The sequence below is a fragment of the Bacteroides sp. 224 genome (genome assembly GCF_010500995.1).
Taxonomy (GTDB): Bacteria; Bacteroidota; Bacteroidia; order Bacteroidales; family Bacteroidaceae; genus Bacteroides.
Genome location: NZ_QVMK01000001.1, coordinates 1 through 115,343 on the forward strand (window position 1 = coordinate 1; position 115,343 = coordinate 115,343).

The 115,343-nt window shown below is 41.4% G+C and carries 70 protein-coding genes and 4 pseudogenes (1 of these 74 running past the window's edge); 41 read left to right on the forward strand and 33 right to left on the reverse strand.

Annotated elements, in window-relative coordinates:
* Positions 1-340: 340 nt before the first annotated feature.
* Positions 341-1,270: pseudogene (locus D0T60_RS00005) on the forward strand (glycoside hydrolase family 43 protein); the annotation flags it as partial.
* Between the two features lie 165 nt (positions 1,271-1,435).
* On the opposite strand, the gene D0T60_RS00010 reads toward D0T60_RS00005, so the two are convergent.
* The 3 genes from D0T60_RS00010 to D0T60_RS00020 all read right to left on the reverse strand — a co-directional run bounded on the left by D0T60_RS00010 (position 1,436) and on the right by D0T60_RS00020 (position 8,256).
* Positions 1,436-4,267 carry a glycoside hydrolase family 2 TIM barrel-domain containing protein gene (locus D0T60_RS00010; RefSeq protein ID WP_163215929.1) on the reverse strand — a complete coding sequence of 944 codons (2,832 nt, stop codon included), beginning with the start codon at positions 4,265-4,267 and terminating at the stop codon, positions 1,436-1,438.
* Between the two features lie 94 nt (positions 4,268-4,361).
* Positions 4,362-5,492, reverse strand: a complete 1,131-nt coding sequence (locus tag D0T60_RS00015) for a glycoside hydrolase family 88 protein (protein ID WP_163215932.1) — start codon at positions 5,490-5,492, stop codon at positions 4,362-4,364.
* A gap of 106 nt (positions 5,493-5,598) precedes the next feature.
* Positions 5,599-8,256, reverse strand: a complete 2,658-nt coding sequence (locus D0T60_RS00020) for a TonB-dependent receptor plug domain-containing protein (RefSeq protein ID WP_163215935.1) — start codon at positions 8,254-8,256, stop codon at positions 5,599-5,601.
* Positions 8,257-8,602: 346 nt separating this feature from the next.
* On the opposite strand from D0T60_RS00020, the gene D0T60_RS00025 reads away from it, so the two are divergent.
* The 13 genes from D0T60_RS00025 (at position 8,603) to D0T60_RS00085 (ending at position 32,031) form a co-directional block, all read left to right on the forward strand.
* Complete coding sequence (locus tag D0T60_RS00025; RefSeq protein ID WP_239059464.1) at positions 8,603-10,918, forward strand: fasciclin domain-containing protein; 2,316 nt, start codon at positions 8,603-8,605, stop codon at positions 10,916-10,918.
* A 16-nt stretch (positions 10,919-10,934) separates the two neighbouring features.
* Positions 10,935-14,219 (forward strand): SusC/RagA family TonB-linked outer membrane protein, encoded by a 3,285-nt coding sequence (locus D0T60_RS00030; protein ID WP_163215938.1) that lies wholly within the window; start codon positions 10,935-10,937, stop codon positions 14,217-14,219.
* A gap of 12 nt (positions 14,220-14,231) precedes the next feature.
* Positions 14,232-15,779, forward strand: a complete 1,548-nt coding sequence (locus tag D0T60_RS00035; protein WP_163215941.1) for a RagB/SusD family nutrient uptake outer membrane protein — start codon at positions 14,232-14,234, stop codon at positions 15,777-15,779.
* A gap of 8 nt (positions 15,780-15,787) precedes the next feature.
* Positions 15,788-17,533: a DUF5108 domain-containing protein gene (locus D0T60_RS00040; RefSeq protein WP_163215943.1), complete on the forward strand. Its 1,746-nt coding sequence runs from the start codon at positions 15,788-15,790 to the stop codon at positions 17,531-17,533.
* Positions 17,534-17,536: 3 nt separating this feature from the next.
* Positions 17,537-19,258 (forward strand): hypothetical protein, encoded by a 1,722-nt coding sequence (locus D0T60_RS00045; RefSeq protein ID WP_163215946.1) that lies wholly within the window; start codon positions 17,537-17,539, stop codon positions 19,256-19,258.
* A gap of 16 nt (positions 19,259-19,274) precedes the next feature.
* Entirely contained in the window at positions 19,275-22,448 is a 3,174-nt protein-coding gene (locus D0T60_RS00050; RefSeq protein WP_163215949.1) for a SusC/RagA family TonB-linked outer membrane protein, read from the forward strand.
* Positions 22,449-22,453: 5 nt separating this feature from the next.
* Positions 22,454-24,196 carry a hypothetical protein gene (locus D0T60_RS00055; RefSeq protein ID WP_163215952.1) on the forward strand — a complete coding sequence of 581 codons (1,743 nt, stop codon included), beginning with the start codon at positions 22,454-22,456 and terminating at the stop codon, positions 24,194-24,196.
* Positions 24,197-24,226: 30 nt separating this feature from the next.
* Positions 24,227-25,837, forward strand: a complete 1,611-nt coding sequence (locus D0T60_RS00060; RefSeq protein WP_163215955.1) for a right-handed parallel beta-helix repeat-containing protein — start codon at positions 24,227-24,229, stop codon at positions 25,835-25,837.
* A 23-nt stretch (positions 25,838-25,860) separates the two neighbouring features.
* Positions 25,861-26,511, forward strand: coding sequence for a hypothetical protein (locus tag D0T60_RS00065; protein ID WP_163215958.1), 651 nt, complete (start codon positions 25,861-25,863; stop codon positions 26,509-26,511).
* Positions 26,512-26,575: 64 nt separating this feature from the next.
* A complete protein-coding gene (locus D0T60_RS00070) occupies positions 26,576-27,964 on the forward strand; it encodes a sulfatase-like hydrolase/transferase (protein WP_163215961.1) in 1,389 nt (462 codons plus the stop codon).
* A gap of 80 nt (positions 27,965-28,044) precedes the next feature.
* Complete coding sequence (locus D0T60_RS00075) at positions 28,045-28,953, forward strand: alkaline phosphatase (protein WP_163215964.1); 909 nt, start codon at positions 28,045-28,047, stop codon at positions 28,951-28,953.
* Between the two features lie 437 nt (positions 28,954-29,390).
* Positions 29,391-31,475, forward strand: a complete 2,085-nt coding sequence (locus D0T60_RS00080; protein ID WP_163215967.1) for a BT4734/BF3469 family protein — start codon at positions 29,391-29,393, stop codon at positions 31,473-31,475.
* A 319-nt stretch (positions 31,476-31,794) separates the two neighbouring features.
* Positions 31,795-32,031, forward strand: a complete 237-nt coding sequence (locus D0T60_RS00085) for a DUF3791 domain-containing protein (protein WP_163215968.1) — start codon at positions 31,795-31,797, stop codon at positions 32,029-32,031.
* 265 nt (positions 32,032-32,296) lie between these two features.
* Here D0T60_RS00085 and D0T60_RS00090 read toward each other — a convergent pair whose 3' ends face one another.
* Positions 32,297-36,319 carry a two-component regulator propeller domain-containing protein gene (locus tag D0T60_RS00090; RefSeq protein ID WP_163215971.1) on the reverse strand — a complete coding sequence of 1,341 codons (4,023 nt, stop codon included), beginning with the start codon at positions 36,317-36,319 and terminating at the stop codon, positions 32,297-32,299.
* Positions 36,320-36,542: 223 nt separating this feature from the next.
* On the opposite strand from D0T60_RS00090, the gene D0T60_RS00095 reads away from it, so the two are divergent.
* The 11 genes from D0T60_RS00095 to D0T60_RS00145 all read left to right on the forward strand — a co-directional run bounded on the left by D0T60_RS00095 (position 36,543) and on the right by D0T60_RS00145 (position 55,916).
* A complete protein-coding gene (locus D0T60_RS00095; RefSeq protein ID WP_163215974.1) occupies positions 36,543-38,822 on the forward strand; it encodes a GH92 family glycosyl hydrolase in 2,280 nt (759 codons plus the stop codon).
* 32 nt (positions 38,823-38,854) lie between these two features.
* Entirely contained in the window at positions 38,855-39,787 is a 933-nt protein-coding gene (locus tag D0T60_RS00100) for an endonuclease/exonuclease/phosphatase family protein (protein WP_163215977.1), read from the forward strand.
* Between the two features lie 261 nt (positions 39,788-40,048).
* Positions 40,049-41,506, forward strand: a complete 1,458-nt coding sequence (locus D0T60_RS00105; RefSeq protein ID WP_163215980.1) for a glycoside hydrolase family 125 protein — start codon at positions 40,049-40,051, stop codon at positions 41,504-41,506.
* A 5-nt stretch (positions 41,507-41,511) separates the two neighbouring features.
* Positions 41,512-43,764: a GH92 family glycosyl hydrolase gene (locus tag D0T60_RS00110; protein ID WP_163215982.1), complete on the forward strand. Its 2,253-nt coding sequence runs from the start codon at positions 41,512-41,514 to the stop codon at positions 43,762-43,764.
* Between the two features lie 18 nt (positions 43,765-43,782).
* Positions 43,783-44,934, forward strand: coding sequence for a glycoside hydrolase family 130 protein (locus D0T60_RS00115; RefSeq protein ID WP_163215984.1), 1,152 nt, complete (start codon positions 43,783-43,785; stop codon positions 44,932-44,934).
* Positions 44,935-45,222: 288 nt separating this feature from the next.
* A complete protein-coding gene (locus D0T60_RS00120) occupies positions 45,223-46,578 on the forward strand; it encodes an IPT/TIG domain-containing protein (RefSeq protein WP_163215987.1) in 1,356 nt (451 codons plus the stop codon).
* A 24-nt stretch (positions 46,579-46,602) separates the two neighbouring features.
* On the forward strand, positions 46,603-49,707 hold the full coding sequence (locus D0T60_RS00125; protein ID WP_163215990.1) for a TonB-dependent receptor: 3,105 nt from the start codon (positions 46,603-46,605) through the stop codon (positions 49,705-49,707).
* Between the two features lie 17 nt (positions 49,708-49,724).
* Positions 49,725-51,689 (forward strand): RagB/SusD family nutrient uptake outer membrane protein, encoded by a 1,965-nt coding sequence (locus D0T60_RS00130; RefSeq protein ID WP_163215992.1) that lies wholly within the window; start codon positions 49,725-49,727, stop codon positions 51,687-51,689.
* A 19-nt stretch (positions 51,690-51,708) separates the two neighbouring features.
* Positions 51,709-52,662, forward strand: a complete 954-nt coding sequence (locus tag D0T60_RS00135; protein WP_163215995.1) for a BT_3987 domain-containing protein — start codon at positions 51,709-51,711, stop codon at positions 52,660-52,662.
* A 16-nt stretch (positions 52,663-52,678) separates the two neighbouring features.
* The gene (locus tag D0T60_RS00140) at positions 52,679-54,322 is read left to right on the forward strand and encodes a LamG-like jellyroll fold domain-containing protein (protein WP_203558256.1); all 1,644 of its coding nucleotides are present in this window, start codon (positions 52,679-52,681) and stop codon (positions 54,320-54,322) included.
* Positions 54,323-54,344: 22 nt separating this feature from the next.
* Positions 54,345-55,916, forward strand: coding sequence for a glycoside hydrolase family 76 protein (locus D0T60_RS00145; RefSeq protein WP_163215998.1), 1,572 nt, complete (start codon positions 54,345-54,347; stop codon positions 55,914-55,916).
* A 199-nt stretch (positions 55,917-56,115) separates the two neighbouring features.
* Here the strand turns inward: D0T60_RS00145 and D0T60_RS00150 are convergent, their stop codons facing one another.
* The 6 genes from D0T60_RS00150 to D0T60_RS00175 all read right to left on the reverse strand — a co-directional run bounded on the left by D0T60_RS00150 (position 56,116) and on the right by D0T60_RS00175 (position 61,668).
* A complete protein-coding gene (locus D0T60_RS00150) occupies positions 56,116-56,526 on the reverse strand; it encodes a hypothetical protein (RefSeq protein ID WP_163216001.1) in 411 nt (136 codons plus the stop codon).
* Positions 56,527-56,547: 21 nt separating this feature from the next.
* Positions 56,548-56,940 carry a DUF3244 domain-containing protein gene (locus D0T60_RS00155; RefSeq protein WP_163216003.1) on the reverse strand — a complete coding sequence of 131 codons (393 nt, stop codon included), beginning with the start codon at positions 56,938-56,940 and terminating at the stop codon, positions 56,548-56,550.
* Between the two features lie 152 nt (positions 56,941-57,092).
* Entirely contained in the window at positions 57,093-58,880 is a 1,788-nt protein-coding gene (locus tag D0T60_RS00160) for a tetratricopeptide repeat protein (protein WP_163216006.1), read from the reverse strand.
* A gap of 27 nt (positions 58,881-58,907) precedes the next feature.
* Positions 58,908-60,026 (reverse strand): DNA-processing protein DprA, encoded by a 1,119-nt coding sequence (dprA, locus tag D0T60_RS00165; RefSeq protein WP_163216009.1) that lies wholly within the window; start codon positions 60,024-60,026, stop codon positions 58,908-58,910.
* Positions 60,023-60,433 (reverse strand): thioesterase family protein, encoded by a 411-nt coding sequence (locus D0T60_RS00170; protein ID WP_163216013.1) that lies wholly within the window; start codon positions 60,431-60,433, stop codon positions 60,023-60,025. Before D0T60_RS00170 ends, dprA begins: the two co-directional genes overlap by 4 nt.
* A complete protein-coding gene (locus D0T60_RS00175) occupies positions 60,430-61,668 on the reverse strand; it encodes a peptidase U32 family protein (RefSeq protein WP_163216016.1) in 1,239 nt (412 codons plus the stop codon). Before D0T60_RS00175 ends, D0T60_RS00170 begins: the two co-directional genes overlap by 4 nt.
* Before the next feature lie 100 nt (positions 61,669-61,768).
* Between D0T60_RS00175 and D0T60_RS00180 the strand changes: the two are divergent.
* Positions 61,769-62,917: pseudogene (locus D0T60_RS00180) on the forward strand (AAA family ATPase); the annotation flags it as partial.
* A 115-nt stretch (positions 62,918-63,032) separates the two neighbouring features.
* Here D0T60_RS00180 and D0T60_RS00185 read toward each other — a convergent pair.
* Together D0T60_RS00185 and D0T60_RS00190 are read right to left on the reverse strand one after the other, a co-directional pair.
* The gene (locus D0T60_RS00185; protein WP_163216017.1) at positions 63,033-65,732 is read right to left on the reverse strand and encodes a fimbrillin family protein; all 2,700 of its coding nucleotides are present in this window, start codon (positions 65,730-65,732) and stop codon (positions 63,033-63,035) included.
* Positions 65,733-65,777: 45 nt separating this feature from the next.
* Positions 65,778-67,724 carry a fimbrillin family protein gene (locus D0T60_RS00190; protein ID WP_163216019.1) on the reverse strand — a complete coding sequence of 649 codons (1,947 nt, stop codon included), beginning with the start codon at positions 67,722-67,724 and terminating at the stop codon, positions 65,778-65,780.
* Positions 67,725-67,928: 204 nt separating this feature from the next.
* Here D0T60_RS00190 and dusB point away from each other — a divergent pair, with 204 nt between their 5' ends.
* Positions 67,929-68,903 (forward strand): tRNA dihydrouridine synthase DusB, encoded by a 975-nt coding sequence (gene dusB / locus D0T60_RS00195; protein WP_163216021.1) that lies wholly within the window; start codon positions 67,929-67,931, stop codon positions 68,901-68,903.
* 146 nt (positions 68,904-69,049) lie between these two features.
* Here the strand turns inward: dusB and D0T60_RS00200 are convergent, their stop codons facing one another.
* The 4 genes from D0T60_RS00200 to D0T60_RS00215 form a co-directional block, all read right to left on the reverse strand.
* The gene (locus D0T60_RS00200; RefSeq protein ID WP_163216023.1) at positions 69,050-69,502 is read right to left on the reverse strand and encodes a transposase; all 453 of its coding nucleotides are present in this window, start codon (positions 69,500-69,502) and stop codon (positions 69,050-69,052) included.
* A gap of 171 nt (positions 69,503-69,673) precedes the next feature.
* Entirely contained in the window at positions 69,674-72,169 is a 2,496-nt protein-coding gene (locus tag D0T60_RS00205) for a YfhO family protein (protein ID WP_163216025.1), read from the reverse strand.
* A 148-nt stretch (positions 72,170-72,317) separates the two neighbouring features.
* Positions 72,318-73,736, reverse strand: a complete 1,419-nt coding sequence (gene ahcY, locus D0T60_RS00210; RefSeq protein ID WP_163216026.1) for an adenosylhomocysteinase — start codon at positions 73,734-73,736, stop codon at positions 72,318-72,320.
* Positions 73,737-73,841: 105 nt separating this feature from the next.
* On the reverse strand, positions 73,842-74,612 hold the full coding sequence (locus tag D0T60_RS00215; RefSeq protein ID WP_163216028.1) for a S24 family peptidase: 771 nt from the start codon (positions 74,610-74,612) through the stop codon (positions 73,842-73,844).
* Positions 74,613-74,755: 143 nt separating this feature from the next.
* On the opposite strand from D0T60_RS00215, the gene D0T60_RS00220 reads away from it, so the two are divergent.
* The 4 genes from D0T60_RS00220 (at position 74,756) to D0T60_RS00235 (ending at position 78,416) form a co-directional block, all read left to right on the forward strand.
* Positions 74,756-75,646 (forward strand): Lin1244/Lin1753 domain-containing protein, encoded by an 891-nt coding sequence (locus D0T60_RS00220; RefSeq protein ID WP_163216030.1) that lies wholly within the window; start codon positions 74,756-74,758, stop codon positions 75,644-75,646.
* Between the two features lie 108 nt (positions 75,647-75,754).
* On the forward strand, positions 75,755-77,458 hold the full coding sequence (locus D0T60_RS00225) for a bifunctional DNA primase/helicase (protein WP_163216033.1): 1,704 nt from the start codon (positions 75,755-75,757) through the stop codon (positions 77,456-77,458).
* 23 nt (positions 77,459-77,481) lie between these two features.
* Entirely contained in the window at positions 77,482-77,736 is a 255-nt protein-coding gene (locus tag D0T60_RS00230) for a DUF4248 domain-containing protein (RefSeq protein ID WP_163216036.1), read from the forward strand.
* Positions 77,737-77,909: 173 nt separating this feature from the next.
* Entirely contained in the window at positions 77,910-78,416 is a 507-nt protein-coding gene (locus D0T60_RS00235) for an HU family DNA-binding protein (protein ID WP_163216040.1), read from the forward strand.
* A gap of 164 nt (positions 78,417-78,580) precedes the next feature.
* On the opposite strand, the gene D0T60_RS00240 is transcribed toward D0T60_RS00235, so the two are convergent.
* The 8 genes from D0T60_RS00240 to rpsO all read right to left on the reverse strand — a co-directional run bounded on the left by D0T60_RS00240 (position 78,581) and on the right by rpsO (position 91,316).
* Positions 78,581-80,230, reverse strand: coding sequence for an AMP-binding protein (locus D0T60_RS00240; RefSeq protein WP_163216043.1), 1,650 nt, complete (start codon positions 80,228-80,230; stop codon positions 78,581-78,583).
* Between the two features lie 121 nt (positions 80,231-80,351).
* Positions 80,352-80,927, reverse strand: coding sequence for a helix-turn-helix domain-containing protein (locus D0T60_RS00245; RefSeq protein ID WP_163216045.1), 576 nt, complete (start codon positions 80,925-80,927; stop codon positions 80,352-80,354).
* A gap of 128 nt (positions 80,928-81,055) precedes the next feature.
* Positions 81,056-82,165, reverse strand: coding sequence for a SusE domain-containing protein (locus D0T60_RS00250; RefSeq protein ID WP_163216048.1), 1,110 nt, complete (start codon positions 82,163-82,165; stop codon positions 81,056-81,058).
* Between the two features lie 13 nt (positions 82,166-82,178).
* Entirely contained in the window at positions 82,179-83,786 is a 1,608-nt protein-coding gene (locus tag D0T60_RS00255) for a RagB/SusD family nutrient uptake outer membrane protein (protein WP_163216051.1), read from the reverse strand.
* A 12-nt stretch (positions 83,787-83,798) separates the two neighbouring features.
* Positions 83,799-86,846, reverse strand: coding sequence for a TonB-dependent receptor (locus tag D0T60_RS00260; RefSeq protein ID WP_163216054.1), 3,048 nt, complete (start codon positions 86,844-86,846; stop codon positions 83,799-83,801).
* Positions 86,847-86,928: 82 nt separating this feature from the next.
* A complete protein-coding gene (locus tag D0T60_RS00265; protein ID WP_163216057.1) occupies positions 86,929-89,106 on the reverse strand; it encodes a glycoside hydrolase family 97 protein in 2,178 nt (725 codons plus the stop codon).
* A 206-nt stretch (positions 89,107-89,312) separates the two neighbouring features.
* Positions 89,313-90,968: a DUF6377 domain-containing protein gene (locus D0T60_RS00270; RefSeq protein WP_163216060.1), complete on the reverse strand. Its 1,656-nt coding sequence runs from the start codon at positions 90,966-90,968 to the stop codon at positions 89,313-89,315.
* 78 nt (positions 90,969-91,046) lie between these two features.
* Positions 91,047-91,316 (reverse strand): 30S ribosomal protein S15, encoded by a 270-nt coding sequence (rpsO, locus tag D0T60_RS00275; protein ID WP_163216062.1) that lies wholly within the window; start codon positions 91,314-91,316, stop codon positions 91,047-91,049.
* 212 nt (positions 91,317-91,528) lie between these two features.
* On the opposite strand from rpsO, the gene typA reads away from it, so the two are divergent.
* Positions 91,529-93,328 (forward strand): translational GTPase TypA, encoded by a 1,800-nt coding sequence (typA, locus tag D0T60_RS00280; protein WP_163216064.1) that lies wholly within the window; start codon positions 91,529-91,531, stop codon positions 93,326-93,328.
* 20 nt (positions 93,329-93,348) lie between these two features.
* Complete coding sequence (locus tag D0T60_RS00285) at positions 93,349-94,080, forward strand: hypothetical protein (protein ID WP_163216066.1); 732 nt, start codon at positions 93,349-93,351, stop codon at positions 94,078-94,080.
* On the opposite strand, the gene D0T60_RS00290 is transcribed toward D0T60_RS00285, so the two are convergent.
* A complete protein-coding gene (locus D0T60_RS00290; protein WP_163216068.1) occupies positions 94,007-95,812 on the reverse strand; it encodes a hypothetical protein in 1,806 nt (601 codons plus the stop codon). The two genes, D0T60_RS00285 and D0T60_RS00290, sit on opposite strands and share 74 nt — an antisense overlap.
* Before the next feature lie 401 nt (positions 95,813-96,213).
* On the opposite strand from D0T60_RS00290, the gene D0T60_RS00295 reads away from it, so the two are divergent.
* Positions 96,214-96,768, forward strand: a complete 555-nt coding sequence (locus D0T60_RS00295) for a hypothetical protein (RefSeq protein ID WP_163216070.1) — start codon at positions 96,214-96,216, stop codon at positions 96,766-96,768.
* Positions 96,769-96,834: 66 nt separating this feature from the next.
* A complete protein-coding gene (locus D0T60_RS00300) occupies positions 96,835-98,616 on the forward strand; it encodes a hypothetical protein (RefSeq protein ID WP_163216072.1) in 1,782 nt (593 codons plus the stop codon).
* Positions 98,617-98,760: 144 nt separating this feature from the next.
* Here the strand turns inward: D0T60_RS00300 and D0T60_RS00305 are convergent, their stop codons facing one another.
* Both D0T60_RS00305 and D0T60_RS00310 read right to left on the reverse strand, forming a co-directional pair.
* Positions 98,761-100,932, reverse strand: a complete 2,172-nt coding sequence (locus D0T60_RS00305; RefSeq protein WP_163216074.1) for a glycoside hydrolase family 3 C-terminal domain-containing protein — start codon at positions 100,930-100,932, stop codon at positions 98,761-98,763.
* Positions 100,933-101,075: 143 nt separating this feature from the next.
* Positions 101,076-103,451: pseudogene (locus tag D0T60_RS00310) on the reverse strand (glycoside hydrolase family 3 C-terminal domain-containing protein); the annotation flags it as partial.
* 37 nt (positions 103,452-103,488) lie between these two features.
* Between D0T60_RS00310 and D0T60_RS00315 the strand changes: the two are divergent.
* The 3 genes and pseudogenes from D0T60_RS00315 to D0T60_RS00325 form a co-directional block, all read left to right on the forward strand.
* Positions 103,489-104,112: pseudogene (locus D0T60_RS00315) on the forward strand (family 43 glycosylhydrolase); the annotation flags it as partial.
* Positions 104,113-104,332: 220 nt separating this feature from the next.
* On the forward strand, positions 104,333-105,022 hold the full coding sequence (locus D0T60_RS00320) for a M15 family metallopeptidase (RefSeq protein WP_163216081.1): 690 nt from the start codon (positions 104,333-104,335) through the stop codon (positions 105,020-105,022).
* Entirely contained in the window at positions 105,022-106,239 is a 1,218-nt protein-coding gene (locus D0T60_RS00325) for a class I SAM-dependent methyltransferase (protein WP_163216084.1), read from the forward strand. The genes D0T60_RS00320 and D0T60_RS00325 overlap by 1 nt, the downstream gene beginning before the upstream one ends.
* On the opposite strand, the gene D0T60_RS00330 is transcribed toward D0T60_RS00325, so the two are convergent.
* The 6 genes from D0T60_RS00330 to prfB form a co-directional block, all read right to left on the reverse strand.
* The gene (locus tag D0T60_RS00330; protein WP_163216087.1) at positions 106,197-107,597 is read right to left on the reverse strand and encodes a C1 family peptidase; all 1,401 of its coding nucleotides are present in this window, start codon (positions 107,595-107,597) and stop codon (positions 106,197-106,199) included. The two genes, D0T60_RS00325 and D0T60_RS00330, sit on opposite strands and share 43 nt — an antisense overlap.
* A 45-nt stretch (positions 107,598-107,642) precedes the next feature.
* Entirely contained in the window at positions 107,643-109,016 is a 1,374-nt protein-coding gene (locus D0T60_RS00335) for an ATP-binding protein (protein ID WP_163216090.1), read from the reverse strand.
* Between the two features lie 125 nt (positions 109,017-109,141).
* Positions 109,142-110,443 (reverse strand): DUF4010 domain-containing protein, encoded by a 1,302-nt coding sequence (locus D0T60_RS00340; RefSeq protein WP_163216093.1) that lies wholly within the window; start codon positions 110,441-110,443, stop codon positions 109,142-109,144.
* A 7-nt stretch (positions 110,444-110,450) separates the two neighbouring features.
* Entirely contained in the window at positions 110,451-110,912 is a 462-nt protein-coding gene (locus tag D0T60_RS00345) for a CYTH domain-containing protein (protein ID WP_163216095.1), read from the reverse strand.
* Entirely contained in the window at positions 110,913-111,053 is a 141-nt protein-coding gene (locus D0T60_RS18620) for a hypothetical protein (protein WP_203558257.1), read from the reverse strand.
* 210 nt (positions 111,054-111,263) lie between these two features.
* Positions 111,264-112,383 (reverse strand): peptide chain release factor 2 gene (gene prfB, locus D0T60_RS00350; protein ID WP_163216098.1). Its coding sequence is split into 2 segments (ribosomal slippage): positions 111,264-112,319 and positions 112,321-112,383, totalling 1,119 coding nucleotides; the frame shifts between segments, so codons are not numbered across the junction.
* A gap of 635 nt (positions 112,384-113,018) precedes the next feature.
* Here prfB and D0T60_RS00355 point away from each other — a divergent pair.
* The 3 genes from D0T60_RS00355 to D0T60_RS00365 form a co-directional block, all read left to right on the forward strand.
* The gene (locus tag D0T60_RS00355) at positions 113,019-113,588 is read left to right on the forward strand and encodes an RNA polymerase sigma factor (RefSeq protein WP_163216101.1); all 570 of its coding nucleotides are present in this window, start codon (positions 113,019-113,021) and stop codon (positions 113,586-113,588) included.
* Positions 113,589-113,730: 142 nt separating this feature from the next.
* A complete protein-coding gene (locus D0T60_RS00360) occupies positions 113,731-114,933 on the forward strand; it encodes a FecR family protein (protein WP_163216104.1) in 1,203 nt (400 codons plus the stop codon).
* A 152-nt stretch (positions 114,934-115,085) separates the two neighbouring features.
* Positions 115,086-115,343 carry the 5' end (the start) of a TonB-dependent receptor gene (locus D0T60_RS00365; RefSeq protein WP_163216107.1) on the forward strand. 3,180 nt of this gene lie beyond the right edge of the window, so the window shows 258 of its 3,438 coding nt (coding positions 1-258); the start codon lies at positions 115,086-115,088; its stop codon lies off the right edge, out of view.

The following is a 115,343-nucleotide window of genomic DNA, read 5'->3' on the forward strand; positions in this document are numbered from 1 at the left end:
GTATCCATAGCTATTATTGTTGGTGAACCTAACAAAGGTAGCTATAACCCACAATTTACATTACCTTTGGCGACGAGTTTTTGTCATGGGTGTTTCATACGTTAATGTTCGGCTAAATTAGAGTTTTTGCCTATTCTGCTAAATAGACAGATGTACATAAAGATAGATTTTTGTGTAAATATGCTCTTTCCATCGCTGTTTTGTACAATAATACATTTGTTTGATACAGAATTACTAAGAATATCTGCAACTGCCTCTTTCATCTTTTTAAGTATCGGTTTATCTTTGTTACGTAATGCAACTGCTGTTGATTTTATCTAAATATTCAATAAAATAGATCATGAGAAAATACATCTTGCTCTTCTTTTTTGTGGTTGGCTGTGCTGCTAATGTAGCTGCCCAATCCACCGCTTATCTTTTTTCTTACTTTACAGGCAATAGTACCGATGGCTTGCATCTGGCATATAGTTATGACGGACTCACCTGGAAAGCATTGAATGACAATAAATCTTTCCTGACTCCCACAGTTGGAAAGGATAAGCTGATGCGCGACCCAAGTATCTGTCAGGCTCCCGATGGTACTTTCCACATGGTATGGACATCAAGTTGGACAGACCGTATCATAGGTTATGCTTCATCCAAAGATCTGATTCACTGGTCGGAACAGAAAGCCATTCCTGTTATGATGCACGAACCGACTGCTCATAACTGTTGGGCACCGGAGTTATTCTATGATAAACCTTCTAAAACTTATTATATCTTCTGGGCAACGACCATTCCCGGCAGACATAAAGAAGTGCCTACCAGCGAGAGCGAAAAGGGGCTGAACCATCGTATGTATTATGTAACTACCAAAGACTTTAATACATTCTCCAAAACCAAAATGTTCTTTAATCCGGACTTTAGTGTGATTGATGCCGCTATTGTTAAAGATAAAAACGGAGAGCTGATAATGGTGGTGAAGAACGAAAACTCCAATCCTCCCGAAAAGAATCTGAGGGTGACCAAAACCAAGAAAATCAAGAAAGGATTTCCCATCGAAGTATCGGCACCAATCACCGGTAGTTATTGGGCAGAAGGCCCCGCTCCTTTGTTGGTAGGCGATTACATCTATGTGTATTTTGATAAATACCGCGAGAAAAAGTATGGTGCAGTACGTACGAAGGATAGAATAAATTGGGAGGATGTGTCCGATCAGGTGTCCTTTCCACGGGGCACAAGGCATGGAACGGCTTTCCCGGTAGATAGGAGAGTGGTGGATGAGTTGTTGAAATAGAAAGAAGAGGTGTTAAAAGTCCCAATTAATGATAAAATACGATTTGAACACAGAGACACAAAGGCACAGAGTCTCTCATTTTTAGTGAGTTAAATTCTCTGTGCCTTTGTGTCTCTGTGTTCAAATCATAAATAATATCATTTTGACACTTTCTTCTTTTTACCTAAAATCAAACCATATATCCATGTGTACTCCTTCATCGCCTTTCTTAATACGAATGTTAGAAGGCTGGCTTTTAGGCCCCTGCTGAGAGATAGGCTTGAAGCAACGTATCCCCGGAATCTCGTATAAGAAGGAGATATCACCTTCCGGAAACTTGGGATTTGCCGACCAATCCGTATAATTATCTTTGGGCTCTTCGGGAGTAAATACTCTTAAGTATACACCATCGCTTGCACTGTAAAAAGATAAAGGAGATTCAGTTGTATGAAGCGTACTCCAATACATATTACCATGATAACCTTTGAATTCCGGGTAAACCAGATTCTCGAAGTCCGCTCCGGTGATGGTGTTATTGTACTCTTTATCCCACACACCGAAGTTAGCACCGCGGAGACGATTCTTCCAAACTCTATAAGGACCACGACCTAACCAACTCATGCTTTTCACCTTTTCTTCGGGGTAGGAGAAGGTAAATCCGAAGTTGGTGATGTTATCTTCGAATACAGCCTCGTCGAATCCTGTTCCGCGACCAGATTTATTGAGCGTAACGGCATACATTTGCAGCAAGCCCGCGGGAGTCATCGTCCAACGAATGGAATCAACACCACCGTGGTAGTAAGCTGTGAAAACGGCATTGTCTCCTTCTTGCCGGAACTGTACATTTTTGATGCGTGCTTTCATTCCTACGGGGATAGGCCCATTGGCAATAGATACAATGCCACTTTGATTATTTACCTGCGTAATCAGTCCATCAGTAGTATTAAAAGTAACAGTAATTTCACCGGAGGAAAGCATTACATGGTTTCCTTCTTGTTTTACTGATGCTTTACCGGACTGAGGGATGCCTGCCAATTGTTGTTGAGTGTACTCTTTGGCATAATGAATAGGCCATGTCCAAGTGCAGATTTCCTTGTTGTGCCGATCTCTTGCTTTAATTTCTAATATATCTCCTTCAAAGAAATTGGCAGGAACTTGCATACGTGCTTTGCCCGATTCCCGCGGATCGATGGCAGGAAGAGTGACTGCACCGGATGCAATGACTTTCTGTTGTTCCTTCTTCAATGGAGATGGTGCCGTAAGTACCCGATACTCCATTTGACAGGTATTCAGATTAGAAAACAGATAATCGTTGCGCACAATGAATTCTCCTTTAAAAGAAGGCGTGATAAATAGATTCTCGAACTGAATAGGTGCCCAGACATTGCGAACAGTATAATAGCTACCTTCTTTCTGGCGATGAGGCCCCAGAATGCCATCTGTTCCGTTGGAACCGTCCGAATCGAGAATACCGCCTTTATCAGTGCGCTTTACGGCATTATCGGAGAAATCCCACATAAATCCGCCGGCAAACAGAGGATGCGAAGTATAGTTTGCCCAGAAATCTTCCAAACCTGCTCCATGTCCCTGATCGTACATTCCGTGTTGGAATTCGGTGGGCATAAATACTTTATAGCCGTTTACAAATCTTCCTACACCTGTCAGGAAAGTAGGGTAGTGGTGTGTATCCAGATTGTTGAAGTCTGCCCATGCATGAATGACGTGACGCTTCTGAGGATCGTATTTGGCATAAAACGGATCTAATTCGTAGTTGAATCCACCTTCGTTACCGCTGCTCCACAGAATGAGCGAAGGGTGGTTGACATCTCTCGTCACCAATTCTTTCAGCAATTTAGAGCCTACTTGGGTATTGTATGCGTTTTGCCATCCTGCCAGTTCGGATACTACAAAGATTCCCAGCGAGTCGCATACCTCCATAAAATGCTTATCGGGAGCATAATGAAAGCGGACTGCATTCATATTCATTTCTTTAATCAACTGACCATCCATGATACTGATTTCCTTGTTGGTGGTACGTCCTCCGTCCGGATGGAAAGAGTGACGATTAATACCTTTCAGCACTACTTTCGTGCCATTAACATAAATACCATCTTTCGGACGGAATTCGAGGGTGCGGAAGCCGATTCTTTCCTGATGAATGTGTACAACTTGGTTGTTCTTGTTGGTTAACTCTAATTTCAGTGTATACAGGTGAGGTGTTTCTGTATTCCATGCTTCAATCTCATTCCATTGAAAACGAACCGAATGGTTGGTACCTGCTTTCAGAGAAGCAGATTGCTGCTTATCATCTGCCGACTGTTTTGTCATAGAACTAACCGGAGATAGTGTAGCATTTATCTTATACCCTTCTTCAAGAATGGTTGTGAAAATATCGGCATACAAAGAACCGTCTGCTTTGGCATCTACAGCAATGCGTTCAATGTTCATTGCTGGTTTCGCTTCCAGATATACCGGGCGATAGATTCCTCCGAATATCCACCAGTCTGCTTTCCGTTCGGCAGCATTGACCGACTTATCCGAGGATTCTTTGCTTACTTTTACTTCCAGTTCGTTCTTTCCCGGTTTAATTTTATCGGTGATGTTGTAGGCGAAACGGTTAAAACCTCCCTGATGAATGGCTCCGGCAGATACTCCGTTGATCAGTACTTCGGTATCGGTCATTACCCCTTCGAAGATAATGTCAATTTGTTTACCTGCCCATGAAGCAGGAACTTTGAACGTGGTTTTGTAAATGCCCGTTTCTGTGGGTGGCTTTTTAATTGTTTTGTTTGTATACCATCTGCCGTAGCAATATTCGCCAAAGCCTTGTAATTCCCATTGGGAGGGTACTTCGATTTTAGTCCATTTCCCACTGTTCATGCCTTCGTTGCAATAGAACTTCCAGGTTTTGGTATCGCCTAAACCTTTTCCGGAGAGGTAAAGGGTTTCGGTAACCTGACCAATCAGGGCTATGGGGCATAGTATGCAAAAGATTAAAAATAGCTTTCTCATAAGTGTGTTATCATTATTATAGTAGAAAAAAGAACCTTCGTTTCATAGGAAAGAAAGGTTCTTTATAAATACCTACTGATTTAAGAATGAAAAGTTAATTCAATTTATACATCTCGGTTCCGGCCAGTAAGAAACAACCTATTCCGTAATCCTCGAAGTCGGGAATACTTTTGTAAGTCACAGGTTGCCCGTCTTTAGGCTCTTTGCCGGTACCTTGTACATAACCTAAAAAACCATTTTTGTGTACTGCTTCTGTTGCCATTGCATTCCAAGCCTTTATAATAACCGGGAGATATTCTTTTCGGTCGAGGATGCCTTGGCGTATGCCCCAAGCCATACCATATACAAATAAGGAAGTTCCCGAAGTTTCTTTACCTCCAAAATGAGTTGAATCGTGAAGACTTACATTCCAGAAACCATCTTCGCGTTGGCATTTCTTGAGTGCTTTGCTCATGGTAATGAAGTCGTTGATATAATCGGTACGATGCTTCTCGTCGGAAGGAATCTCATCTAATACACGTACATAAGCAGCATATACCCAACCGTTTCCTCTTGACCAGTAACAATCTTCGCCGTTAGGCTCAGTGTAAGGAGGGCAGAAGTCGGCATCTCTCCACCACAAGCCATCTTTGGCATTCCATAAGCCTTTGCCGCCGTGTGTATTGCGCGAGTAGGCGTACATATCCCACATTTTATCGTAATACTTCTGTTCTCCCGTCATCTTTCCGAGTTTGGCAAAGATAGGCATAGCCATCTGTATGGCATCAATCCATGTCCAATCGTTTACCTGAGGAGTATTTACCACCATATCGATAGATGCTTTGATGTTGCGAATCATTTCGGGCGAGGTAGGACAGATGCGATATAAGTCGATGTAGGTTTGTCCGCAGCAATGATCATCGGCATTGCGTGTAGTATTGCCATTGCGCATACCCCATTTGTGGAAAGTGGCCCAATCGTAGGCATATTTGTAATACTCTTCTTTGGGATAGATGGCATATAAGGCCATTAATCCTTCGTAATAAACGCCGCGGGTCCAGATGTTGCTGGGGCGGAACTTGTTTACATACGTGGGCTGAGCATAATCGGCATACTTCTTCATGAAGTAGTTATTTACCAATGTAGTTGTTTTTAATATCTCTTCTCGGGCGGGCAACTCTTGAGTTGTTGCTTTCCCACAGAGGAATGAAGAAAGAATAAATAACGAAAAAATAAAAGTTCTCATGATATTAGAGCTTATAACTTAATAATGCTTCAAAGGTATAATTCTTAGTTTGTTTGCTACTTGTAATATAATACAGAATCCTTTAATATTATTCATCTGAATAGATTTAATTGATTTTTCCGGTATATCTGTACGGATTTCCATCAGCATCAACCCCTTCAATCGAAATTTGTTGTTTGGTCGAATTATCGGAGGTGTAATACTCAATTTGCGCCTTTCCATCGGCGTCGAAAGATAAAGATGGATTCCAATAAAGGGTGGTGCGAATATCAGAGCGGGAGCTTTTCTTCTTTTCCGGAGTATCGTATACCGGATGATAGAATTCTTTGTAGATACTGTAGCCGAGTGGGGTGTAGTATATCATTCCTTTATTACGATTATTATCGAGCTGGCTGGCACCTTTTTTAAGTTCGATGACAATGGCTCCATCAGGACCACCGGTTCCCAGTGCCATGGCACTCAGCCCTTTAATAACATCCAAACGCTCAATGTCGTTTACATGGAAAGTGTTTAATACTTCCAAATCATCATAAGGTACATCATTTAGTATTATTTTAGGATTACCTTGTCCGCTACGGATACGAATGCTTTCTCCTTCTATTGCTGTTACTCCGGATACCCGATTAAGTATTTCGTAAACAGAGTGTAGGCTTTGTTCTTCAATGTCTTTGGCAGTGAATGTCTTGTCTGTCAGTGTGTTGATGACTGCATGTTCCTTATCGCTTTGTTTGAGATCTCCTTTTACTTCTATTTCCTTTAAATTTACTACACGTATGCCACCTTCTGCAAAATAGCGGTTTCGGGAGTTGATAAGATAATCATTCGATAGCTGCAAAGGCTCTGTGGGATAAACAAACTTATTGAAGGGCAACGCATATTCAGTAGAATCTATCAGGATATCGACAGATGCCCGCCCTTTGGCTGTACGTGCCTGAATTAAGAAACGGGTATTTTCGGGGCAGTTCAGGTCATGAAGCACAAACTCTCCTTTATCATTTGTTTCGGCTGTTTGGTACACAAAACCTCTGAGGGTGAAAGCAGTCATTGTTCCCTTGCGCACATTTCCGTTGAAAAATCCTTTGACTCTTCCGCTTATGCTCTGCCCTTTTTCGAGGTAGTGTTGTGTGTTAATCAGAGGTTCTCCCGATAGTTTTTTTGTTTCGAACCGGCTCCATCCGTGGGTGAGCATAACCATGTCCAAGAGTCTGGATTTCATTCTTTTATTGCCACAGAAGTAATAACCCGGGTTTTCGATATGCCCTTTGAGATCCGATGTAAGTAATAAATTGGCTAATATATGATCTCCCAATGAATCAATAGGGACACTTTGTGCATCGGTGATGCTTACCGAAAAATCGCCAGCCAATGGCTGGCTGTTCTTATCGATGGCTGTAACCCAAACGGTTACCTTTTTGCGTTTGTTGTATTGTGGCTTATCGGTTTGTATGTTCCACAGTGCTTTTTCGTTATGCTGAACAAAGCAAAGGCGTTCGCTGATTGGAAGATTCTTTTCATTAACGAGTAGTAGATGAAGAATCCCTTCGTCCGGGAGGTTATTGGCGATAATACCGTTGGTCGATTCCGGAGTAATCTCTCTGAATATACGTAATCTTCCTCGGGTATGCCCTATTAAATACAATTTCTCGGGTAGGGGAGTGCTGCTTGTTTTGTTTATGGTATAGGCTATACCTCTTCTGGATTGGTTGATGGAAATCGTAAAACCCTCTTTCTTAACCTCCGGTAGTGGAAATATCTTTTGCACTCCATCAGTGGAAGTTACCTTTGCGTAATACTTTTGATTGGCAGATAGGAAAAGCCCCATCGTTCCCATGCCGTCATATTCGGTCTGAAAGTGAGCAATTGTATCTCCCTGCTCCGTATAGACAGCTCCCTGAACTTCTTTGGAATATCCATTGGCTCCCTGAGCTTTAAATGCAACTGTTTGCAGAAGACTGTCGAGCAGTTCTCCTCCTTCCGGGAAGAAAGATACATGGTAATCTGTGGAAAGGTTGGGGATGTAAAAGTTCCGTTCGTATTTATAAGTAGGATCGTTAAATAGAACATTTACCCTTAGCTTATGATAATCTGCTTGAAGATTGGGAAGTGGAAACTGTATGATACCTTCCTCATTGGTCGTTGCTTTTCCTTTAGAAAGGATATTATTACCATCTAACACCTTATAAAGAATCTTTATATTAACAAAATTCTGAGTGTTTCCTTCCATAAACTTCACTCTTGCTATGTATTTGCCATTATCTTCCTGCTGATAATCAATAGAGGAAGTAATGCTTACGTCGATAGGGTTGCCAATCCGGATATTGCGGGAATATAGAAAGTCTTTGTCTGCATTCAGCATCCAGTTGGAGTATCCCCTTAAATAATAGTTGCCTTCCTGAAGCTCTGCCGGGAGCGAGAAGTTACCTACAAACCCGATAGAATCGCGACGAATCTTCTTCCGGTAGATGATTGAATCTTTCTGGTCGAGCAATTCGGTGATGATAAAGTTGCTTTGTGCATTGCTCTTATGAGTGATGGCATTTTGTAGATATCCTTTAAAGTGAATGTTATCTCCTGCTGTATAAAAGGGCTTATCTAAGTGCAGATATAGTTTCTCTTGTGGGGTACTTTGTAAGATACGGAAGTAGTTTATAATGGAATCTTGTGTGGCATTGGTTATTTGAGCCATCGAAGTTAAGCTGCCTCCGCAACAGAGTACAAGCAGGCAAATTCTGATTGCAAAGTGAAGACTTGTTTGTATGTGCATAGTTGTTTTATAGAATGATTAGCATATCACAAATATAATAAACGTATTTCCTTAGAAGCCTGTAAATACATACGGAACTTCTGTAAATATATACATGGTAGTGTTTTATTTAGCGATGGATTATCATACAAAAGCATATAAAATCATTCATTGCACCCGATTCCATCTACCTGTACAATATTCTATTGTTAGAAGTGTTTCCATTCCTTAATTTTGTGATAGATTAATTAAATGCTAATATTATAGATGCTATGATGAAACATGTATTTTACTTCAAAGAGAACTATTTTACGATTCGAGAAAAGCTATTGAGAACGAATAGTATGATACTTTAAAATTAATAAATATGAAAAATGTAATGAATGCACAACGATTGCTTTGGGTGTTGCTTTTTCCATTTTTACTATTATCCTGCGGTGATGATGAAATGGACAAGCATTATGAAAAGCCCGAATGGTTGAAGGGTACAGCCTGGGAGATTCTTTCTGAAGAATATGGAGGGAAATACTCTCTCTTTTTGGAAGCTGCAGAACTGTCTGGTTATCGCCCGATATTGGATGGTAAAAGCTTAGTAACTGTAATGGCACCGGATAATGATGCTTTTAGTGCTTATATGCAGGAAAATGGCTACTCTGCTGTAAAAGATATGCAGACAGATGAACTGAAGAAACTGATTGGCTATCATTTGGTTTACTATTCGTATAGTAAAACAGACCTTGAGAATTTCCGTCCGCAAGATAATGCTTTAGGCACAGATGATGAAGATGACCTAACATCTTTGCAGCCTGGGATGTATTACAAGTTTCGGACACACAGTACGAGTCCTGTTACAAAAGAAGTAGATCCGGCAACAAATAAAGCTGTGACAGTGTATCACCTTGAGCGTTTTCTTCCTGTATTCTCTCATAATATTTTTAAATCTAAGGGCATTGATGCAAAGAAGAATTATGAATATTTTTATCCGGGTGCAACTTGGGGTGGTGATGCCGGCTTTAATGTGTCCAATGCAAGTGTGAAAGAATATCAGATCATTGCAAACAATGGATATATATATAATATAGATAAGGTGTTGGAGCCATTGGAAACTATCTATGATATAATGAAAAAGAAGAATGAATACTCAGACTTCCTTGATTTCTATACTCAATATAGTTCCTATACTTACGACAAGGATTTATCGGTAGATTATGGAGCATCTGTAGGAACAGATAGTCTTTTCCTTCATAGGCATGATGTGAACGGACTTCCGAATATTGCGTTGGAATGGCCAGTTACGAATCCTCGTTTATATGCAACATTGGCATCTACTGCCTATAGTGTGTTTGCACCATCAAACCAAGCGCTGAATACATTCTTTAATAAATATTGGAAAACTAAGGGGTATTCATCCTTATCAAATTTGGACCCTTTAATTGTAAGAGTGTTACTTATTCAGTCGGTATATGGAGGTTCTATTGTTTTTCCGGATGAAGTAAACACTATAACCAATGAATTGGGAGGTGGTTATGATTTTGATCCATATACTGTAAAAGATAAGAATATCTGTGTAAATGGTAGTTTTTATGGACTAAGTGAGTTGAAAATGCCTTCTATGTTTCAAACAGTAATGGGACCTTCTTTCCTGGATAAAGATTATCTCTTATCATTATATGCACTTTATAATGCAGGTTTGGTAACTACTTATGGCTCTAATGCGGCTCAATATACTATGTTGATAACTGATAATAACAGTTATGAAACCAGTGATATGCGTTTGATACCGGATGACAATAAGAATAATATGTTGGCTACTACCGGAGACGATGGAGATGTAGCAGTTACTACTGCGGTAGCTCGAAGAATGGTTAACGGACATACTGTAAGTCAGCTGGTTGATATTGAATCTAAAGATTGGGCAATCTATCCAACTCAAGAGTCATCTACTTATTGGTTTGTAAGAAACGGTAAACTGACTACGAACTATGCTTTCAATAATATATTAGGGCAAGATCCTTCTACTCTTTCGGATTATTTCCTTGAGGTAAAGGAAATTAAGAATGATGCTGGTAATAATTGGAGCAACGGTAAAGTATATGCGTATGAATCTTCAAGTTTCGGGGTCTTCAATTTTGAATTAGGGTCTGACTTTAAGACTTTGTTAACAACAACCGGAGAAACAAGATATCCTTTCTTTGTTTTTGCTCAATTGTTGAGAAAAGCAAAAGTGTTTGTTCCATATAATGATGGATATGCATGGAATGTTAACTTATCGGGTCCTCGTATAGTAGCTTTTATTCCTTCAAATGAAGTTTTAAAAGAGGCTTTGGAAAGTGGAAAGATTCCTGGTATAGAAGGTGGCTCTGTTGATTTAACTCAAGATTCACCCACAGTAGAAGGTACTGTTACCAATATGAGAGAATTAGGAGAATACTTGATGAATTATATATTTAGTTCAGCATATACTCCCGCAGTAGCAAGTGTTCCTTATCCGGGTTCTCCAGATTGGGTAACAGGCGAATATCGTAACAGTAACAACATACTTATGGAATATAAGAGCACTGGTTCTTCTTTATCTATCGGTTTGAAGGGAGGAAATCAGTGTAATGTAGTATCTACTTATGAAAATTTCCCATTTACTTTTAGTGATGGTGCATTCCATATTATCGACGCTGTTTTTAATTAACTGAATATCTGAAATTATGAATTTGACAAATAAAGTCTTTTATGTATTGGTGGTTATCTTCCTGTCTTGTTCAGTAGATATGGTAGGTCAATCACGGAAGGTTATATCCGGTACGGTTACCGAGATGTTCGGGAAAACCGCGGAGCCATTGATTGGAGTGAATGTGAATATTGTTAATAATCAAAATCGTTCATTGGGTGGAGGAATAACCAATGTGAATGGTCAGTATAATGTAGTGGTCCCGGATGACGGAAAGGAATTGACGCTTGTTTATTCTTATATTGGTATGAAAACCAAACGTATTAAATATACCGGGCAAGCAACTTTAGATGTTACTTTGGAATCGGAAGCGCATAGCATTGAAACTGTAGAAGTTACCGGTCGTCGAATTGTTCGTAATGATCTGGGTATTACAGAGAAGGAAATGGTATCTGCTACTCAGAAGGTAAATATGGAAGAACTGATTGCAGCAGCACCGGTGGTATCCATAGAAGAAGCACTTCAAGGACAATTAGGAGGGGTGGATATCGTTTTGAGTGGTGACCCGGGTAGCCGTAGTGCTATCAGAATTCGTGGTACCAGTACCTTGAATGCATCTGCTGAACCTTTGATTGTTATTGACGGAGTACCTTATCCGCAGGAAATCAGCAGCGATTTTGACTTTGCAACAGCTACCGAAGAAGACCTGGGAGCTCTTTTAAATATCTCACCAAATGATATTGCTACTATCGAAGTATTAAAAGATGCTTCGGCTACTGCTATTTGGGGAACACAAGGTGCTAATGGGGTTTTGATGATTAAAACAAAGCAAGGAACTGTAGGTAAAACCCGCTTCTCTTTTTCTTCTAAATGGACACTAAAGGAGGAACCTAACACAATTCCGATGTTGAATGGTAAAGAATATACTTCTCTGATGCAAGAAGCTATCTGGAACTCTGCCAGATATATTGGATTGGATAATACTGCAAATAAGTATTTGGATAAATTATCTACTGCTTCTGCAATTGGTGATAATCCGGATTGGAGATATTATGATGAGTATAACCAAAATACTAATTGGTTGGATTATGTACGTCAGGATGTGTTAGTGTCCGATAATAGTTTCTCTATGAATGGCGGTGGCGAGAAAGCAACTTACCGTTTTTCTTTGGGATATCTGAGTGATGATGGTACTACTATAGGTACTTCATTGAAGCGTTTTAATACTTCTATGACAGTTAACTACCAATTTTCCAACAAATTGAAATTCGGTGCAGATTTCTCTTACTCACAAGCAGATAAAGAAGCGAATTGGGCAGATAATACCCGTTCTGAAGCATTAAGTAAAATGCCCAATAAATCACCTTTCGTAGTTGATAATCTGACAGGAGCGTTGACAAGTGATTACTTTGTTTATCATGATCCAAGTTATGAAGGAAGCTTCTCGGTGAAAGATAATTATAAAGAAGCCAAAAACTATAATCCGGTAGCTATGGTGCATGAGTCTATGAATAAATCCATGCAACGTGAAGGTAAAATTACTTTCCGTGGCGAATATGAAATCTTACCCGGATTCTTTTATAAAGGATGGGCATCTATTAATATGCGTGCTATTAAAACCCGTCGTTTTTTGCCCCAAGTAGTAACAGGTTTGGAACAGAGCAATATTTATTCAAACAGAAGCGACGACAGTTATTCAGATCAACTTGCCCTTCAGACTGAAAATAAATTGATGTATCTCAAAAATTGGAATGAAAAACATAATATCATCGCTACGGCATTATTCCGTACCGGACAATATATGAATTCCAGCTATAATAGTGTTACTTATGGAAATGCTTCTTCCGATCTTTCAGACCCGGTGAAAGGAACCTCTATTGGTAATATAGGTTCCGGTGAATCTGAAACACGTAATATTTCCTTTGTAGGATTATTAAACTATACTTTATTGGACCGATATATAGCACATGCCTCATTAGGTATAGAGGGTAACTCTGCAATGGGTCGGAATGAACGTACAGGTTATTTCCCCGCTGCCGGTATCGCATGGCATCTTCAGAATGAGCCTTTCTTAGCAAAAGCAAAAGAAACTTGGTTGGAAGAAGCTAAAATCCGTGCCAGTGTTGGACAGAGTGGACGTGCGCCCACAGGTGCTTCCATCTACTTAGGTGCCTATGTAAAAGGAGATGATTATATGAATATGTCTGCTACAAAGCAAGATCGTATGCAATTGGATAATTTGAAATGGGAAACATCAACAGAGTTCAATGTAGGTGCAGATGTTTCTTTATTTAAAGGACGCTTGAGGTTCACTTTCGATTACTATCAGAAGTTCATTAATGATTTGCTCCAACAAAATTATAAATTGCCATCTACCAGTAGTTTTGGTATAATGAAATGGTTTAACTCCGGTAAAATGGAAAATAAAGGTTGGGAATTCCGCACAGATGTGATTGCGTTTGAAAACAAAGATTGGCGTGTGAGTGGTTATGTGAACTTTAGCCGTAATGAAAACAAGATTACAGAATTACCGGGTAATATGTCGCAAGAACCTTACTCACCGGGAAATGGGAATTATGCTGCTCGTATCATAGAAGGACAACCAATTGGAGCATTCTATGGATATCGTTATTTAGGTGTATATCAAAACGTAGAAGACACTTACGCACGTGATGCTGAAGGAAATGTGATGAATGACGCACAAGGAAAGCCAATTGTAACAAAGAACCTGACAGCCACTGCCCAACCGGGAGACGCTAAATATGCAGATATAAATAACGATGGTGTTATTAATCAGTATGATATTGTGTATTTAGGTAATTCTAATCCAACTTTAACAGGAGGTGCCGGACTAAATATCAAATACAAACAATTCTCTGTAAATGCATTCTTTCATGGACGTTTTGGTCAATCTGTAGTTAATAAGGCTCGTATGAATAATGAGGCAATGTATAGTACAAGCAATCAGAGTACAGCTGTATTAAGAAGATGGAAAAATGAAGGTGATAAAACTGATATACCACGCGCATTATTTGGTGAAGGTTATAACTACTTAGGATCTGACCGTTTTGTGGAAGATGTTTCATTTATTCGTCTGAAACAATTAACGTTGAACTATGCATTCTCAAGTAAGATATGTAATAAACTGGGAGTCAACTCGTTGAGCTGCTTTGTTACTGGCTACAATTTATTTACTTGGTCTGACTATACAGGTCAGGACCCGGAAGTAAATATACCATCCAATCCAACAAAATTGGCGGAAGATACGGCTACTACACCTATTTCCAGACGATACACTTTTGGTATAAACTTAAGTTTCTAATACAATAATAATATGAAAAAGATATTTATATATTTGGCTATTGCCGGAGCAAGTTTGTTGGCATCCGGCTGTCAAGACTGGCTTGATGTATTGCCTAAAAATGAACAGACAGCTGCCGAGTATTGGAAAACAAAAGAACAAGTAACAGAGTCGCTTGCACAAGGGTATTCCAATATGCGTGCTACTGTACCTTTATTGATTAAGTGGGGAGAACTCCGTGGAGGTTCAATATATGCCTATGCTGGTAATTCCATGCAGCAATTGCAGAATTTTCAGTTAACACCTTCATCCGGTGAGGCAAAATGGGGAGCATTTTACTCTGTGTTGAATGTAGCCAATTCGGTTATAAAGTTTGCTCCGGAAGTAAGAAACCATGATGAAACTTATCATGAGGCAGTGATGAATTCTCACATGGCCGAAGCTTACTTCATGCGTGCGTGGGCTTATTTTACATTGGTTCGTAATTTCAAAGAAGTACCTTTGATTCTGGAACCCTATATGACAGATGAACATTCTATTGATGTGCCTAAGTCTTCAGAAGAAGTAATTATAGCTCAAATAAAATCGGATATTAAAGCAGCACTGGACTCTGGAGCCGCAAAAGAATTCTATGATGATGATGAGTGGGAGGGCATGAGCAAAGGACGTGTTACAGTATGGGCACTATATGCTTTAATGGCAGATGTTTGTTTGTGGAATGAGGATTATGCTGACTGTGTGAAATACGTTGATCTGATTACCGAATCGGATGCTACTTTCCGCCCGGCATTTGTGGAAGATCCGGAGCAATGGTTCTCTATTTTTAATCCGGGTAACTCCAATGGTTCAGTTTTCGAACTTAATTTTCAGACTACTACTTTGCTTCAAGATGCAAATAGTCCTTCTTCTTTTTATCCTTGGGGTAAATCAAGTGTAAATTCTGTGCAATACTCAAAGGCTATGTGTCAACGACTGTTTGACGAAGCTATTTATGAATCAAATATTCGTGGCTTATTGGGAACTTTCAATACGTTGTCCGGAAAACTAACAACCAATGTTAACTATTACTTTATCTGGAAATTCCAAGGTATGAGTATGCAACTAGATGCTCAACGTGATAATAAAGATGCCAACTGGATTCTTTATAGAATGGCAGATGTATTGCTAATGAAGGCAGAAGCTTTAATTTGGCAGGAAGGAACAGCTAATTATACAGAAGCATTGAAGCTGATTGATAGAATACGTACCCGTGCCGGAGTGCCTACGATTAGCAAAAATGTAGCACCTGCATCAGTGAGTCAGGAAGAGATGCTGCAATATGTATTGCATGAACGTGATATGGAGTTGGCTGCCGAAGGAAAACGTTGGTACGATTTAATGCGTTTTGGAAAGTCGAAGAATTATAAATATAAAGATGCGTTTATTGAAGAGATTGTAGAAAACAATGCTTCAGTAACTGCTAAATGGATACGTTCTGTTTTGAAGAATACATACGCTTGGTACTTACCCATTCATCAGGATGAGATTGAACGTAATCCGTTGCTGGTACAAAACCCTTATTATGATGTAACTGTAAATTGATTATTGCTATGAAGAATATTGTAAGATTTTGCTTATTGATTTTATTCGTTGCTTTCTACTCCTGTGATGATCCGTATAAAGATACGGTATTCAAGGTGTATGATTTGCAACCTGCGGCAACTTATCTTCAAGGTCGTTCGGATGATTTTTCCGAATGGGTGAAGGTACTTAAATACGGCGATTTATTTAATGCTATTAACCGGGCAGACGACTCTTTCACGGTACTGGCTCCTACTAATGAAGCCGTTTACAGCTTTCTAAAGAAAAAAGGAGTTTCTTCTATCGAAGAGCTGGATCGTGAATATGCGCGTACTCTGGTACAATACCATATTATTAATGACTCTATTGATAAAGAAGACTTTGTAAGAGGAGGCGAATTGCCGGCCAGAACACTTTCGGGTGATGCATTATTGGTAACATTTGATGAAAACACAAGTGGAGAAGTATATGTAAACAAAGAAGCCCATGTAAGCGAGTTTGCCATTCGTGCGATTAATGGTCGTATATACGTTTTAGATGATGTGTTAAGTCCGGCAGTACAAACAATTTATGAACGTTTGTCCGAATCGGGTGATTATAAAATCTTCTGTGAAGCACTTGATAAAACCGGATGGAAAGATTCATTGAATGTAACAACTTCTGTGTTCTATGGACCGTATGGGATGCAGGTTGAACTAAGGAAACATTTTACCGTATTTGCTGTTTCTGACGAGATTTTTGCTAAGGATGGTATCACTTCTTTTAATGGATTAGCTCAAAAAGTGGGTGCTTCATCTGATGAATATGAAGCTTTGAGTAATGAGTTGAATCATTATGTAGCTTATCATATTTTGGATGGAGCTCATAAGTTAGCAGCTTTCCAAGCATTTGATGGACTTTCAACCAATCAGAAATTGTGGTATACTCGTTCGGGAGTAGATATGATATTAGCTTCTGAAGATGGATTGAACGATGGAGTGAAATTTGATGAAGAAAATAGTGACATATTGGTTAAGAATGGAATTATTCAACCCATCGATGGCTATTTACCTGTTAAGCAACAAGAGCCAGTGCCTTTTGTATTTGATTTTTGCAATTACTCTGAGCTTGGATCTTATATAAATACGAAAGGTAAAGGACAGCTTTTCCAACAATTATCGCGAGTAGATAAAGGACAAAGTACAGCTTTGACTAAGTTTATAGGTAGAAAAGAAATTGTACCACAAGTATCATGCTACCAATTAGAGGTAGGACCTAATGGTACAAGAGCAACTACTTGGAATTATTTGGAGTATGCTACTGTAGGAAGCGAAGGAGGAGTTTGGGGTGAACAGATGAATAATGACCATTTAGTGGTTAATATTGGGTACAATGGAGCCTTGACTGTAAATACCCCTCCTATTATCGCAGGTAAATATAAAGTTACCTTGTTTTATGCTTATGACCCACAACAGAAATTTATGGGCGAAAGAGCAGAAGATAGTGCAGCCGGATTAACACAATTTTCTTTCGATGGTAGCAGTGGTGCTAAATCGACAGCGAAGCGTGTATATGACGCAAAGTCGGATGGAAGAGGTAAAGGAGATGCAAAAGATTATTTAAGTATAGAGTTGTTTGTTGAACCAGCCAATGATGCAGACGGGAATAAATTGTTGGAATTCACAGAAACAGAAACTCACACGCTTAAAATGGTAGTTCAAGACCCTGCGGCCAGTTCGCATACTCAATTCCGTATGTATTTTGATTATTTATTATTTGAACCTGTAATAGAATAAACCATGAAGACATTTAAATATATTACTTTGGCTGTTTTATGTTCGATAGGGCTGTTTGCCTGTTCGGATGAAAACTGGGATTCACACTATTCCAAACAGGAAGAAGTTATTGATAATGTAGAGATTGTCTCAGTTGATAAATTTGCTTCCGAATTTCTACAATCTGCTTCTGAATATAGCACAATGTACCAGTTGTTTAAAGAAACCGGAGCACTTGAAACATGGCAGAATAAGAATTTATTATATACCATCATGGTAGTTAATAATGATAAGATTACTCGTGCCGATTCTGATAGCGATTTGGAGAAAGCAGAAAAAGAGTTTCGAGCTAAAGCACATATTACTGATGCACTGCTTTCGCCCAGTAACTTGAAAAATGAACAACGCTTGTTAATGTGGAATGGCAAATATGTAACAGTTGCTAAACTTGAAGAAGCAACCGAAATTCTACAGCCGGGAACTTATTTTAATGGTTCGAAAGTAAAGAAAGTGATTAAAGCAAAAGATGCTTATATCTATGAATTGGAAGAATACGTTAAAACTCCAAAAGCCTTGATGGAATATCTGGAAGAGCTGCCGGAAGAGTACTCCATGTTTAAAAAGATGGTGCTTGACAGAACACAGAAAACGTTCAATAAAGCAGCCAGTACACCAATAGGAATTGATAAGACCGGTAATACTGTATATGATTCAGTATTTACTGTACAAAGCAAATATTTTGCAGATAAAAAACTGGATATCTATTCAGAGAACATTACTGCTACATTGTTAGTTCCTTCTAATGAATTGGTGATTAATGCATTAAAAGATGCCAAAGAAAGATTGGCTTCCTGGAATGTAGAACGCGAAGACTCTGTTTTGAATAATTGGATTTTCCAAACAGCTTTCTTTAATAAGAAGTATGTAAAAGAAGATTTTATTTATAATGAGAATGATCCTAACTCTACACAAGATCTTTATTCTATTTTTGATCAACAGTGGAGAACAACAGTTAATAAGGTAGATCTTGATAATCCGGTAGAATTGAGTAATGGAATTGCTTATAAGGTTACTTCTCTAAAGATTCCAGCCAATAAAGTTCTGATTTGGAGATTTAAGGAATGGTTCTACACCTTTGACAACCTTACAGAGGCTCAAAGAGCAGAGTATTTTGAAGGATATAAGTACATAAGCACTTATTTGAAAGATATTGGTACCAATGCACAAATGAATCGTGTAAAGCAATATGTAAACTCTAATCAACCGCAGGCCTGGTTACCTGCTGTTCATTACAGAGCTATGATGTTATGGGTTGTTGATGCGGATCAACCGGGAATATTTAAATTTAAGTGCTACAAAATGGTGCCCGATGCAACTTCTACCACTGGTTATACACCTGTGCTTTATAAAATACCTCCCGGAGAATATAACTTCTATTTAGGAGTTTATGGTGCTCGTTCAAATGTAAACTGCACTTTCTATATAAATGGTAAGAAGATACCTAAATGCGAGAGCGGTCCTATAACAGGAGCTACTATGAAAGGAGCAAACTTCGATCGTAATTCAGGAGGATATAGCGAACTTTACAAAGATAGCAGATATGATCGTGACGGTGGTGTTGACCTTGGACTGGTAACCATTGAAGAAACTACTGAGTTGGAAGTGACTGTTGAGTTTAAGAAAGCCTCACAAACTACCTTTGAGCCATCTCACTGGTGTTTGCGACCAACAGCAAATACATATTAACCTTGATATATAGGATATGAATAAGATACAAAAAACACTTAGCATTTTTGCCTTACTTATATGTGGGGCAGCTAATCTATGGGGACAGGGAAGCCATAAACTGACAGGGAAAATCTTGTCTACAGATAATCAACCGGTAGAAGGGGCTATTGTCACTATTTTAGGTACAATGAATGTTACTACTCCTAAAGAAGGCACATTCAAGTTTGAAGTAAAAGACCTTTCGGAAGTGAAAGAAATTTCTGTATGGGCACCTGGTTATTTCTCGGTGAAACAGTTACTTAAAGAAAGAACAGAAATTGTTATAACACTGACCCCGGAGACCGAATATAAGTATAATGAAACGATGGTTCTCCCTTTTCGTCGCGAAGGGGAGATGCAACTCGACGATTATACAGCTGCTACCAATATAGCCAAGAAAGATTTTATGTTGGGAACCTCTAAAATAGACCGTGCCTTAGCCGGACAAGTAGCAGGTTTGCAAATGAAACGCAGTAGTGGTATGCCAGGCGAAGGAAGTTATTATAATTTACGTGGTATTCGTACGCTGACAGGAGACAATGCTCCTTTAATAGTAATAAATGGCATTCCTCACATGCCTGATAAAGCTACTTCTTCCTTATTGGGAGGCTTATCTCGCGATATTTTCCAATTCTACCACCTACAGGATATTGCAAATATTACTGTATTGAAAGGTGCGGAAGCAGCGATGTATGGTTCAATGGGATCCAATGGAGTGATTCTCATTGAAACAGATGGAACTGCTGCCAACGATTTGGAAACAAGAGTAAGTTATCATGGAACGTTTGGAGTAAACTGGAACAATAAACGGATGCCCTTGTTGGGATTGGATGATTATAAGCATTATTTGGCAGATATAGGAATGACTATATCCTCAGATCCAAACAAGTTCTATAACAGTTTTCCATTTATGAAAGACCCCAATGATGTACGCTATAATTATCTGTACAACAACAATACAGATTGGCAAGATAAAATTTATAAGAACAGCATATCAACCGATCATTTGTTTAGGGTTGAAGGGGGAGATAATATTGCCAAATACGATCTTTCGTTAGGATATTACCGTGAAAATGGTTTGATGGATTACACCAGTATGGAACGTTTCCATACTTTGCTGAATGCCAATGCATTAGTTAATAAGAATGTGAATATTTTTGCAACCGTAGGGCTTGCTTATTTAACAGGGCACTATCAGCCACAAGGAATGGATGCAACTACCAATCCTATTTTGGCTGCTTATGCCAGATCTCCATTTTTGAGTCCTTATGAGAAAGACAGCGAAGGAAATACTTTATCTTCTTATGCATCACACTATTATGGTAGTAATAAAAATTTGGATGGAACAAGCAAAAGTGCCGATTACAGTGTAAGTAATCCACTGGCAATAATTAATAAGCTGGATGCACGCAATCGTCAGTATGATTTAAACATGAAAGCCGGTATTATTTATAACCCGCTTCGTGAGTTAACTTTAACCGGAACAGTAGGGTTATACTATAATTATAACAATGAGCATATTTTTGTTCCGGGTGAAACCGATCCAATCATAAAACCTATAACAGATGTGTATGGTGAACGGAAGAATTCAGTAAGCGACGGAGTAGCAGAAACTGTGAACTTCTTTGCAAACCTGAATGCAAATTATAAGAAAACATATAATTATGTTCACCGTTTGAATGCTATTGCCGGTTGGCAAGTGTTAACCACTAAGAATGAATACGATGCCGGAGAAGGACGTAATACAGGTAATGACTTCTATCAGACTTTGGGAGATACAAAAATAGGACAGCGTTTTCTGGGTTATGTAAATAACTGGAATTGGATGAATTTCTATGGTCATGCCGATTATACTTATAATGAAATGGTGCAAGCTTCGGTAAATGTAGCTGTGGATGCAGCTTCTTCAACCGGTACAGATGCAAACCGTTTTTATATGTATCCATCGGTAGGGTTAACTTTACTTGGAAAAGGATGGAAACCACTTATGAATGCAGAATGGATTGATAAGCTGAATGTACGTGCAGAGTATTCATTAACAGGTAATTCTCGCTTCTCTTCACAAATGGGAGGATATTATTATTCAACGCTTCCTTATATGTATTTATCAACCATTGTACGTTCTAATATCCCAAATGTTTCATTGAAGCCTGAAAAAAATGCTTCTTTGAACATCGGATTGGATTTCTCGGTTTTGCGCCGCCGTTTGAATGTATCTGTTGACTATTACAATAATCAGGTGAGTGATATGATTTCTTCTATGCCACTTTCGTCTGTTTATGGATCGATTCCTTACTATGCAAATGTGGGTAAGATGGAAAATAAAGGTATTGAACTCTCTGCACAAGCTGCTTTAATTCGTACTCGCGACTTTGAATGGATTGTAGGAGGAAACATTTCCAAATCTAAAGATAAGATTAAATCATTGGGTGGCGAAGAACAGATTGTTTTAGATTATGGTGGCGGTGTACAGATGGTGCACCGAGTAGGAGAGTCTCCATATCAGTTCTATGGTTATCAGGCTGATGGAGTGTTCTCAACACAAGCTGAGGCAGATGCTGCCAATCTTACCAGTCATACCGGCGAACGCTATAATGCCGGTGATGTTCGTTTTGTTGATCAAAATTCAGATAATCGTATAAACGATAAAGACCGTGTTTTGTTAGGAAGTGCTTCGCCATCTTACTTTGGAGGGTTTTATACTCAACTGAAATATAAAGGATTCGCTGTATCGGCAGAATTCTCATATTCCAAAGGAAATAAAGCATACAATGCTGTGAGACAACAACTGGAATCGGTATCTACTACCAACAATCAAAGTGTAGCAGTAATGAATCGCTGGTCGGTAGAAGGACAGAAAACCGATATGCCAAAAGCTGCATGGAAAGATCCGGTAGGTAATAGCTATTATTCTTCTCGTTGGATGGAAGATGCTTCTTATCTGAAAATGAAGAACCTGACAGTTAGTTACACATTCTCCAAAACACTGTGGAACTTCTTCCGTTCCGGAACAGTATATGTAACAGGCGAGAATTTGTTGACATTTACAGATTATTTAGGTATGGATCCTGAGTTCTCTTATTCGTATGCTGAAAATATGCAAGGGCTTGATTATGCGAAGATGATGCAACCCCGGACTGTGAAAATGGGTGTTAACTTAAAATTCTAATGACAATGAAAAAGTTTAAGATACAAATAATATTGATAGGGTTGCTGGCAATAACTTTTTCTTCGTGCAGTGACTTCTTTGAACCAAACAATGATACAATCCTCAAAGGTGAAGATTATATTAAAGAAGGAGGAGAACTTTACTCGGGGTTTCTGGGAATTGTAACGAAGGTGCAAGCTATTGGAGATAAGTCGATTTATCTGACTGACACACGTGCGGAGGTATTAGAACCCACCGAAGGTGCACCGGCAGAATTAGTTAGCCTTTATAATTATGAAGATGATTTAACAGGTAATACATACGCCGATCCTGCCAAATATTATGATGTGATTATTGCTTGCAACGATTATCTGCTAAAAGCAAAAGATTATAAAGATAATCATTTAAATACGATTGATGAAGATGATTATAAAAAACTAATCAGTGCTACATTAAGAGTAAAAGCATGGATTTACCTTACTTTAGGACGGATTTACGGACAGGCAATATGGTTTGATGATCCTATACAAAGCATGAATGATCTTGCAGATCAGACTCCAGAGAATTTAGATGGAATTATAAACGCTTGTGATAAATTATTAAATACAGGATTCGATGGCGTAAATGGTACATTTAGCAGCTTATCATGGGGCGAGTGGTTGAATCCGGCATCGGGGGCCACCTCTACTTCCGATGAGTATAAAAGATGGGATATGATGGTGCCCGGTTATGCTCCTCTACAGGCAGAAATCTTGCTTTGGAAAGGAGACTATGAAAAGGCGGCTAAGTTACTTCTTGGTGAAATGTCTAAAGCTTATGATCTGGATGAGTATAAAGGAAATGTAGCCATTGTTAAACTGATGCGTTCAGGAAGTTATGGAACTAATTTTGGAGAACAATATGATTCTCAGAATCCTGTAATCTCTAAAACAGAATCGGTAATTAGGTATGACTATCAATACAATCAGCAAAATTCGTTGTTGAAGCATTTTGATCAGAATGGAAGTTATATGTTGCGTGCTTCTGTGCCGGGAGTACAACGTTTCTCGGATGTTACCTTCAATCCTCCTTCAGATGGAACAGCTACTAAAACAACAGATCGCCGTGCCAACGCTTTTAGAGAGGTGGTGAAAGATGAAGAATATTCGGTTAGGAAATACCGTGGATTCAGTAAATCCGGACATACCGTGGCTCATGATGATGTATATATTATGATCTATCATACTGCCGACTTTTATTTTATGGCAATAGAAGCGTTGAATAATATGGGGCGTTATGAACCTGCATCGGTACTGATGAACCAGGGAGTGGATATTTTCTACTTGATGGGAGTAGAGTTAGGCGAACAATGGCAAGGTTTGAATAGCAACTGGAATTTGTGGACTACTAATCATGCCGGATTCCGCCGTACCTATGCCGATAATGGCGTTCGTGGAGTTTTAGGTTTGGGCAAACGTGATATATGGCAAAGTTCGGATGATATCAACGCAGATGAAGAAGGCTTGGAAGGATTGACAGACGAACAGAAAATTAGGAAGCATAATGATATTGAATTAGTGAAGGAAGCTTTTCTGGAATTTCCTTGCGAAGGAAAAACGTATCCTCTTATGATTCGTGTGGCTAAACGCTGGAACGATTATTCGATTATTGCTCGCTTCGTTAGTGAAAAATATCCGGATGTGGCTAAACAAGAGGAAGTAAAAGCTAAAATCATGGCTGGTGCTTATTTCGTTCCTTGGGATCTGAAGAGCAAAGCTTCTTCTCATTAACAATCTGTTTTTTATATTAAAAAGAAACTTATGAAAAAGATTACTAAAATAACATGTTTGCTTCTGGGACTGATTTTATCAGTCCCCTTGGCAGCGCAGAAAGTTTACTATATAGATCCCGAAGGGAATGATAATAATTCGGGAACAGAAGATGCGCCTTTTGCCACATTGGTTAAGGTACAAGAAGTGGTGGCTCCCGGAGATATTGTTTATATCAATGAAGGAACCTACTCAATATCGCCCGATCAGGCTCCGATGACTACTACCAATAGCAACCTTTATCATTGTGTGTTTCACCTGAATAAAAGTGGAGAAACCGGAAAACCGATTTCGTATATAGCTAACCCCAAAAATTCTACTCGTCCGGTATTTGACCTCTCTTTGGTAAAACCAAAAGATCAACGTGTTACAGTATTCTATGTAACCGGCTCTAATCTATACCTCAAAGGTTTTGATGTAATTGGAACACAGGTTACTATTGTAGGTCATACACAGTCCGAGGCTTTTCGCATAGTGAAAGGGGCTAACAATAATAAATATGAGGACTTGAAAGTACACGATGGTATGGCTATTGGCTTCTACCTACTTGGAGGAAGCAATAATCATATCCTGAATTGTGATGCTTATAATAACTATGACAACGTTTCTGATGGAAGTAAAGGTGGTAATGTGGATGGCTTTGGTGCACACATCAGCTCGTCTTCAGTAGGAGAAGGAGTGGGCACAGGTAATGTGTTCGAAGGATGCCGCGCATGGTATAATAGCGATGATGGCTTTGATTTGATTAACTGTTTCGAGGCTGTGAAAATCATTAACTGCTGGGCTTTCCTTAATGGATACGGTGGAAGTAAAGGTGTGGCTGCCGGAGACGGTACCGGATTTAAAGCCGGAGGATATGGCATGTCCGAAGATGCACTACCCAAAGTTCCTGCTGTTATACCTGTGCACGAGGTAACTAACAGTTTAGCTTATTATAACCGGTTAAGAGGTTTTTACGCTAATCATCATTTAGGCGGACTTGTTTTTGCCAATAATACAGCCATTGCCAGTGGAGTGAACTTTGAAATGAGGAACAGAGAATTACCTCTTGTATTACCTCCGGTAGATGTAAATGGTTATGAACATGCCATCAAAAACAATCTGTCCTTTTCTGGTGCCAGAGGAAGTACCTTTGCCATACAGTGGGTAAATAAAGGAAAAAGCAAACTTACAAATAACTCTTTTGATGCCGGATTAGATATGAAAGAAACCGACTTTGTTAGTTTAGACGAAACAGAGTTGATGGCGCAACGTAAATCGAATGGAGATTTACCGGATATCAGCTTTGGGAAACTAACTTCGGATGCAGAACTTCGCTACTGGGGTATGGGTTGCTTTGCATCAGGCGAAGCCTCTAAACTAGACTTTAGCTGGTTGAAGAAACCAACCATCGTGTTGGCAGGAACTATCGCAAGTGTAGTAGGGCCTAATGCCGAAGAATTTACAAAGATATATGTAAATCTGGATGGAACAGATCAAACCGATTCTTTTGATAAAACAGCCGATCTGTCAGCCTATACTGGTGTCCTAAATCTGAAAGCTACTGTTGAAGATAAAGACGGTAACATCAAGAGAAGCATTATATTGAAAATAAAAAGATAATAACCGGATAAATTTAGAATGATATGAAACAATTTACTTATATACTCTCTTTTATCCTGATGTTGCTACAGTTCAACCTTTTTATAGCCTGTAGCGATGATGATAATACAGTTTCTGAACTAAAACTTGATCGCACAGCTATTCAGGTAAAGCAAGGAAGTGAAGGCATATTAAAGATTGAAAGCGGAAGCGGTGGATACCAGTTTTCTTTTTCTGCCGAAGGTTATGCCGAAGCTAAGTATCGTGATAATCTGATCTATATACAAGGAAAGAACTATGGAAAAGTAGTTTTAACCATCACTGATTTGGCAGGAAATACTGCAAAATTAGATGTAGTAATCATATCAAGTGTACTCAATACTGACACCCAGCGATTTGTTTGGGGTAACATGATAGAACTCAATAAAGCCAATAATTGGGGACTTACCGTCGAAGAAAACAGCATTGCCCTTACCAATGTGCTGGAAGGGAAACAATATGTTTTATCTTGTGATGGCGATCTATCCGTTGGTATTAAACAAAATGCTACCCTTGAAATTTTGAGTAGTAAAGAGGGTGAAGCTCCTCAGGAAATAATCCTTGCCGGCATGGAAGTTCTTCAGGTTAAAGACGGACTTTGTTCCATCATCTTTAGCTCGGCCGATACCGTTGGCGAATTAGTATTCCAACAATAATTCTTTTTACATAAAACAGAGAGGGCGTTTAAATGAAGCGTCCTCTCTTTACATTTATAACCTTATGATTTCAACTAACAGCCTTTCGTTAACAGCAATCTGCTCCCTCACCACCCTCCTTTCCTCCTGCGGAGGTACCCCTACAGCTAAAAACGCCACCCTTTCCAAACCCAACATCATCTTCATCCTCGCCGATGACATGGGCTACGGCGATCTTTCCTGCTACGGAAACAAATACATCCAAACCCCCAACATCGATAAACTGGCAGAAACAGGAACTCGCTTCCGGCAATGCTACGCAGGTTCTGCCATCAGCTCCCCCTCCCGTTGCGCGTTGATGACCGGGAAGAATACAGGAAACACCACCATCCGCGATAACTTCTGCGTAGCAGGTGGACTGGAAGGACTAAAGAATGGAAACCCCATCCGGCGTATGCACATATTGCCAACGGATACCACCATTGCAACGGTTTTAAGCGATGCAGGCTATCAAACCTGTTTGGTAAATAAATGGCATTTGGATGGCTTCAACCCCGAGGCAACTCCACTGAATAGAGGATTCGATGAGTTTTACGGCTGGTTGATTAGCACTCCGCACTCCAACGATCCGTACTATTATCCTTATTACCGGTTTAGTAACGACTCGCTTATCCATATAGAAGCGAATGCACACGACCAGCATGTGAAACACAATACCGATCTTTCTACAGACGATGCGATTAAGTTTATCCATCGGAACAAGGAAAATCCATTCTTCCTGTATCTGGCTTACGATGCTCCCCACGAACCTTATATCATTGATGAAACCGTGTGGTACGATGATGAAAGCTGGGACATGAATACCAAACGTTATGCATCACTCATCACCCATGCAGATAGAGCCATCGGTCGGTTGCTGGATGAACTCGATAATCTGGGTATCCGCGAAAACACCTTGGTTATCTTCGCTTCCGATAATGGCGCCGCTGTTCAGGCTCCTTTGGAAGAGTTGGGATGCAATGGTGTATTTAAAGGTCGCAAGGGACTCCTTTATGAAGGTGGATTGCGTGTACCTTTCATCGTGAATCAGCCGGGCAAAGTAAAGCAGCAGGTATTGGATAATCAGATTTATTTTCCCGATGTGTTGCCTACTTTGGCGGCGTTGACAGATGCTAAAACACCGCAGGGAATGAATGGAATCAATATACTTCCCCTATTTTATGGGGAGGAAGTAGATACGGATAACCGGTTGCTGTACTGGGAGTTTACCGGAAAGCAACGCGCCGCCCGGAAAGGCGACTGGAAAGTGGTATCGGTAAAGAGGAATGCTCCATTGGAGCTTTATAACCTGAAAGAGGATATCACAGAATCTAATAACCTGGCAGAGATGTATCCCGAGAAGGTGGCCGAGTTCGAAAAGGAAATGCAAGCCATGAGAGTGCCAACTCCTAATTGGCCATTACTTAATGAATGATAACAGGATGAAGAATAAATAAATGGGTTTATCTTTTTTTTGTAACTTGCCGCTCATTTGAATTATAAATTAAAGATCTCATGAAAAAAAAGAAACTATTATTTATTCTGATTTCTCTCTTTCTAACTGCAAATACAACAGCTTTTGCAGCAAAACCCAAAGCCAAACATGTTATTCTTATTGGTTTGGATGGCTGGGGGTCATACAGTGTAGAGAAAGCAGATATGCCTGTTACTAAACAATTTATGGCCGAGGGTGCTTATACCCTGAAAAAACGTTCGGTACTTCCTTCTTCCAGTGCGGTAAACTGGGCTTCTATGTTTATGGGGGCAGGTCCCGAGGTGCACGGGTATACGGAATGGGGCTCCAAAAAACCGGAACTTCCTTCTCGTGTTGTTTATAAGAACAATATCTTCCCAACGATTTTTCAGCTTTACCGTGATGCAGATCCGAAAGCAGAAATAGGTTGTTTGTACGAATGGGACGGTATTAAATACTTGGTAGATACTTTGTCGCTGAACTATCATGCCCAAGCGCCCAACTACAAAAAGCATCCTACTGCCTTGTGCGAAATGTCTGTTAAGTATATCAAAGAAAAGAAACCGAACTTCATGGCGGTTATTTTCGATAATCCGGATCATGTAGGTCATGCCGATGGTCATGATACCCCCAACTATTATACTAAGCTGAAAGAGCTGGATGGCTATATCAGTCAAATTGTAGATGCTGTAAAGCAAGCAGGGATGTATGACGATGCCATCTTTATTATTACTGCCGACCACGGTGGAGTTAACAAAGGACATGGCGGTAAGACGATGTTAGAGATGGAAACCCCTTTTATAATTTCGGGCAAAAGCATAAAGAAGAAAGGCTATTGCTTTGATGACATCAGCATGATGCAGTATGATTGTGCCTCCATACTTGCCAAGATATTAGGAGTAAAGCAACCCCAGGTTTGGACAGGGCGTTTGGTGAAAGAGATTTTTTAAGCATTGTATGTAAAATCTGAATTTTCCAATTCACCTCAGAAAAGTTTGTGGCAAAATGCTATCATTGCTATCATAGTGTGTTTAACGTTCTGTGTAATAGCGAGTTGATGCTATGATAGCATTATGTTTTAAGAAAAATATCTACCATTTATGCTATCATGCTTCTTGTCTGAACACTCTTTGTACACCCGGGTGTACGGCATTGGTAGACCCGGGTGTACATGGTTGGTAGATCCGGGTGTGCAGGATGGGTAGACCCGGGTGTACAAAGGAGGGGGATTGTGGCTGTGAATGAGCCATTAAACACTTAAATGAGCCGATAAATACTGATAATGAGCCGATAAAACAAAGTTGATGAGCCATTAAATGTAGCTAATGAGCCAATAAATAAAATCCTGAAACTATTGAAAGATAATCAACTGATTTGAAAACAAACAATGAAGATAACCACCTATAGGAACGTTGGCGAAACACAAACACAACGCACAGTAGAATTAGAAACGGCTTTGGAAGCCATACGCACCGAAATAAAATCACGACCGGTATCTGCCTTGCGCGATAGCTTGGCTCATACAACTTCTGATAGGAGGAATGACTTTGCCAATAAACTACCGGTATGGGTGTTTGGTGGCGTATTCAACAAAAAAGAAGGTCGGCAGGAGTTGATTGCTTACAACGGGTTAATCATGCTCGAAATAAATAAGCTGGCTCACCCGAAAGAGGCGAAACAGTTGCGAGATCTTGCCTCCAAGCTTCCCCAAACGTTAGTAGCCTTTGTTGGCTCGAGTGGAAGAAGCGTCAAGATAATTGTTCCTTTTACATTGCCTGATGGTAGCCTTCCTCAGAAAACGGAATTGATCCGTTGGTTCCACGCGCAGGCATACAAAGAAGCTGTGAAGTGGTATCAACCCCAAATGAAGAGGGAAATTGAACTTAAAAAGCCGGTGGTAGAGCGCGGATGCCGTTTATCATTCGATCCCGACTTATATTATAATCCTCGGGCAGCAGCCATTCATCTGGAACAGCCTTTGCGGATGCCTGCCGAAACTACTTACGAAGAGGCTCAGCAGACTATTAGTGATCCTCTGCAAAGATTATTGCCTGGATACGAGCGTAACCGAATTATTTCTACCCTGTTTGATACCTGCCTGGTAGATGCATTGGAAAAGGTAGGAGGGGTAGATTGGCAGAACGATGAATTAAAGCCCTTTTTTATTAAATTAGCCGAGAACTGTTATCAGTCGGGGATACCCGAAGAGGAAGCCGTGAAGTGGACGCTCTTGCACCGCGGCTTGAAGAAATATGATATTCAGGTACGGGCTAATTTCAGAAGCACCTATTCGCTGGGTAAAAAGTTGGGAGGAAAACCCTGCATTTCCTCCTCTATGACATTGGTAGCGCAATTAGATGAATTTATGCAACGAAGGTACCAACTCCGGTACAACACCATCAAAGCAACGGTGGAGTACCGGGAACTGAAATCTTTTTACTTTGATTTTCGTCCGCTTACCAAACAGGCCATGAACAGTATCTCCCTGAATGCAACGGCCGAAGGAATAAATGCCTGGGATGCAGACATAAAACGCTACCTCTATTCGGATAGAGTGCCGGTACATAATCCCATTGAAGATTATCTCTTCTCATTGCCTGTCTGGGATGGTAAAGACCGGATCAGGAAACTGGCCTCTTGCATAAAATGTAAGAATGACCGATGGGGCGATTTATTTTATACCTGGTTTCTTTCGATGGTAGCACACTGGCAACAGATAGACCATCGCCATGCCAACAGCACACTGCCATTGTTAGTTGGTAATCAGGGATGTGGTAAGTCTACTTTTTGCCTGAACCTGCTTCCTCCCGAACTGCGCGATTATTATACCGACAGTATTGATTTTAGTAATCGCCGGAATGTAGAACTGGCATTGGGACGATTTGCCTTAATAAATATGGATGAGTTCGATTCTATCAGCCCTTCTTACCAGGGTTTTATGAAACATATCCTTCAGAAAGCAGTGGTACAAACCCGCTTACCTTATGCGGGTACTACCGAAGCTATTCGTCGGTATGCCACCTTCATTGCTACCAGCAATAATTTTGATTTGCTGTCCGACCCCACCGGAAACCGTCGTTTTATTTGTGTGGAAGTAGAAGGAATTATCGACTATACTCAGCCGATAGATTATTCGCAACTCTATGCACAGGCGATACATGCCATTCGCAATAATGAAAGATATTGGTTCACTCACGAGGAGGAGGCTTATATAACTTCTTGCAATCAGCGGTTCTTGCGCACGATGCCCGAGGAAGAAATGATTCATACCTATTTCCGTGCTCCGGCAAATGGCGAGAGCTGTGAGGAACTTACCTGTGCACAAATGCTGGAACGTATCCGAATGAAACATCCGGGATTTAAGTACACCCGCACAGTGGCTATAACCTTGGGGCGTTCACTGAAAAGTGCATTTGATTCCCGAAGAATGACTAAAGGAACTGTTTATAAGGTAGTGGAGATTCTTGCTTAAAGGGAAATATGATAGATAAATGGTAGATATTTTTCTTAAATCATAGTGCTATCATAGGTGCAAGCTGGTGATATAGAGGTGATTACGGTGTTTATGATGGCAATGATAGCAGTTTGGTGCAATCTTTTCTGTATGAACTATACTTTAAAAATGTATCTTTCCTCTATAAATAAATTGAACACAGAGACACGAAGACACAGAGGTTTTGATATAATCTCTGTATCTCCGTGTCTCTGTGTTCAATATTATTTTATTCGACTCGCTTATAAATCCTTATTTTTATGTACATTTGTAATGGTAACCAATTAGATATGAACTTATGGCAATCGGAAAATTAGATAAAGAAACGAGCGATAAAATTAGTTTTATCAGTTTTATTATTCCTGAATTTGCTCTTGCTTATAAAATGAATGTACAAAAGGCATATCAATATTTGAAAAAGTATGGTGGTATTGATTATCTAAATAAACATTGGTGGGCATTGCACACCGACAATCCGTTTTGGGCAGTTAGAAGCATGTATGAAATTTGCCATAAAAACGGAGGTGCAATATGAGGGTTTGAAAAAACAAGAAGTATAGAATATGAAATTGCTGATATTGGTGAACCATTATTGGAGCAATTAGTAATAGACTTTAATATTGACGAGGAAAAGGCAACAGATATATTTTATTCTTCCAAAACATTTACACAGCTTTCCGATGCAATGACCAATCTGTATAAAAAATCGTGGCAGGAAATATACGAATTATTAAAAAAGGAATTGAAATAGGACGGTATCTACTAACATACGAATATATCCTGTTGTAGAAGATAGTTTGCTATAGTGCCTTCGTATGCTTCACCCTAAACTCTCCCGGCGTACATCCATACTTCTCTTTAAAGGCTTTAAAGAAAGAGGCTTTATTGCTAAAGCCTGAGTAAACAAACACCTCGTCGATGGTTTTCTTTGAAGTAATCAGCATATTTTGGGTTAAATGGAGGCGACTCTCTTTAATAATGGTTGTCGGGCTCTCTTCGCCTATTTCTTCCAGTTTCCGATACAAGCTTCGGGTACTTATGTCGAGTTGTTTGGCTAATACACGAGGAGTAAGATTTTTATCGGATATATTGTCATTGATTACTTTGAATAAGGCAGCCATAAACTTCTTATGATCTTTGTGAGTAATCTTACCCGCATTTTTTTCGAGCGAACTTATGGGAGAGTTAAAATAATCTTTCAGAATTTCCTTTCGTTCCATCATCTGTAATACAGAAATCCGGAGGTATTCAGCATTAAACGGCTTGGTAATATACATCTCTGCACCTGCCGATAAGGCTGATATTTGCGCGTCCATCTCATAATTTCCCGACACCATGATGATAGGGATATGTGCTGTTTCTTTATCGGATTTCAGTTGATGAATCAACTCAATACCGTTTACTTCATTCATCATCTGATCGCAGATGATTATATTGGGGTACACCTCATTCAATATCTCATTCAGCTTTCTGGGTTCTTTTAAGGTGATTACGTTGAAATCTTTGATAAAAAGATCGCCGATAAACCACAATATTTCTATTTCGTCGTCTATCACAAGAATAGTCGGTTTGGCTTTATTGAATTCGTAAACAGGCAGATTAAAAGCCGGTTGAACTTCTATCTTGGGTATATATTCGGTGGCTATTACTTTGGCAGGAGGGGTAGAGGGTAACTCCATAGCAGGTAGAACAAGCGTGAAAAGTACTCCGTAATCAGGAATGTTTTCAATTCGAATCGTTCCTTTCAGCAGTTTGGCCATGTTATAAGAGATAGCCATTCCCAGTCCTTTCCTTGAAACATCTCGTCCGTTCTGGTTCTCGAAGTTGTCGAGAACTGTGTAGCGATTGAATACATGCTTGAAGTTCTCTTCCCGGATGAAACTTCCTTCATTGGCAACTCGTACAATAAGATTTTCCGGATCATCATTCTCAATCTCAATCCTGATGCACATCCCGTCGGGGGTGTACTTAAATGCATTGGATAGCAAATTGATGAGGATAGTCGACAAGAAAACCTTATCCGAGTTCCAAGTAACAGAGTTGGGTATCTTTTTCAGGAAATTGATGTTTCTGGACTTAGCCATATCGGCAAATGTATCGGCTACGTTGTTGGCAAGTGTCGTAATAGGAAGAGATTCAATTCGCAACTCCCGGTTACCTGTTTCTATCTTGCGGAATTCTATTAATTCGTTAATCAGGTTATTAAGACGTTCTGCATTGGTTTGAATCATCTGCACGTATTTAACTACCGACTTATCGAGGTTTTTAGTAGTCAATATTCGTTCGCAAGGGCCATATATTAAAGTAAGTGGTGTACAAAACTCATGTGCGATGTTGGTGAAGAAACGAAGTTTAGATTCAAATACATTTCGTTGATGCAGTTTCTCTATCTCATTTAGCTTTTCTTGCTTTTTGCGATTGGTGTATGCTGTATACGAGCGAATCAGAACGGCTATCAACCCCAATAAAAGAAGTGTGTAAATAATGTAAGCCCAAGTGGTGGTATACCAAGGATCTCTGATGTGTATGGGGATGGAATATACTTCGCTTTCCATTTCGTAGGCACTGTTGTAATACTTCACTTGCAGGGTGTACTTGCCCGGAGCCATGTTGGTGAAAGAAATAAGATTCTCTTTTCCATTATTAATCCACTGGTTATTGATGCCTTCCAGACGGTAGGAATACATATTATTGTTCCCGTTCAGATAATCAACGGCAATGAAAGAAATAGAGAAAAAGTTCTGGTCATATTGAAGAGACAATACATTTTTGTTTTTCTCTTTGATTAGGTATTTCTGAATGTTATGCTGTTCTCCAAGAATAGAAAGCTGACTGAAATAAACAGGAGGCAAGTACACCTCTTCGGGTTTGCCGTTGGCCTGTATGGAAACAAAGCCATTAACTCCGCCAAAGAATAATGTATTGTTTTTCTCGTCCAGATAGGAAGCCCCATCGCTGAACTCCGTTACCGAAAGTCCGTCATTGTATCCGTAAGAGCGAAAGATCTTTCGTTGGGTATCGAAGTTGATAAGTCCGAGGTTGGTACTTAGCCAGAAAGAGCATCCTTTTGTTTTTATAATATCATGAATGGTATTATTGGGGAAACCCTCTTGTGCATCAAATAGCTCGTAAGAGTTTTCGGATTTGTATTTAATCAATCCTGCGGTAGTTCCGAAAAGGTAATTTCCCAGACTATCTTTATCCATCGCTAATACATTATTTAAAGAAGCATTTTGATAACTGTTGCTAAAGAAAGGAATAAGTCCGTTGGCATCAGCACGATAAGTAAATACTCCATATCCTTTATTGGCAAAGAAGATGGTTGAATCGTTCTCGGCAAAGATGGAAAAGAAGTAATTCGATTCAAAATCTTTATTATTAATGACATAGTGCCGGATATCTTCCAGTACAATGGTTGACCCTACCGATTTAATCTTTGCCTTTATAATTCCCATCCCGACGCTTGCCAGCCATAATTCCGAATTCCCGGTTTCATGAATATCATGAATGTACTTGAAAGGCCGACCATCAACCATCAACTGTATTCTTCTTATTTTATGATCGCGAAAAGAGTAATAGTTCAATCCTTCCTCGTCTCCAATCCACAAAATATGCTGTTTGCTTTCTGCAAAACAATATACGGCATTACTGCCAAGCCCATTGCCGATGGTAAGATGTTCCAATGGGCTGTCGGTAATATTGTTATCAGGGTGATAATTGCGAAACTTTAAGATGCCATTTCCTTTGGTTCCTACCCAGAGTGTTCGTTCATCATCCCAGAATAAAGCTCTGACGGGGCGTTTGGCTTTCTGCATATCAAGCACCACAGGCTTTATGGAGTAAAGCGGATCCGAGTAGATGTATACTCCCTGCCCATCTGTTCCAATCCATACAATGTCTTGCGATTGATCCCTCTTCAGGCAAAACACTCCGCAATTAATGTCGATGTATTGAGGCTTGTATATTTGGCTTTTGGTTTCTTTTTCCAAACGAATAACTCCGTCCATTACAAAACCAACAAAGAAATCGTCGTGATGCTTGATGATGGAAGATATTTTTCCACGTTTCAGTATTTCCTTCTTCATATTACAGATATATGTGCGCTGTTTGTTGTCTGTATTGTAGGAATAGAAATCATGTTCGGAGTTGATATAGTTAATACAATTGTTATCATAAAAGCAATATGATAAGTTTAAGTTGAATGGAATACTTTCCTGGCTCTGTGGTATAAGTGTTATATCTCCGTTGGGTTGGTTTTTTATTTCGTAGCAACTGCCATACGATTTCATGATAATCCACATATAATTATTCTTATCTATGAAGAACGAAAGAATATCCGAGTAAGGTATCCCCGATAAATTGAGTTCGCGAAACGACTGGCTTTCTTTGTGATAATAATGAATGCTGTTGCTCTTATTAATAATGAATAGTGTGCCATCTTTATCTTTCTCCATAAAGAATAACTTATTAAACTGGTTGTATGGAGTAATGACTCCCGTTTCGTTATTAAGCATATTCAAGCCATAATAAGTTTGAATCCAATAAGTGTTTTTGTTGGTGTAAACTATTTTGTCGATGAGATTGCCCGATAAGTAATTAGAGACTCCTTCTGCTTGCGGCGATTGAATCTGTTTGCCATCATACAGATTCAAACCATCGCAAGTTCCTATCCACATCACACCTTGTTCATCTTGGCAAAGAGATGTAATAGATGTATTCGACATGTACTCTTTATTGGCTAATTGCTTTAAATTGTAAGCATTGGCAGTAAAAGAGAGTGCCAACAATAAATAGGTAAATCCAATTCCAAGTATTCTGTTCATAATGCAAGATCTGTTTGTTTTAGCGTTCAACAAAGGTATTTAAAAGGAACTGAATATTCTCCGAGTATTGGCACTTAAAAGTAAATCTGCGTGCCAAAGTATTAAACCTGCGTGCCAAGAGCTAATTTAATTCTTAATTAATATGTGTAGTGAAGAAATTCTATCTTATTTTCGTTGTGTGTTTAAGAATCCACAAATTAACTATTATAATAACTATATTATCATGAAGAAACAAAGTATCTTTTTATGGATTGTCGTTCTTTCCTTTTTAGGGCGTTTGCAAGGATGGGCAGTCGAAAACCCTGTCGATTATGTGAGTACATTAGTAGGTACCCAATCGAAGTTTGAACTATCTACCGGAAATACCTATCCCGCTATAGCCATGCCGTGGGGAATGAATTTCTGGACACCTCAGACCGGAAGAATCGGCGACGGCTGGGCTTATACTTATACGGCAGATAAAATCAGAGGATTCAAGCAAACTCACCAACCCAGCCCATGGATGAACGATTATGGCCAATTTGCTATTATGCCGGTAGTAGGTAAAGTGGTTTTCGATCAGGATGAACGAGCAAGCTGGTTCTCGCATAAAGCAGAAGTAGCCAAGCCTTATTATTATAAGGTGTACTTAGCCGATACGGATGTGACTACGGAAATAGTTCCTACCGATCGTGCAGCTATGTTTCGGTTTACCTTCCCCGATTCGGATAAATCTTATGTAGTTGTAGATGCTTTTGATCGTGGCTCTTATATAAAGGTAGTACCCGGTGAGAATAAAATAATAGGCTATTCAACGAAAAATTCGGGTGGAGTGCCAAGCAACTTCAAGAATTACTTTGTTGTGAAGTTTGATAAACCTTTTACTTTTACTTCTACTGTGAAGGACAATACAATTGATCAGAATGAAACAGAAAATACAGGCAACCATGTAGGAGCCATTATCGGTTTCAAAACAAAGCGTGGAGAGGTAGTTCATGCGCGAGTAGCTTCCTCCTTTATCAGCCATGAGCAGGCTGAGCTGAACCTGAAGGAGTTGGGTCGTGATTCTTTCGATAAACTGGTGGAAAAAGGTAAAAGCACTTGGAACAAAGAATTGGGTAAAATAGAAGTGCAAGACGATAATATCGACAACCTGCGTACCTTCTATTCATGTTTGTATCGGTCTTTATTATTCCCCCGGAAGTTTCATGAGATAGATGCCAAAGGCAAAGTGATGCATTACAGCCCTTATAATGGCGAAGTGTTGCCCGGATATATGTTTACCGATACCGGATTCTGGGATACTTTCCGTTGTCTGTTTCCATTCCTCAACCTGATGTATCCTTCTATGAATCAGCAAATGCAAGAAGGTTTAGTGAATGCCTATAAAGAAAGCGGATTTCTACCCGAATGGGCAACTCCCGGGCACAGAGACTGTATGGTGGGCAATAACTCGGCATCCGTAGTGGCCGATGCTTATATAAAAGGACTCCGTGGGTATGATATCGAAACGCTTTGGGAAGCATTGAAACATGGAGCCAATGATTACCTGAAAGGAACAGCTTCCGGTCGTAAGGGTTTCGAACATTACAATGACTTAGGCTATGTGCCTAATAATGTAGGCATCGGGCAAAATGCTGCGCGTACGCTGGAATATGCTTATAATGACTGGACTATATATACATTAGGCAAAAAATTGGGTAAGCCCGATAGCGAAACCGGCATCTACAAGCAACGTGCCTTAAACTATAAAAACATCTATCATCCGGAGCGTAAGCTAATGGTGGGCAAAAGCAAAGAAGGAGAGTTCAACCCGAAGTTCGATCCGGCCGATTGGAGTGGCGATTTCTGCGAAGGGAACAGTTGGCACTGGAGTTTCTGTGTATTCCATGACCCACAAGGATTAATTGACCTGATGGGAGGAAAGAAAGAATTCAACCAAATGATGGATTCCGTATTTGTATTGCCCGGTCATTTAGGAATGAAAAGCCGCGGAGTGATTCACGAAATGCGCGAAATGCAAGTAATGAATATGGGGCAGTATGCTCACGGAAATCAGCCTATACAGCACATGGTGTATATGTATAACTATTCGGGTGAGCCTTGGAAAGCACAATATTGGGTACGCGAAATCATGAATAAACTATATAATCCGAATCCCGATGGTTATTGCGGCGACGAAGATAATGGTCAGACCTCAGCCTGGTATGTATTCTCTGCATTAGGCTTTTATACCGTTTGTCCCGGAACAGATGAGTATATATTGGGCACTCCGCTGTTTAAGAATATGAAGCTGCACCTTGAGAATGGCAAAACCGTAACCATTAAAGCGCCCAATAATGACGCGGACAAACGTTATGTTCAGGATATGAAGTTGAACGGAAGTACCTATACCAAGAACTATCTGACGCACGAGCAGCTGATGAATGGAGCAAACATAGAGTTTATCATGAGCCCGGTGCCTAACAAGAAGAAAGGCATCCGCTCTCAGGATGCTCCTTATTCGTTCTCGAATGAGAAATAATTGGTAAACAAAAAATAATATACATTGAATCTATGAAAGCAAAAAGTATATGGCTTCTTTTAATAGTAGTTGTAGTATGTAGTTGTAGGACTGCCGATCCTGCAAAATTCTCAGTGGCTTCTTATAACATAAGGAATGCCAACAATTCGGATGCCTCGAACGGAAATGGCTGGGCTCAACGTTGCCCGGTTATTGCCGGCATGGTGCAATTTCACGAGTTTGAAATCTTCGGAACACAAGAAGGGTTTGCTCCACAACTTAAAGACTTAAAAGAAACCCTGCCCGGCTACGAATACATCGGTGTGGGTCGTGACGACGGGAAAGAGAAAGGAGAACATTCTGCCATCTTCTTCCGTACCGATAAGTTTAAACTGATAGATAAAGGAGACTTCTGGCTTTCCGAAACTCCTGATAAACCAAGCATCGGTTGGGATGCTGTGTGCTTACGTATATGCAGTTGGGGGCATTTTAAATGTAAGGACACAGGTTTTGAGTTCTTGTTCTTCAACCTCCACATGGATCATATAGGCAAAAAGGCACGGGTAGAAAGTGCATTCCTCGTACAACGTAAGATGGAAGAACTCGGAAAAGGACTGCCCGTTATCCTGACAGGAGATTTTAATGTAGATCAAACGCATCAATCCTATCAGGCTTTTGTAAGCGAAGGTAAATTGAAAGACTCTTACGAAGCAGCTGATTTCAAGTATATAAAGAACGGAACATTCAATAGTTTTAATCCGAATAACTTTACAGAAAGCCGGATAGACCACATCTTTTTATCCCCTCAATTCAAGGTGAAGAAGTACGGTGTACTAACCGATTTCTATTGGATGCCCCGAAGTAAGAACCCATCCTTAGCCGAAGTAAAAGATGCTCCCGGAGAGATTAAGGTACAATCTTATGAGGCACGCCTTCCGTCCGATCACTATCCGGTGAAAGTAGAATTGGAATTTATCAAGAAATAACGCATACCCAAATAACAAATCAACTTAGTTAAAATTACATAGTTCTTTGCTATCAGAAATGAAGCAACCGGCATTCGGAATAAATGAAACAGGCATTCGAGTCAAATGCTACTGACATTTGAAGCAAATGTAACCGGCATTTCAAACTCATCCGTTTGCAGAAACCTTATTGTCGAATTTTAGGCATGTCAAAGAACGATTTTAGATTTTAATGAAATAACAATGAAGTCACTATTAAAACAAATTTAACCCGTTTAATTTATGAATACACTATTTAAAACTATCTGTTTAGGCATTGCCCTGGGTGGAGTTTCTAACCTTCAGGCATCGGAATGGAATGCTACCTCTCCTATGTTGCAAGACAACACACGTGTGGAAGCATACAAAAGTAATCGGCCTGAGAAACGTTTATTTGTATCCGATGCGGTAGAGAGAAAAATAGCAGAAGTAAAGAACCTGCTTACCAACCAGAAACTGGCTTGGATGTTCGAAAACTGTTTCCCTAATACCCTCGATACCACCGTACGCTACTATCCTACTGATAAAGAAGACGATGCAGTGGTATATACCGGCGATATACACGCCATGTGGTTGCGTGATTCGGGTGCACAAGTATGGCCGTATATTCAGTTGGCCAACGAAGACCCCAAGTTGAAAAGAATGTTGCGCGGTGTCATTTTGCGTCAATTCAAATGTATTATTCTCGATCCGTATGCAAATGCTTTCCTCGATCCGCACGATCCCAATCCTGACCATCATTGGATGTCCGACAGAACAACCATGAAACTCGAACTTCATGAACGTAAGTGGGAGATTGATTCACTTTGTTATGTAATTCGTTTGGCTTATCAATACTGGCAGGTAACAGGCGACAGCAGCATTTTTGGCGATGAATGGAATAAAGCCATTGCATTGGTATTGCAAACATTCAAAGAGCAACAAAAGAAAAACGGACACGGGCCATACACCTTTCAAAGAAAAACCGAACGGCAGTTGGATACCATGTCGAACGATGGAAAAGGAAACCCTGTGAAACCTGTAGGATTGATAGCTTCTGCCTTTCGTCCGTCGGATGATGCAACTACTTTTCAGTTCTTGGTTCCCTCTAACTTCTTTGCCGTAACGTCTTTGCGTAAAGCAGCGGAAATATTATCGGAAGTAAATAAAAACCAAACGCTGGCCACGGAATGCAAAAACTTGGCTGATGAAGTAGAAACCGCATTAAAGAAATATGCCATACATAAACATCCCAAGTATGGAAAGATCTATGCATTCGAGGTAGACGGATTTGGCAATCAACTGCTTATGGATGATGCCAACGTGCCAAGTTTGCTGGCCATGCCCTATCTGGGCGACATGAATGTAAAGGATAAAATCTACCAAAACACTCGCAAATTTGTATGGAGCGAAGACAATCCTTACTTTTTTAAAGGCACAGCCGGCGAAGGCATCGGAGGTCCCCACATCGGATACGATATGATCTGGCCGATGAGCATTATGATGAAAGCCTTTACAAGTTCTAACGATCAGGAGATAAAAACCTGTATAAAGATGTTGATGGATACCGATGCAGATACAGGTTTTATGCACGAATCTTTCCATAAGAATAATCCGAAGAACTTTACCCGTTCTTGGTTTGCTTGGCAGAACACACTGTTTGGTGAGTTGATTATTAAACTGGTGGATGAAGGAAAGTTGGATTTACTGAATAATATTTAAACATCATGAGAAACATATTTTATTCTTTTATTATACTCTCTTTGTTATTCCTTTCTTCTTGCTCGTTTTGTGCAAAGGAGAAGAATTATGCAAAGAGTGAAGGTCTGTTGCAATATGTCGATCCCTATATAGGGTCTGGTTATCACGGACATGTTTTTGTGGGTACGAGTACTCCTTTTGGTATGGTACAGTTGGGACCCAGTAACATTTATAAGGGGTGGGATTGGTCTTCGGGCTATCACTATTCAGATAGCATAATGATTGGTTTTGCCCATACACATCTAAGTGGTACAGGCTGTACCGATTTGGGCGATATTTTGCTGATGCCCTATACAGGAGATATATGTACGATCAGAGGCAATCAACATGATATCAGCAATGGTTATGCTTCTTTCTATCAACATCAAAATGAGATAGCCCGCCCCGAATATTACTCCGTTTTGCTGGATAGGTATAATGTGAAGGCAGAACTTACTGCATCCGATCGTGTGGGCTTTCATAGATACACATTTCCCGATGGAGAGCAGGCACGTATCATTATTGACCTTAAAGAGGGTAACGGAGATACTTCTTATGATACTTATATCAAACAGATTGATGAATACACATTGGAGGGATATCGCTTTTCGAGAGGTTGGAGCACACATAAAGTCTTCTTTACGTTAAAAACAAACGTAGCTTTGAAAGATTTCCATGTATTCTATGACACCACCCCCAAAGAAGGTAAAGAATTGAAAGGCCCGGCAGTAAAAGGGGTACTTACTTGGGGCGATCGTGCAGGAGAGGTAATGCTAAAAGTAAGCCTTTCATCCGTGAGTTGCGAGAATGCAGCAGCCAATATCGAGTCGGAAATAACGCATTGGAACTTTGATAAAATCGTTGCGGAAAGCAGTAAGAAGTGGAACCGGGAACTAAATAAAATCCGGATCGAAACCTCCGATGAAGCTGTGAAACGTACCTTCTATACAGCCCTTTATCACACCATGGTTGCACCCAGCCTTTACAGCGATTCTAACGGAGAGTTTCGCTTGCAGGATGATAAAGTATATACAACTGATGCGAAAAATTATTCTACTTTCTCTTTGTGGGATACCTACCGCACTGCTCATCCGTTGATGACCATTATACATCCGGAAAAGCAACGGGATATTATCAACTCCATGCTTGCCATTTACCAACAACAAGGTAAACTGCCCGTATGGCACTTACAGGGATACGAAACGCATTGCATGGTAGGTAATCCGGGAGTCATTGTTGTGGCCGATGCCTTACTAAAAGGCTATGATGGATTTGATAAGGAATTGGCTTACGAAGCCATGAAGAACTCCATGATGCTGGATGAACGCGGATTGAAACATTACCGCGACTTAGGTTATATACCTTATGACAAGGAGCACGAGGCTTTATCCAAAGCCATGGAGTACGCTATTGCCGATTGGGCGGTAGCAGCCGTTGCCAAGAAGATGGGCAAAGAAGACGATCACGCTTACTTCCTGAAAAGAAGCAAAACCTATCAGTACTATTTCGATAAAGAAACCAATTTTGTGAGAGGGTTGGCAGCCGATGGTACCTTCCGTCCTAACTTTAATCCTTTCACTTCCATACACCGGGAAGGTGATTATGTGGAAGGAAATGCATGGCAATACACCTGGCTGGTACCACATGATGTAAAAGGACTGATTGATATCTTTAAAGGAGAACAAAACTTCATTCAGGAACTGGACAAACTCTTCCAAGCCGAAGGAGATTTGGGCGAACATGCTTCTGCCGATATGACCGGGCTGGTTGGACAATATGTACATGGAAATGAACCCAGTCACCACATTATTTATCTGTATGCTTATGTGGGCGAGCAATGGAAAACAGCCGAGAAAGTACGCTTTATCATGGACAACTTTTATACCGATAAACAAGACGGCATCATTGGCAATGAGGACTGCGGACAAATGTCTGCCTGGTATATCATGTCTGCTTTAGGCTTTTATCCGGTAAATCCTTCTCAGGGAATATATGTGTTTGGAAGTCCTTATATGGATAAAGCAACAGTAAACCTACAAAACAACAAGGAGTTTACAGTAGAAGCTGTCGATAATAGTAAAGAGAACATTTACATCCAACGGATCGAACTGAATGGAGTTCCTTATACAAAAAGCTATATTACACATGAAGATATTGCAAAGGGGGGAACCCTTAAATACTTCATGGGTAGCCAACCCAATAAGGAGTTTGGGGCGGCTATGGAAGATCGTCCTTTTTAAACAACTAATTATACAATTATGAAATATCAATTTATAGCCATCCAATTACTAATCTCTCTATCAGTAGCGGCGCAAAGTACCACTCATACAACCGAAAATAAGCTTCCCGACTGGGCATTCGGCGGCTTTGAACGCCCTAAAAAAGCCAATCCCGTAATCTCTCCCAACGAGAAAACCACCTTCTTCTGCCCCATGAATCAGGCAGAAGTAGCTTGGGAATCCAATGATACCTTTAACCCGGCTGCCACTGTGTACAATGGCAAGGTTGTAGTATTGTATCGTGCCGAAGATAAATCCGGCGTGGGAATCGGCAAGCGTACCTCTCGTTTAGGTTATGCTTCCTCGTCGGACGGTGTGAAATTTAAAACCGAAAAAGCTCCTGTTTTTTATCCGGGCAATGATAATCAGAAAGAATACGAATGGCCCGGAGGTTGCGAAGACCCTCGCGTAGCCGTTACTTCCGATGGGTTATTTGTGATGATGTATACCCAATGGAACCGCCATGTACCTCGTTTGGCGGTGGCCACCTCTCGTGATTTACGCAACTGGGAAAAGCACGGCCCTGCATTTGCGAAGGCTTACAATGGTCAATTTATTAATGAAGGCAGCAAATCGGCCTCTCTGATTACAGAATTGGTGAATGGAGAACAAGTCATTAAGAAAATCAACGGTAAATACTTTATGTATTGGGGAGAACAGCATGTATATGCCGCCACCTCTACCGATTTAGTGAATTGGGCACCTTTATTAGATGGTAAAGGAAACCTGAAACGCCTGTTTTCTCCGCGCGAAGGCTATTTCGATAGCGATTTAACCGAATGCGGACCTCCGGCTATCTATACAGATAAGGGCATCCTGTTATTATATAATGGAAAAAATAAATCCGGAGATAAAGGAGACAAACGATATACCGCCAATGTATATGCCGCCGGGCAAGCCCTTTTCGACTTAAACGATCCGACCAAATTGATTGGCAGATTAGACAATCCTTTCTTGCGCCCGATGGATGCTTTTGAGAAGAGTGGTCAATATCCGGATGGTACTGTATTTATAGAAGGACTTGTTTTCTTTAAGAAAAAATGGTATTTATATTACGGTTGTGCCGACTCTCGGGTGGCCACTGCCATCTATAATCCGGCAACTCCGGCTCCTGCCGATCCGTTGCCTTAGGCAGAATTTTCAGATTGCTTCGTGGGTGGATTAAATATCTGTGCCAAAGTAGTAAATATCCGTGCCACGAAGCAAAATAATAGCAGTTTTAGTGTGTTTGAACAGGATTAACTGTCTAATTTCGCTTCTGGCTAAATAGCCGGGAAACTACAAGAAAATGCTTTGTTAAACTAAAAAAGTGAATTTATGAACAAGAAACACCCTCCTCCTTTAGACCCTTTTGAGACAAAAAAAGATCTTATCACTAATGAATTTTACATGTAAGTTAACTAAATCTATAAAAAATACATGAAACTAAATCTTATTAAAAGCCTTGCCTTCATTGGGCTTTTGGGTTCATGGATCTTCTGGGGATGCGACAACAAACTGGCACCCATCTCTCAGGCAGAAACCTTCCCACCGGATTTAAACCGGGAATCTGTTTTTGAAAGCTTCTCTCCCGATAGTGGAGGCATCGGTACACAACTGATTATACGAGGTCAGAATTTTGGTTCGGATACCAGTTATTTAAAAGTAACCGTCAATAATAAAAAGGCAACAATCATTAAAGCAGAAGATGATATTATCTACGCCATCGTACCTGCCCGTGCCGATATGGGTTATGTGCGTCTATATGTGGGCAGAGATAACTGTGTAGAGGAATATGCTTCTACAACTAAATTCCGCTATCAGTTTAAACGGAATGTAACTACCCTCATGGGTAAACATGGCGAACCTGGTCGCGATGATGGCGGATACACCTCTTCCAAATTGCAAAGACCCTGGGCATTGCTAACAGACAGAGATGGAACCTTATTCTTTATCGACGAAGGACGTGGGCAAAAACAAAACGGTGCTTTGCGTCGTGCCAAAGAAGGAATTATCGAAACCCTTGTGCAGTGTTCCGATGGACCTTTCCAATCGCCTACCTGCCTGGCTTTAAGCCCGAAGCAGGATACATTGTACATCTCTAACTATTCCTTTACCAGCGAAGCTACAGATGTAAAAACCGACTTCAACATTATCTACGTAACCCGCGATGGAGGATTTATGGACATCCGCGGATTGTGTAAGTTTGTGAAAGGAGGAACCCAAGGAATTGCCGTGCATCCTAAAACAGGCGAACTTTTCTTTAATAACATGGGAACCGGCTATATCTATCGGTTTACAGGACCGGGATACGAAGATTATACGCCTTTGTTTAAAGTTAACAACGCCGATAACACCAAAATGCGTATGATGTTTAACCCCGAAGGCACTATCCTCTATATGGTGGTACAAAACAGGCATTGCATTTACAAGGTATCTTATAATGCAGAAAGCCGTACATTCGGCATGCCCGAATTGTTTGCCGGCGCTTGGGACGAGTCCGGCTATATGAACGGAACCGGAGCAACTGCCCGTTTCGATACTCCGGGGCAACCCTCTTTCGACGAAGACGGAAACATGTTTGTACCCGATAAAGGCAAGCATATCATCCGAAAGATAACACCTTCGGGCGAAGTATCCCTGTATGCAGGTATTCCTGATAAGAGTGGCTTTGGCGACGGATTACCCGATGAAGCCAAGTTTAATAAACCGGAGGCAGTGACCGTATATCCGGATAACTCGGTATATGTGGCCGATCGTGATAATCATGTAATCAGGCGTGTAACGATAGAATAACAATCAAATACAAAACAATTTCTCATGAAGAATATACAAAAATATATGCTTTTGTTCTTCTTCGGGTTGATGCTGGCACCCAATAGTGTGTGGGCACAATCGGAAGGACAAAGCACCATCACCATTCAAGGTATGGTGGAAGATGCATCAGGCCCTATTATCGGAGCATCGATTATAGCCATTAACCAGCCGGGGGTAGGAGCCATTACCAATATGGACGGAGCATTCAGTTTAAAGGTAGGGCAGTATGATGTGCTGAAGATTTCATACATAGGTTATAAATCGGTAGAAATACCGGTACTAAAGATTACCAATAAAAGTAACCTGAAAGTGCGCCTCGAAGAAGACAGCCAGACTGTAGAAGAGGTAGTAGTAACTGCCAGCGGGGTGCAGAAAAAGAAAACTCTGACGGGTGCTATTACTAATGTGGACATAAAACAATTAAATGCCCCGGGCAGTAATCTGTCGAACTCATTGGCGGGGGTAGTACCCGGTATTATTGCCATGCAATCGAGTGGAGAACCCGGAGAGAATATGTCGGAGTTCTGGATTCGGGGTATGAGTACCTTTGGTGCTAAATCGGGCGCATTGGTACTTGTAGACGGAGTAGAACGCAGTTTTAACGAGATACCGGTAGAAGACATCGAAACCTTTTCCGTATTGAAAGATGCATCGGCCACAGCTATTTACGGGCAACGTGGTGCCAACGGGGTAGTATTAATTACCACCAAACGTGGTGAGAAAGGAAAAGTAAAGATCAATGTAAAAACCGGCTTCGACTGGAATACACCTGTAAAAGTACCTGAGTATGCCGACGCCTACGACTGGGCACGGTTGGCTAATGAATCGCGTGTGGGTCGTTATGAAGCTCCGCTTTATACCAATGAGGAACTGGCAATTATAGAAAGAGGCCTCGACCCCGATTTATACCCCAATATAGACTGGAGAGACTTGATGCTGAAAGATGGCGCTCCCCGTTATTACGCCAATGTGAACTTTTCGGGTGGGGGAGACAATGTACGCTATTATGTTTCGGGTGGTTACACCAACGAACAAGGTCGGTACAGAACAGCCAGTTCCGAAAATAAGTACAATACCAATACTACCTACGAACGTTTTAACTACCGTGCCAATGTAGATATGAACATCACAAAGACCACGCTCCTGAAAGTAAGTGTGGGCGGATGGTTGGTAAACCGCACTTCTCCGCACAGTTCGGCCGATGACATCTGGGGAGCCTTTGCCGACTATACCCCGGTTTCGTCTCCCCGCAAGTGGTCTACCGGACAATGGCCGCAGGTAAATGGAAAGCAAACACCGGAATATCACATGACGCAAACCGGCTACCGAACCATCTGGGAAAACAAAATGGAAACCAATGTAGGAATAGAACAAGACCTGAAGTTTATTACCCCCGGGTTAAAGTTCAGTGGCGTATTTGCCTTCGATACCTATAATAAGAACACCATATCCCGTTCCAAAAATCCCGAATTGTGGGAAGCTGAGCACTACCGCGACGAGAATGGGAACCTTGTATTGAAGAGAGTGAAAGAGATACAATCCATGAAACAGGATAAAGCAACGGAAGGAGATAAACGTTATTTCCTTCAGGCCTCACTGGACTATTCCCGGTTGTTTGCCGCCAAACATCGGGTAGGTGTATTTGCTATGGTTTATCAGGAAGAAAAATCGGATGTGAACTTTAAAAGCGAAGACCTGATAGGTTCTATTCCTCGTCGAAACCTCGCCTACTCCGGTCGCTTTACATACGCCTATAAAGATAAATACCTGGCAGAAATGAACTGGGGATACACCGGCTCGGAAAACTTTGAACGAGGTAAACAATTCGGTTTCTTCCCGGCGGTATCTGCCGGATGGGTCATCTCCGAAGAAGCATTTGTACAAAGGACACTTCCGTTCTTAAGTTATCTCAAAGTAAGAGGTTCCTACGGAGAAGTAGGAAACGATGAATTAGATGGAAGACGCTTCCCGTATATCTCATTAGTAGACACCGATGACGGTGGTACCTATTATTGGGGAGAGTTTGGTACCAACAAAGCACAGGCCTATCGTATCAGAACCATTGGCACCCCCAACCTAACTTGGGAGGTGGCGCAGAAATACGACGTAGGTGTCGACTTTGGTTTCTTTGATGGAAAAATTACAGGTACAGTAGACTACTTCTTAGATAAGCGCGACGACATCTTTATGAAACGCAACCACATGCCGCTTACCACCGGACTTGCCGACCAAACACCTATGGCCAACGTGGGTAAGATGAAGTCTCATGGTTGGGATGGTAGTCTCACATTGAATCACCGGATTGGAGAAGTCGATCTTACTTTACGAGGGAACTTCACCTATCAGAAAACAGAAATCATCGATAAAGATGAAGCTGCCAATGAACTATGGTATAAAATGCAGAAAGGCTTTCAGCTCGATCAGAGTAGAGGACTCATTGCACTGGGCTTGTTTAAAGACCAAGACGATATAGACAGTAGTCCTACACAAACGTTTGGTGGTAAAACGGTGCTGCCCGGAGATATTAAATATAAAGATGTAAACGGAGACGGCAAGATTGATGGAGACGACGAGGTACCTTTAGGCTACCGCGAGAAACCGGGTTTACAATATGGAGCAGGCTTAAGCGCCCGTTGGAAGAACTTTAATCTCAGTGTGCTTTTTCAGGGAACGGGCAAGTGCGACTTCTTTGTGGGCGGTAGTGGTCCTCACGCATTCCGTTACGGAAGAACAGGGAACATCTTGCAGGTAATGGTAGACGGTAATCGCTGGATTCCCCGCGAAATATCCGGCACCCCCGATACGGAAGACCCGAACGCCGACTGGCCCCGACTGACGTATGAGAACAACAATAACAACAATAAAAAATCTACTTTCTGGCGGAAGGACAGGCAATACCTGAGACTGAGAAACGTAGAACTCTCTTACGACGTTCCGCAACAATGGATACGTAAGTTCTATATGAATAATCTGCGCATTGGTTTTATCGGACAAAACCTGTTTACCTGGGCGAAGTTCGACTGGTGGGATCCGGAAGGTACCGACGAGCGAGGTTCCAAATACCCGATCAATAAAACCTATTCGTGCTATCTTCAAATCAGCTTCTAATATTAAAACAACGATTTATGAGAAAGATATTATATATCATACTGGGCGTTATTTGTACATCGCTAAGTTCGTGTACAGATTATCTGGATGTAGATAAATACTTCTACGATCAGGTGACGGTCGACTCTGCTTTTTCCAAGCGCATCTATGTAGAAGGGTGGTTGTCCAGTGCCTTTAATGTGGTAGAACACGCCGGCGAATACCACGATCCATTCCGCTTTGCAAGTGATGACCTTTATCATCCCGATTTCAAAGATTATCAGGAAGGAAATTACAGTGCTAATAACCCATTGAGCGACGATAAAGAGAGCGAAAGCCGCCTATGGAAGCTATACGAAGGAATTAGAAAAGCCACCACTTTTGTATTGAATGTGGATAAATGCCCCGAACTGACGTTAGATGAGATCAGCGATATGAAATCTCAGGCACGCTTCATACGGGCATATTGCTATTGGGCGTTGATACGTAGTTATGGTCCCGTTCCACTCATTCCGTTGGAAGGATTAGACGTAAACCTTTCGTACGAAGAACTCTCACTGCCCCGTACGCACTTTGATGAGATTGTTGATTTCATTGATAAAGAACTTGCCGAGTCGGCACGTTCCCTACCCAATTTCCGGACAACAAATAACCTGGGGCATCCCACCCGTGGAGCAGCACTGGCTTTGCGTGCCAGAGTGTTACTTTTTGCAGCGAGCCCTTTGTATAACGGAAATACCGATTTCTTCAATGTAAAAGACAATGAAGGAAACCAATTGGTAGCCCAGGAAAGAGATGAAAGCAAATGGGCACGTGCCGCTGCCGCCGCTAAAGACGTAATGGATTTGGGTGTATTCAAATTATATACGGTAGCGCCTAAGGCCACCACATTGCCGGAACAGCGCCCGCCTTATCACGAAGAATATTCGGAACTGGAATTTCCCGATGGCTGGAAAGATGTAGATCCCTATTGGTCTTATAAAGCAAACTTCGATGGTACCATACTTGGCTCCAAGAATCCCGAACTGATCTTTACCCGTACCAAAGAGGGTACCGGACACATTAACGACTGGGTTCATAAGTTATTGCCCAAATCCATGAAGGGAGACAACCGATTGGCTGTTACACAAAAACAGGTAAATGCTTATTATATGGACAATGGACAAACTATTGATGAAGCAACAAGTAGCGGGTATTATCAGACCGAAGGCTTTACTACGTCCGAATATACTCCTGAGAATCCGTTCCTACCCAGCCAGGTATCCCTCATGTATAACCGTAGAGAGCCTCGCTTTTATGCTTCCATTGCCTATAATGGGTCGGTTTGGGAAGCATCCAGTTCCTCCGAATTGGAATACCGTAACCGACAGATTTTCTATTATCGTGGTTTGAACGATGGTAAACAAGGATTTAAAGAAGATTGTCCGCTTACCGGTATCTCCTTAAAGAAATACTACAATGCGGAAGACTCCAAAACTACCGGCGGATATCTCATTAATAAAACCGAGCCTACCATTCGTTATGCCGAGGTGCTGCTGATTTATGCCGAAGCTTTAAACGAACTATCAGACGGTGTTACGTATGAAATCGAGAAATACAACGGCGAAGTTATCACCGTTCAGCGCGATTGGAGAGAGATGCAGAAAGGCATTAAACCCATTCGTATGCGTGCCGGGCTGCCCGATTATACAGAAGCTATTTATCAGAATCAGAACAATTTCCGCATTCGCATTAAGCGCGAACGGCAAATTGAACTGCTTGGCGAAAACTGCATGCGCTATTTCGATTTAAGAAGATGGAAAGATGCACTTATAGAAGAAAACCAACTGCTTCAGGGCTGCAACATCAATATCAGCGATGATGCCACACGTATTCAGGAATTTTATGAGCCAACCATCATTACCTCTGTGCATAAAGCGTTTGAGCAACGCATGTATTTGTGGCCTTTCCCAACCTACGAACTGAAACGGAATGTGAATATGACACAGAACCCCGGATGGTAATATTTAAAACGAAGAAATAATGAAAAAGATCAATTATTTATATATAGGATGTCTGCTCTCGGTAATGACCCTGAATATGGCATGCGATGATGCATTGGAGGATGAATTGTTTCATAAATTCTCCTACATCACCAATAACGGCTGGCAAGACTATAAACTAAGTGTAGATGAAGATAATACGGCCATACTCCCCATCTATTTTGGAGTGAATGGCACATCGAACAATAACCAGGACATCACGTTGCAGTTAGAAATAGATCCCGATACATTGGAATGGTACAATAAAGATAAGTATAAGAATCAAACCAATCTTTACTACAAAGAGTTACCCGCAGGTTCTTATACATTCGTCGAAGATGCATATACCATTCCCCGGGGAGAACTAAAGACAGTGGCTCATATCAAAATCGACTTAAAGAAGATGGGAAGCCTTTACAATGATTATGTATTGCCGTTGCGCATCTCTTCTTCATCCGGAGTAACGATGGGGCCGAATAAATACACCAAAGTATTGGCACACATCGGTTTTAAAAACGATTTTTCCGAAAACTATAGTGGAAAAGGAATAGTCACTCAAATCGGAACTTCTTATACAACAGAAGTAACCAGCACGGAATTGTTTGCTATCAATAACAACACCTGCTACTTCTTTGTAGGAGATAAAACACGCTCCAATACCAGTGATTATTTGAACTATGTAGCCGAAATAACTAAAGATGAACATGGCGAAGTGACTCTAAACAGCACTGTGCCCGGTCTGGAGTTTAAACCTTATAGTGCAAGCCTGGAACGCAAGTACACAAAGAACTACAACGACCAGCGCTATTATACCGAAATTACTACCATTAAACTGGCTTATGAATATATAGACACTACCGGTAGAGAGAGCTTGAAAATGTCTTTTGATGGTACCTTCTCTATGGCCAGAGACGTATTGAGAGTAGAATACCCGAATGTAGAAGTAGAAGACTAATTAAAATTTGATACAGATGAAAGTATTGAAATACATAGTAGCTGCATTGCCTTTTTGCTTGTGCGCATGTAGTGATGATGATAAAAACACAGAGAATACGCTACCGGATAACTTGGTAGAATTGCAACTGGACACCCGCGAAATTAACATAGCTCAAGGAGACAGCCGTACTGTAAAAATTACGGCAGGCAATGGCGAATATGCGGTAACATCCGTCAACGAAGAGGTAGTAACGGCTACCATTCAAGATAATGTAATAACATTAACCGCTGTCGCAAATGCGAATAGTGCCCAAGGAGTTGTTGTGGTAAGTGATAAATATTACCAGCGCGGCTATATAAAAGTGAATACGGCGGCAGAGTTCGACTTAAAACTAAGCAAGAACATTGCCACACTCTATTCGGAGGTAGAAGATGCCGACGAAATAACCATTAAGATCTATACCGGAAACGGCGGTTATAACTTAGAGGTCATCGACGAAGATCAATGTATCCGGGTAGACCAAAGTACATTGGAAGAAACCGAATCATTTACCATTAAAGGTATTGCCGAAGGAGATGCCCAGGTGAAAGTAACTGATCAAAAAGGCAAAGAAACTTATGTAACCTTGAAGGTGATTGCCCCAATCCGAATTACCACCAATGCCGATGAAAGCGGTGTATTGATTGAAGCCAACCAAGGTAAAGAACAAGTAAAAATTCTGACCGGAAATGGAGATTACAAAATCTATGAAGTGGGTGATCCTAAGATTGTCAATGTAGAGATTTGGCAAACCACCATCACCGTAACAGGCAGAAAAGCCGGAGAAACCTACTTTACATTGATAGACTCGAAGAAGCAGATTTCCGAACGCATCAACGTGAAGATAGCACCTGACAAACGTTGGGGAATGACGCTGGGAAAAGACTATTTCGTATGGGCACATTTCAACGATATGAAAGGCGAAGGCGTAGCAGCACTGAAACAGGAAACCAACAACTTCAAGCTAAAGAAGATGACCTGGGAACTTACTTGTAAGATTACCGGCACCAATTGGCTGCAAACCTTTATGGGCAAAGAAGGTTACTTCATTCTTCGTGGAAGCGGCGATAACGATAACAAAGCCCGGAAAATAGATTTGATAGGAACTGGTGATAAACTGAAACTGCAAACAAAAGGTAGCTTTGAGTTAGATAAATGGATGCATTTGGCTTTAGTAGTAGATTGTGAACAACCACAGAGTGAGCCAGGTAAAAAATATAAATTGTATCTCAATGGAGAATTGCAGGAATGGCAGGTGAATAAAAACGATTTGGATTTCTCCGAAATAAACCTGACTGCCGGAAATGACAATGGAACCATCGAAATAGGTCGTGCATCCAATGATCACAGGCGTTGCCTGAACGGCTCTATTCTGGAAGCCCGCATCTGGTCTGTTTGCCGTACACCGGAACAAATCAAAGCGAATATGTGGACGTTCGGCGAAACAGTTTCCACAGGGCTATTAACCCGTTGGGACTTCTCTGCCGGAGCGGAAACATCTTATATTGAAGATGTAAACGGCGCAGATTATGAGTTGCCGATGAACATATCTAAAACTGATAACGGAGGTAAATTTACCACAGTTAATTTCCCATTAGATCGTTTCGAGGAAGTTCCTGTAGTAGTGCCATTCCGATAAGTTAATCTTAAATGTACAACGTATGAAAACAAAAATAAATCTGTTTATACTATGCTTACTGGCCGTAGTTGTATATTCATCCTGTAGCGATGACGACAAAGACACCGTAGGCTACAATGATCCTGTTCGTTCTAACATTGCCCCCGTAGGCTCGTTCTCTGTAGAAGCTACGCACAATGAGAATGAACTGATGGTGAGATGGAAGAACCCTGCCAACGCCGATCTGGCTATGGTAGAACTCTCTTATCGCGAAGCCGGAACCATAGACACCCGGGCTACTTTTGACCCCGGCCATATCATATTCGAAGCTACCCGTGATACGGAAGTAGAATACCTGCTGACAGTTCCCTACTACGCTTTTTATGAAGTAACTGTGGTAGCCATCAATAAAGCCGGTAAACGTTCGGTGCCCGAAAGTAAAACCGTTGCCCCCTTTACCGAAAAGAAAGACGAAGAAGAAGTGCAGTTACCCGAAATGTTGGGTAACGCACACTCCCTGATGACTACCGTAATTGGTTATTACTTCGGAAAAACTTCCCGAAGCTGCTGGCAAAGTCAGTATCCCAAAGGGGGTGGTTATTGGGATGGTGATGCAGTGGTATGGGGTCAAGGCGGTGGATTGTCTGCATTTGTAGCCATGCGAAAAGCTGCCATGGAAACCGAGGTTGAAAACATTTATGCCGCTATGGACAATATGATGTTTAAAGGAATACAAAACTTCTATTGTACGGATAGAGGTAAAACGGCCTATTCTTGTTACCCAGCCTCCGGCAATGAACGCTTCTACGACGATAATGTATGGATTGCCCTCGACATGTTGGACTGGTTCACCATGACTAACGAACTACGTTACATGACCCAAGCCAAAGCCATCTGGACCTATCTGATGGATTACGGCTGGGATGAAACCTGTGCAGGCGGTATCCACTGGAAGGAGCTAAACGAACCAAGTAAATCCAAACACACCTGCTCCACAGCTCCGGCTGCCGTATTGGGCTGTAAACTTTACCTCGCAACCGGTCAGCAAGAATATTTAGATGGTGCTTTGAAGTGCTACAACTGGCTCATGACGTACATGCAAGACCCCACCGATCACCTCTTCTGGGACAATGCCAGACCTGGTTCCTCTGATCCGAATACCGTAGGAGATATTGAGAAGAATAAGTATTCTTATAATTCAGGACAACCTTTACAGGCAGCTTGTTTGCTCTATAAAATTACCAATGATCAGAAGTACTTGGATGATGCTTATGAGATAGCGAAAGCTATTCATGCCAAATGGTTTATGCCTTACAAATCGGCAGAATTGAAAACATCTTTCAATATCCTCTCTCCGGGTCATGCATGGTTCTATGCAATCATGTCCAGAGGCTTCTTCGAACTCTATTCGATAGATAACAACCGCAAATATGTAAATGATATCGAAAAAACAATGCTTCATGCCTGGAGTAGTAGCTGTCACCAAGCCAATAACTTACTAAATGATGACGATTTGAGAGGTGGAACAAGTAAAAGTAGTTGGGAAATTCTTCATCAAGGTGCTTTGGTGGAGATGTTAGCCCGGTTGGCACTTTTAGAACGTGAGAATAGGTAGTCCAAAAACTCGCACGGCCGCTCCACTAATTAGTTGCGGCCGTTGCAGTAACTTGGCACGGCCGCAACTACACCCTTACCACGGCCGTACGAGTACACTGCCACGGCCGTGCCAATATTCTACCAACCCTAAATAAAAAAAATCCTTGTCAACCTAACCAATGACAAGGATTTCTTCGTTATAATGAAATTAGCTCCATTTAAAACTTGTTATCTACTACGTAGAACAAGCTAAAAGCTAAAATCAAGGTTGCAATCAAATAGAAGACAAGTAACCACTTGCATTTTGCAGCTAAAGTAGCAGAGTAGCAGTTTACTTTTTCAATTGCAATTTCGTATTTATTATTCTTATAATATAAAATCGCGTTTATAATAAATGTAAAGGCGAAAGATGCTAAAATTACAATACTTATTCTTCTTAAGTATTCAATATACCCCATGAAGATGGCTGCCCAGCCAATAATCGAAGATATATTTAATGCTTGTAGAAGAGATAAAGTGAATATTGCAATAAACAAAGTCTCACTATCTATTGGCAGAGAGGATAAAAGAGTTTGCTTTCCGCCTTTCCACAATAGAACTCTACAAAACAAGTAATTAAAAAACCACATTAGGAAAAAGGTCTTTCATCCTTATTCAAGGGTAAAATCGCCTTCTAAATATGTTCCTTGTGGTGTGGTTATTACTAAAGTGTAATCTCCATTATCAAGAGTTGATAGATCAGTTACCGCCAAATCGTATTCTGTGATAGAAGAGAATGTTTGTTCTTCAACTAAGGCACCATCTTGTACAATAGAAACAGTAAGGTCGGTTACAGTCTCAGCAGATTGTATATAGATAGCCGGATCTTCTAATTCTGCAAAGAAAGGATGATCTGTAGGAATCTCGTCTCTGTCTACATTTCCTTTACTATATATACCAGTCATTGAAATTGTTTTAGGTCTTCCATTATTCTCAATCCCTGCCTTTAAAGATGCTCCCCCTACCAGAGTTATACATAATAATAAATAAAATAATGTTCTCATAATGCTTTTCTGTTTGTTAATGTCGACGTAAAAGTAGTGCTTTTTAGTAGAACCACAATGAAAGTCGGATAGACAAATGAAAGTCAAAATCGCGCCCAGGAGGCTTGTGGCGAGGGGTGTGATAGACAAATGCATTTTTGCTCTTAAAAAGACTACAAAGATTGCAGGATTTCTTCTAATCTACGGTCATCTTCTATCTTGAATTTGTTTTTCTTAATCCGTAACTTTGATGTTGCTACAGTATTCGATGTGTTATTGAGACACTCTGCTATCCGGCTGTTGGTATGTCCTAATCTAAGGAGAATACATATTATAATATCTGTGGTGGAAAGGTGATATTCTTCTTTCCTCAATAACTCCATAAATTCTTTATTTTCGTTTTCATAATAGCAAATTATATCTGTAATGTCAGAGGTTGTCAAAGGTCTTACTCTTTCTTTTTTAAGAATTGTTTCATGGCAGAGTTTTGTTCCTCTAAGCATAGATTCATAAAAACTTATTTGTTCGTTGCCATTGATCGGTTCATTAATCGACTTTTTATATTTCTTGATGTCGTCTTCGCCTTTCTTAATGGCATCAATTAAACTATTGCGTTCTTTTAAAAGGTCTTTGTCTTCTGGAATTTCTTCATTGACTTGAGGTAGAGTGTCTTCTATAATCCTTTTCTCTTCCTCTTTTTGTCTTTTTTGTTCTAATTTCCACTCAATTTCTTTTAGGCGTTCTTTATATAGAACAATTTCGGTCTCTTTAGAGTGAATAATGTTTCTAAGTTTTTCTTGCTGCCTCTTCTTATTTCGTTGGTATATAAATGCGATAGCGATTGAAAATAAAATAATGAAAAGTAATAATGCAGCAAGGCGATTTAGTCCTAACTCTGCTTTTAGTTGTTTGTTGCGCAGGTTTTCATTGTCATACTTTTCTTCGATTTCTACTATTTTCCCGGATAGTTTGTCTCGATAAATAGAGTCATTGTATAACATGAGGCTGTCTGTATGAGGTGTAATTTTATCAATATTTCTTTCTGTTATAGCTTTCTGTAAAAGAAAGCGGTAGATGTAAGCTTTAAGATGTGTATCGGCTGTGTTTAATCCTTTTTGACAATAGTCTTCAGATAACTTGACATCCCCTCTGTTATAATAGAGGTGTGCTAAGGCTGTGTATGTTCGTGCTTTCTCAGTTTTATTAGTTTGGTTTTTTAGAGCCTCATTGAGATACTTTAATGCCTCATCATCATTTCCTGTTTCGAAATAGAATGTTCCAATATTATGTAATGCAGATCCTTGTATCTTAGAATCAGTGTTGGATACGTAATCAATGCATTTATGAATATAGTAAGAGGCACTATCTGCATTTCTTGATATTTGGAAACTCTTACCTATCTTTAAAAGGTTATTTATAACTCTCCTATCATTACCTGTTGATAAAGCATATTTCAAAGCTTTTTGAAAGTAAGTAATTGAGGCATCATATAAGTGTTGTATATAGTAAATTTGTCCCAGACTATTGTAAATCAAACCTGCTAAATCATCATTGTTGGTTTTTAATGCTCCTTCCTCTGCTTTTTTGAAATAGAATGTAGCATCTGTATATGCTTCCTTAATGAAATTGTATCTTCCTTTATAGAAATAACTTAAGGCTTTTTTCCCTTCGTCGTTTTGGTGCTCATAATACTTAATTGCAATGTTAATCAGTGAGTCGGAATCCAAATCAACATAACTCTTATCCATTGCTTGAGTTATCAATAAACAATAGTCTGCTAATTCTTTACCTTCAAGCTCTCCCGGATATTCAATGGCACGCAAGATTTTCAGTGCGCTATCCGGGTATTCATTCATAATGCTTTCTGCCTTGGAAAGATGTTTGAACTCTTTCGAAGAACAGGAGGTAGCAATTTGTAGTATGCTGTAAATAATGATTGCAATAAATAAAGTCTTTTTCATATCTCAACAGGTTGGGGGTGGCTTCTTTCAAAAACGCGTTTTCGCTTGTATTTTGCCTCCTGCAAAGATTTGGATCATTCCTTTTATCTCTAAATCGAGCAATAGGGCGTTGATTCGGTGAATTGGGATATTGCTTTCCACTGATAGCGTGTTAATTTGTGTGCTTTCATTCTTCTTTAGAATATCAATAATGGCTTGTTCTTCTTCAGAAAGATCGGGGAAGATTTCAAACTGTATATGCCGGCTTGCTTTATTCGAAGAGTTCCACTGCATAAATTGAATAAAATCTTCGGCCGATTGTATAAGAGAGGCTTTATTGTCGCGAATAAGTTGATTGCACCCTTTGGAAACTTCATCGGTGGAGCGTCCCGGAAAGGCAAAACAATCTCGATTGTAACTTTCGGCAATGGAGGCAGTGATGAGTGAACCACCCTTTTCGGCAGATTCTACTACGATGGTTGCATCGCTTATGCCTGCTACAATTCGGTTGCGACTTACAAAATTATACTTGTCGGGGTTGGTACCACTGATGTATTCGGTGAGGAGGCCTCCCTGATCTAACATTTTTATAGCTGTGTCTCGATGTGCAGATGGATAAATGCGATCCAACCCATGCGCCAGTACGCCAATGGTAGAAAAGCCATGAGTTAAAGCAGACCGATGTGCATGAATATCAATGCCATACGCCAGCCCGCTTACCACGATGGTATCGGGACAGGTATTGCGCAATTCTTTGAGGAAGTCTATACATAACTGCTTCCCGTAATCAGTTGCATGGCGGGTTCCTACCATATTAATAATGTGGGAGCTGTTTAAATCGGCATTTCCTTTATAATATAATACAATGGGAGCATCATCACATTCGCATAGGCGGGAGGGATATTGCTCGCTATTTAAAGTCAGGCATTGAATATGATTCTTTTCAATGAACTTGTATTCTTGTTCCGCCCGTTTGATGGCATCGGGACAATTAAGCAGATCAATGAGTCTGGGAGTGATTCCGGGCATCAATTTCTGCAAATTTTCTCGTTCTCTGAATACTGTAGTCGCGTTTCCTATGGTGGTTAAGAGGTTTTTACCCCACACACTACCAATGCCCGGAACTTGCGTCAGAGCAATGGAATAAATAATTTCTTCTTCGTTCATTGAGAAGAGACAGAATCAAATAATTGATTGAATACTTCGTACTCGGAAAGCCTTCCGTTAATCAGGAAAACAACATCGGTAGTTGCTTTCAGGATAATTTTATCATCGCCTTTCCGAAAAAGATCTTGGTGGAATACGTACCTGATCCCCTCTTTCTGCACATATAGTTTAGAAATAAATTCGTCGCGGCTTCTTAACGAAGTTTTGAATGCCATGTTTACACGGGCTAATACCGGGTCGATGCCTTGTTCGTGAAGTGCTGCAAAGTTTATACCGAAAGTGAGCAGGTATTCATGCCGGGTATGCTCCAGGTAATGCATGTAATTTGCATTGTTTACAATTCCTTGCAAGTCGCATTCATAGTCGCGTACTTTGAACTCCAGTTCGAAAACGTATTTCTTGCTCATGGCTTTGATACTAATTTAAAGAGTTTATCGCTTGGGCGGATTTTATCTTCCAGCTTCATAGAGAAGCGCTTGCCTTGTTTAACGGTTTCTACGGGTTTTAAGTCTACCCTTGCTTCTTCCAGTGTGGCAAATACGGCTCCGGTGGTAGGTCCTGTGATAAGTAGCTTATCGCCTACCGATAGCTCGGCAGCCTCTACCAGAAACTCTGCCACGCCTATGTTGTTAAAGTATTTGATACCTTTCCCTACGTATACTTTACGCTCGGTGGCTTCCGATCCGTAGTTTTTGCTCCACTCGCCCAAGCGTTGTCCCAGATAATAGCCATCCCAGAAGCCGCGGTTGAATACGGTTTTTAAGCGCTCATTCCAGCCTTCTATTTTTTCGTCGGTGAAGGTGTTGTTCAAGTAAGATTGAATGGCCTGTTTGTAGCATTCGCAAACGGTGCGTACATATTCAGGTCCACGGGCTCTTCCTTCGATCTTGAAAACACGTACTCCGGCATCAATCATCTTGTTCATAAAGTGAATGGTCTTCAGGTCTTTGGGCGACATGATATACTGGTTGTCTATCTCAAGTTCTACATCCGTTTCCTTGTCGCGCACGATGTATCCCCGACGACATACTTGCATACAGGCTCCGCGATTGGCAGAATGGTTCATTTCATGTAGAGAAAGGTAACACTTACCCGATACAGCCATGCAAAGCGCTCCGTGGCAGAACATCTCGATACGTATTTGCTCTCCACCCGGGCCGCAGATGTTTTCTTCTTTAATGCATTTGTAGATTTCTGCTACCTGATCAAGATTCAGTTCGCGTGCCAGCACCACTACGTCGGCAAACTGTGCATAAAACTTCAATGCTTCTACATTCGATATGTTTAATTGGGTAGAGAGGTGTATCTCCTGACCGATCTGTCTGGCATAGCTCATCACGGCTACATCGGCAGCAATGATAGCCGATATTCCGGCTTCTTTAGCGGCATCCACAATGGTGCGCATCAGTGCCAAGTCATGATCATATATAATGGTGTTTATAGTCAGATAGCTCTTTATATTGTTCTCATCGCAAATCTGGGCTATTTCGCGTAGGTCGTTGATGGTGAAGCTATTGGAGGAACGTGCCCTCATGTTTAGATTCTCTATGCCGAAGTAGATAGAATCGGCTCCTCCTTGTATAGCAGCTGCCAATGATTCGCGAGAACCAACGGGAGCCATTATTTCAAAATCTTGTATCATCCTGTTGTTATTTGAAAAACTGGTGCAAGTTATGGAAAAAAGGGGAGATAGTATCAGCAATTATGCTTATTTTTGTTTTTACTATAAAACTCAAAGCATTATGGACAGATATTCGATAGACCTAAACCGCAAACTTCCTATTGGGGTGCAAACCTTTGAAATTATTCGTAAGGAAGGTTTCCTTTATGTAGATAAAAGCGCCCTTATATGGCAGATAGCCAACAGAGGAAGGGTTTACTTCCTGAGCCGTCCCCGTCGGTTTGGCAAGAGTTTGCTGCTGTCTACCTTTGAGTCTTACTTTGAAGGACGGAAAGACCTTTTCGAAGGACTCGCCATAGCAGAGTTGGAAAAGGATTGGATTCAATATCCGGTTTTACATCTTGACCTGAATGCAGAGAAGTATGATGCACCCGAGCGGCTTGGCATAATCATTAACAGTTATCTGGCTCAATGGGAAAATAAATATGGGCGCAGTGAAGGCGAAGATTCTCTTGCCACCCGTTTTGCAGGTGTTATCCGTCGGGCTTACGAGCAGACCGGTCGTGGCGTTGTGGTATTAATTGATGAATATGATAAGCCTCTGCTTCAAGCCATGTTCAACGAACCGTTGTCAGAGGAGTACCGCAATGCTCTGAAAGCCTTCTATGCTGTGTTGAAAAGCTCTGATCGTTACTTGCGTTTTGTGTTGCTGACAGGGGTTACCAAGTTCTCTCATGTAAGTTTATTCAGCGACCTCAATCAGTTGAATGATATCACTATGGATGTGCAATATAGTGCTGTGTGTGGTATTACTGAAGAGGAACTTATCGCAACTTTCACTCCCGAGATAGAACAAATGAGTAAGAGCAACGATCTCTCTTTCGATGAAACTGTTGCCTATATGAAAGAAGAATATGATGGGTATCACTTCAGTAGAAACTCCCCGGGGATGTTTAATCCATTCAGTGTGCTCAATTCGTTTTATAAACAAGAATTTGAAAACTACTGGTTTCGTACTGGTACGCCCACCTTCCTTGTTGAACTGCTTAAACGAAGCGATTATGATTTGCGGGAATTGATAGAAGGCGTAGAAGCCACTTCAGACATCTTTATGCAATATCGTGTGGAGTCTGATGACCCCATTCCGGTGTTCTATCAGACTGGTTACCTCACCATTAAAGATTATGATAAAGAATTCAGACTGTATAAATTAGGCTTCCCAAACAATGAAGTGCGTTATACTTTTTTGGAGTTCCTCATTCCTTTATTTGGGTGACATAAACAATAAAACATCCCCGGAATCCTTCCTCCTATAATACAGAGTAAAGATTTCCGGGGATTTTCTTTTGTTGTGCAAATCAATATCTTGCCTTTACCGATAAGCCTTATTCGGTAAATGCAGGAGCATCTGCTCCGTTGATCTGAATATTACTGAATGTACCTGTTGCTGTAGCACTTGAATCTCCACTCGATGCTACTAACCCTACACAAACTTTGTTGGGAAGGTTAGTATATGCACTATCCACCGTTTTCGAGTAGGTAAGGCCGCCGTCCAGCGAGTAAGAGGCTGAAACTGTAGAGCCATTTCTTTGCAGTTTCAGGTAAACATCGCCTGTGCCGGTAGCGCCCGACATCGCCTTGTTGCTACAATTGGAACCTGAGGTAGCTCTGTAGCAAGAATAGTAGTTGCTATCGGCTGCATAAGAAGCAGTGCTAAAAAGAAACTCATTGGTCGACTTTGAAAGATCCGGCACTAACATCAATCCAAGATGTGCTTGCTTCTGATTCTTGCTTACATTAAAGGTTGGGTTAGCAAGTTTGGTTGTTATCGTAAAATTACCTTCAATAGCCCGATACACATACGCCATACTTTGTTTGCCACTTTCAAACTTGCCGGTTCCTGTAAGGGAAAGCGCGCCTTCTGCACTTAAAGTAGTGGTAGCTTTGGCCGAGTTATAACCCACTACATACCAGTCGTTTTCGAGAGTAATAACGGGGTCGCTTGTGCCTTCATCTTCTCCACCACTACCCGGAGTTTCGCCCGGAGTGATGCCGCCATTGTTCACTTCGATGGGTGCAGTGGCATAACCACTCATTTTGCCCACCCCTGCATTGGTACGAACAATCTCGGGAAGCTCTGCCAAGTCATCTACAACATAGGTGTAAGTAGGTTTGAAGTCGTCATAAGTAAGTGGTGTACTTAATTTGGTCGATTCATTTCCATAAGCTGTATATTCGGTGTTGACAAGCGGATACACTTCGCCGGCATCGCTTGGCTTGTTGGCATACGTATTATTACGCTCATAAAGATAACCGGCTACACTACCTGTAAGGTTCGATACCCAATTGCTTCCGCTCTTCTTGGCAGGGAACGTACAGATATCTGTAGGTAGTTTTACATTGTCGAAGTAGTTTTCTTCGAGCAATAGTTTGCCTCCGTAAGCACTTCCTGCACCGTAGGTAGTTACATTATCGTAGAAGTTGTTGTACACGTGTGCTTTACCAAAACGAAGTCTCGGATGGCGAGAGCCCGAGTTATCAAAATGGTTGTGATGGAAAGTTACACTGATATTCTGATCTTCCGAACCATTCGAGTTAGAGTGTCCTACCAAGCATGATTTTTGTGTTTTAACGAACTTACACCAAGATACAGTTACGTTGTAAGTACCGTGTGTGATGTCGCAAGAGCCATCTTCGGCATCTTTGGTTTGATTCAGAGATTCGAACGTACAATGGTCCACCCAAATGGTGTTCGACTCTTGCATAGAAAGTCCGTCGGCAGAATAAGCAGGAAGCTTGATATGAAGGTTTCTGAATATAATATTCTGTGCCTCATTGGCAAAGATTCCTACTTTGTTCATCACAAAGTCATCTGTTCCGATGAAAGAGATGTTGCTGGTACGTTTTACATCGAACATACCCGAACGTCCTTGTTCGGCAGTAAATTCGCCACTTAGCCAAACGATGGCAGGCACCATCGATTTGTTCTTCTCACGTAGCTTCAGCCATTCGGCAAAGGCATAGCCATCATTAAAGTGAAGAATATTCTCCGCAGTAGCTCCCTGACCTCCTGTAGCTTTCTCTCCGTAGCCCGACAGTAAAGTAGGATCTACTTTGCCTACTACCGGCGCATCTATTATTTCTTCATCCTTATCTTTAGATGCCGACCCATTGCCCGATCCACCATCTTCCCAAGGCGATGCTGACCCCGAACTGCTTACAGCTTCGGCATTTATCCCCGATTCGGAGAGAGTAATGTGGAATGTATACTTATATCCTTTCTCGAGCTTTTCGATGCTTCCTCCGGCAGAGGCCGAGTTTTTGTTCATCACCCATTTGTAGACTTTACCATTTATATTGAACTCTACAATATGCGAAGCAGAAAGCGTTGCAATGGGCAGCAGAATGCTTTCGAAGTGTCCGTCCGGTGTTTTATTCGGTATAATATCGCCGGTAGAGGAAGAAGAAGAGATTTTTCCTGCAAGCAGATCGAACTCGCCGGTTTTGTTCATTCCTTTGATGGTTGCACTCATATTGCTGATATCTTCTTCGGCAGTTACCTTCAATATCAATTTAGTTAGTACATGGCTGAAAGTTAACTCTACGGCAGATTGATTATCCTGCGTATACCCCTCGGCTTTTGCAGCGTTACTGTTGGCATACATCAGGTCGAGTGCCGACTGTTTGCTTTGGTTCTCCAGATTGATAGCATATTTCGCTCCCACTAATTTGCCCGAGTGCGGATGGTAGGCAATGAAGTCTACCGCCGTTCCGTCTGTAGGATAAAAGAAAGGCGATTGGGAACTGAAAGAGGTGCTCACCCCTTCGGTGGTAGCATAATACTTTGCGTTTTGGGCAATAGGCAGGGTGGCAGATGTAGCATTTTTCAGCATGTATATACCGATGCTGTCTCCGGATACCCATTTATCGCCTTCATCATTTACGCGAGTGGCATATTCGTTGATGCCCGAAACAAAGGTGGCAATCCCTTTTCTATTTTGTAGATCGTCCGCATTATCATCGCTGCACGAAGGCAGTGCCAAGGTAGCAGCGATGAGTAATAGGCCAAAAGTTCTTGTTTTCATTTTATACTAATAGTAGATTATTCTTTGATATTGTTTTCTGTACGGTTACTTCAACCAACGTGAGTCTCCCCATCCGTTTGCTTTAAGAGTAGCGTCGGGGGTGAAGTTGGCGTTGAGGCTGATAAGACCGGTAACTTCTACTCCTGTAAACGGATTGGCGGTTATAGCTACTGTGTTAGATTCGGTATATGTTTTTCCAATACCTGTCCAAAGTGCAGGATATACTGCGTTATCTTTTATACTAACAGTTCCTAAGCCAAGACGTGGCCCTTTGGTAGCAGCAGTGAAAATAACAATGTTTTTCTCAATAAGGAAAGTTCCTGCGCTTGAACTACCATCTCCCGAATCGATGAAGTTATTGGTGCTTGCAATTCCAAAGAATGTATTATTGCTGATTGTTGCAGTAAGCCCAACTGCTGCTTTTGGTACAACAATAACTTTTTTATCGGCAGTAGTGCCATAAAATCCTTGACCGATACCGGCTACTGTATTATTCTGAATAGTCCAGGTTCCGCCTTTTGCAGCACTGGCATGAGCAGTTATCAGTCCGCCATTATTGCCACCAATGTTATAGCAACGGTTGTTGGTGATTGTAACGTTTCCGTTAAGAGAATCGCTGGCTCTGTTAGCTCTTACTATGCCATTGGCAATACCATAAATAAAGCAGTTATCAATAGTCAGATTATTAACAGTACCACCGTTGATATCGAGGAAGTAAGATCCTGACACAACATCTTCGGTAGGAACACCAGTTTCGCTATTAACCGTGAAACCGCTAAATTCTATATTCTTGATTGTGAAATTAATATTGCTGCCTTTAATAGCGATGAGTTTAGCATTTATACGTGCTAACTCTGTTGCGCTGGTACCTTCAAGTGTAATACTCTTTTGAATGTCAATAGAAGACACTGTAAGGCTGGTAGCTCTTGTTACTGTATTTTCTGCATTTATATAGAATTTTGATCCAGCATTAAGATACACAGTTCCTCCGTCTGCCGCTGCTTCGATAGCTGCTAAAAGCTCTTCGGTGGTAGTTACGGCATCTCCCGGTGTAGGATCGGTAGGATCGGTAGGTTCAGTGTCAGGATCGGGGTTAGCTGTTCCATTGCCTTCTTCCGGATTCCAAGGATTAACAGAACCACCTTGTTCGGATTCTACTTCGCTATCAACGCCTGTATCGGTCAGGTTAATCTTGAATGTGTATTTATAGCCTGCTTTGAATTGAGTGATGTTTCCATCATTCTTGCTGATGGTCCATGTGTATGTAGAACCATTTACTTCGAACTCAACAGTATGAGCGTCGGTTAATTCGGCTACCGGCAATAAGATAAACTCATACCTGTTGGCAGTAGCGCTTTTGTATGCTTTGATATCGCCTGCGTCGCCTTCGTTTTCAATGGCTTTGGCCGATAAGTTGAATTTGGCAGTGGTATTCATGCCTTTTACGGTTACCTGTGCTTCGCTGATATCGCCTACAGTTTCGTCGGCAGTTATGTTCAGGATAACCTTTGTTAGTACATGGTTAAATGTCAGGCTGACAGCCGTTCCCAATGATTGGTTGTAGCTTTGAGTGCTTCGGGCATACATCAAATCGAGACTGGTTTGATTAGCTTGCGAAGCCAGATTAATAGGATATTCGGTACTTACCGATGCCGAGTAAGGATGGTAGGCCATAAAGTTAACAGATGAGCCGTCGGTAGGATAATACATGGCATCTGTTGTTTGGAAGGTGGTAGATGTACCTGCTGATACAGTGGTATATTTAATGTTACTCTTTAAAGGTGTGTCGCCCGTTTCGGGAAGCATGTATATACCAACTTCATCATCTTTAAGCCATTGGTCACCACTTTCGTTAATGCGAGTATCGTATTTGTTTACTCCGGAAGCAAAGGTGATGGTTTGTCCTGATAAGTTATTGTCGATCTCTTCTCGACTACATGATGTGGATAGCGATATGGCAAGCGCCAATAATGCATAAGTTTTGTTCTTCATTGTGTAATGGTATTAGTAAAAAAACAATTGTTGTATTACAACATAAGTTATCGATAACAATTTTGCAAATATGTTGAGAAAATGGTGTAAGCATGTGTAGGAATTGATAATAACCTCCTATTTTTTGATTGTTTCGTGTTTGTTGCGCATCAGAATTCAAATTGATTCTTTTTATGTATTTTTGTGGTCTTAAAATGATAAACAATGAAAATAGGCTCCCTGAATTTTGATAAGTACCCCATCTTCTTAGCTCCTATGGAGGATGTTACCGACCCTGCTTTCCGCCTGATGTGCAAACGCTTCGGTGCGGATATGGTGTACACGGAATTTGTATCGAGTGACGCGCTAATCCGTGCAGTGAATAAAACCAGGCAGAAACTAACCATCAGCAACGAAGAACGCCCGGTGGCAATACAGATTTACGGCAAAGAAGTAGATGCCATGACCGAAGCCGCACGCATTGTGGAAGAAGCACAACCCGATATCCTCGACATCAATTTTGGTTGTCCCGTAAAGAAGGTGGCAGGCAAAGGAGCCGGAGCAGGTATGCTACAGAATATTCCTAAGATGCTGGAAATCACCCGTTCGGTAGTAGATGCCGTGAAAATACCCGTCACCGTGAAAACCCGTTTAGGGTGGGATGCCGATCATAAGATTATTGTAGAACTGGCCGAGCAATTGCAGGATTGTGGAATAGCAGCACTTGCCATTCACGGCCGCACTCGCTCGCAAATGTATACGGGCGAAGCAGACTGGACACTGATAGGCGAAGTAAAGAATAACCCACGTATGCACATCCCTATCATAGGCAACGGCGACGTAACCACCCCCGAACGTGCCAAAGAGTGCTTTGAGCGTTATGGAGTAGATGCCATTATGGTGGGGCGCGGAAGCATCGGCCGCCCGTGGATATTTAAAGAGATGAAGCACTTCCTGGAAACCGGAGAAGAATTGCCCCCTCTATCCTTTGAGTGGAAGATGCAAGTGCTGAGAGAGCAGGTAATGAACAGTGTGGAAAGACTGGACGAACGCAGAGGGATTATTCATATCCGTAGGCATCTGGCCGCCACACCGCTATTTAAAGGTATCTCCAATTTCAGGGAAACACGCATTGCGATGCTGCGCACGGAGTCGGTGGAGGAACTGTTTCGTATTTTCGATGGGATCAGGCCTTTCTGAGTTTAGAGTTTTTCCTTACTTGTTATAAGTAACTCTCTGATAAGGGCTGAAAGCCTGTTTCGATTTAGCCCGGCACAAGCGCAGTGCAGTGCCGGGTGTCAATGGGGCAAGGCAGTAAAGTTCTGAAAGAACGACCGACTTCTATCTCAATCTTCCCATAAGTACTTTTCATTATACTCTACATTGTATTCCTTTAAGAACATTATGTATTCTTCTTGAAAAGTCTGTTTCCGATGATGCTCCTGTTGATTCAATACATATTTAATGGTTTTTTCTTTAATGGATGGGCTAACCGAAAAGGCTGCATATCCTTTTTGCCATTCAAAATCCCGAAAGTGAGGTCCTATTGATTTAATCCATTTGCTGCTTGAGGCTTTTATTTCCTGCACAAACTTAGCCAGTGAGTAGTTTTTAGATAAAATGCAAAAGATATGAATATGGTTTTTTGTTCCATTGATACAAATAGGAACTGAATTTCTTTCAGTAATAATACCACCTATATATGAATAGATTCTTTCTGAATCTTGTTCATGAATGTAACAGTGCTTTTTGGCATGAAAGATGATGTGTATATATAGTTGTGATAATGATTGCGTCATGGTTGTTTTATGTATTGCCGTTTGTCGGTCGTTCTTTCAGAACTCCTTTGTCTTATACCGTTGATACCCGGCACTGCACTACGCTTGTGCCGGGCTAAGTCGAAACAGGCTTTCAGCCTTCTCGGGCTAAGTCGAACAGGCTTTTAGCCTTTTTTGTGGCAGGTATGACTGTTATTTATTATGTGGAACAACACTCTTCCTTACCCTCACCAACAACACAATCACCCCAACCAGCAACAGCCCCAACCCAATATACGCAATGGTTTCCGTTACCTTCAGGCTTGTTGGTTTAAACGTCATTTCTACGGTATGCTTTCCGGCAGGGATGTTGACTGCACGAAGAATATAATCTGCCCGGCCTATTTCTGCCGGCTGTCCGTCGATGGTGACTTTCCATCCCGGGTAGTATATTTCGGAGAATACGGCGATGGCATCTTTGGCCGAGTTCGTTTCGTATACCAACTGATTGGGCTCGTAGCTTTTCAGTGTGATGGAAGAAAGAGAATCCTTATAACTTTCCGTAGCTCCTTTCAATGCCTCTTTGAAGCGCACGTCTACCACAGCGGTTTCTAAAGGCTGAATGGTGTTTAGTGCATCTATTTCCTCATTGGCATTATCCACATACTTAATGTTATCTACAAACCATGCATTGCCGTAGGCGTGTGGATTTTCGAGGGGGAAAGTTTCTCCTTCTTTACCTGCTGCAAAGATGAAGTATTTCGTATTCAGCATATTTAAAACCCGGAAGGAAGCCGGATTAACCAACTCCATATCGCCACCGGCTTTGCTTACTTCGCTGTAAATTGTTTGAATCTCTTTGGAGATGTGGCGTTCAATCATCTGCTGATAGCGCAAAAGTTTGGCGGCATGATATCCTCCTACACTCTTATGCCAGTAAGAGGTATTATTCTCGTTGAAGGTATTGGAAGCAAGATTCAACACGCGATAGTCTTTTGATTCATCTTGCAAAATAAATTTGTCGGAAGATGTTTGGCTAAAGGTTTCGGTTTTTACTTTGGCCGGCTTAAACTTTTCATCGTTCAGGTAGCGTTTGTTTACTCCCCACATATCTACCAAACACAGTATGGCTATACCTGCCAGCACATAAGCTCCTTTCAACTTTTTAGAAGTATAGGCAAATAACAGGGCGCAACCGATAGCGATGATAAAGAAACTACGCCATGCATCGGAAGTGAAGAGGTGAATACGCATTTCCTCCAGATTGCTCAAAACCTGTCCGAGCTGATTGCCGGGGATGCCGTTTTGCAAAGCTGCCATCTCTTGCGAAGAGATGTAAGATGAAAAGAAGAATCGCGGAGCAATGGCAAAGAGTAAAGCCAAGCCTGCTGTCAACCCCAAACTGATATAAAAGTATTTACGCTGTTCTTTTAGTATCTGCGGACGGTCGAATACCTCTTTCAATGCCAGAATAGCCAGCAAGGGTATGGTAAATTCGGCAATCACCAGAATAGAAGAAACCGCACGGAACTTATTATAGAAGGGAACATAATCGATAAAGAAATCGGTGAACCCCATGAAGTTGTGCCCCCACGATAGCAGAATGGAGAATACGGTAGCTGCCAAGAGTGCCCATTTCATAGGACCTTTTACAATGAAAAGCCCCAGAACGAAGAGCATCAATACAAAGGCTCCTACATATACAGGACCCTGTGTGCCGGGTTGCTCTCCCCAATATTGTGTCAGTTGCTTATACAAATCCACGTACATGGGTTTGCCTTTTTCCATAGCCTTTTTGCTCTTAATCAATGGAATAGAAGCACCCCCTTTGGTGTTGGGCACAAGCAGCGTAAAGGTTTCGCCTATGCCGTAGCTCCATGCCGTGATGTAGCCTTTATCTAAGCCACCACTTGCCTGATCGCTCTTTCCTGTTTCTACCAGTTCATTCTTGCCTCTCATGGTTTCTTTACTATACTCGTAGGTATGGTAAAGGTTAGGGAGATTGATGGCTACACCCACCAAAGCGGCTATTATCAACACACCACTTGCTTTGAAAAAATGGGGGAGCGTTTTACTTTTGTAAGCCTCCACAAAGTAGGCAATCACCATAAAGAGGATAACGAACAAGAAGTAATAAGTCATTTGCACATGGTTGGAAAGCACCTGCAAGGCGGCAAACAGAGCAGCAAGCAGTCCTCCCGCCAGATATTTGCCCCTATATGCCAATACAATGCCGGCAATGGTGGGCGGAATATAGGCCAGTGTGATGAACTTCCAAAGGTGTCCGGCAAATATCAATATAAAGAAGTATGACGAAAATCCCCAAAAAATGCCTCCTATGGCCGAGAGCCAGGCCGAAACCCCAAACGCCCTCAACAGGATGAAGAATCCTAACATCATGATAAACACCAACCAAGCACTACCCGGCAAGAAGAGGTGATAAGCCTTTTCTACGCTTCTTAGCGTGTTTGTTGAGTCGTAACTGGGCGATATCTGATAGGTGGGCATACCTCCGAAGAGGGAGTTAGTCCAACGAGTACGCTCTCCGGTGCGTTCATAATATTCTTTGGCTTCATGCCCTGCACCTGCACCTGCCACAGTGTCGTGGTGAAATAAGGTTCGTCCCTCTATCACAGCCGGGAAGAAATAGGCAATGGAGATGATTACAAAGGCAAGGATGACGATTAGGTCGGGGAGGTACTTCTTCATAGGAGTTAGGAGTTACGAGTTAGGAGTTACAAGTTACAAGTTACGAGTTACGGGTTACGAGTTACGGGTTACAAGTTACGAGTTATGAAGTGTTCTACTTTCTATTCGTAACTCGTAACTCGTAACTTGTAACTCGTAACTAAATCAATTAATATCTATAATGCTCCGCCTTATAAGGCCCATCCACCTGAACGCCGATGTAGGCAGCTTGTTCGGGGGTTAGTTTAGAGAGTTTGGCTCCAATCTTTTCGAGGTGTAGGCGTGCTACTTCTTCGTCCAGATATTTAGGCAGGCGGTATACGTTGATGGCGTGTTCTTTGTTATAGAGTTCTATTTGCGCCAGTGTTTGGTTGGTGAATGAGTTGCTCATCACGAACGAGGGATGCCCTGTGGCACAACCCAGATTTACCAAACGGCCATCGGCCAAGAGGATGATAGAATGCCCGTCGGGGAAGAAATAACGATCTACCTGCGGTTTGATGTTAACGGCTTTGATGCCGGGGTAATGTTTCAACGCATCTACCTGTATTTCGTTATCGAAGTGACCGATGTTGCACACGATGGCTTGGTCTTTCATCTTCTCTATATGGTCTATGCGGATTACGTCGATATTGCCGGTGGTGGTCACAAATATGTTTCCTTCGGCGCAGGCATCTTCCATGGTTACTACTTCGAAGCCTTCCATGGCGGCTTGCAGGGCACAGATGGGGTCTATTTCTGTTACCAGAACGCGTGCTCCGTAAGATCTCATGGAGTGGGCGCAACCTTTACCTACGTCGCCATATCCACATACTACTACTACTTTTCCGGCAATCATCACGTCGGTGGCGCGTTTAATGCCATCTGCCAATGATTCGCGGCAGCCGTATAGGTTGTCGAATTTAGACTTTGTTACCGAATCGTTTACATTATAGGCCGGGAAAAGCAACTTTCCTTCTTCCTGCATCTGATACAAGCGATGCACTCCGGTGGTGGTTTCTTCCGAAACTCCGCGTACTTCGGGTGCTATGCGATGCCATCGATTTTCATCTTCATTTAGAACTTTTTTTAGAATCTTATAGAGTTCAACTTCATCTTCGGCTGTAACGATTTTGTCTAAAATGGAAGCGTCTTTTTCGGCTTCGTATCCTACGTGAATCATCATGGTTGCATCGCCTCCGTCGTCTACAATAACGTTGGGGCCTTTACCGCCGGCAAAGTTCAGGGCTTGCAGCGTGCACCACCAGTAGTCTTCCAGTGTTTCGCCTTTCCAGGCATACACGGCTACTCCCGATGCAGCAATGGCAGCGGCAGCATGATCTTGCGTAGAGTAAATATTGCACGAGCACCAGCGCACTTCTGCGCCTAAGGCAACCAGTGTTTCTATAAGCACGGCTGTTTGAATGGTCATGTGAAGAGATCCCATGATGCGTGCTCCTTGCAGGGGTTTGGATTCTCCATACTTTTCGCGAAGAGCCATAAGGCCGGGCATTTCTTGTTCTGCCAAGTCGATTTCCTTGCGACCGAAGTCGGCAAGCGTAATGTCTGCCACTTTATAGGGCAGCGTAGAGAATAATTGTGTGGACATATTAATATATTATTGTATAAACATCGCAAACTTACATAAAAATTGCGATTTATAAACGAGTTGAATAAGAAATAATTAATGAACACAGAGTCACTTTTTACTAACCTACATCGCCGATGTCGTTTTCTTAATAATGTTGTATAACTGTCTGATTTCGTTTACGTGCAATTGGAAGTCTCTGTATTCGGGCGACGGGTTCAGTGAGTGAAACGTAATCATTCCTGTTTCCACATCATGATCTACCATTTGTTTGCACAAAATGCCGTTTTGGGTTACTACAATCCAGTAAGGGTAATCGCGATATCTTAATTTACTTGTCCATAAATCGCGACTTAGCTCGCGTGCCAATACAAGGTCGCCTTGTGAGATGCTGTTTTTTGTGTCGTCATCCATGCTGTCTCCTTTAATTTCGAAAGCCACATAGCGACCATGAGCAATGCGGTCTACTATAAAATCGACCTCGCTCCAGGGTTCGTATTGTGCAGAATAATCGCCGGTGTCACTTAGGTAACGCGCGTATGCATTATAGGGCACTAATGGAACTCTCATTATGAAATGATCGCCATCTGTCTCAAAATACTTATTGCCCGATTTGGTAACGAGAAACGGTTTTTCTGTATCATCGTTTGCATGAGTTGCCGAAAGGGCGGGTGCTTTCACCATATCGCCTTCTCCTGCTATTAACCATTCCGGCGAAATGTCGTCGAAAGTTTCTATAATTTTGCTAATCAACCCAAGGTCTACTGCTTTTCTCCTTCCATTCAGGTAGTTATGAAAAGTAGAATAGTTAAAACCTACCTTTGCGCAAAACTCTCTGTTAGTCAGCTGTTTATATTCGAGTAGAGTTTTAATTCGCTCAACGACAGTTGTTTTCATTTTCTTGTTATTTAGAATTTGTATAAATATAGCCTATTAGCCGAATTTGCAATATTGAGTGTTGTGCAATTGAATATTTAACAATACTTTTGCAAAGTCAATTGCAAATATAAGAAATTAATTCAAAATTTAAAAGAATTCGTATGAAAACCTTTATCCCTATTGAATGTGATATCTTTGACAACAACCGCATGAGCGCCTTAATTAACGATATGGGGCCTGTTGGTTATGGTATCTACATGATTCTTCTCGTTGAAATACGCAACAGAGAAGATTACGTTGTCGACTCCGAAACATTGAAGGTAATTGCCAGAAAGTATGGCATTCGACGCAAAATGATGGAGCAAGTGTTGTATAACTATGAGTTGTTCGTTGTAGATAGAATGCCGGATGACTGTGTATTGGTGTCTTCGGATTACGTAAGCAGAGTGATGCGAAACTACAACGAGAAGGTAGCCAAATGCAGTATTGCCGGTAAAAAGAGTGCCGAAAAACGCAAGGCTCAAACTCAACGTCCGTTGAAATCCGTTGCAACAAAAGAAAAGAACATAAAAGAAAAGAAAACAACAACAAAAGAAATAAAGAAAGTTGCTGTTGTTGATGATGTTCCTTTCTTGGGTATAAATTCTTGGAGGAATTATTTGGAAGAGGCGCTTAATGATGATTCATGGCTGGAATGTCAAGGCATGCATTCGGGGTTGGGAACACGCTTCTTGCAATACCAGAGGCACATTATCGACTTATTTGCCAAGCATGTAACTACTCACGGCAAAGAATATGAATTAAATTCCGTAGCCGAGGTAAAGTACTACTTCGCCAACTTCATTCGGCAAGGTACCCCTACCTGCAAGCGAATAGCCGAAGAACTTGAGGCACTCTGTAAGAACCAGGAGGAAGAGAATCCTTATCGATTCGAATTTATTGATCCTGAAACGGGGCAACGAACTTTTCAGGGTATTGTAATCCCTGCCGATGCCCCGCCGCGACCAAACGACAATGTAACTTGGGTGCCATCACTGAAGAAGTGGGCGTAGAAACAGGAAAACAACACTTCTTTTAAGGAGAAGGAACCTTTCATTGCACACAAAAAGATATTTTATTCAACACAAAAGAGCGATTTAATAATCACAAACAGACATAATATGATTAACTTTAGTAAATTAGGGATCGACACCCACGGCCGTACAAGCGGCCATATTAAAACCTACTGCCCCAAATGCAGACCTACCCGCAAAAACAAGGCCGACAAGCCACTGAGTGTGAACATCGACACCGGAGTTTATTATTGCCACTACTGCGGAGAGGGTGGAACGGCCAAAGAAAAGGCTACTCGAACCGCTTCCGTTTATACCCCTGTTCCTCCGGTTGCCACCTCCACTACTACCCGTGTGCCTTTGGTGGCCATGCATCGCGAATGGCTACATGCGCAGCGTGGCATTTCTAACGAGGCGATGGATGCCCTTAGGCTGACCTCTGCCGTGGAATACATGCCGCAAAGTCGCACCAAGGAATCTTGCATCTGCTTTAATTATTACGAGAACGGGGTGTTGGTGAATACCAAGTTTCGCACACCCGACAAAAAGTTTAAGATGCAGCAAGGAGCCGAACTCATTCCGTACAACATAGATGCTATACGAGATGCGGAAACATGCATCATTTGCGAAGGCGAAATAGATGCCCTGTCGTTCGTTACTGCCGGATTCGACTCCGTAATATCCGTTCCGAGCGGTGCCAATACCAACCTGAACTGGCTGGAAAGGTTTCTGCCTACTCACTTTGATAACAAAAAGACCATCTACATAGCCGCCGATTATGATCGCAAAGGGATTGAGCTCCGAAACGAACTGATTCGCCGTTTGGGTGCAGGGCGCTGCCGCATTGTTTCGTATGCCGAGGGCTGTAAAGATGCCAACGAGAATCTGCTTAAACACGGAGCAGACAGCCTGAAACTCTTGATTGGATTAGCCTTGGAGCCACCCTTGGAAGGTGCCTTTACTTTTCAGGACATTGCCGATGAGATGCGTGCCATATTCGAGAACGGACTGGAACGCGGAGCAGAAACCGGTTGGACTAACTTTGATGAATGTTGTACCTTCGAAACAGGGCGGCTTTGTGTGGTTACAGGCGTGCCCGGTTGCGGAAAATCCGAATTTGTAGATGAATTGGTATTGCGCCTCAACCTGAAACATGGATGGAAAGCAGCCTATTTCAGTCCCGAGAACATGCCCCTGGCTTACCATCTGCGTAAACTGGCGGAAAAGGTTTCGGGGTGCAAATTCGAACCAAGCAGCCTCCCGGAAAACCTTTATGGCAGCGTATGCAATTACCTGACCGAGAATATTACTTCCATTCTTCCGCCCAATAATTATACGCTGGACAATATTTTGGCAACTGCCGAATCGCTCGTTGTTCGTAAAGGCATCCGCTTGTTGGTTATCGACCCGTACAATCGGTTGGAGCATCAAATTCCACCTAACACCACAGAAACGCAGTACATCAGTGCGCAACTGGATAGCATGACCAATTTTGCCCAACGACACAATTGCCTCATTATACTGGTGGCCCATCCCCGTAAAATGAATCGGGAGCAAGGACAGAAGAAGGAAACTAAGCCCACTTTGTACGACGTTAACGGCTCTGCCAACTTTTACAACAAATGCGATTTCGGGTTGATCGTCGATCGCGATCGCGAAGCAGGCGTCACCTACGTAGATGCCAAGAAGGTGAAGTTTCGTCATTTGGGACAAGGAGGGGTCAGCACATTTGTGTACAACCTAACAAATGGAAGATACACGCCCTGTCTTCCCGGTAAGGGCGTGGTGTATGATAACGGGAGTTGGATTTAACCTCAAGCAATAACTACTTAATTATGGAAACAAAAGAAATAAGAAAACAGGCTATGGCGAACTTAAAAAAGGGAATCCGTAGTTTTACCCGTACCGAACTGGCGGCCATGTATCTGCCGCATTTAAGCAAATCGGTGGCATTAAAGCACTTTAACCTGTGGCTGAAAACCAACAATGAATTGCAGGAAAAGTTATCGGAATCGGGAGCTACCGACCGCACCCGTCGGTTCAGTCCACAGCAAGTACAATACATCTTCGATACATTCGAAGAACCTTAACTCGCAATAACTCGCAATTCGCTTTCGTTTGACGCAACTTGCAGATACCCTTTATTTTCTTCTTTGTACCTTTACATCATAATCGGAAAGCACAAAGTACAGGGCCCGTTCTTAGCAAACCGATTGGAGAGAGAAAGAGTATTTAATGATTTAATTTTTAAACACAACACAACATGACAGTATTATTAAAACGTTGCTTGCGCAACAAGTTTCTGGGCGATTCAACTTCGCCGTTGCTTTATTACTTAAAACCCGAACCGGGTAGTTTCCGCATCCGTACGCTGAGTGATATCAGTAAAGATATTGAGCTGACCGGTGCTTTGAGTCGGGAGGATGTAAACCATGTAATCCATGCCGCCACCCGCCGCATCAAAGCCATACTTACCGACGGCGACAAGGTGAAGATGGATGGACTTGGCACTTTCTACATCACCTTCAACTGCAAAGGCACGGAGGAAGAAAAGGATTGCACCGTTCGCAACATCCACAAAGTAAACATTCGTTTTAAAGCAGACCCCACTCTTCGTTTGGTAAACGAAAGTACCGCCACAACACGCGGAGCAGATAATAATGTGAGGTTTGCAATCAAAGGCGAAACAACCACCACCGATGCAGGTGTTAACCCCGGAGGAAATGATTCCGGTGGCGGCGGAGATGAGTTTATTGATCCGTCGGCGTAAAAGGGGGAAATTATGGAGTAGCTAATCGATGTCTGTCTATGCAGTATAGAGATGGGTACGCGGAAAAAGCAGAATGAGCGGATAAACGCGGAAAGAATATTATACTTCCGCGTTCTTCCGCTCATTCCGTTTTTTCCGCGTATCAATAAATATATTTATCTTTCTTATATAATCTCTATCCCCCGTTCCTTACAAAGCTTCACGCCAAGCTCTTTCAGCTTAAACTTCTGAATCTTACCGCTTCCCGTCATTGGAAATTCGTCGATTAAGAAGATATATTTAGGAATCTTGTACCTCGAAATCTTATTCCGGCAAAAGTCTGCCACATCCGATTCCTGCAATTGAGCGCCTTCCTTTAGGATGATGAAAGCACCTACAGCCTCCCCATACTTCGGCGAGGGGATACCTGCTACCTGAACATCCTTCACGCCTTCCAGCTTATATAGGAATTCTTCGATTTCTCGTGGATAGATGTTTTCGCCACCACGGATAATCATATCCTTAATGCGCCCCGTGATGCGGTAATTACCATCTTCATCTTTCACCCCTAAATCTCCGGAGTGCAGGAAACCGTTTTTATCGATAACTTCTGCCGTGGCCTGTGGGTTCTTGTAGTATCCCTTCATAACGTTATAACCGCGACAACACATTTCGCCTTGTACACCTACGGGACATTCTTCTCCCGTTTCCGGGTCGAGTACCTTTACTTCCGTAAACTCAAAATCGCTTCCTACGGTGGTGCAGCGCACTTCGAATGAATCGTCTATGCGCGTTTGCGTCATACCCGGAGAGGTTTCGGTGAGGCCATACACACTGGTGATGCTCATAAACATCTTCTCTTGCACCTGCTTCATCAATTCGATGGGGCAGAGAGAACCGGCCATGATACCTGTGCGAAGGCTCGACATATCGAACATATCGAACATCGGATGATTGAGCTCGGCAATGAACATAGTAGGTACCCCGTACAATGCCGTGCAACGCTCTTTATGAATAGATGCCAATACCACCAACGGATCGAAGCGTTCTACCATTACCTGGGTGCATCCGTGCGTAAGCGTATTCATGGTGGCCAGCACTACGCCAAAGCAGTGGAAAAGAGGCACACAGCAGCAAAGCTTATCTTCCGAAGTAAACTTCATGTGTTCGCCCGTCAGGTAACCGTTGTTGGCAATGTTATGATGAGATAACATCACCCCTTTGGGGAAACCTGTGGTGCCCGATGTATATTGCATATTCACAATATCGTGGCAGCTAACCTGGCTTTTCAGCTCTTCCAGGCAGCGATCTTCGATATTGTCTCCCAGTAAAAGAAGTTCGGAGGTGTTGTACATACCACGATGCTTTTCTTGCCCTACATACACTACGTTCTTCATCTTAGGGAAACGCGTGCTGTTGAGGTGACCGCGTTGGCAGTCTCTTAGCTCAGGCAGCATGGTGTAAGTCATTTGCACAAAGTCGCTGTCCTTTTCGCCATTAACAATACATAAGGTATGCATGTCGGAGTTCTCGCAAAGATATTCCAACTCAGATTGCTTATAATTGGTGTTAACGGTTACATACACCGCACCTATTTTGGCACAGGCATACAGTAGAGTCAGCCAGTCGGGCACGTTAGCCGCCCAGATTCCTACATGGGTGCCTTTGCCTACGCCAATGGAAATCAGCCCCTTGGCCATATCATCTACACGTTTGTTTAGCTGCTCCCAAGTGAAGCGTAAGTTACGATCGGAATATACGATGGCTTCCTTATGAGGTATTTCTTTAGCCCAGTGCTCAAGCCACTGACCTAAAGTTCTGTCGAATAACTTCATTAGTTGAAAATTGAAAGTTGAAAATTGAAAATGACTTCATTAATTGAAAATTGAAAGTTGAAAATTGAAAGTTACAATACTGCATAGTTAACTTTCAATTTTCAATTTTCAACTTTCAATTCTATACCGGAGTGTAGATTACTGCTAATATTTTCGCAGCCTGTCCTTCGAAGGCATGTACGTGGTGAGGTACAATCGAGTCATAATAAATGCTGTCTCCTTCTTCGAGTATATACTTGTTTTTGCCGTAGCTTATTTCCATTACGCCTTCCATAACTAAGATAAACTCTTCACCTTCGTGCGAAGAAAGTACGAAGTCGGTATTCTGGTTGGCATCCACATCAATAATGAATGGCTCCATGTGTCGATCTGCTTTCGACTTGGCCAACGAATGGTACGACATGTGTTTTCTGGATTGGGTAGCATTATTGGAAAAGCTAATGGTATCCGAAGACTCAGCTTTCCGACAGATAGCCGGACCTGTTTCATCATTGTCGTCGAGGAAAGTACCCAAACGCACTCCCAGTACACGGGCTATTTTAATAAGCGGTGCCAGCGAAGGAAGGTCTATATTGTTTTCAATACGTTCAACCTGTTCTACTGCCAACCCGGAGCGTTCGGCAAGTTCTGCAATAGTAATTGATTTGCTTTCGCGAAGGCTTTTAATTTTCTCCCCAACAATTTTACTCGTATCCATCTGTCTTTAATTTGAATTTAAACTAATTGTGCGTAAAATAACGAAATCTTTAATTAAATTGCAAATAAAAAGCGGATAACAAAATGAAAGGTTATCCGCTTTTTAGTTGAAATTATGTTATCGTTCTCTTATTCTTTCCCGTAATCTTTACTGTTTAACTCGTAAGTTATTTTATTTGAGTTATTCAGGTTGACGTACACGCGGTAGTTTCCGGCCACCACAGGAATGTTGTCGGAGCCATTTAATATACCCTCTTTGCCATCAATACCATAACTCACATTCCAGCTCTTATCTAAGCGGAATTTCATGTTTCCATTTGTTAGTTCCGCATCTACCCAGAAACGTTGTTTGGAGGAGTCGAAGTTCATCTCAATATCCGTACTCCAGGTTTCATCATTGTTAACGGCATTTCCTATAATGCTTAAGGTGGTGAATGATTGTACGTTGGTTAATAACAGCGTATTGGTATTCATCTTCAGTCGATAAAAACGTTTGGAATAAGCAGTGATGTTTCCTGAACTGCCGTCGGCTATTAATTGAATGGAGGTTGCTTCGGTTTCGGGAGTGATGCCTTCTGCCAATCCCCAGTTATAGGCGGCTGTCCATCCGGCTTCGCCGGTTACTTTAAATCCGTTGGCGGCTTTCTCGCCAAAATCGACGATGGCTTCATACGATTCGTTGTTGGCAAAGCTAAATAGATGTTGAGAAGCATCATGCGACCATCCGCAGTAATCGCCAATCACCCAAACCTTCGGATATTCCGGTTCTCCGGAATAAGGAGTGATGTTGCTCGTAACTACATTCGAGTAGATGGAATTTATGGCATCAGAGATGGAAGAGGCTATTCGGATGTCTAAGTCGATGGCCGTTAAATCCATTTCGTATTTCTCCAATAAGGATAATATCTTTCCATTCAGCTCATTGGCTATTACCTGATAGGTGTTTTCTGTTTTGGAAGATGCAATGATAATGCTGTTGGCAAAGTCTTTTCCTTTCAAATCTATTTCGATGGTATTGGTAACTTCTGCCTGATATCCCATGTTGGGAGTGCTCCAATTTAAATCGAATACAATGTCATCCGCTTTGTTGGCTTCCAGGACGTAACTGCTTCCGATGGCTTTCAATACAGCGGCTTGGGCTGTTTGTTCGTTGTAGGTTACTTCATCCAGATCGCTGTCGCAAGCGGTGAATAATACAACGGAAAGGGCGAGTATATAGATATATTTGATTCGTTTCATAATGATCTGACTTTTATTTATAACCTTCGTTTTGATGCAAGTTTTGGTTGACACTTAAATCCGTAGCCGGTATGGGGAACACGTTGTAGTGAGATTCAATACCTACTCCTGTAATGACTCCTCCTTTGTATGGCCATAGATAGGAGTTGGAGGTAAATAGACCGTAGCGAATCAAGTCGGTGCGACGTACTCCTTCCCAGTAAAGTTCGCGTCCTCGTTCATCCAGAATATTGCGGAAGTTATTGGCGCTCAACCAAGCTGTGTTAATCGCATGGTCAGCGTTGCCAAATGCACGTTCACGCAATTGATTTACATACCCAACGGCTGTATTGATATCGCCTCCCTGACCACCGCGAGCTACGGCTTCGGCATACATTAAGTATATGTCGCCCAGACGGAATAATGCAAAATCTGTATCGGGGAATGTTTGGTTGCTACCTGCTACTCCTGCGGAGGTTATATTTTTGTATTTGTAAACCGCCCAACCCTCGGTGGTAAATGTGCCTTTCACGCTGGTGATGATGTTGATGTTACGTCCTTTATCGTAGAAGATACCTCTTTTGTCTAAAATGGTAGCCGCTGTTTTATCGTCATTATCTTCAAAATCGAAGAGGTTAACCAGGTTTTGTGTGCCGCGGAAACCGTCCCATCCGTCACCTACTCCATCTTCTTCCAGACTGAATTCACTACTTCCGCGAGAACCCAGAATGATGGCAGCCATGGCATACGATTGGGTGGTATTGCCATCAAAGCAAATTGGGAAGATGATTTCTTTGCGTGAATCGCCGTTCTCACCGTTATCAGCTTTGAATAAGTTGGCATAGCTGTCTGCGAGTAAGTATCCGCTTGCGATGACTTTCTTACAGGCAGTAATACAGTCTGTATAGCGTTCTTTGCCGGTATATACTTCCGCATTCAAATACATACGTGCCAGTAATGCGTTTAGGGCTGCTTTATCTGCGCGTCCGTATGTAGTACGAGGCTCAGGAAGATCAGATTCTATAGTAGTCAGTTCACTTTCAATCCAATTAAATAATTCCTCACGTGATAACTGAGCAGGATGAGTAGAGTAATTGTTTTCGGTAATGAACGGGGGAATGGCAAACATATCCAACAGTGTATAGTAAGCCAAAGCACGGTTAAACCTGGCTTCTGCTGCGTAATGAACCTTGTTTACTTCTTCCGGAGCATTGCCGATGTTGAGCATAAATTCGTTGGTAAGGGCTACCACAAACATGCAGCGTTGGTACACACCCTCAATAGGTTCTACTTTGTTTGTACCCCAAATTTGTCCGTTAATCTCATTACACCAGGCATCTCCCCAGGCATTTTTACATTCATCGGTGGTTTGTTCCTGCAAGGTCCACCAACTGCGCAGGAGCACAGTATTTCCCGGGTCGAGGTCTGATATATCAGACTCTCCGGCGCCGGCCTGACCCGAGAGCGCCCATACAGAGTAGATTTTATTGAGCCCTTGCGTATAGCTTAGTGCATCGGAATAAGCCTGTTCGGCAAACATATCGCTTTCGCTTATGGGAGCTACGTTTAAGTCGTTTAAGCATCCGGTTAACCCCGTCATGCAGATTACTGCTGAGATAAGTATATATTTTATGGTATTCATAATGATTCGGTTTTAGAAGTTCAGATTTAATCCAAGTGTAAAAATACGAGGACGTGGATAGGTGTTCTGGTCGATAGCCGAACATTCCGGGTCGAGTCCTGAATAATTGGTGATTGTAAATACATTCTGTACAGAGGCGCTGATTCTTCCTGAAATCTTTTGCGAGAACAGTTTATCGAATGAATACCCCAGAGTGATATTATCCATCTTCAGGAAAGATGCATTTTCGAGAAACAAGTCGCTGGCTCTTTGTTCGGTACGACTGCTTTTGGTAAATCCGGTTCTGTAAATACCTTTGTAGTAATTGCTGATAATACCTTGATTACCAAAACTGTCGGTCGTACAGTTATCCGCTTCCAGTGCATTGTACACATAATTACCGAGGCTGGCGCGTAGGTTAAAACCTAAATCCCAATTCTTATAGATTAGTTGAGAACTGAATCCCATAAAGGTTTTGGCCATCGGGTTTTTGCCGGTGAAGTAACGGTCTGCTTCGGTAATAACTCCGTCATTATTGCGATCTACAAATGCATTCTGAATGGGCTTTCCATTAGCATCATATACTTGTTGATAGAGCCAGAATGTACTTGGTAGTTCGCCCACCTGATGCTTTTGAATTGTAGTTGCGTTACTTCCGTAGTTGGCGCTTCCGGCACCAAGACCCGGATAATCCGGATTATAGCTCGCGGTAAGTTTGGTAATTTCGCTATCGTTGAAGGTAACATTGTAACCAACTTTCCAGGTAAAGTTTTTGCTTTGTATGGCAGTAGCTTCTACATTGAACTCAAGACCTTTGTTTTTCATCTCTCCAATGTTAGCTGTATAGATGTTGGAGAAATTAGTACCTGCGGCAGTGCTAACAGAACTGAGTAAATCTTTGGTATGCTTCCAATAGTATTCAACGCTACCGGAAATACGGTTATTGAGGAAACCGTAATCTAAACCTATATTATAAGTAGCTGTTTCTTCCCATTTAAGATCCTGATTATACTTGTTTGGTTTTAATAAGTAGGTTCCTAAATATTGCCCATTCGGATTATTTCCTAATGAATAGGTGGTAAGGTGCAAGTAATAATCGTCAAATTCTTGTTGTCCGGTGATTCCATATCCTACCCGTAATTTCAGATTGGAAAGAACTTCTTTTGTACTCTCCATAAATGATTCATTAAGAAGCGTCCATGCCGCTGCAACCGATGGGAACATCCCCCAACGATTATCTTTTGTGAAGTTGGATGATCCATCCCGACGAATGGTAGCAGTCAGTAAATAGCGCTCCATAAAATGATAATTCAAACGTCCGAAGAAAGAAACCAAGTACTTTTCTTTTAGCTTAGTTTGCTGATTTACTTTGGCATAATGATGTTCGTCTTCGATATATTCCCATGTGTCTTCCTTCACAGAGAGTCCTCCATCAGTGCTATTGGATGTGTAATAATCAAAGTCGCTAAAGTAGAAATGCTGCCAGGAATAACCTCCCATTACATTGATTCTACTTTTAATAGTTGGCAATTCTTTCTCGTAGTTAAGATAAAAGTCGAGAAGATGATTGCGACGCAGGTTATTCCATGTTTTGCCTTGACCCAAATCTTTGAAGTCGCTATCTTTAGCAGCTTGGAAGGAGCCGAGATTTGCAAAATCGCTTCCCGTTGCTTTCGAAACATCGTAACCTACGTTCAGGTTAACATTCAGGTCTTCCAATCCGTGGATTTTGTAGTTTAGCTGAATATTTCCCAAACTTCTTTTGGTAGTACCTTTATTGTTTTTATCGTATAACATTGAGAGCGGATTCACTGCCGACAAGGTACTCGGTAGCCCACCTGTAACCCAGTTCCAATAACCATTAAACCCGGTTTCTTCATCGTAAATTGGTTTGGTAGGATCGAAGAATGCGGCGGTATTTGCTACATTATCATCTGTGTACCTTGTTTTGTTGATGGTACCTTTTACATTGATATCGACAGCTAAATGATTGTCGAAGAATTTAGGATTAAGATTCACCGAAGCGGTATATCTGTTATATTTAGATGTCTTTATTGTACCTTTTTCGTTGTTATATCCTAATGATACACGGAAAGGAAGGACACCTGCTTTGCCGGATACACTGATGTTTTGGTCGGTGCTTAATCCTGTCTGATAGATAGCATCTTGCCAATCTGTAGATTGATCGGGGTATTGGTTTACGATGGCAAGCGCGGCATCACCGGCCGCCGATCCGTCGGAGTATTGGTTATTGATAACCTCTCTAAATTGATTGGCAGATAATGTTTCGATGCGTTTATAAGGGTCTTTCATGGTAAATGTACCTGTATAACTAACCTTTACCCCTGTATTTGTACCTTTTTTAGTGGTAATAATAATCACCCCATTCGATGCCCTCGAACCATAAATAGCTGTTGCCGAAGCATCTTTCAATACAGTGAAGGTTTCAATATCATTGGGGTTGATGGTAGCCAATGCATTGGGAGTACCCGGTGCGGCATCATTAGAAATAGGGATACCGTCTATCACAATAAGCGGATCATTGGTAGCTCTTAAAGAAGCACCTCCACGAATACGAATAGTTGCTCCGGCTCCCGGCTGACCATCACCTGCCTGTATATGTAGTCCGGGTATTTTTCCTTGTATCAACTCCTGTGGCGAAGTAACAGCTCCTCGGTTCATCTCCTCGGCTTTGATAGCTACTACCGAACCGCTAAGGTCTTCTTTTTTAACCGATCCATAGCCAATAATTACTACATCATCCAGTAATTGAGTATCATCTTTCAGAGTGATGTTCATTTGGCGGGTGGCAGGAATTTCAATTGTTTTATAACCAATAAAAGAGATTTCGAGTATTTCTCCTTCTTTAGCCTCCAACTTGAATTTTCCGTCGAAATCGGTAATTGTACCCCGGGTAGTGTTCTTTACCAGTACGTTGGCGCCAATTACTGCTTCGCCGGTAGCATCTTTAACGATGCCCTGCACTAAATTTTGTTGTGCAAAAAGCTGTAACGGTAAGAGCATTCCTACCAACCAGCATAAAAGGCTTCTGCTTTTTATTACATGAGTGTTCTTTTTCATACCTTTATAATTATTAAAGTTAACGATCTTTTTAATGAATGAAAATATCCTGCAATCTTTTTACCTTATAAAAACTAATCCTTTATTTAATTTCTTTGATAGTAATGGCGTATCCTCCGCCACTCGCTGCCTGAAGCGTAAGCTTACTTTTATTTGTTATCTTTTTATGTGTGATGGTATAGGCTTGTGGGTTATTTTTCCAATCAGCGTCTTTGGCATCGGCATAAATATCGGCTTCGTATTTCTTACCCGGGGTAAGGAAGTCAAATGTAAGTTTGGATGTGTGCCCGTTCTCGTCGGCTGTGCAACCGATGAACCAATTATCCGTTCCTTTTTCTTTGCGGGCAATGGTAAGGTAATCTCCCGGTTCTGCTTCGAGGTAGATAGATTTATCCCAATCTAATGCTACATCTTTGATGAATTGGAAGGCATCGGGGAATTGCTCATAATGTTCGGGAATATCAGCAGCCATTTGTAGCGGACTATACATCGTTACATACAAAGCCAACTGACGTGCCAGTGTGGAGCGAACTTGCGAATGGTTATTCGGATTCATCTTGCTGATATGTGTTTCGAAGATACCCGGTGTGTAATCCATCGGTCCACCAATTAAGCGTGTAAAGGGTAGGATGGTAGTATGGTTTACATTGTTTCCTCCAAAAGATTCGTATTCTGTACCTCTGGCTGATTCGTTACCAATCAGGTTCGGGTAAGTACGGCATATACCTGTAGGGCGAACGGCTTCGTGTGCATTGACCATGATTTTATAGTCGGCTGCTTTCTTTACGGCATAAAGGTAATGATCTACCATCCACTGTCCGTAATGGTGTTCGCCTCTGGGAATGATATCTCCTACATAGCCACTCTTTACCGAGTTGTAACCATTGTCTACCATAAACTGATAAGCCTTATCTATATGACGTTCGTAGTTGCGAACGGAGGCAGAAGTTTCATGGTGCATCATCAATTTTACATTTTTGCTTGTAGCGTAAGCATTCAGTTCTTTTACGTCGAAGTCGGGGTAAGGAGTTACAAAGTCGAATACATAATCTTTGCTTTTTCCGAACCAATCTTCCCAACCTTCGTTCCATCCTTCAACCAATACGGCGTCGAATCCGTTGGCAGCGGCAAAGTCAATGTAGCGTTTTACGTTGGCGGTGTTGGCAGAATGTTTCCCGTTAGGCTTGGTTTGGGTATAATCTGTAATACCCAGCTTTACGCTGCTTACCTCGTCGGTATATGCCCAGCTTCCTTTGTTGGTAATCATATCCCACCATACACCGATGTATTTTACGGGTTTAATCCAAGAGGTATCTTCTATTTTGCAAGGTTCGTTCAGGTTTAAAGTCATTCTGGATGCAAGGATGTCTCGTGCATCATCGCTTGCCATAATGGTACGCCAAGGAGAAGTACAAGGGGTTTGCATATATCCTTTATCTCCTTTTGCATCGGGGGTTAACCAAGATTCAAAGATGAGGTTCTTATCGTCTAAGTTGAGACTCATGCAGGAGTAATCTACCAGTGCTGCTTCATGTAGGTTGATGTATAAACCGTCGTCCGATTTCATCATTAAAGCAGTTTGTACGCCTGTCATGGAGAAAGGGGTTTGCGAGGAGTTAGGGGTTACAGCTTGCTTCATCAATCCTCTGATTTCTGTTAGGCGCGAGGTGGTGTAATCGTACTCCTGTGTATCGTAATCACCCGGTAACCAGAAAGTAGTATGATCTCCAGCCATGGCAAATTGAGAGCGTTCTTCTTTGATCACAAAGTAGTTTAAGTTTGGTTGTGCCGGAAATTCATAACGAAAGGCGAGCCCGGAATCGAAAAGACGGAAAGCGATGGTGATGCTCCGCTCGTTTGTGGGTTGGTTCAATACAACCTTTAGTTCATTATAATGATTGCGTATGGCGCTTTCTTCTCCCCATACGGGTGTCCAGGTTTCATCAAAAGAAGAAGGAATCGTTTTTTCTATACGAAACCCATTGTATAGGTTCGTCTTTTTATCGAGACTTTCAATATCTTTTCTTTTCTTAAATTCGAAGTCGACTGCCGCATCAGCATCTTCTTTTTTGAGTTCCAGTCCGAGCTTACTCGGTTTAATAACTTCTTTTCCTTTATAGGATAGTTCGTATACAGGTGCACCGTGAGTGTCCAGATAGAACTTCATTCGAAAGTTGCCGTCGGGAGATAATAGCTCTTGCGCATTTATCCATATAGGCAAGCAAACCAATAAGATGAATGGGATAAAATGTTTTTTCATGGCTCTTAAAATGTTTAATCTTTTTCTTCAAAGTGAGATATTGCAAATTAAGAGTCTTTTAAAAAGGAAGCCAAAGGGAAATAGGTGAATAGTAGATTGTTAAAAACGGAAATGCGTTGATTAATAAGTAGATAAGGCTGGTTGAAATGAGCTAAATAGTAGATGTAACGGAGATGGGAGTTTTTGCAAACTGCCACTGCGTGGTGTTACCCAATCCTCATTACATCATACTCAAACGAATCTCGATTAATGGCTTTGTTTCTCATCTTGGTTCGGCAATTATAAATGGTTGAAGCCGAATAACGTAGAAAGTCCGCCATGCATCCGCTATCGGTAATGCCCAGACGTAATAAAGCATACACCCTGAGTTCGGTATTTAATCGTTCATCCGGTTTTAGGCTTACTCGTTCGTCGGGGTAAAGTAATTCGTTGAATTTCTCCACAAAGTTAGGGTAGAGATGAAGAAAAGAATTATCGAATGTTTTATAGAAGTTATCAATTTCCTCCTGAATGAAACGCTTTGATTTAAGTTCTTTATACAAATCTTCTACTTTATGGGTTGCTGCAATTTGGTTTAATTGCTTGCGGTAATTTTCCATTTTGGTGAGATAGGTAGCACACAGGTTTAGGAAGCGGGTAATGTATTCCTCCTTCACCCGGTTTGCCTCCGAAAGATTTTGGTTAAGGCTCAGTTGCTTCGAGTGAGAAGTTTTCAGACTATCATTTAAAACCTTTAGTTCATCATTTAGCTTTTGTTGTTCGTAGTTCATCTCCTTGAGGCGGGCATTAATCTCATGTTGTTTTTGGCGAGATGCCCGTAATTTCTTTACTTGTTTATATACATAGATTAAACTGAGTAATAACAAGATAGATAATAGGGTGATAAACCATAAGGAGTATTTAATCTGTTCCCTGTGTCTGTTCTCTTTTTCTTTGTAAGCAGCATCAATTAGTGGTAACATTCTGGAGATTTCTAAGGTGCGCAATTGAGCATTACAGAAATTAGCATCATCAATGCATTGGTGAATGTAGCGGTAGGCGCGGTCGATATCTCCCTCCTCATACGAAAGAAAGGCAAGCTCATACAGGGCAATATATTCTTTGATAGAGTTAGTTATATCGGTGGTGGCAGACAGTATCAGGTATTTTTTCTCTTGTTGCTGATTGTTCTGCTTCTTGTAAATCTGCGAAAGCTTGTGATAGTGAAGAGCTGACTCCCGTTTCAACGAGCCTTCGGGGATTAGTCCTTCCATGAGTTTGATACCGGAATTGTAGTCTCCCTTCTCTACAAATTGATCGGCGAGCAGCATTTTATCTTCCGAATAAATGAGGATGCTGTCTCTCCAGCTATTCCGCTTTTCCATATAGTTGGCAGCAATTTCCTGATTGAAAGAGAATCTGCTAAGATGCTCATAAAGCGTCATAGCGAGGTGGTAATAACGCAATCTTTCGGGAGCATCCATTTTTTGGGGAGTAAGAAGGTTAAATATTTGCAATGCTTCCGTATATAACCCCGAGAAAGTATAAAGATTGCCCAGATGAATATAGGAACTGATTATCTTGGTCGAGTCTTTCAACTGCTCTGCCAGGTCCACACAGTGGGTGATATAGGTAAACGCAGAATCTAAAATGAAAGATTGATATTCTTCATGCAATTGGCTGTAGATTGCAAATCGTTCCTCATGGGTGGTATGATTAGTTAGTTTATCTTTTAAATCGTTGATGGCTGTTTGTTTGGCATGAAGAAAGATCTCTTGTTTGTTTAATGCTTCGTCTAAATCCTTGTAAATATCCTTGCCGGAAGCAGATGCCCCGGATATAAAGATAAAAATGAGGCTTATGCCAATGAGATGTGTTTTCATAGAAACAAAAATAGATAAAAAAAAGGAGATATTCAATTGAACACCTCCTCTTCATTTCTTTCGCTAAAAAGTAATTGCTTACTTTCTTAATCCAAGTTCTTTAATGATGGCACGATATCTTGTGATATCATTGTCTTTCAGGTAGTTCAATAAACGACGACGTTTACCTACCAACATAGTTAAAGATCTTTCAGTGCTATAATCTTTTCTGTTGAGCTTAAGGTGCTCAGTCAGGTGAGAAATACGGTATGAAAACAATGCTATCTGCGCTTCTGGTGAGCCAGTATCAGTGTTAGACTTTCCGTACTTTTCAAAGATTTCTTTTTTCTTAGCTGAATCTAAATACATAATTCTTAGCTGTTTAAATAAATAAAATAATGTCTATTTGAGGCTGCAAAGATAGATAATAGTTGAGAGTTGAGAGTTGAGAGTTGAGAGTTATTTCCTTAAATTGTGAGTTATTTAGCTTTTATTAACAAGCGAGTGCATTTAAACTTTCAACTCTCAACTCTCAACTCTCAACTTATGCGTACCTTTGCCCCCAATTTAATAGGTATTATATGCAAAATATTAGAAACATTGCAATTATTGCCCATGTTGACCATGGGAAAACAACTCTTGTAGATAAAATGCTTTTAGCCGGACATTTGTTTCGTGAGAATCAAGCCGGCAGTGAATTAATTCTGGATAACAATGACTTGGAACGTGAGCGAGGAATTACAATTCTCTCTAAAAACGTTTCCATTAATTACAAAGGAACTAAAATCAATATTATAGATACTCCGGGGCACAGCGACTTTGGAGGTGAAGTAGAACGCGTATTGAACATGGCCGACGGATGTATCCTCTTGGTAGATGCTTTTGAAGGTCCCATGCCTCAAACCCGTTTCGTATTGCAAAAGGCACTGGAAATAGGACTGAAACCCATTGTTGTGGTGAATAAAGTAGATAAACCCAACTGCCGTCCGGACGAAGTACATGAAATGGTATTCGATTTAATGTTCAGCCTGGATGCTACCGAAGAACAGCTCGACTTTCCCGCTATTTACGGTTCTGCCAAGAATGGCTGGATGAGCACCGACTGGAAACAACCAACCGACAGCATAGCACCTCTGTTGGATTGCATCGTCGAAAACATTCCCGCCCCCGAACACTTGGAGGGTACTCCTCAAATGCTGATTACTTCGCTGGATTATTCTTCTTATACAGGGCGTATTGCTGTGGGGCGTGTACATCGCGGCAGTTTGAAAGAAGGAATGAATGTTTCTCTTGCCAAGAGAGATGGCAGCATCGTAAAATCTAAAATAAAAGAAGTAGATGTATTCGAAGGCTTGGGTCGCGTGAAGACAGCCGAAGTTTCTTCGGGAGATATCTGTGCCTTAATTGGTATTGAAGGATTTGAAATCGGAGATACCATCTGTGATTTTGAGAATCCCGAACCATTGCCTACCATAGCTATCGACGAGCCTACCATGAGTATGCTTTTTGCCATCAATGATTCGCCTTTCTTTGGCAAGGATGGTAAATTTGTTACTTCCCGCCACATACATGATCGCTTAACGAAAGAGCTGGATAAGAATTTGGCACTTCGAGTGGTTAAGAACGATGATGATGATAAATGGCTGGTTTACGGACGTGGTGTATTGCACTTGTCTGTATTGATCGAAACCATGAGACGCGAAGGGTATGAATTGCAAGTAGGCCAGCCTCAGGTAATCTACAAAGAAATAGATGGCACAAAGTGCGAGCCGGTTGAAGAACTCACCATCAACGTGCCCGAAGAATATTCGAGTAAAATTATCGACATGGTAACCCGTCGCAAGGGAGAGATGATGATGATGGAGAATACAGGTGAGCGTATTAATATGGAATTTATGATTCCTTCTCGTGGTATCATCGGTCTACGTACCAACGTATTGACTGCCTCTGCCGGTGAAGCTATTATGGCACATCGTTTTAAAGAATATCAACCTTATAAGGGTGAGATAGAACGCCGTGTAAACGGATCTATTATAGCCATGGAATCCGGTACGGCTTATGCGTATGCCATTGATAAATTGCAGGATCGCGGACGCTTCTTTATCTTCCCGCAAGATGAAGTATATGCCGGCCAGGTAGTAGGAGAACATTCGCACGATAAAGACTTGGTAGTGAATGTAACCAAATCGAAGAAGCTAACCAATATGCGCGCTTCCGGTGCCGATGATAAAGCACGCTTGATACCTCCCGTACAGTTCTCTTTAGAGGAGGCTTTGGAATATATTAAAGAAGATGAATATGTAGAGGTGACACCCAAAAACATGCGTATGCGTAAAATCCTGTTGGATGAAAATGAACGCAAGCGGGCGAATAAGAGTTAAAACCTTTAAATAGCGTAGGTATGATTCAACGCAGAGTCATTTTTATGAAGTCTTTATTATCTACTTTACTGATGGCGAGTTTTTTGATGCTATCTGGATGTAAAGATGATGATAAAAGGCTTCCGGATCCGCAAGAGGAAGAAACTGGAGTTACCGAAATACAAATAGCAGATATTGTAGGTATACCGGATTATGTATCCTTTAATAAAGTGAGAGTGGAAATTAAGGGAGATTGCTGGGATGTAATAGATGTAGTAGAAGCTCCATACATACAAGGGGAGCCCATTACTTTATTGCTTTCAGCTCCCTCTTCAAGTAAATTAATGAGAGTGTTGCGTTCTTCCGATAGTGACTACTGTGCTTGTTGGCCTATTTCTTCTCTTGCAAGCAATCCAGATGCAAGAGTAGCCGAATTAGGAGATATTATAGCTTATAAAGATGACTTTGCTGTAGGTAGAATCTATCTTACCGATTGGCAAGATTTTAGTGTGGGTGAAAAGATATACATATATTATCACTATGCTGATCGAGGATTTACGTTGTCAGGCAGTAACAAATCTTATACTTATTCAGCCGACTTTAAAAAAGGATGGAATATGTATGCGAACATTTTGTTCGTCGATCCGGCACCAGATCCATTAAATCCACCTCCTCTAAGAGCAAATCGGTGTACTACTGTTATTCCGGAGGGAACCGGACTGCATTGGCGTTTTGAGTTTTGGAAATATGAAGAAGATTCGGAAGAAGTTTAAACCAAACAGTTTTCATAAATGCTGCCTTTTTTAATGCAGCTTCTTCCGTACCTTCATGGTTGATACTTAACTGTATCTCATAATCTCCCCTGAACGCGCTCAAAGTACCAATGTATTGATTCTGCCCCGTTTTGTAGAATAATACAGACCAATCAATTCCATTCATCCGATTGATGCCGGCATACACAACCTCCATTTTGGTGTAGTTCAGATAATTCCTTTTCAGCTCTTTGGTATATTCAACTAAAGATACCGGACTCTTCTTGGCAATGATATGACAAGAAGTATAAGCCGGAGTTTGATAACGATAGATGGATAATTGATTAGGAAGATTATCTGCCGGTCTACCGGAAATGACTCCGTTTGGTTGAATCTTGTTCTCTGCTCCTCCACGGAAATAATAGCGATAATCAGTGTGTGCTCCCGGTAGTTGAAGCCTCATTCCTAAATCAACCAGATTACATTCGAACCATTTGGTGGGAAAAGCATCGGAGAAGAGCAATGGCGCATCCAACTCCACAGGTTCTATATCCTCCAGATTTAAAAGAGGGGCGATGGGCACAAAACTCCTTTTGGCATAACTCGGTATATTATTATCTTGCTTAATGCCGGATATAATTTGTTCCGCCAGAGGCAGACTTTTACTATTTATTCCCTGAATAGAGAAAAGATGTTGCAACCCTTTATGAGTTAAGATGAAGCTCAATGTACCTGTATCTTTACTGCCGAAGTAAGTAGCCGGGGTTAATACTCCATCAACTACTATCTGCGTTTCTTTGGAATGTTTGGCTATTTCTACTTGCGACTGGATGTATTCTTCGGCAAGGTGAGTGTCTCTGCCATACGTATTAATCATCACAGTAATTCTCTCATTACCGAAAGAATTGTAGCTTCCCATAATATTACCCGCCTTATCTTCTGTCTGTATTTTGATAGAATGATCGGCTTGCGAAGTAATTTTCCCGGCTATCTGATATTGAAACCCGGCCGGAATCTGTACACTAAATCCTAACGAAACCCAGTTGAACAGCATACTTTGAGATAATATACCATACTTATCTGTCAACTTGATTGGCGCTGTCTGCGTGGCAGAAGCAGTGATAAAATTGCCGCTTTCAACCTTAGTGTTGTATCTTACTTTTCTGTACGATTGTGCTTTTCTTTTAGCATTCCTAATCAAACGTCTGTAGGCTTCTTGCTCTTCTATACTTATGTTGCCCTGTAATAAGAAAAGATAGGAGATTTCACCTTGCGAAACGATATAATAATGAAACGTGCGCCCATCGGCAAGAGATACCTCATAATTGGTAAATCTCCCAAAGGAGGTGGTAAACGAAGGAAGAAGTTTATATTTCTCTGCTGGTTTCTTCCGGATGTTGTAATCAATTTCCTGCTGTACTCTTTCTCTGCCGCCGGGCAGTATATACATTTGCAAACAATGGCTTTCATCCTCTTTTGATAAGCTGAACTTAAATGCAAATGCCTCTTTCCATAAATAAGAAAGATCGAAATAATAGAAGGTATTCTCTTCTTGTTCGAGAGCGATGTTTCTGCCTGTGGTCAGAGGAACTTCATATCCGGCATGAGCAGGAAGAGGCAGACAAAAGTCGAATTGCGGAAGATAAAACTCGGTTTGAGCCTGCGAGTAAAAGAATGTGTTAGAAACATTCTCTTGTGCAAACAAGCTTTTTGTAATGAATAGGAAGAATAAGCAAAGGCAGTATCGTGTCATATTCATGAAAAAGTGATTCGCGACAAAGGTAATATTTTTAATGTAATAAGACAATAACCCTCATTGTAATGAGAAATATAACACTAAATGTTCTTTGAATAATTTGTGTATCTGCCGAAATTTTCCGAATATTGTATGAGAAATGCAATATCAACATATTTGATTCGTTTTGTTATAAACTTAATCTGATGAACCCCATATTCTTCTGAACCATTGAAAAACAACATACATTTCTTTCTTTTAATTATCTTCTTCCTTTTTATCCGATAACTATCAAGGCAGAAGGGGTAATAAGCTATAATTCAGGGCTTTATTTTTACTCTTACGAACAAGATAAAGAGAACAGAACCTCTTTGCATATTCCAATTTCTAAAATAAAAGGAATTGCGAATAATTTTTCTTTGAGTTTTGATTTTAAAATACGAGAAGGGAATCATAATTTTGGATACATATTCAGGCTTTTAGGAGAAAAAGGAACTACACTGGATCTTGTTATTTCCGAATTGAAAGAAACAAAGAAACTATCATTGATTTATTCGGCTAAATCAATTTTGCAAATAGATGAAAGTGATGGTATGCTTGGTTTAGATTTTGATACCTGGAATCAAGCTCGGGTTTCAATCTCTTCCGGTACAATATCTTTATCCCTAAATGAGCTGAGTAAAACAACGAATATCCCCACCGGAAAGTTTATTCCCCAACATCTTTATTTCGGAACCAATCAGGATGCTAACTATTTTACAACCGATGTTCCTCCGATGACTATTAAGAATGTTCGCATTTTTAATAAAGATGAGCAAGAGACTGCTTTCTGGCCTTTAGACAAACATGCAGGAGACACAACTTATGATGCTCACAGAAAGTTAGCAGCATTAGCGCAGCATCCTAAATGGGAGATAGATGGGCATTATTGCTGGGAAAAGAAGCAAACGCTTACTTTCGAGGTCTATCCGTAATTGGCTTTCGATAGTATTTCGGAAAAACTTTATATTGTTCAAGCTAATAAAATAGTTGTTTATGATGTGAATTCGGATGAACTGAAACAGATGAATGATATTCCGGGAGATTTTTCCTTTGACTCGGGCGATCAAATGATCTATGAACCGAAACGTAATCAGCTTGTATCATATATCGTTGGTTATGATAAACCTTTGTACTTTAACCTGGAAAGTAAAACATGGAGCAGTCTCACCCATGAGAACCAAAGACTTGAATTTGGGCATCATAGTAAAGTTTATATACCGGAGGATTCTGTCATTGTAACTCTTGGAGGGTATGGCTATCATCAATATAAAGGAGTGATGATGAAATACTCATTCATATCTCATACATGGGAAGAGGTAGATATTTCGAAATCCATCTCTCCCCGATACTTGGGTAGTGCAGGATACCTTGGAAATGGTAAACTACTCTACTTTGGAGGATATGGCAGTGAATCGGGCAAACAAGAAGAGTCTCCCCACAACTATTATGATTTGTACGAGATTGATATTCATACAAATGAAATAAAAAAACGATGGGAAAAGAAGCTTGAACCGGGAGAGGAACATTTTACCAACTCCAACTCAATGATCATTGATAAAGAACGAGGTGCATTCTATGTTTTATCTTATATTAATAAGCTATATAACACCCGGATACAAATCAGAGAGTTTTCTCTGGATTCTCCCAAAGAGAGATTGGTGGGAACCACTATTCCCTATACTTTCAGTGATGTCAGATCATACTGTAATTTATTCCTTTGCCCTAAGTTGGGGAAATTGCTGGCTGTAACCACTCATACCAAAGAAACAGAAGGTTTGAGCGATATTAATATTTATACCATTGCTTATCGCCCTTTTGCAGAAGAAGACATTTTAGCCCAAATAGAATCATCCGGGAGTGATAGTGTAATGATAATAGCAGGCATTCTTGTACTACTATTGATACTGGGCGGAACTATTTATGTGATAAGGAGGAAGAAACACAATACTGTTTCGTTGGTAAAAGAAGACGAGAGTAAAACAAAAGAAGATAAACGCGGGCAACTTCCTTTGGATATAGATTGGAATGAAGATGTTTCTGTAGAAACAATTCCCTCTTCTATTATTTTATTAGGAGGTTTTCAGGTTATTAATAAAGAGGGAAAAGACATCACCCGGCAGTTTTCTCCTACTGTAAAATCATTATTCCTCTTGCTGTTACTTTCTACATTGAAAAACGGTAAGGGAATAACCGCAGCGGGTTTGAGAGATATTCTTTGGTTCGACAAAGATGACAGCAGCGCACGCAATAACCGAAATGTAAATTTAAGTCGGTTGCGCCCTCTCTTACAAACCATCGGGGATATTGAAATAATAGACGATAGCAGATATTGGTCTATATCCATAGGAAAAGATGTGTATTGCGATTATCAGGTGATGCTTGCTATCTCCTCAAAGATCAATTCGGAGCCGGTTTTTAATAAAAAACTCTTTGGTGAATTCCTTCGCATTGTATCTCATGGCTTATTCTTGCCCAATACACATACAGAGTGGCTGGATAGCTATAAATCAGAATATTCCAGTGCATTAATTGAGTTTCTGTTGAAAGTATCTCAAAGACCGGAAGTACAGAATGATTATGAATTATTGATTCAGATAGGAGATGTCATCCTGCTTTACGATACGCTTGACGAGGATGGAATCCGATTGAAGTGTTACGGGCTTTATCACTCAAATAAAAAGGGAAAAGCATTACAATGCTATAATAAATTCAGCGAAGATTATAAGAATTTACTGAATGAGGATTATAAAGAGGAGTTTAATAATTTGGTGAAGAAGTGAAGCAGTAATTGCTTTACTGCCAAGATCTTGTCGAGGCCGTAACAAGATTTTCCCACGGCCGTAACGAGATTCTGACGCGGCCGCAATAAGATTTTTCCACGGCCGTGACAAAACTTTGCTGCGGCCGTGGAAAACCATGAACTATTAGTTTGTCTGAATTATCAATGTAACAGACTTCAATTTACTATCTTCTGATGTTCCCCCATATAAGATCTCGTATTTCCCGGGGCAGATATTCATCTGTTGCATCTCCGGATTAAAGAACTCAAAAGCAGAAGCAGGCAATTCTATAGTTACAGGAATTTTCTCCCCAGCTTTAGCATGGATACGCTTAAATTGACGAAGTGATTTAACCGGTCCTTCCGGGTTTTGTAGATTCTTTATATAAACCTGCACAACCTCGTCTCCCTCCATTTTACCTGCATTTTTAATATCGAAATGAAGCGATACGGAATCATGCGCTTTGATCTTCTTTTGACTTAGCTTAGCATTCGAATAAACAAAATTCGTATAGCTCAACCCATGACCGAAAGGATAAAGAGGCTTTCCTTTAAAATACCGATAAGTACGACCTTCCTGCATGTTATAATCCTCAAAGTCCGGTAAGTCCGAAGAAGACGCATAAAAGGTAATAGGCAATCGTCCCGCTGGATTATAATCTCCCCACAGCACATCCGCTACCGCTGTACCACCCTCTTGACCAGGATACCAGGCTGCCAGTATAGCATCTGCATACTCATTCTCCTGTGTTAATGCCATGGAACTGCCGGAGCATAGTACGAAAATAACAGGCTTTCCGGTTTCATGTAAAGCTTTCAGCATATTCTTTTGTACTTGAGGAAGTTCAATATCTGTGCGGTCTCCGTTTCGGAAGCCGGGATAATTAACACCCATTTCTTCACCTTCCAGGGTAGCATTGATGCCTCCTACAAATATAATGGCATCTGCATCTTTCACCTTTTCGGCGATACTTTTATAATCTACCTGTGTATCAATGAAATCACATCCTTTTTCATAAATCACACTTCCTTTGGGTAGCTTATTGCGTATGCCCTCCAGTATCGTGACGGATTTGGTAGGTGTGCCGTTATAGTTTGCCCAGAGCATGACGGAATCATTTGCATTGGGACCCATGACGGCTACTTTCCGGATGCTTTTTGTAAGCGGCAAAGTATGTTGTTTATTACTTAAAAGAACCATACTTTTGCGAGCCATCTCAAGTGCTTTGTCCTTATGCTTTTGAGATTCTACTACCGAATAAGGAATAGAAGCCCAGGATACCAGATTATCCTCATCGAACATACCCAATTGAAAGCGAGCCCGAAGCAAGCGGAATACTGATTTATTGATTTGCTCTTCACTAATCATTCCCAATTTAACAGCATTGAGCAGCGAACGATAAGAACCTCCACACTCTAAATCCGTACTTGATATTACAGCATCTGCCGAAGCCGAGGCTGCGGATATATGGGTTTCATGTTTATCTTTTCCGTAAAAATCTCCGATAGCGCCACAATCTGAAACGACAATATCGTCGAAACCCCACTCTTCGCGAAGAATACTGATTAGTAATTCTTTGCTGGAGCAGCACGGTTCTCCTTCAAAGCGGTTATAGGCACACATTACTTCTTTTACTTTTCCTTCCTGAACCAGTGCTTTAAAGGCAGGTAAATAGGTTTCCCATAAATCTCTTTCGGAAATATTCTTGGCATCAAAGCTGTGTCTGTTCCACTCCGGACCACTGTGTACGGCATAATGTTTGGCACATGCATGTGTTTTATCATATTTCTGCGTACCGTCTCCCTGTAAGCCCTTTACGACGGCTAATCCCATTCGGGTAGTCAGATAAGGGTCTTCTCCGTAAGTTTCCATCCCTCTTCCCCATCGTGGATCTCTGAAAATATTCACATTAGGTGTCCAGAAGGTTAATCCCTTGTAACCATTATACATTCCTTTTCGCTGAAAGTCGTGGTATTTGGCACGTGCTTCATCCGAAACCATATCAAACGTTTCGTGTACAGCCTCCTCATCGAAAGTGGCTGCCAATCCGATAGCTTGGGGAAAAACAGTGGCTTTTCCCGCTCTGGCCACTCCGTGCAACGCTTCGTTCCACCAGTCATAAGGTCGTATATCTAAACGTTTTACGCCACTGGTATTATTCGACATTTGTCCGACTTTCTCTTCCAAAGTCAGTCTGTTTAATAAGTCCCGGGCTCTTTCATCTGGGGTCAGGTTTGGATTTTTATATGCTTCTTGCGCTATACCAGATAATGCATAGAAGCATAAAACCCATCCGATAAGTCTTTTTGTTTTCATGGTGCTGTATATTAATATTTTGTTTATTGTAATTTCTTCACTCTGTTTTGCAATATACTAAAAAAGAAAAGGGTACTCCTATACAGATACTATATATTCGTACCCTTTTGAGGCCTATTGAAAAACTCTACCTATCTAAATAATCAGAATTCTTTTTCAATGCTTCTGTATTTAGTCGTGAAAACAATCTTCTTGATATCAAGATCCTTGTTGACATCGAAAGCAATTGTTTTTGATTGTCCCGGATCCAGTTCGAAATGATGAGCTATATCCTGTTTTTCACCATTTACATACAAGTTGATTTTACCTATGTCATTTATTGATCCTGTATTCTTAACCTCAACTAATATCTTTCTTTTGTTGTATTTCAAATTATCGGCCATGCCTTTATAAGCTAATTCAAAATTGGCTTTATAAGAACGTTCATAATTAATTTTTCCGTTTACCCCTTGGCTTGCTTCAAGAAAACCTACACTGTCTTTAATTCGATCTTTGGGAACATATAAAGGGCTTTGTCCTCCCACCATGATTTTAAATTCACCTGGTTCTACTACCCGATCCATATTGTCGTTGAGTAAGGAAATCTCATAAGGAGTTAGGGTGAAAGAAACAGTTTTTGCTTCTCCCGGTTTCAGGTGAATCCGTTGGAAGTTCTTTAATTCCATCACACGTGTTTTTACGCTGGCATACATATCGGTTACATAAAGCTGAGCAACTTCATCTCCTGCGCGAGTACCGGTATTCTTAACTGTGGCTTGTATTTGGATATTGCCATTGTTCAATACATCGGTTTTCAGGTTGGAATATTCAAAAGTAGTATAGCTCAATCCGTATCCGAAAGAATAAAGAGGTTTGAATTCCATATCTACATATTCATAGCGGCGACCGGATGTTTTGAAATTATAGTAGAACGGAACTTGTCCAACGTGGCGTGGGAAAGTCATAGGTAATCTTCCTGCTGGGTTATAATCTCCAAATAGTACGTTGGCGGTTGCAGTTCCTCCCTCTTGTCCGGGTAACCAATTCACAAGAATGGCTTTACAGTTTTCCGAAGCGAAAGATAAGTTATAAGGACGTCCCGCCTGTAATACTAATACAACAGGCTTTCCGGTAGCACACACCGCTTCTAATAATTCTTGCTGATATCCGGGCAATATTAAAGTGGCAAGATCGTGGTTCTCTCCCGATGTTTGTACATTTTCTTTGCTGGCGCCGTCGCTATTGGAGCAATCTCCTAATACCATCACTACTACATCCGAGCTTTTGGCTGCTTTTATGGCAGCATCCTTGTTGAAATAGTCCTTATTAAAGAACTCGCATCCCTTTTCGTAAACTACGCGTGTGCTTTTTCCGGCTGTTGTTTGAATTCCTTTCAATACAGAAGTAGAGCGTTCTCCTGCTTTTTTCTGCGAGTAGTCACCTACTTGAAGATTATCGGCTCCCGGGCCTATTACGGCAATCGTTCTCGTAGATTTAGATAAAGGAAGTATGTTGTTCTTATTTTCGAGCAATACGATGGACTCTTCTGCTGCTTTACGGGCTACAGCCAGATGTTCGGGGCTTTCCCACCCCGGATATTTTTTCTTCCAATCCAACGGTTTGGAAATACTGTGTTCAAATGAACCGTCTCTGAATAGTGTACTTAATACGCTGCGGCATACATTATCTATATCTTCAATATTCAGTCTGCCTTCTTTAGCGGCTTTAATCACATCCTTATTATTATAGGTGTTTCCGCAGTTGGTTGCAATACCTGCTGCAAGCCCTTGTTCGGCAGCTTCGATCGCATCTTTGGCAGTATAATGCTTTTTGGCAGTCAGGTTTCCTAAAGCGCCGCAGTCACTTACGATGAAACCTCTGAATCCCCATTCTTCTCGCAAAATATTGTAGAGAAGTTCTTTGCTTTTGGCAACAGGCACTCCTTTATAGTCATTGTATGACATCATGATGGATTGGCAATCGTACTTCTTAATCACATCGCGGAAAGGAACCAAATGTATTTCTCGCATTTCGCGTTCCGATAGTCCGATATCATGAGAATCGCGACCTCCCAGGGGCGCACCGTGTATACCAAAATGTTTGGGAGTTGTCCATAAACCTTTAGATTGATATCCTTTGATCCATGCACCTCCTATCAGGCTGACCAATACCGGGTCTTCTCCGTAAGTCTCTTCGCAGCGTCCCCATCTGGGGTCTTGGGCAACATCCAGTACAGGCGACCAGGCTTGTTGCGCATTGGCTGCTTTGGTTTCATCGGCTATCACTTCGCCTACCTTTTCTATCAGTTCTTTATTCCAGGTAGCTCCTAAACCGATGGACTGTGGAAACATGGTGGCACCTTCTCCGTAAGAGAAACCATGAATGGCTTCTACCTTAAATACCGGAGGAATTCCCAAACGAGGCAATCCCGGCATGCCCCAACCTTCGCGGATGATTTCCATTTTATCTTCGGTGGTCATAGCACTCAGGAGGAGTTCTACTCTTTCTTCTACCGGTAAATTCGTATTTAACCAAGGCCTTTGCTGATGGGTATCCGTAGCTTCTTCTTTCTTTTGTACCTATTACTTTTACTTCCCCCATCCCAGCGGAACCGAATGGAACAAAACCTGGAAAGTAGGAATAGCCACCAGCAAGAAACCTGCCAGTGACTTTACTGTGCAAGGCTATCTGAATTTAGGAGAAGACAATTATGCCATGATTGATCCTTGTGTATTTGTGGATGATGACGGACAAGCCTACTTCTATTATGGCGGTGGCGGCAGATGTGCCGGAGCCAAATTAAAAAAGAATATGATAGAATTGGCAGAACCTCTCACTTTTATGGAAAGCTTAAAAGACTTCCATGAGGCTACCTGGGTATTTAAAAGAAACGGAATTTATTACCTCACTTACTCTGATAACCATAGGGAAGGGGATAAAGGAGCCAATCGTATGAATTATGCTACTTCTAAAAGTCCGTTGGGACCGTGGAAATATCAGGGTGTTTACTTAGATCCTACCGGCTGTGATACCAGTCATGGATCGGTTGTTGAGTACAAAGGACAATGGTATGCTTTCTATCATAATTCAGTTTTATCGGGTAGAGGAAATTTAAGATCTATTTGTGTGGATAAGTTATATTTTAATCCGGATGGAACTATACAGAAGGTGATTCAGACAGGGAAACTTTATTCGAAGTAATCTTTTTTATCCACTCTTTTGCTTATCATTGCTACATAGAATAAAGGTTTGAAGAAATCACGACAAAAAGCAAATGAGATAGATGGTTTTAATAAATGCCTATATCATACAGTAATAATTCTCCTTTTCATACCCTTTATTCCTCTTTTATTCTGTAATTTAGCACCAGATTTAGAAGAGTAAATGAAAAATAAGGAAATCAATTCCCTAATCTTTACGTATGCGTATCATCATAGCCCTATTAACTTTGTTTAGTTCTGTATGTTTTGCGCAGAACACATATATAAAACCCGTCAAACCGAAAAGCGACACTGCTCTTCGGTTTGATTCGTTGGGATTGGTAAATGTGGCCGAATTGGACAGTACCATCGCCATACAACTTATATATGCCACAGCCAACAACTTCACCGGCGAGGTTTTGTACGATGACTTAACAGAAGCCTACCTGCACCCCGATGCGGCAGAGGCCCTTGTTGCTGCCCAACGTTTTCTGAAAGAACAATACCCGGCTTTCAACCTGGTGATTTATGATGCCACACGCCCCATGAGCGCCCAACGCAAGATGTGGAATCTGGTAAAAGGAACATCCAAAAGCATCTATGTATCTAACCCGGCACGTGGCGGAGGGCTTCACAACTACGGTTTGGCGGTAGATGTCAGTATACTCGATTCGCTGGGGCTGCCATTGCCAATGGGTACCGAATTCGACCATTTGGGCTACGAATCGCATATTACCCAAGAAGATGTGTTGGTACGAAACAAGATAATTACCCCGGAAGAGAAAAAGAACAGAGAGCTTCTGCGCCGGGTAATGAGAAAAGCCGGATACCGCGCACTGAACAGCGAATGGTGGCACTTCAACAAGTATAGCCGCGATGAAGCCAAAAAACGTTTTAAAGTGATTGACTGATGATTGCTATTTCTCCCGAAACCCGACGCTTCATCTGCGAACATGCCCATGAGGATGTTCGCCTGCTGGCACTCCAAGCCAGGAAATATCCCGAAGTAGATATGCCGATGGCCATCACCCAGATAGCAGGCAAGCAAACAATGGCGCAAAAAGTACCCTCGTGGCATGGGATAGAAGGGTTGCTTTATCCGGTTCACCTCTCGTTAGAGCAGTGTTCGTCGGAAATTAGTGCACGCTATAAATCCACGCTTGTGCAAGGGCACTCTTTGGCAGACCTTACCGGGGGCTTTGGTATCGATTGCGCATTCTTATCTGTACACTTCAAAGAGGTTTCTTATATCGAAAGGCAAGAGCAGCTATGCGATATAGCCGGACATAACTTTCCGCTTCTGGGCCTCAACCACATCCGTGTATATAATAAAGATAGTGTAGATTACCTCAAGCAGATGCCGGTGGTAGATTACATCTTTATAGACCCTGCACGCCGCAATGAACATGGTGGTAAAACCATTGCCGTATCGGATTGCGAGCCGGATGTAGCTGCCTTGGAAGAGCTTTTATTGGAGAAAGCACACACAGTGATGATTAAGCTTTCGCCCATGCTCGATCTCTCATTGGCCTTACAAAGTCTGCCCCATACTGCCGAAGTACATATTGTTTCCGTGCAAAACGAATGCAAAGAATTGCTGCTGATAGTGCGGAGAGATAAAGTAGACAACGTGCCGATTCATTGCATCAACTTCGTCCACAACGAGATGCAGAAGTTTAGTTTTTCGCAACACAATGAATCGACAGCGCCATGCACTTATACCAACGAAGTAGGTATTTACTTATATGAGCCTAATGCTTCTCTGTTAAAGGCAGGAGCCTTCAAGAGTATTGCTTCGGCTTATGAGTTGAAGAAGTTGCATCCCAACAGTCATCTTTATACATCGGACACACTCCAGGAAAACTTCCCCGGCAGATGCTTCGAAGTAACAGGTTGCTTCTCATTAAAAGACAAGACCCTGAAAGAGGGGATAACGAAAGCCAATATAGCTACACGTAACTTTCCTCTATCCCCTGCCGAAATCCGCAAACGCCTGAAACTGGGAGATGGCGGAGATTGCTACCTGTTCGGTACCACACTGGCGGAGGGAAAGAAGGTAGTGGTGAGGGGGAGGAAAGTCACAATTTACTCCTCATTCGCAAACATCGGGTCCCAAGCCGGTAGCTGAGTAGGTTTCTGTTTGAGTACGCTCTTCACTTTTTCGGTGATATACTTCTTGTCTACTACTAAGCGGAACATATATTCATTAAACCATTCGTCGGTCATGATAAGGTGACCATTGTTAGCTCCCGGACCCCAACTGTTTTCTACCATCCACTTTTTAGGCTTTCCATTGGCGTCGAGGTCAACAGCCATTAGAGTCATGGCATGAGAGGAGCCGCTGGCAAAGGTTTGAATGCGTTGTTTTTTATCCATGCCGAAGGTGGTTCCTAACAGCGATTCGTAATCGTAGTTGTTCAAGTCGAGCAGACCTCTTTCACCATCGTAGAACTTACCTACATCACAAGAGAAATACATCATAGTGCTGTCTTTGATGGAAGCAATGGCCATTGCTTTGATATCTTCTATCGGCAGATTAACGTATGTCCAGTTCTTTCCGTCATAGCGGTGACGGTCGAAATCAATCTCATATAATTTATAGAACTCACGCGCAGGGTCGTTCATCAGCATTACATAGTCATTAGCTATATCTCCGCCAACAAATTCTTTGAAGAAGCTTTGAGGAGTGTACTCCTTAGTTTCTACCGGCTTACCTTTAGCATCTTTGCGTGTCCATGTAAATGATGTGGGAGGTTCGCCAAGGTTGAGTACCAAGATACGGTAAATGGTAGACAGCATTTCTGTTTTGCTCTTTTCCAAAGCGGCTGTTTTGGCTCCTTTGGCAGCTTCGTCGCGCAATTGCAAGGCATACTCTTTCAGTTTGAGGCTTAGGAGGTTAGACATACGGGCTGTGTTTTCGCTGCTGGTAGTTTCTACCATTACGTCGGCAGGAACAACACCATATTTGGTTAGGATATCAAATACTCCCGTAAATTGTCCGCCATCGCCCAGCGCATTTTTAAACAGCCATTCTACTTTCCGGTCGTCCAGCGGTTTATCTTTGGTGTCGATGATTCCTTGTAGGAAGAGGTTTGATTTCTCCAACTGATCCCAGAAAGAAGAGTAATTTACCGAGAACTTAAAATCACCCATGTTATACTTAGCAATTGCTTTGGCACGGAATACGTTCAACCCGGTAAACAACCAACAACGGCCGGAAGATTTCTGGTCGGTAATACCTTTGCTTGGCACTTTGTGAGAGAAGTAAGTATCCGCATTATTCTTATTATCGGCATTGGTGGCCAATTTGTTAATAGTAGTGCCGCTGAGAGCATTACGGATGGCTTTATCGGCCGGAGTTTCTTTATACGATTCTTTAATTTGTTTCAGCATACCGGGAGTGATTCCTCCATTGGCTTGTTGCGCCCACATTGTGGTGGTCATAGCAGAAGATAAGAGAACTGCCCAAAGAGTTTTTTGTTTCATTTAGAAATAAGTATTTAATAGTTAGTGATACAAAGGTAGTGATTTTTATAGAAAAGAATGCATCATCGAAATTGCATATAACGGGCAGATACATACATGACGAACAGCACCATTGGCTTCATTATCAATATAATCAAAAGCACCAAAATTCTCTAATGAGCATCGAATGCCTTTCATGAGCTTCTTTTCACGCATAAACAACCATAAACTTTTCATTCCACCTTGTGTCCCTGCCTTTACTTCTACAGGTACCACACTCTGCTTATGGCTTGTAAGATAGTCTATTTCAGCTTGCGAATTTTTGGCTTGGCGTAGCCAATAGAACAGATCATGACGAATATTCGGACTCTGATAACGTAGTATCTCAAGGCCGGCTATCTGTTCAGCCATTGGACCTTTGTTTACTAAATCTGCAGCATTGGCTGTGAGAATGTGTGTCGTGATTTGTGTGACATCACCAATTGTCATATTAAGCAAGCGAAGCATCAAACCGGTATCAATGAGTAAAATCTTCCGGTAAGAATTGTCAGCCTCACCACCAAGAGGAAGTCCATTTGCACCAGTGTGTGTGACAGGAATGAGAATGCCTGCAAGTATCAGCATTTCAAGAGCCTTTTTCACCTCGTCAGTCTTATATCCTCCACCAACTTGAGAATAGACAAATTTCTTTGTTGCCTGAACTGCGGCACTACGCATTGTCAAACGAAGAACTGTAGGATCAACCCTTTTCTTGTATTTGGGGAAATCATCTTCATAACTTACAATAATATCATCCTGTACTTCCTGACACTGTAGAAAATCATGTGTATCAACCCATTTGCTTACAACTTCAGGCATACCTCCAATAAGCATATAAGTACGAAGTAAATCCACTAATTTGTTATGGAGGGGTTCTGGTATTGGCACGTCAGGTGAAGCCTGATTGCGAGCTTCCATGAGTAAATGTTCACCATTAGCCTCAAGAAATTCATCAAATGTCATAGGAGACATAAACATGGAATGAATGCGTCCTACGCCGAAAGTAGGTAACTCTTCTAATGCAAACTCTAAGAGTGAACCTGCAGCAATAACATGAAGGTCGGGCATATCTTCCTTAAAGAAACGAAGTGACATGATCGCTTCAGGGCATGCCTGTATCTCATCGAGAAACAGGAGTGTTTTGCCTGCCTTAATGAACTTACCACACATTGCAGCCATTTGAGGAATTATCCGTGTAACCTCAAGATTCCCTTGAAATAAGGTTTTGTACTCTGGTTGTTTCTCGAAGTTTACCTCTACATAACTTTCAAACTGCTCACTAAGGTGACGTACTGCAGTTGACTTTCCTACTTGGCGTGCACCACGTAGCAAAACAGGCTTATGAGTATCGCGTGACGCCCACTCTGATAAATAATTGTCGATAATTCTTGCGTAATACATCCTAAGTCATTTATGTACCAAAGCTATGCAAAAATAATTATCCAAACAAATAATCAGTCTAAAATCGGGAAAATCCAAAGGAATAAATTAAACTAAAGCGAACAAACCACCCCTTTCCCCCTACCTTACATCAGGAAATAGAAGAAAAGCAGCAATACAAAATTCAGAGCAATAACTGCTCCAAAGCCACCGAACAGCCACTTTCTGAGCTCCTTCCGTTTACCGGAAAAGAAGAAAGCATACCCCAGATTCACCAGAATGCTGCTAATGATGGCCTGCATAACCCCTGCGGCTATGATGGCTACAGTAACCGTTTCTGTGCTTTGCAGCAAGTTCAATATAAAAGGAGTCGTATCGCTAAGGCCGGCCAGAAAAGACAGTAAAGTTAACCCACCCGTTCCGGCATATTCAATAGTATAATGCGTAACTACGGTGAACACCACAAAGAGGCCGGCAAAGATTAAGGCCACTTTAAACTCCAGCGGGTTGCTATTATCTTCCTCTGCCGGTGCTTCGCTCTTGTCCTTATGTTTGTCGGGCTGACGAATATGAATAAACAGAGCCACCAATGCACTGGCTAAAGACATAATCAACAGGAAAGGGTAGATAGTAGCAAGTACCTCTTTGCTAAAGATAGATATCAGGATCAGAAAACGTATAAACATTACGCTGACGGCGGCAAGCATAGCAGCCACATAATCGGGCAGTTCACCGGGACGTGCGGTTTTACATTTACGGGCAAGCACCGAAATGGTAGCCGTACTGCTATACATTCCTCCAATGATACCGGACACTAATACGCCGGACTCATGAAAAACGTAGCGTTTCAGCAGATAAGATAAGTAAGAGATTCCCGAAACCACTACCGTTGTCAACCAAATGGTGTACGGCGTCAGATTAATCTCCGGAATTATGTTCTCTTTGGGAACCATCGGGAGAATGATGCCACTGATAGCCAAGAACTTAGCCAGCGTCACCATCTCATCGTTCTGCATACGCTGGGCTATCTCGGTGAAGGTGTGTTTCAGCTCGGTGAGCAATAAAACTACCACCACAATGGTGAGGTAAAACCACGAGGGTTGTGTCATTACGATAGGTGCCAGACAGTACGTGATAAGTGCAATAATAATGGTAGTAACCCCGAACACATGAAACTGCGCCTGCTTTACATAATAGTTAATGCCCAACAGGATGCCCAATATCAATCCGCCACCCATGAAGAGTTTCATACTTTGCGGATCGAGTATATATAAAATGTATCCCAGAATACCGATGAAAGTAAATGTACGATCGGTGCCAAAGAGCGTCGTTTCTCCTTCTCTCTTCAGGCTGATGCGCCGCTGTGAGAGTCCTATAAATAAAGAGAAAAGTGTCACTAAAAGAAATGACACCAACTCTTGAGGCAAATATTCGTATATTTTATCCATCAGTTAATTACCATTTTGTGAAGGGATGTTTCATTAATTGCGAGTTGTAATACCGCACATCTCCCGTAACTTCTTCGCCAATGAAGTGAGGCTTCACATATTCCTCCTCTTCAAAGTTGAGTTCTACTTCGGCCATAACCAAGCCTTGATTCTCGCCATAGAACTCGTCTACCTCGAACGTATGCTTGCCGCTGCGCACCAGATAACGGGTTTTATCGATCACACCCGGTTCGCATAGCTTCATCAGGTCTTCGGCATCGGGCAAGGATATTTCTTTTTCCCATTCGTAGCGAGTGGTTCCTGCTTCGTTGGAGGCTCCTTTTATGGTTAGGTATCCTTTATCACCGGCTATGCGCACACGAACCGTTCGTCCCCGGGCAGAACTTATATAGCCTTGGGTGATTCTTATTTGTTTATAAGCTTGTGATTTAAACTCGCCTGTTACAAGAAACTTCCGTTCTATCTCCATTTATTTATTAAGCAGTGAAAAGCCAATCATCATTAAAAGGCCCAATATGATTAATGATACAAAAAGTATCTTTATCACCTTTTGTCCTTGAGCTTCTTCGTTCTTTTTGCTTCCTTTTTTCTTTTTATTATTCTTTCCCATGATCAGATTGTATTAGTTTTATAAGTGTTATGAACTGGTTGTTCATGAATTACCCAAAAATAGGAAGAAAAATAATGAGGTGCAAGGATTGCAGTATAAAAAAGATTTAATATCTCACCACAAAGTACACAGAGGACACAGAGGATAAGTTGCGATGCCGCAGGAAAATTAAAACCTCTGTGCCCTCTGTGTACTCTGTGGTGAAACACTTTATTCGTTTTCTGCCCCTGCAAACTCCATCAGATATGCCTTAACAAACCCATCGATCTTTCCGTCCATTACCCCATTCACATCAGATGTTTGGTAGTTGGTACGATGGTCTTTCACACGACGGTCGTCAAACACATAGCTGCGTATTTGCGATCCCCACTCAATTTTTTGTTTGTTGGCTTCTATCTTCCGTTGTTCTGCCAGTCTCTTCTGCAACTCCATGTCATAGAGTTGAGAGCGAAGCAAACGCATGGCATTTTCGCGGTTATCTAATTGAGAACGGGTTTCGGTATTCTCGATAAGAATTTCTTTCTCTTCTCCGGTATCAGGGTCTTTGTATTTATAACGAAGACGAACACCGGTTTCCACCTTATTTACGTTCTGACCTCCGGCACCACCCGAACGGAATAAATCCCAGGTAATAGCCGCCGGATTGATTTGTACCTCAATCGTATCATCTACCAAAGGAGTAACAAATACCGATGCAAACGAAGTCATTCGTTTTCCCTGCGCATTGTAAGGAGATACACGTACCAAACGATGTACCCCATTCTCGCCTTTCAGATATCCATAGGCATAATCACCTTCTACCTGAATGGTACAGGTTTTGATACCTGCTTCGTCACCTTCCTGAAGGTTGGTTACTGTTCCTTTGTAGCCGTTGTCTTCTATCCAGCGCAGATACATACGCATCAGCATAGATGCCCAGTCCTGGCTTTCGGTTCCACCGGCTCCCGAGTTGATTTTAAGTACACAGCCCAGTTGGTCGGCTTCTTCGCGAAGCATATTTTTAAGTTCGAGGTTCTCCACTGTTTCCAGTGCAAGAGCATAAGCTTGGTCTACCTCTTCCTCGGTCACCAATTCGTCCTTACAGAAATCGAAAGCCAACTCCAGCTCATCAGCCATAGTCTTTACTTCTGTATAGCCCTCAATCCATTTTTGGAGTCCTTTTACTAACTTCATTTGTGCTTCGGCTTTCTTTTGGTCGTCCCAAAATCCCGGAGCTTGTGTTCTTAATTGTTCTTCTTCGACTTGAATTTTCTTCCCGTCGATGTCAAAGATACCTCCTCAGCGCATCTACGCGCTCTTTCACGTCTTTAAGTTGTTCTATTGTAATCATATCATTTAAAAATTTGTGCAAACTTATAGAAAATATGTGGTTGCATAAACTCTTTAATCAGTTATTTTAGGTTGATGTTAAAGATGCTCATATTTCTGTTTGTACAGGGAATTTTTCGCCAAAACCTAACGCACCTCACGCACTTGGGGTTGAAACGACTTGCAGTAAAGGGTTTGAGGTGCGTTAGGTGGTCGAAAATACCTAACGCACCAATCACGCACCTAACGCGCGCCATAAAAACACAGCTCTCAGGCAGCATCAGATACCGCATTTGGTTTATACCTGTATAAGTCTGGCCATTTTAGGGCAAGGCAAAAAGATAAAAAAGACCCGGGTCTTTCCTACCAAAACACCCGGATCTTTTCCATTGAAACATCCGGGTGTTTTTAACGCAAACAAATAAGCAGTTAAAGCACCAAACAGTTATTTTCCGCTGCAACCAAAGCTTTGTTTTTTGCAGCTATTCTCACAGATGTAAGTACATGAAATACTTTTTCCATGGAAAAGAAAATTAGATCGACTCTGAAACACGGACAAATATTCATTAAATTAAAATCCGTGCAATCTGTGGCATCTGTGTCTAAACTTTAATTTATTATACTATTTTTGCAGATAAATCTTTAAGTACACCATCCATGCACACTGAGTTTAATTCCGATGTTCTTTTATGGAAGAGGTTCCTCAAAGGGGATTCGGAGGCCTATTCTCAGATATACCAACAAACGGTAAAGGATCTATTTCAGTACGGCTTATTGTATACTACAGACAGAGAACTGATTAAAGATTGCATTCACGATGTCTTTGTGAAGATCTATGCCAATCGTGCCAACCTGAATGTTACCAACAACATTATGGGCTACCTCATCGTTGCCCTAAAAAATACACTGCTCAACGCCCTGCAAAAAAACGCCAACCACCCCACCACCGGCGAACCCGCCCCCGAAAAAGAAACAGCTACCGACCACTCTACTCCGGAAACCGCCTATATAAAAGAAGAAGAGGAACAACAAACCAAGCAAACCGTTCGCACCATCATGGCTGCACTACCCGAACGGCAACGCGAAATAATCTACTACCGCTATATGCAAGATATGAGTATTCAGGAAATTGCCGAGATAACGGATATGAATTACCAATCTGTGTTAAACTCCATACAACGGGCACTGAATAAGGTGAAGGGGAAGTTTAGGAGAAAGGGGAAATAATTAATTGACAGCTAACAATTGACAATTGCGATGTTGCAGAAATCTCTCTGCTACAAAGAAAAGATACTCAAAGAAAAAACTCCGAAAAACATGAGTATAAAACACAATCAGCTCTGTTATATGAATAGTTATGATAAATAAAATGAATCTTAAAGCAACAAATACAGACTTTACACTATATACTTTTGAAGACTTTCTTCAAAATGATTTCTTTATATCTTCCATGAAGCATCCCACGGAAGAAACTATAAACTTCTGGAAACAATTCGAGCTTTCCGCCCCATCTAATATAAACGAGTTTACGGCAGCCAAAGAATATCTGGCAGCTTTATCAGTAAGCGAAGATACACTCTCCGATAATGAAATGACCGGTCTATGGGCGCGCATCGACACCACCAACGCACATACAGCAGGCAGCAAACGCAGAAAGCTGCGCTACATTGGGTGGAGTGCTGCGGCAAGCATCCTCCTTATTCTGGGTAGTTTCCTCCTGATAGAGAACTACGGCAAGCATGGCACCCCCGATATCACCAACTTTGCCATGCAAACAAAGATCGACCTGCCCGAAACCACCGAAACCCTGCTGATCCTCTCCGAAGAGAAGACTGTAAGCATCAACAAAAAAGAATCGGAAATTACCTATAACAAACAAGATATTAAAGCCGATGAGGAAAGCATTGTGAAAGAAAAAACGGCTACCTACAATCAGTTGGTAATTCCTCGTGGCAAGCGTTCGGTGCTCACCTTCTCCGATGGTTCCAAAGTATGGATCAATTCGGGCACGCGGGTGATATATCCGGCCGAATTTGAAGATAAAAAGCGCGAGATTTATGTAGATGGAGAGATTTACATTGAAGTGGCCAAAGACGAAAACCGCCCCTTCTATGTGCGCACCAAAGAGATGAACGTGCGTGTGTTAGGAACCAAGTTCAATGTAACAGCCTACGAGGCAGACTCGGCATACAGCGTGGTGCTGGTAGAAGGATCGGTTCAAGTAGAATCCGAACATAGCCCCAAAACAATATTAAGCCCCAATCAGATGTTTAGCATGGTCAACGGCAGCGTAGAAACAGACTATGTAGATGTAGATCAGTACACCTCCTGGATATATGGACTTTACAGATTTAAGAGCGCACCATTGAGCCATGTACTGAACAGACTCTCCATTTATTATGGAATCAATATAGAGTCAGAACCCTCTTTCAGTCAGATTAAATGTTCGGGAAAGATCGATCTAAAAGATGATTTCGAGGTAGTACTCAACGGATTAACCTTTGTCGCACCCATAAAATATACGTATGATGAACAAAAAGCCACTTACCAAATTGTGAAAAACAGCGAGTAAAAACATAAAGAGTAGTTAACCAAAATCAAATTCTAATTTATGACGTATTATTTCAATAGTGGATGATGCTGCAGCATCGTCCGGGAGGCGCTTTGTCTCTAAAAAACAAGAGTTTTTTATAATACTTATGTGAAACATCAACTTTATCAACAATGAGAAATGCAACAAACAAATGGAAGGATAAAGTACTGGGACTATTCATTTGTTTCCTGTTTGCAGGAACAAGTCCGGCCTTAGCCAGTAGTAACTTCCATTACTCACAAATGAAAACCCTTTCCATCCATGTAGAGAACAGAACATTGAGGGAAGCTTTCAAAGAAATCGAGAAAAACAGTCAATTTGTATTCTTCTATTTAGATGATGACATCGACTTGGAACGCAAAGTCTCTTTCAACATCAAAGGAGAAAAG

Coding starts and splice junctions, on each gene's coding strand:
- D0T60_RS00205 (WP_163216025.1), bottom strand. CDS start 72,169: ATGAAGAAGTACCTCCCCGACCTAATCGTCATCCTTGCCTTTGTAATC.
- D0T60_RS00230 (WP_163216036.1), top strand. CDS start 77,482: ATGGAAACAAAAGAAATAAGAAAACAGGCTATGGCGAACTTAAAAAAG.
- D0T60_RS00025 (WP_239059464.1), top strand. CDS start 8,603: ATGAAAAATGTAATGAATGCACAACGATTGCTTTGGGTGTTGCTTTTT.
- D0T60_RS00110 (WP_163215982.1), top strand. CDS start 41,512: ATGAGAAACATATTTTATTCTTTTATTATACTCTCTTTGTTATTCCTT.
- D0T60_RS00345 (WP_163216095.1), bottom strand. CDS start 110,912: ATGGAGATAGAACGGAAGTTTCTTGTAACAGGCGAGTTTAAATCACAA.
- D0T60_RS00340 (WP_163216093.1), bottom strand. CDS start 110,443: ATGGATAAAATATACGAATATTTGCCTCAAGAGTTGGTGTCATTTCTT.
- D0T60_RS00255 (WP_163216051.1), bottom strand. CDS start 83,786: ATGAATACCATAAAATATATACTTATCTCAGCAGTAATCTGCATGACG.
- D0T60_RS00235 (WP_163216040.1), top strand. CDS start 77,910: ATGACAGTATTATTAAAACGTTGCTTGCGCAACAAGTTTCTGGGCGAT.
- D0T60_RS00200 (WP_163216023.1), bottom strand. CDS start 69,502: ATGACGCAATCATTATCACAACTATATATACACATCATCTTTCATGCC.
- D0T60_RS00355 (WP_163216101.1), top strand. CDS start 113,019: ATGCACACTGAGTTTAATTCCGATGTTCTTTTATGGAAGAGGTTCCTC.
- D0T60_RS00115 (WP_163215984.1), top strand. CDS start 43,783: ATGAAATATCAATTTATAGCCATCCAATTACTAATCTCTCTATCAGTA.
- D0T60_RS00185 (WP_163216017.1), bottom strand. CDS start 65,732: ATGAAAACAAGAACTTTTGGCCTATTACTCATCGCTGCTACCTTGGCA.
- D0T60_RS00320 (WP_163216081.1), top strand. CDS start 104,333: ATGCGTATCATCATAGCCCTATTAACTTTGTTTAGTTCTGTATGTTTT.
- ahcY (WP_163216026.1), bottom strand. CDS start 73,736: ATGTCCACACAATTATTCTCTACGCTGCCCTATAAAGTGGCAGACATT.
- D0T60_RS00135 (WP_163215995.1), top strand. CDS start 51,709: ATGAAAAAGATCAATTATTTATATATAGGATGTCTGCTCTCGGTAATG.
- D0T60_RS00020 (WP_163215935.1), bottom strand. CDS start 8,256: ATGCACATACAAACAAGTCTTCACTTTGCAATCAGAATTTGCCTGCTT.
- D0T60_RS00130 (WP_163215992.1), top strand. CDS start 49,725: ATGAGAAAGATATTATATATCATACTGGGCGTTATTTGTACATCGCTA.
- D0T60_RS00055 (WP_163215952.1), top strand. CDS start 22,454: ATGAAAAAGTTTAAGATACAAATAATATTGATAGGGTTGCTGGCAATA.
- D0T60_RS00085 (WP_163215968.1), top strand. CDS start 31,795: ATGGCAATCGGAAAATTAGATAAAGAAACGAGCGATAAAATTAGTTTT.
- dusB (WP_163216021.1), top strand. CDS start 67,929: ATGAAAATAGGCTCCCTGAATTTTGATAAGTACCCCATCTTCTTAGCT.
- D0T60_RS00010 (WP_163215929.1), bottom strand. CDS start 4,267: ATGAGAAAGCTATTTTTAATCTTTTGCATACTATGCCCCATAGCCCTG.
- D0T60_RS00050 (WP_163215949.1), top strand. CDS start 19,275: ATGAATAAGATACAAAAAACACTTAGCATTTTTGCCTTACTTATATGT.
- D0T60_RS00220 (WP_163216030.1), top strand. CDS start 74,756: ATGAAAACCTTTATCCCTATTGAATGTGATATCTTTGACAACAACCGC.
- D0T60_RS00160 (WP_163216006.1), bottom strand. CDS start 58,880: ATGAAAAAGACTTTATTTATTGCAATCATTATTTACAGCATACTACAA.
- D0T60_RS00305 (WP_163216074.1), bottom strand. CDS start 100,932: ATGAAAACAAAAAGACTTATCGGATGGGTTTTATGCTTCTATGCATTA.
- D0T60_RS00260 (WP_163216054.1), bottom strand. CDS start 86,846: ATGAAAAAGAACACTCATGTAATAAAAAGCAGAAGCCTTTTATGCTGG.
- D0T60_RS00075 (WP_163215964.1), top strand. CDS start 28,045: ATGAAAAAAAAGAAACTATTATTTATTCTGATTTCTCTCTTTCTAACT.
- D0T60_RS00035 (WP_163215941.1), top strand. CDS start 14,232: ATGAAAAAGATATTTATATATTTGGCTATTGCCGGAGCAAGTTTGTTG.
- D0T60_RS00015 (WP_163215932.1), bottom strand. CDS start 5,492: ATGAGAACTTTTATTTTTTCGTTATTTATTCTTTCTTCATTCCTCTGT.
- D0T60_RS18620 (WP_203558257.1), bottom strand. CDS start 111,053: ATGGGAAAGAATAATAAAAAGAAAAAAGGAAGCAAAAAGAACGAAGAA.
- D0T60_RS00140 (WP_203558256.1), top strand. CDS start 52,679: ATGAAAGTATTGAAATACATAGTAGCTGCATTGCCTTTTTGCTTGTGC.
- D0T60_RS00100 (WP_163215977.1), top strand. CDS start 38,855: ATGAAAGCAAAAAGTATATGGCTTCTTTTAATAGTAGTTGTAGTATGT.
- D0T60_RS00080 (WP_163215967.1), top strand. CDS start 29,391: ATGAAGATAACCACCTATAGGAACGTTGGCGAAACACAAACACAACGC.
- D0T60_RS00040 (WP_163215943.1), top strand. CDS start 15,788: ATGAAGAATATTGTAAGATTTTGCTTATTGATTTTATTCGTTGCTTTC.
- D0T60_RS00065 (WP_163215958.1), top strand. CDS start 25,861: ATGAAACAATTTACTTATATACTCTCTTTTATCCTGATGTTGCTACAG.
- D0T60_RS00170 (WP_163216013.1), bottom strand. CDS start 60,433: ATGAGCAAGAAATACGTTTTCGAACTGGAGTTCAAAGTACGCGACTAT.
- D0T60_RS00155 (WP_163216003.1), bottom strand. CDS start 56,940: ATGAGAACATTATTTTATTTATTATTATGTATAACTCTGGTAGGGGGA.
- rpsO (WP_163216062.1), bottom strand. CDS start 91,316: ATGTATTTAGATTCAGCTAAGAAAAAAGAAATCTTTGAAAAGTACGGA.
- D0T60_RS00060 (WP_163215955.1), top strand. CDS start 24,227: ATGAAAAAGATTACTAAAATAACATGTTTGCTTCTGGGACTGATTTTA.
- D0T60_RS00240 (WP_163216043.1), bottom strand. CDS start 80,230: ATGAAGTTATTCGACAGAACTTTAGGTCAGTGGCTTGAGCACTGGGCT.
- D0T60_RS00285 (WP_163216066.1), top strand. CDS start 93,349: ATGATTCAACGCAGAGTCATTTTTATGAAGTCTTTATTATCTACTTTA.
- D0T60_RS00145 (WP_163215998.1), top strand. CDS start 54,345: ATGAAAACAAAAATAAATCTGTTTATACTATGCTTACTGGCCGTAGTT.
- D0T60_RS00245 (WP_163216045.1), bottom strand. CDS start 80,927: ATGGATACGAGTAAAATTGTTGGGGAGAAAATTAAAAGCCTTCGCGAA.
- dprA (WP_163216009.1), bottom strand. CDS start 60,026: ATGAACGAAGAAGAAATTATTTATTCCATTGCTCTGACGCAAGTTCCG.
- D0T60_RS00030 (WP_163215938.1), top strand. CDS start 10,935: ATGAATTTGACAAATAAAGTCTTTTATGTATTGGTGGTTATCTTCCTG.
- D0T60_RS00190 (WP_163216019.1), bottom strand. CDS start 67,724: ATGAAGAACAAAACTTATGCATTATTGGCGCTTGCCATATCGCTATCC.
- D0T60_RS00250 (WP_163216048.1), bottom strand. CDS start 82,165: ATGAAACGAATCAAATATATCTATATACTCGCCCTTTCCGTTGTATTA.
- typA (WP_163216064.1), top strand. CDS start 91,529: ATGCAAAATATTAGAAACATTGCAATTATTGCCCATGTTGACCATGGG.
- D0T60_RS00095 (WP_163215974.1), top strand. CDS start 36,543: ATGAAGAAACAAAGTATCTTTTTATGGATTGTCGTTCTTTCCTTTTTA.
- D0T60_RS00225 (WP_163216033.1), top strand. CDS start 75,755: ATGATTAACTTTAGTAAATTAGGGATCGACACCCACGGCCGTACAAGC.
- D0T60_RS00120 (WP_163215987.1), top strand. CDS start 45,223: ATGAAACTAAATCTTATTAAAAGCCTTGCCTTCATTGGGCTTTTGGGT.
- D0T60_RS00125 (WP_163215990.1), top strand. CDS start 46,603: ATGAAGAATATACAAAAATATATGCTTTTGTTCTTCTTCGGGTTGATG.
- D0T60_RS00325 (WP_163216084.1), top strand. CDS start 105,022: ATGATTGCTATTTCTCCCGAAACCCGACGCTTCATCTGCGAACATGCC.
- D0T60_RS00270 (WP_163216060.1), bottom strand. CDS start 90,968: ATGAAAACACATCTCATTGGCATAAGCCTCATTTTTATCTTTATATCC.
- D0T60_RS00070 (WP_163215961.1), top strand. CDS start 26,576: ATGATTTCAACTAACAGCCTTTCGTTAACAGCAATCTGCTCCCTCACC.
- D0T60_RS00335 (WP_163216090.1), bottom strand. CDS start 109,016: ATGTATTACGCAAGAATTATCGACAATTATTTATCAGAGTGGGCGTCA.
- D0T60_RS00290 (WP_163216068.1), bottom strand. CDS start 95,812: ATGACACGATACTGCCTTTGCTTATTCTTCCTATTCATTACAAAAAGC.
- D0T60_RS00105 (WP_163215980.1), top strand. CDS start 40,049: ATGAATACACTATTTAAAACTATCTGTTTAGGCATTGCCCTGGGTGGA.
- D0T60_RS00360 (WP_163216104.1), top strand. CDS start 113,731: ATGAATCTTAAAGCAACAAATACAGACTTTACACTATATACTTTTGAA.
- D0T60_RS00175 (WP_163216016.1), bottom strand. CDS start 61,668: ATGATACAAGATTTTGAAATAATGGCTCCCGTTGGTTCTCGCGAATCA.
- D0T60_RS00150 (WP_163216001.1), bottom strand. CDS start 56,526: ATGTGGTTTTTTAATTACTTGTTTTGTAGAGTTCTATTGTGGAAAGGC.
- D0T60_RS00215 (WP_163216028.1), bottom strand. CDS start 74,612: ATGAAAACAACTGTCGTTGAGCGAATTAAAACTCTACTCGAATATAAA.
- D0T60_RS00330 (WP_163216087.1), bottom strand. CDS start 107,597: ATGAAACAAAAAACTCTTTGGGCAGTTCTCTTATCTTCTGCTATGACC.
- D0T60_RS00265 (WP_163216057.1), bottom strand. CDS start 89,106: ATGAAAAAACATTTTATCCCATTCATCTTATTGGTTTGCTTGCCTATA.
- D0T60_RS00045 (WP_163215946.1), top strand. CDS start 17,537: ATGAAGACATTTAAATATATTACTTTGGCTGTTTTATGTTCGATAGGG.
- D0T60_RS00090 (WP_163215971.1), bottom strand. CDS start 36,319: ATGAACAGAATACTTGGAATTGGATTTACCTATTTATTGTTGGCACTC.